The 115,343-nt window shown below is 63.0% G+C and carries 87 protein-coding genes, 2 tRNA genes and 11 pseudogenes (2 of these 100 cut by a window edge); 44 read left to right on the plus strand and 56 right to left on the minus strand.

Annotated elements, in window-relative coordinates; translation table 11 throughout:
* From secD to HQ394_RS17915, 3 genes and pseudogenes are all read left to right on the plus strand, one after another.
* Nucleotides 1-927: the 3' portion of a protein translocase subunit SecD gene (secD, locus tag HQ394_RS17905; protein WP_190261332.1), read on the plus strand. It extends 651 nt beyond the left edge of the window; only the last 927 of its 1,578 coding nucleotides appear in the window; its start codon lies off the left edge, out of view; the stop codon is at nt 925-927.
* 138 nt (nt 928-1,065) lie between these two features.
* Nucleotides 1,066-1,875 (plus strand): annotated as a pseudogene (secF, locus tag HQ394_RS17910) (protein translocase subunit SecF); the annotation flags it as partial.
* Between the two features lie 6 nt (nt 1,876-1,881).
* Complete coding sequence (locus HQ394_RS17915; protein ID WP_223291696.1) at nt 1,882-2,268, plus strand: Mth938-like domain-containing protein; 387 nt, start codon at nt 1,882-1,884, stop codon at nt 2,266-2,268.
* Between the two features lie 90 nt (nt 2,269-2,358).
* Here the strand turns inward: HQ394_RS17915 and HQ394_RS17920 are convergent, their stop codons facing one another.
* The gene (locus HQ394_RS17920; RefSeq protein ID WP_190261333.1) at nt 2,359-2,958 is read right to left on the minus strand and encodes a superoxide dismutase; all 600 of its coding nucleotides are present in this window, start codon (nt 2,956-2,958) and stop codon (nt 2,359-2,361) included.
* Nucleotides 2,959-3,424: 466 nt separating this feature from the next.
* On the opposite strand from HQ394_RS17920, the gene HQ394_RS17925 reads away from it, so the two are divergent.
* Nucleotides 3,425-4,273 carry a phytoene/squalene synthase family protein gene (locus tag HQ394_RS17925; protein ID WP_190261334.1) on the plus strand — a complete coding sequence of 283 codons (849 nt, stop codon included), beginning with the start codon at nt 3,425-3,427 and terminating at the stop codon, nt 4,271-4,273.
* An 85-nt stretch (nt 4,274-4,358) separates the two neighbouring features.
* Here HQ394_RS17925 and HQ394_RS17930 read toward each other — a convergent pair whose 3' ends face one another.
* Nucleotides 4,359-4,994, minus strand: a complete 636-nt coding sequence (locus HQ394_RS17930) for an ankyrin repeat domain-containing protein (RefSeq protein WP_190261335.1) — start codon at nt 4,992-4,994, stop codon at nt 4,359-4,361.
* 412 nt (nt 4,995-5,406) lie between these two features.
* On the opposite strand from HQ394_RS17930, the gene HQ394_RS17935 reads away from it, so the two are divergent.
* Complete coding sequence (locus HQ394_RS17935) at nt 5,407-6,039, plus strand: hypothetical protein (RefSeq protein WP_190261336.1); 633 nt, start codon at nt 5,407-5,409, stop codon at nt 6,037-6,039.
* Here HQ394_RS17935 and trmFO read toward each other — a convergent pair.
* From trmFO to uvrA, 3 genes are all read right to left on the minus strand, one after another.
* Entirely contained in the window at nt 6,036-7,430 is a 1,395-nt protein-coding gene (gene trmFO / locus HQ394_RS17940; RefSeq protein WP_190261337.1) for a methylenetetrahydrofolate--tRNA-(uracil(54)-C(5))-methyltransferase (FADH(2)-oxidizing) TrmFO, read from the minus strand. The two genes, HQ394_RS17935 and trmFO, sit on opposite strands and share 4 nt — an antisense overlap.
* A complete protein-coding gene (locus HQ394_RS17945; protein ID WP_190261338.1) occupies nt 7,427-8,818 on the minus strand; it encodes a TrkH family potassium uptake protein in 1,392 nt (463 codons plus the stop codon). Before HQ394_RS17945 ends, trmFO begins: the two co-directional genes overlap by 4 nt.
* Before the next feature lie 276 nt (nt 8,819-9,094).
* Nucleotides 9,095-11,944: an excinuclease ABC subunit UvrA gene (gene uvrA / locus HQ394_RS17950; RefSeq protein WP_190261339.1), complete on the minus strand. Its 2,850-nt coding sequence runs from the start codon at nt 11,942-11,944 to the stop codon at nt 9,095-9,097.
* A 270-nt stretch (nt 11,945-12,214) separates the two neighbouring features.
* Here uvrA and ssb point away from each other — a divergent pair, with 270 nt between their 5' ends.
* The 4 genes from ssb (at nt 12,215) to HQ394_RS17970 (ending at nt 16,660) form a co-directional block, all read left to right on the plus strand.
* Nucleotides 12,215-12,694: a single-stranded DNA-binding protein gene (ssb, locus tag HQ394_RS17955; RefSeq protein WP_190261340.1), complete on the plus strand. Its 480-nt coding sequence runs from the start codon at nt 12,215-12,217 to the stop codon at nt 12,692-12,694.
* Nucleotides 12,695-12,954: 260 nt separating this feature from the next.
* Nucleotides 12,955-15,753, plus strand: coding sequence for a DNA gyrase subunit A (gene gyrA / locus HQ394_RS17960; protein WP_190261341.1), 2,799 nt, complete (start codon nt 12,955-12,957; stop codon nt 15,751-15,753).
* A 124-nt stretch (nt 15,754-15,877) separates the two neighbouring features.
* Nucleotides 15,878-16,405, plus strand: a complete 528-nt coding sequence (gene coaD / locus HQ394_RS17965; RefSeq protein ID WP_190261342.1) for a pantetheine-phosphate adenylyltransferase — start codon at nt 15,878-15,880, stop codon at nt 16,403-16,405.
* Nucleotides 16,406-16,584: 179 nt separating this feature from the next.
* Nucleotides 16,585-16,660: transfer RNA gene (locus HQ394_RS17970), tRNA-Lys, on the plus strand.
* A 46-nt stretch (nt 16,661-16,706) separates the two neighbouring features.
* Here HQ394_RS17970 and HQ394_RS21355 read toward each other — a convergent pair.
* The 3 genes and pseudogenes from HQ394_RS21355 to HQ394_RS17985 all read right to left on the minus strand — a co-directional run bounded on the left by HQ394_RS21355 (nt 16,707) and on the right by HQ394_RS17985 (nt 20,342).
* Nucleotides 16,707-17,084: a tyrosine-type recombinase/integrase gene (locus HQ394_RS21355; RefSeq protein ID WP_190263395.1), complete on the minus strand. Its 378-nt coding sequence runs from the start codon at nt 17,082-17,084 to the stop codon at nt 16,707-16,709.
* Between the two features lie 363 nt (nt 17,085-17,447).
* Nucleotides 17,448-18,893 (minus strand): annotated as a pseudogene (locus tag HQ394_RS17980) (ISL3 family transposase); the annotation flags it as partial.
* A gap of 438 nt (nt 18,894-19,331) precedes the next feature.
* Nucleotides 19,332-20,342, minus strand: a complete 1,011-nt coding sequence (locus HQ394_RS17985; protein WP_190261343.1) for an IS110 family RNA-guided transposase — start codon at nt 20,340-20,342, stop codon at nt 19,332-19,334.
* Nucleotides 20,343-20,459: 117 nt separating this feature from the next.
* Here HQ394_RS17985 and HQ394_RS17990 point away from each other — a divergent pair, with 117 nt between their 5' ends.
* Nucleotides 20,460-21,488 carry an IS110 family RNA-guided transposase gene (locus HQ394_RS17990; protein ID WP_190261344.1) on the plus strand — a complete coding sequence of 343 codons (1,029 nt, stop codon included), beginning with the start codon at nt 20,460-20,462 and terminating at the stop codon, nt 21,486-21,488.
* Nucleotides 21,489-21,952: 464 nt separating this feature from the next.
* Here HQ394_RS17990 and HQ394_RS17995 read toward each other — a convergent pair whose 3' ends face one another.
* On the minus strand, nt 21,953-22,162 hold the full coding sequence (locus HQ394_RS17995) for a hypothetical protein (protein WP_190261345.1): 210 nt from the start codon (nt 22,160-22,162) through the stop codon (nt 21,953-21,955).
* Between the two features lie 11 nt (nt 22,163-22,173).
* On the opposite strand from HQ394_RS17995, the gene HQ394_RS18000 reads away from it, so the two are divergent.
* From HQ394_RS18000 to HQ394_RS18010, 3 genes are all read left to right on the plus strand, one after another.
* Nucleotides 22,174-22,485 carry a hypothetical protein gene (locus HQ394_RS18000; RefSeq protein WP_223291697.1) on the plus strand — a complete coding sequence of 104 codons (312 nt, stop codon included), beginning with the start codon at nt 22,174-22,176 and terminating at the stop codon, nt 22,483-22,485.
* A gap of 121 nt (nt 22,486-22,606) precedes the next feature.
* The gene (ptsP, locus tag HQ394_RS18005; RefSeq protein ID WP_190261347.1) at nt 22,607-24,886 is read left to right on the plus strand and encodes a phosphoenolpyruvate--protein phosphotransferase; all 2,280 of its coding nucleotides are present in this window, start codon (nt 22,607-22,609) and stop codon (nt 24,884-24,886) included.
* A gap of 295 nt (nt 24,887-25,181) precedes the next feature.
* Entirely contained in the window at nt 25,182-25,679 is a 498-nt protein-coding gene (locus HQ394_RS18010; protein WP_190261348.1) for a phasin family protein, read from the plus strand.
* Nucleotides 25,680-25,819: 140 nt separating this feature from the next.
* On the opposite strand, the gene HQ394_RS18015 is transcribed toward HQ394_RS18010, so the two are convergent.
* Complete coding sequence (locus HQ394_RS18015; protein WP_456151457.1) at nt 25,820-26,920, minus strand: zinc-binding metallopeptidase family protein; 1,101 nt, start codon at nt 26,918-26,920, stop codon at nt 25,820-25,822.
* Between the two features lie 66 nt (nt 26,921-26,986).
* On the minus strand, nt 26,987-27,280 hold the full coding sequence (locus HQ394_RS18020) for a hypothetical protein (protein WP_223291698.1): 294 nt from the start codon (nt 27,278-27,280) through the stop codon (nt 26,987-26,989).
* A gap of 197 nt (nt 27,281-27,477) precedes the next feature.
* Between HQ394_RS18020 and HQ394_RS18025 the strand changes: the two genes are divergently transcribed.
* The 5 genes and pseudogenes from HQ394_RS18025 to HQ394_RS21360 all read left to right on the plus strand — a co-directional run.
* Nucleotides 27,478-28,206, plus strand: a complete 729-nt coding sequence (locus HQ394_RS18025) for a Crp/Fnr family transcriptional regulator (protein WP_190261349.1) — start codon at nt 27,478-27,480, stop codon at nt 28,204-28,206.
* Nucleotides 28,207-28,344: 138 nt separating this feature from the next.
* Nucleotides 28,345-28,899, plus strand: a complete 555-nt coding sequence (locus HQ394_RS18030; RefSeq protein ID WP_190261350.1) for a hypothetical protein — start codon at nt 28,345-28,347, stop codon at nt 28,897-28,899.
* A 499-nt stretch (nt 28,900-29,398) separates the two neighbouring features.
* Nucleotides 29,399-29,572: pseudogene (locus HQ394_RS18035) on the plus strand (co-chaperone GroES); the annotation flags it as partial.
* 41 nt (nt 29,573-29,613) lie between these two features.
* The gene (groL, locus tag HQ394_RS18040) at nt 29,614-31,260 is read left to right on the plus strand and encodes a chaperonin GroEL (protein WP_190261352.1); all 1,647 of its coding nucleotides are present in this window, start codon (nt 29,614-29,616) and stop codon (nt 31,258-31,260) included.
* Nucleotides 31,261-31,467: 207 nt separating this feature from the next.
* Nucleotides 31,468-31,575, plus strand: a pseudogene (locus HQ394_RS21360) (IS3 family transposase); the annotation flags it as partial.
* 659 nt (nt 31,576-32,234) lie between these two features.
* On the opposite strand, the gene istB reads toward HQ394_RS21360, so the two are convergent.
* The 3 genes and pseudogenes from istB to HQ394_RS18055 all read right to left on the minus strand — a co-directional run bounded on the left by istB (nt 32,235) and on the right by HQ394_RS18055 (nt 35,159).
* Nucleotides 32,235-33,065 (minus strand): IS21-like element helper ATPase IstB, encoded by an 831-nt coding sequence (istB, locus tag HQ394_RS18045; RefSeq protein WP_407644758.1) that lies wholly within the window; start codon nt 33,063-33,065, stop codon nt 32,235-32,237.
* A gap of 99 nt (nt 33,066-33,164) precedes the next feature.
* A pseudogene (istA, locus tag HQ394_RS18050) lies at nt 33,165-34,665 on the minus strand (IS21 family transposase).
* A 203-nt stretch (nt 34,666-34,868) separates the two neighbouring features.
* Complete coding sequence (locus tag HQ394_RS18055) at nt 34,869-35,159, minus strand: co-chaperone GroES (RefSeq protein ID WP_190263398.1); 291 nt, start codon at nt 35,157-35,159, stop codon at nt 34,869-34,871.
* Between the two features lie 493 nt (nt 35,160-35,652).
* On the opposite strand from HQ394_RS18055, the pseudogene HQ394_RS21365 reads away from it, so the two are divergent.
* Nucleotides 35,653-35,771 (plus strand): annotated as a pseudogene (locus HQ394_RS21365) (transposase); the annotation flags it as partial.
* A 76-nt stretch (nt 35,772-35,847) separates the two neighbouring features.
* Complete coding sequence (locus HQ394_RS18060; RefSeq protein WP_190261353.1) at nt 35,848-36,108, plus strand: hypothetical protein; 261 nt, start codon at nt 35,848-35,850, stop codon at nt 36,106-36,108.
* Between the two features lie 25 nt (nt 36,109-36,133).
* Here the strand turns inward: HQ394_RS18060 and HQ394_RS18065 are convergent.
* Nucleotides 36,134-36,207: transfer RNA gene (locus HQ394_RS18065), tRNA-Gln, on the minus strand.
* A gap of 250 nt (nt 36,208-36,457) precedes the next feature.
* Here HQ394_RS18065 and HQ394_RS18070 point away from each other — a divergent pair.
* Nucleotides 36,458-37,540 carry a Ppx/GppA phosphatase family protein gene (locus HQ394_RS18070; protein ID WP_190261354.1) on the plus strand — a complete coding sequence of 361 codons (1,083 nt, stop codon included), beginning with the start codon at nt 36,458-36,460 and terminating at the stop codon, nt 37,538-37,540.
* Nucleotides 37,541-37,589: 49 nt separating this feature from the next.
* Nucleotides 37,590-38,261 (plus strand): RlmE family RNA methyltransferase, encoded by a 672-nt coding sequence (locus tag HQ394_RS18075; protein ID WP_190261355.1) that lies wholly within the window; start codon nt 37,590-37,592, stop codon nt 38,259-38,261.
* Between the two features lie 249 nt (nt 38,262-38,510).
* On the opposite strand, the gene HQ394_RS18080 is transcribed toward HQ394_RS18075, so the two are convergent.
* A complete protein-coding gene (locus HQ394_RS18080) occupies nt 38,511-39,521 on the minus strand; it encodes an IS110 family RNA-guided transposase (protein WP_190261343.1) in 1,011 nt (336 codons plus the stop codon).
* A 168-nt stretch (nt 39,522-39,689) separates the two neighbouring features.
* Between HQ394_RS18080 and HQ394_RS21370 the strand changes: the two are divergent.
* Together HQ394_RS21370 and HQ394_RS18095 are read left to right on the plus strand one after the other, a co-directional pair.
* Nucleotides 39,690-39,836: pseudogene (locus HQ394_RS21370) on the plus strand (IS1380 family transposase); the annotation flags it as partial.
* A 268-nt stretch (nt 39,837-40,104) separates the two neighbouring features.
* Nucleotides 40,105-40,830, plus strand: coding sequence for a lipid kinase (locus tag HQ394_RS18095; protein ID WP_223291699.1), 726 nt, complete (start codon nt 40,105-40,107; stop codon nt 40,828-40,830).
* A 4-nt stretch (nt 40,831-40,834) separates the two neighbouring features.
* Here the strand turns inward: HQ394_RS18095 and HQ394_RS18100 are convergent, their stop codons facing one another.
* Nucleotides 40,835-41,092, minus strand: a complete 258-nt coding sequence (locus HQ394_RS18100; RefSeq protein WP_223291700.1) for a hypothetical protein — start codon at nt 41,090-41,092, stop codon at nt 40,835-40,837.
* A gap of 328 nt (nt 41,093-41,420) precedes the next feature.
* On the opposite strand from HQ394_RS18100, the gene HQ394_RS18105 reads away from it, so the two are divergent.
* Nucleotides 41,421-42,188 (plus strand): N-acetylmuramidase domain-containing protein, encoded by a 768-nt coding sequence (locus HQ394_RS18105; RefSeq protein WP_223291701.1) that lies wholly within the window; start codon nt 41,421-41,423, stop codon nt 42,186-42,188.
* Between the two features lie 113 nt (nt 42,189-42,301).
* Here the strand turns inward: HQ394_RS18105 and dksA are convergent, their stop codons facing one another.
* Nucleotides 42,302-42,670, minus strand: a complete 369-nt coding sequence (gene dksA / locus HQ394_RS18110; RefSeq protein WP_190261359.1) for an RNA polymerase-binding protein DksA — start codon at nt 42,668-42,670, stop codon at nt 42,302-42,304.
* 180 nt (nt 42,671-42,850) lie between these two features.
* Nucleotides 42,851-42,964 (minus strand): annotated as a pseudogene (locus HQ394_RS21375) (hypothetical protein); the annotation flags it as partial.
* Between the two features lie 395 nt (nt 42,965-43,359).
* Between HQ394_RS21375 and HQ394_RS18120 the strand changes: the two are divergent.
* The 3 genes from HQ394_RS18120 to HQ394_RS18135 all read left to right on the plus strand — a co-directional run bounded on the left by HQ394_RS18120 (nt 43,360) and on the right by HQ394_RS18135 (nt 48,257).
* A complete protein-coding gene (locus HQ394_RS18120; RefSeq protein ID WP_190261360.1) occupies nt 43,360-43,827 on the plus strand; it encodes a flagellar hook-basal body complex protein in 468 nt (155 codons plus the stop codon).
* 431 nt (nt 43,828-44,258) lie between these two features.
* Entirely contained in the window at nt 44,259-44,729 is a 471-nt protein-coding gene (locus HQ394_RS18125; RefSeq protein ID WP_190261361.1) for a CBS domain-containing protein, read from the plus strand.
* 1,500 nt (nt 44,730-46,229) lie between these two features.
* Nucleotides 46,230-48,257, plus strand: a complete 2,028-nt coding sequence (locus HQ394_RS18135) for an acyl CoA:acetate/3-ketoacid CoA transferase (RefSeq protein WP_190261363.1) — start codon at nt 46,230-46,232, stop codon at nt 48,255-48,257.
* A 135-nt stretch (nt 48,258-48,392) separates the two neighbouring features.
* Here the strand turns inward: HQ394_RS18135 and HQ394_RS18140 are convergent, their stop codons facing one another.
* From HQ394_RS18140 to HQ394_RS18175, 7 genes and pseudogenes are all read right to left on the minus strand, one after another.
* Nucleotides 48,393-49,853, minus strand: coding sequence for a hypothetical protein (locus HQ394_RS18140; RefSeq protein ID WP_190261364.1), 1,461 nt, complete (start codon nt 49,851-49,853; stop codon nt 48,393-48,395).
* Between the two features lie 209 nt (nt 49,854-50,062).
* The gene (locus HQ394_RS18145; RefSeq protein WP_190261365.1) at nt 50,063-51,049 is read right to left on the minus strand and encodes a toll/interleukin-1 receptor domain-containing protein; all 987 of its coding nucleotides are present in this window, start codon (nt 51,047-51,049) and stop codon (nt 50,063-50,065) included.
* 525 nt (nt 51,050-51,574) lie between these two features.
* Nucleotides 51,575-51,994, minus strand: coding sequence for a hypothetical protein (locus HQ394_RS18150; protein ID WP_223291704.1), 420 nt, complete (start codon nt 51,992-51,994; stop codon nt 51,575-51,577).
* A gap of 964 nt (nt 51,995-52,958) precedes the next feature.
* A complete protein-coding gene (locus HQ394_RS18160) occupies nt 52,959-53,585 on the minus strand; it encodes a hypothetical protein (protein WP_223291705.1) in 627 nt (208 codons plus the stop codon).
* A gap of 532 nt (nt 53,586-54,117) precedes the next feature.
* On the minus strand, nt 54,118-56,799 hold the full coding sequence (ppdK, locus tag HQ394_RS18165; protein ID WP_190261369.1) for a pyruvate, phosphate dikinase: 2,682 nt from the start codon (nt 56,797-56,799) through the stop codon (nt 54,118-54,120).
* 10 nt (nt 56,800-56,809) lie between these two features.
* Nucleotides 56,810-58,945: a glycine--tRNA ligase subunit beta gene (gene glyS, locus HQ394_RS18170; protein WP_190261370.1), complete on the minus strand. Its 2,136-nt coding sequence runs from the start codon at nt 58,943-58,945 to the stop codon at nt 56,810-56,812.
* A 170-nt stretch (nt 58,946-59,115) separates the two neighbouring features.
* Nucleotides 59,116-59,989: pseudogene (locus HQ394_RS18175) on the minus strand (glycine--tRNA ligase subunit alpha).
* A 483-nt stretch (nt 59,990-60,472) separates the two neighbouring features.
* Between HQ394_RS18175 and HQ394_RS18180 the strand changes: the two are divergent.
* Complete coding sequence (locus HQ394_RS18180) at nt 60,473-60,898, plus strand: ACT domain-containing protein (RefSeq protein ID WP_190261371.1); 426 nt, start codon at nt 60,473-60,475, stop codon at nt 60,896-60,898.
* A gap of 649 nt (nt 60,899-61,547) precedes the next feature.
* On the opposite strand, the gene HQ394_RS18185 is transcribed toward HQ394_RS18180, so the two are convergent.
* The 5 genes from HQ394_RS18185 to HQ394_RS18205 all read right to left on the minus strand — a co-directional run bounded on the left by HQ394_RS18185 (nt 61,548) and on the right by HQ394_RS18205 (nt 64,470).
* Complete coding sequence (locus tag HQ394_RS18185; protein WP_190261372.1) at nt 61,548-61,841, minus strand: hypothetical protein; 294 nt, start codon at nt 61,839-61,841, stop codon at nt 61,548-61,550.
* 12 nt (nt 61,842-61,853) lie between these two features.
* Entirely contained in the window at nt 61,854-62,588 is a 735-nt protein-coding gene (locus HQ394_RS18190) for a GNAT family N-acetyltransferase (RefSeq protein ID WP_190261373.1), read from the minus strand.
* Nucleotides 62,564-63,430: a S49 family peptidase gene (locus HQ394_RS18195; RefSeq protein WP_190261374.1), complete on the minus strand. Its 867-nt coding sequence runs from the start codon at nt 63,428-63,430 to the stop codon at nt 62,564-62,566. The genes HQ394_RS18190 and HQ394_RS18195 overlap by 25 nt, the downstream gene beginning before the upstream one ends.
* Before the next feature lie 85 nt (nt 63,431-63,515).
* Nucleotides 63,516-64,268 carry a tRNA1(Val) (adenine(37)-N6)-methyltransferase gene (locus HQ394_RS18200; RefSeq protein ID WP_190261375.1) on the minus strand — a complete coding sequence of 251 codons (753 nt, stop codon included), beginning with the start codon at nt 64,266-64,268 and terminating at the stop codon, nt 63,516-63,518.
* A complete protein-coding gene (locus HQ394_RS18205; protein ID WP_190261376.1) occupies nt 64,255-64,470 on the minus strand; it encodes a putative signal transducing protein in 216 nt (71 codons plus the stop codon). Before HQ394_RS18205 ends, HQ394_RS18200 begins: the two co-directional genes overlap by 14 nt.
* A 137-nt stretch (nt 64,471-64,607) precedes the next feature.
* On the opposite strand from HQ394_RS18205, the gene HQ394_RS18210 reads away from it, so the two are divergent.
* Nucleotides 64,608-65,624, plus strand: a complete 1,017-nt coding sequence (locus HQ394_RS18210) for a polyprenyl synthetase family protein (protein ID WP_223291707.1) — start codon at nt 64,608-64,610, stop codon at nt 65,622-65,624.
* Nucleotides 65,625-65,687: 63 nt separating this feature from the next.
* On the opposite strand, the gene HQ394_RS18215 is transcribed toward HQ394_RS18210, so the two are convergent.
* Nucleotides 65,688-65,921 (minus strand): type 2 periplasmic-binding domain-containing protein, encoded by a 234-nt coding sequence (locus HQ394_RS18215; protein WP_190261377.1) that lies wholly within the window; start codon nt 65,919-65,921, stop codon nt 65,688-65,690.
* Nucleotides 65,922-65,952: 31 nt separating this feature from the next.
* Here HQ394_RS18215 and HQ394_RS18220 point away from each other — a divergent pair, with 31 nt between their 5' ends.
* A complete protein-coding gene (locus HQ394_RS18220) occupies nt 65,953-66,711 on the plus strand; it encodes a hypothetical protein (RefSeq protein ID WP_223291708.1) in 759 nt (252 codons plus the stop codon).
* Nucleotides 66,712-66,746: 35 nt separating this feature from the next.
* Here HQ394_RS18220 and HQ394_RS18225 read toward each other — a convergent pair whose 3' ends face one another.
* A complete protein-coding gene (locus HQ394_RS18225) occupies nt 66,747-67,304 on the minus strand; it encodes an Rrf2 family transcriptional regulator (RefSeq protein ID WP_223291709.1) in 558 nt (185 codons plus the stop codon).
* A gap of 198 nt (nt 67,305-67,502) precedes the next feature.
* On the opposite strand from HQ394_RS18225, the gene HQ394_RS18230 reads away from it, so the two are divergent.
* From HQ394_RS18230 to HQ394_RS18245, 4 genes are all read left to right on the plus strand, one after another.
* On the plus strand, nt 67,503-67,814 hold the full coding sequence (locus HQ394_RS18230) for a hypothetical protein (protein ID WP_190261379.1): 312 nt from the start codon (nt 67,503-67,505) through the stop codon (nt 67,812-67,814).
* Nucleotides 67,815-68,019: 205 nt separating this feature from the next.
* Nucleotides 68,020-68,208: a YgaP family membrane protein gene (locus tag HQ394_RS18235; RefSeq protein ID WP_456151647.1), complete on the plus strand. Its 189-nt coding sequence runs from the start codon at nt 68,020-68,022 to the stop codon at nt 68,206-68,208.
* A 60-nt stretch (nt 68,209-68,268) separates the two neighbouring features.
* Nucleotides 68,269-68,700, plus strand: coding sequence for a hypothetical protein (locus HQ394_RS18240; protein WP_223291710.1), 432 nt, complete (start codon nt 68,269-68,271; stop codon nt 68,698-68,700).
* Between the two features lie 198 nt (nt 68,701-68,898).
* The gene (locus HQ394_RS18245; RefSeq protein WP_223291711.1) at nt 68,899-69,342 is read left to right on the plus strand and encodes a hypothetical protein; all 444 of its coding nucleotides are present in this window, start codon (nt 68,899-68,901) and stop codon (nt 69,340-69,342) included.
* 27 nt (nt 69,343-69,369) lie between these two features.
* Here HQ394_RS18245 and HQ394_RS18250 read toward each other — a convergent pair whose 3' ends face one another.
* The 15 genes and pseudogenes from HQ394_RS18250 to hyfB all read right to left on the minus strand — a co-directional run bounded on the left by HQ394_RS18250 (nt 69,370) and on the right by hyfB (nt 90,215).
* Nucleotides 69,370-70,236 (minus strand): NAD-dependent epimerase/dehydratase family protein, encoded by an 867-nt coding sequence (locus HQ394_RS18250; RefSeq protein WP_190261383.1) that lies wholly within the window; start codon nt 70,234-70,236, stop codon nt 69,370-69,372.
* 2 nt (nt 70,237-70,238) lie between these two features.
* Nucleotides 70,239-70,882: pseudogene (locus HQ394_RS21380) on the minus strand (dTDP-4-dehydrorhamnose 3,5-epimerase family protein).
* Nucleotides 70,774-72,066 (minus strand): class I SAM-dependent methyltransferase, encoded by a 1,293-nt coding sequence (locus HQ394_RS18260; RefSeq protein ID WP_190261384.1) that lies wholly within the window; start codon nt 72,064-72,066, stop codon nt 70,774-70,776. Before HQ394_RS18260 ends, HQ394_RS21380 begins: the two are co-directional and overlap by 109 nt.
* A complete protein-coding gene (rfbG, locus tag HQ394_RS18265) occupies nt 72,063-73,118 on the minus strand; it encodes a CDP-glucose 4,6-dehydratase (protein ID WP_223292135.1) in 1,056 nt (351 codons plus the stop codon). Before rfbG ends, HQ394_RS18260 begins: the two co-directional genes overlap by 4 nt.
* Nucleotides 73,118-73,516: a glycosyltransferase family protein gene (locus HQ394_RS20870; RefSeq protein ID WP_317628964.1), complete on the minus strand. Its 399-nt coding sequence runs from the start codon at nt 73,514-73,516 to the stop codon at nt 73,118-73,120. Before HQ394_RS20870 ends, rfbG begins: the two co-directional genes overlap by 1 nt.
* Nucleotides 73,513-73,887: a sugar phosphate nucleotidyltransferase gene (locus HQ394_RS20875; RefSeq protein WP_317628965.1), complete on the minus strand. Its 375-nt coding sequence runs from the start codon at nt 73,885-73,887 to the stop codon at nt 73,513-73,515. The genes HQ394_RS20870 and HQ394_RS20875 overlap by 4 nt, the downstream gene beginning before the upstream one ends.
* Nucleotides 73,884-76,187, minus strand: a complete 2,304-nt coding sequence (locus HQ394_RS18275; RefSeq protein WP_190261386.1) for an O-linked N-acetylglucosamine transferase, SPINDLY family protein — start codon at nt 76,185-76,187, stop codon at nt 73,884-73,886. Before HQ394_RS18275 ends, HQ394_RS20875 begins: the two co-directional genes overlap by 4 nt.
* Nucleotides 76,188-76,354: 167 nt before the next feature.
* Nucleotides 76,355-79,714 carry a sigma 54-interacting transcriptional regulator gene (locus tag HQ394_RS20880; protein WP_456151458.1) on the minus strand — a complete coding sequence of 1,120 codons (3,360 nt, stop codon included), beginning with the start codon at nt 79,712-79,714 and terminating at the stop codon, nt 76,355-76,357.
* A 188-nt stretch (nt 79,715-79,902) separates the two neighbouring features.
* A complete protein-coding gene (locus HQ394_RS18285; protein ID WP_190263401.1) occupies nt 79,903-81,216 on the minus strand; it encodes a dicarboxylate/amino acid:cation symporter in 1,314 nt (437 codons plus the stop codon).
* Between the two features lie 283 nt (nt 81,217-81,499).
* Entirely contained in the window at nt 81,500-82,858 is a 1,359-nt protein-coding gene (locus HQ394_RS18290; RefSeq protein ID WP_190261388.1) for a mechanosensitive ion channel family protein, read from the minus strand.
* A gap of 233 nt (nt 82,859-83,091) precedes the next feature.
* Nucleotides 83,092-83,460 carry an NADH-quinone oxidoreductase subunit B family protein gene (locus HQ394_RS18295; protein WP_456151459.1) on the minus strand — a complete coding sequence of 123 codons (369 nt, stop codon included), beginning with the start codon at nt 83,458-83,460 and terminating at the stop codon, nt 83,092-83,094.
* Between the two features lie 150 nt (nt 83,461-83,610).
* Nucleotides 83,611-85,122, minus strand: coding sequence for a hydrogenase large subunit (locus HQ394_RS18300; protein WP_190261389.1), 1,512 nt, complete (start codon nt 85,120-85,122; stop codon nt 83,611-83,613).
* 17 nt (nt 85,123-85,139) lie between these two features.
* Nucleotides 85,140-86,588, minus strand: a complete 1,449-nt coding sequence (locus HQ394_RS18305; RefSeq protein ID WP_190261390.1) for a hydrogenase 4 subunit F — start codon at nt 86,586-86,588, stop codon at nt 85,140-85,142.
* Between the two features lie 670 nt (nt 86,589-87,258).
* Nucleotides 87,259-88,215, minus strand: coding sequence for a respiratory chain complex I subunit 1 family protein (locus HQ394_RS18315; RefSeq protein ID WP_190261392.1), 957 nt, complete (start codon nt 88,213-88,215; stop codon nt 87,259-87,261).
* A complete protein-coding gene (gene hyfB, locus HQ394_RS18320; protein ID WP_190261393.1) occupies nt 88,206-90,215 on the minus strand; it encodes a hydrogenase 4 subunit B in 2,010 nt (669 codons plus the stop codon). Before hyfB ends, HQ394_RS18315 begins: the two co-directional genes overlap by 10 nt.
* A gap of 623 nt (nt 90,216-90,838) precedes the next feature.
* Here hyfB and HQ394_RS21385 point away from each other — a divergent pair.
* The 5 genes and pseudogenes from HQ394_RS21385 to HQ394_RS18340 form a co-directional block, all read left to right on the plus strand.
* Nucleotides 90,839-91,600 (plus strand): annotated as a pseudogene (locus HQ394_RS21385) (GlgB N-terminal domain-containing protein); the annotation flags it as partial.
* Nucleotides 91,601-92,359: 759 nt separating this feature from the next.
* Complete coding sequence (gene glgB, locus HQ394_RS21390; RefSeq protein ID WP_407644759.1) at nt 92,360-94,585, plus strand: 1,4-alpha-glucan branching protein GlgB; 2,226 nt, start codon at nt 92,360-92,362, stop codon at nt 94,583-94,585.
* A 435-nt stretch (nt 94,586-95,020) separates the two neighbouring features.
* Nucleotides 95,021-95,398 (plus strand): DUF2237 family protein, encoded by a 378-nt coding sequence (locus HQ394_RS18330; RefSeq protein WP_190261395.1) that lies wholly within the window; start codon nt 95,021-95,023, stop codon nt 95,396-95,398.
* Nucleotides 95,399-95,632: 234 nt separating this feature from the next.
* Nucleotides 95,633-97,456, plus strand: a complete 1,824-nt coding sequence (gene mdoH / locus HQ394_RS18335) for a glucans biosynthesis glucosyltransferase MdoH (protein ID WP_456151648.1) — start codon at nt 95,633-95,635, stop codon at nt 97,454-97,456.
* 291 nt (nt 97,457-97,747) lie between these two features.
* On the plus strand, nt 97,748-98,392 hold the full coding sequence (locus tag HQ394_RS18340) for a RibD family protein (protein WP_190263403.1): 645 nt from the start codon (nt 97,748-97,750) through the stop codon (nt 98,390-98,392).
* A gap of 24 nt (nt 98,393-98,416) precedes the next feature.
* On the opposite strand, the gene HQ394_RS18345 is transcribed toward HQ394_RS18340, so the two are convergent.
* Together HQ394_RS18345 and HQ394_RS18350 are read right to left on the minus strand one after the other, a co-directional pair.
* A complete protein-coding gene (locus tag HQ394_RS18345; protein WP_190261397.1) occupies nt 98,417-100,330 on the minus strand; it encodes a glycosyltransferase in 1,914 nt (637 codons plus the stop codon).
* Nucleotides 100,327-100,749 (minus strand): 6-pyruvoyl trahydropterin synthase family protein, encoded by a 423-nt coding sequence (locus tag HQ394_RS18350; RefSeq protein ID WP_190261398.1) that lies wholly within the window; start codon nt 100,747-100,749, stop codon nt 100,327-100,329. Before HQ394_RS18350 ends, HQ394_RS18345 begins: the two co-directional genes overlap by 4 nt.
* Nucleotides 100,750-101,964: 1,215 nt before the next feature.
* On the opposite strand from HQ394_RS18350, the gene HQ394_RS18360 reads away from it, so the two are divergent.
* On the plus strand, nt 101,965-102,522 hold the full coding sequence (locus HQ394_RS18360) for a YceI family protein (protein ID WP_223291714.1): 558 nt from the start codon (nt 101,965-101,967) through the stop codon (nt 102,520-102,522).
* Here HQ394_RS18360 and HQ394_RS18365 read toward each other — a convergent pair.
* From HQ394_RS18365 to HQ394_RS18375, 3 genes are all read right to left on the minus strand, one after another.
* Entirely contained in the window at nt 102,488-103,936 is a 1,449-nt protein-coding gene (locus HQ394_RS18365; RefSeq protein ID WP_223291715.1) for a sensor histidine kinase, read from the minus strand. The two genes, HQ394_RS18360 and HQ394_RS18365, sit on opposite strands and share 35 nt — an antisense overlap.
* Entirely contained in the window at nt 103,923-104,603 is a 681-nt protein-coding gene (locus tag HQ394_RS18370) for a response regulator transcription factor (RefSeq protein ID WP_190261402.1), read from the minus strand. Before HQ394_RS18370 ends, HQ394_RS18365 begins: the two co-directional genes overlap by 14 nt.
* A gap of 196 nt (nt 104,604-104,799) precedes the next feature.
* Entirely contained in the window at nt 104,800-106,341 is a 1,542-nt protein-coding gene (locus HQ394_RS18375; RefSeq protein ID WP_190261403.1) for a DegQ family serine endoprotease, read from the minus strand.
* Nucleotides 106,342-106,741: 400 nt separating this feature from the next.
* Between HQ394_RS18375 and HQ394_RS18380 the strand changes: the two genes are divergently transcribed.
* Entirely contained in the window at nt 106,742-108,055 is a 1,314-nt protein-coding gene (locus HQ394_RS18380) for an OmpP1/FadL family transporter (protein WP_456151649.1), read from the plus strand.
* A gap of 512 nt (nt 108,056-108,567) precedes the next feature.
* Here HQ394_RS18380 and HQ394_RS18385 read toward each other — a convergent pair.
* Entirely contained in the window at nt 108,568-109,296 is a 729-nt protein-coding gene (locus HQ394_RS18385; protein ID WP_317628966.1) for a superoxide dismutase, read from the minus strand.
* A 133-nt stretch (nt 109,297-109,429) separates the two neighbouring features.
* On the opposite strand from HQ394_RS18385, the gene modC reads away from it, so the two are divergent.
* On the plus strand, nt 109,430-111,208 hold the full coding sequence (gene modC, locus HQ394_RS20885; protein WP_317629050.1) for a molybdenum ABC transporter ATP-binding protein: 1,779 nt from the start codon (nt 109,430-109,432) through the stop codon (nt 111,206-111,208).
* A 188-nt stretch (nt 111,209-111,396) separates the two neighbouring features.
* Nucleotides 111,397-113,205, plus strand: coding sequence for a patatin-like phospholipase family protein (locus HQ394_RS18400; RefSeq protein WP_456151650.1), 1,809 nt, complete (start codon nt 111,397-111,399; stop codon nt 113,203-113,205).
* Here HQ394_RS18400 and HQ394_RS18405 read toward each other — a convergent pair.
* Both HQ394_RS18405 and HQ394_RS18410 read right to left on the minus strand, forming a co-directional pair.
* Complete coding sequence (locus tag HQ394_RS18405; RefSeq protein ID WP_223291716.1) at nt 113,192-114,532, minus strand: ArsB/NhaD family transporter; 1,341 nt, start codon at nt 114,530-114,532, stop codon at nt 113,192-113,194. The genes HQ394_RS18400 and HQ394_RS18405 overlap by 14 nt on opposite strands.
* A 212-nt stretch (nt 114,533-114,744) precedes the next feature.
* On the minus strand, nt 114,745-115,343 hold the end of the coding sequence (locus HQ394_RS18410; protein ID WP_223291717.1) for an ArsB/NhaD family transporter. 745 nt of this gene lie beyond the right edge of the window; only the last 599 of its 1,344 coding nucleotides appear in the window; its start codon lies beyond the right edge, outside the window; it ends in the stop codon at nt 114,745-114,747.

Consider the following 115,343-nt stretch of genomic DNA (forward strand, 5'->3'; position numbering starts at 1 on the left):
GGTCGTGCTCCACCCGGTTCGATGGCGCTGCCGATGCTGGAGCGCCAANNCGCGGCCAGCAGGAATCCCGGTAAGATCGCCGTCCGCCGCCGCATTCTTGTCAGTGGCGAGAATCTGATCGATGCCCAACCGACCTTCCAGCAGAACGAGGCGGTGGTGTCGTTCAAGTTCGACGCCGTGGGAGCGCGGCGATTCGGTGATGCCAGCAGCCAAAATGTGGGCAAGCGCCTTGCCATCGTCCTCGACAACCAGGTCATCAGCGCGCCGGTGATCCGCGAGCCAATTCTTGGCGGCACCGGGATCATCAGCGGCAATTTCGATGTTGCCGGGGCGCAGGATCTGGCGCTGCTGCTGCGGGCNGGAGCGCTGCCGGCGCCATTGGTGACCGTCGAAGAGCGGACCGTCGGCCCCGGTCTCGGCGCCGATTCGATCGTTGCCGGCGAAATCGCTTGCGTCATTGGCGTCGTTGCCGTGGCTATCTTCATGGTTCTCGTCTACGGGCTGTTCGGAATTTTCGCCGTCTTTGCGCTGATGGTGAATCTGATTCTGATCATCGGCGTCCTGTCGGCTTTGCAGGCGACGCTGACATTGCCCGGCATCGCCGGCATTGTCTTGACCATCGGCATGGCGGTGGATGCCAATGTGCTGATCTTTGAGCATATTCGCGAAGAGATTCGTGCCGGGCGCACACCGGTATCGGCGCTGGATTCCGGGTTTAGTCGGGCGATGTCGGCGATCATCGACTCCAACCTGACGACCGTCATCTCCGCCATTTTCCTTTACGTTCTCGGCGCCGGTCCGGTTCGGGGCTTCGCGGTTACGCTCGTCGTGGGCATCATAACCTCGATGTTCACCGCAATCACCGTGACCCGGCTTATCGTCGCCGTCTGGCTTCGCCAAACGAAGCCGCGAGTCATACCGATCTGATTGGGTAGAGAATGCGTGGCTTCCAGTATNATCCCGCCGGATACGAAAATACCGTTTATGAAATGGCGGCGGGTTTATTTTATTTTTTCAACGCTGTTGATCGTCACGTCGATACTGTTGCTGATNCTTTAGGGGCTTAANTTTGGCATCGACTTCTCCGGTGGTATTCTGATTGAGATCAAGACCGAGGGGCCCGCCGATCTGGCGACGTTGCGGAGTACCCTGAACAACCTCAATCTGGGCGAAGTCGGGCTGCAGGAATTCGGCGAGCCGGACAACATCCTGATCCGGATTGAGCGGCAGCAGGGCGGTGAGGAAACGCAACAGGCGGCGGTCAAGACGATCAAAGACGCCCTGGGGCCGAACATCGACTACCGACGGATCGAAGTGGTGGGACCACAGGTTTCCAGTGAGCTCTTCACCAACGGCATTTTGGCACTTTTCGCGGCCATCGGCGGCATCATCGTTTACATCTGGTTTCGCTTTGAATGGCAGTTCGCTCTCGGCGCGGTGATCGCCGAACTGCACGACATCATGACCACGATCGGCCTGTTCGCACTGTTCGGTCTTGAATTCAACCTGACTACCGTCGCGGCGCTGCTGACCATTGCCGGCTATTCGATCAACGATACCGTTGTCGTCTATGATCGGGTGCGGGAGAATTTGCGCAAATACAAGACGATGCCCATCGAGCAACTATTCGATCTGTCGCTCAATCAGACATTGTCGCGCACCTTCAACACCGGAATCACGACACTGCTGGCGCTGCTGGCGCTGTACATCTTCGGCGGTGAGGTGATCCGCGGGTTCGCGTTGGCGATGATCTGGGGCGTGCTGATCGGCACCTACTCGTCAATCGGTGCCGCCGTCCCGCTGCTCGCGGTGTTCAATCTGCGCCGCGGCAGCAGCAGTCCGGCGACCGAGGAAGCGCCTAAGGGCGCAGCCTGAGCAAGCATGTCGGGCCTGGACATCACGCCGCGCCCCGGGGCGGGCAAGCAACTGATCACCAGCTACGGCGACGGCGGCTTCAAGATATCCGGTAAGCGATACGAGGGCTCGCTGCTGGTGTTTCCCAATCGCACNCATCCCTGGCCGGTCGTCACCCTAGGCGACGTAAGCCTCGACAGCCTGATGCCGGTTACCCGGACGGAGGAAGGCGTGCGGCTGCTGATCGTTGGCTGCGGCCGCCAGTTCTCGCCCACACCATTGGCGATGCAGCAGGCGCTGTTCAAACTCGGCGTCGCCCTCGAATGGATGGACACCGGCGCCGCCTGCCGGACGTACAACGTCCTGGTGCTCGAGGGGCGGGAGGTGGCGGCAGCGCTCCTCGCGGTAAACTGAGCGGGAGTGGCCCGTTGCCGGACGGAACTGCTGCCGGTCGACGGGATCGGCGATGCCGCCGATCCCCCTCAGGTGAGGACTGGATAAGCCTCAGGATTTCTTCAGGTTCGCAGCGACGAAGTCCCAGTTCACCAGTTGGTCGAGGAACATCTGGACGTAATCGGGGCGCCGATTCTGGTAATCGAGATAGTAGGCGTGCTCCCACACATCGCAGGTGAGGAGCGCTGTTTGGCCCGCCGTCATCGGCAGTTCCGCGTTGGCGGTCTTGCTGATCTTCAGCCCGCCGTCTGCGGCCACCAGCCATCCCCAACCGCTGCCGAACTGGGTAACGCAGGCAGTCTTGAACTCCTCCTTGAACTTATCAAAGGAGCCAAAAGCGGCATTGATCGCGCTGGCGACGTCACCGGTCGGCAAACCACCACCAGCCGGCTTCATACACTGCCAGTAAAAGCTATGATTCCATACCTGCGCGGCATTGTTGAAGACACCAGCTTTGCTCGCATCGCCGGCCACCGACTTGATCACCTCTTCCAAAGTCTGGCTGGCCAGCGGTGTGTCCTTCACCAGGTTGTTCAGATTGGTGACATAAGCCGCATGATGCTTGCCGTAGTGGAACTCCAGCGTGCGCTGAGAGATGTGCGGCTCCAGCGCATTTTGCGCATAGGGCAGTGGTGGGAGTTCGAACGCCATGATTACCCTCTTCCCGATGGTGTTTGAGTGTCCGCTTTGCGGCAGGCCGCAATACCTGAGAGATACGTTCATTAAGCGCTGATGAAAAGAGTGCTGGGGGCACTCACGCCCTTCGCTTTGACCCACGAGACAAAAAACCGAGAATCAGGCACCGCCGCCGCTGGTTGTTTGAGAGTTGGACGGAGGCGTGCAGCGGATCACGGAATTGCAGCAGGCGGGCGACTTTGTTGGCGCGGCACAACAGGCTCGCCGCCTGCCAGCTGCGCCGAATTGGCGGGGCAACGACCGCGCGTCCAGCAGCAACCGATCAACTGCGCGCGCTGCAGCGGGCAGCAGGCATTTGCTTGGCGCACAGTCGGGATCGGTTTCGATAAGCGTCATTGCCGCAATTGGCCTGACGTAAATTCGGCGGATGGATGAGCAGGGTTCCGCTTTATAACGTGCGTTCGCTGGAGGAATGAAAGCAATGACACGAGCGGAGTTGTCCTACTGCGCGGATCAGGTGGAGCGGTTCGATAACGATCGCTACCTTTGTGCCGCCTACGCCGCACCGGCGCGACGCGAGGGGCTGCTGTCGCTGTTTGCATTCAACCTCGAAATTGCCCGTATCCGCGAGCAGGTCCGAGAGCCGTTGCTGGGGCAGATCCGTCTCCAATGGTGGCGGGAAACGATTGAGCAGATTTACCTTGGCGCCACACCATCACACCCGGTCGCGGCATCGCTGACGCATACGGTCCGTTCCTTTGACCTCACGGCCAATCACTTCGAGCGCTATCTGGAGGGGCGGGAGCGTGACCTGGAAGCGGCCGCTCCGGATGATCTCGCGGCACTCGAAAGTTATGCCGAACAGACGGCCGCGAGCCTGTCGGCGTTGACGTTGCAGGTTCTTGGCTGCGGCGGCGACGAGGCAACGGCGACGGCGATGCGGCACGTCGCCATCGCCTGGGCATTGATCGGACTGCTGCGCGCGGTACCGTTTCACGCCCGTGCCCGCCGGGTCTACCTGCCGACGGCGCTTAACCGGCGCGCCGGCCTCGACGTCTTTGCCCTGTTCGAGAAAGGAAGTGTCCCGGGACTGAGTCAGGTTGTCGAGGCGGTGGCGACCGTGGCCTGGGAGCATCTCAAGGCCGCCCGCGCTCAACGCAGCGGGATCGCGCGCAACGCATTACCGGCGCTGCTGGTAGCAACGCTCGCCGACCATTACCTGGCGCAACTGCGACGCTGCAACTACGATCCGTTTGACCGTCTGGTTGGCGAACGCAGCAGGACGATTCTGCTACGCGTCGCCTTCAACGCCAGCCTTGGCCGCTTCTAGCCGCACTCGCGAGTCTACGACAATCGGCGGGTGTCGTTGCTGTTTCGCTCTACCATGAGCCCACGGACGGTAATGCCGGAATCACCTAATTGCTGTCCGCAGGGCCGGTGGAGCCGTAGGCCGGCGTGTGCGGATCAAAGGGATTGGGGCCATCTTCCGGCCGCCAAGCAGTCGTCGTAGCGGTGTTCGCAGCGGTTGGCGCCGTCGCGGCCGCGGTGGTCGCGGATGAAGTGGTAGGGACGGAGGTTACGGGTGCGGGGACCGCTGGCGTCCGCGTTGTCCCCGCATGGGCGACGGGGCTCGCTGCTGCCGGCGTCGATGTTGCCGCCCGTCCGCCCGTGGCGGCAGCGGTTGCCTTGTTGCCCGCCAAGGGAACCGGATTGCCGCCGGCTTGTGTCGACGGTGGTGGTACCTGTTCTGTCTTGGTGTGCTGAAAGTTGCGCACGGAGACCAGATAGTGGGCGATGCGGAAGTATCCCTTGTCCACAGCCAGATCGGCTGGGGTGACGCCCCAGCTGTTGCGCGCCTCCACATCAGCTCCGGCCGCGATGCTTGCCTGCACGGCGCTGAAGTCGTTGGCGTGTACCGCGGTGAACAGCTTGTCGGTCGCCTGGTTATGCGTCGTATCCGCCGGGAGCGGCGCCGCGTAAGTGGCTGAACCGGGCGCTGCGAGGAGCACCATCATCATCGCTCCTGTCATCAACCCTTCGCGTAACCGCATGCGAACCGTCCTCTTCATTGTTGTGGATCACCAATCATAACATATTCAACCATGGTGCCGATTCGCCATCGCCTAAGACAATAAAAAAGTGAACATTGGTGTTCCTGCCGCCACGGAGACTTAACCGGTGGTGTCTGCGCCGGAGCCAGTGCTCGCAGCGGGCGGCTCGCCGGATAGTTGAGGGCGGCAGACTGCCGACCTGCCGGAATGTGGCCGATTCGGCCAATTTGGCGCTCTGCCACAAAGTGCCTTCGGCCGTAGCGATGCTATTGGTGGTGCAGGATCCGTGGCGGCAACAGTTGTTTTGTGTCGGAAAGTGGTCCATCCCGCCACAGGGACAACAATGGTTGCCGCATCGATCGGCAACTGGCATACCTGACGTCAATGATCAAGGGTTGAGCGGAGGTATTCAATGCCAAAGCGGCATGCGCGGCGTATGGTTTGGCTTTCGGTGCTTGTCGCCGGTGTGGCCGTCCTTGCAGTGCCGGCAATGGCGACTCAAGCGTCGCCAGCAGCAACCTCTACGGCGCAGACGCCGAAGGCAGCTGCGGCAAAGCCGGCGCCGAAACCGTCCCAGTCTCACATCGAGGCGTCGGCAAAACCGGTGCCCCAGGTGGCGGCTGCGGCGAAAAAGCCGGCACGCGCGGCGTGTGTGAGTGATCGTGACCTCGCCGCCTTGAATACGCGTGTTCTGCAGACGGAGTTGATGGTGGCGGCGCTCAGTTGCGAGGAGCGGACGCGCTACAACGAATTCATCAACTCCTATCAGAACGTGCTGACCGGCCGCGGCAATGACCTGCGCAGTTTCTTCCAACGCACTGGCGGCGCCCAGGGTACGACGCGGATGAACTCGCTGATTACCCGTCTCGCTAACGATGCATCAAAGCAAAGCCAGATGCAGGCGGATACCTATTGCCAGTTCGCCTCCGACCTGTTTGAGGAAGTGCTGAAGTCGCCGCCTGTCGCCTTGACCACCGTCGCCGACAAGCCGTGGATTCGCGAGCGGCACGGCTACACCGCCTGCACCACCAGCGCGTCCCGCTAACGATCGCTGGCTGCGGCGGTCTCTGCTGTGCCGCCGCAGACCGCATTCCCGGCGGTGAGCCAATCCTCCATGTCCCGGCGGGCGCGGGCACTGAGCGCCTGCCGCCGGTTGGCCTTGCCCTTGACCGGCGCGCCGCTGCCGCCATCAAGCGGCGGAAATAGGCCGAAATTGGCGTTCATCGGCTGAAAGGTGGCTGCAACTGCACCGGTGGTGATGTGTCGCAGCAGCGCGCCAATGGACGTCGTCGCTGGCGGCAGTACAGGCGTGCGGCCATGCCACTCGTCAGCGGCGAAGCGGCCGGCGAGCAAGCCGATTGCCGCGCTTTCCACATAGCCCTCGCAACCGGTGATCTGGCCGGCCAGGCGAATTCGCCGATCGGCGCGCAGCCGCAGCACGTCGTCGAGAACGCGGGGGCTGTTGACGAACAGATTGCGGTGGATGCCGCCAAGCCGGGCGAACTCCGCCTGCTCCAGGCCGGGAATGCTGCGAAACAGCCGGACCTGCTCCGCGTGCTTTAGCTTCGTCTGAAAGCCGACCATGTTGAACAGCGTCCCAAGGGCGTTGTCCTGACGCAATTGCAGCACCGCATAGGGACGACGGCCGCCGTCATGCGGATTGGCAAGGCCGACCGGCTTCATCGGCCCGAACATCAATGTTTCGCGGCCGCGTTCGGCCATGACCTCGATCGGCAGGCAGCCTTCGAAGTAGGGCGTGTCGCGCTCCCAGTCCTTGAACGGCATGGTCTCGGCGGCGGTGAGGGCGGCAACGAAGGTTTCGTACTGCGGGCGATCCAGCGGACAGTTGATGTAATCGTTGCCACCGCCCTTGTCGTAACGGGACTGAAACCAAGCCTTGGTGAAATCGATCGAATGGCGGTGGATGATGGGAGCGATCGCATCGAAAAATGCCAGCGAGTCTTCGCCAGTCAGCCCTTGCAGCGCTTGCGCCAGCAACGGTGTGGTCAGCGGGCCGGTGGCAACGATCACCGACGGCCATTCCGCCGCACCCAGGCTTGCAACCTCCTCGCGGATGATCGTCACCAGGGGGTGGGCGGCGAGAGCGGCCTCCACTTCGGTGCTGAAGCCGATCCGGTCGACGGCCAGGGCGCTGCCCGCCGGGACGCGATGACGGTCGGCAGCGGTGAGGATCAGCGATGACAGCCGTCGCAGTTCCTCATGCAACAGGCCAACGGCGTTGGCGTCGGCCTCGTCGGAGCGAAAGGAATTGGAGCAGACCAGTTCGGCAAGCGTCCCCGTCTGGTGCGCCGGTGTCGATCGCTGCGGTCGCATTTCATGCAGCAGCACCGGGACGCCGGCGCTGGCAAGTTGCCATGCAGCCTCCGACCCGGCAAGGCCGCCGCCAATGACGTGCACCGGCTGTGACGTGCTCATGTTCGCCAAAAGGTTCGGGTGAAGGGAATGACGACCACCAGAATCTCGAGCCGCCCGGCGAGCATTTCAACGCTCAACAGCCATTTGGCGAGCGGTGAAATGGAAGCGAAGGTACAGCATGGGCCAATGACGGATCCCAGTGCCGGGCCGACGCCGCCCAAGGCCGTCGCCGAGGCGCCAAGGCTGCCTTCGAAGGACAAGCCGGTCAGTCCAAGCAGCAGGGCGAAGCTGAAGAACGTCGTAATGTAGACGAAGAAGTAACCGGTAACGCCGGCGCGCACCGCATCGGCGACAGGGCTGCGATTGTAGGTGATGACGAACATACCGTGCGGGTAAATCTGCCGATGCAGCTGCATGCGGATTGTCTGCAGCAGCACATAGAGGCGGAAGGCCTTGATCCCGCCGGCGGTGGAGCCGGTACACCCACCGGCCAGCATCAGCGCCAGCAACAGAATGGACGGAAACCCGCCCCACTGGTTGTAATCCTGTGAGGTGAAGCCGGTGGTGGACATGATCGAGACGACGTTGAACGTCGCCTGCCGCAGGGCTTCGAGCAGGCCAATGCCCTGGCGCACCACCAGCCACACCGTAAGCACAAGGCTGGCGGCGATGATGATGCCGAGGAAAAGCCGGACCTGCGAATCCTCAAGGATAGAATTCACGCCGCGACGCACCGTATCGATGAGGATAACGAATGGTAGCGCACCCAGCACCATGAGCACGACGGCAATCCATTCGATGCTCGCACTCTGAAAATAGCCGAGGCCGGCGTCATGGGAGGAGAAGCCGCCGGTGGCGACGGCGGCCATCGAGTGGCCGATGGCATCAAAGGTCGACATGCCGGCGGCACGAAAGGCGATCGCACCGAGGATGGTCAGCAGCAGATAGACCGCCCCGACCTTCATCACCACGTCGATCATCCGCGGCACGAACTTGCCCGACTGCGCCGACAGGTCGAGAACGAACAACTGCATGCCACCGATGCGCAGGAACGGCAGCACAAGAACCGCCAGGGTGACGAAGCCGAAACCGCCGAACCAGACAATGAGGAAGCGCCACATCAGCAGGCCGCGCGGCGCGGTATCGAGACCGACGATCACCGTTGAGCCGGTTGCGGTCGCACCCGACATGGTCTCAAACATCGCATCGGTATAGGAGAGGTGAAAACTGGAAAAGACGAACGGCAAGGCGCTGAGGCCGACGACGACGATCCAGGTCACCGGTGCGGCGAGAACCACCTCGCGCAAACTCATCGCGTAACCATGGCGGCGGAAGGTGAGCGCCATCGCCATGCCAATGAACAACAGAATGGCCGCGCAACTCAGGAAGACGTGAAAATCAGTGTTGCCATCAACGTAGTCGATCAGCGCCGGTATAAACATCGACATGGCGACGAAACAGACGATCGCGCCTGAGAAAAACAAGATGGAGCCGACATCGAAGCCAAAGATGTCCCGATAATACCGTGCCGGATCATGGGCCCGCGGGATCGTGATCGGGCCACGATGGTCGTGGGACGTCTGGGATTCACGTCGTCTCGGCGTCATCTGTCGCCCGATGTGTCGATGTTTGTTCTGCAGCGTTGAGCCGGTCCATGCATTCATCACCGTGTAACATGCATGAAAGCCCGAACATAGGCTCGACGCTTGCCGATGCCGGCTGGCTCACGCGCGCAGCCGGGTACGGTTGCGTTGCAGGTACGGCGCCAGATAGCGACCGGTCTCGCTCTCCACATTCGCCGCCACGTCCTCCGGCGAGCCTACGGCAACGAGCTGGCCGCCACCGCCGCCGCCTTCCGGGCCAAGGTCGATCAGCCAGTCGGCGGTCTTGATCACCTCCAGGTTGTGCTCGATGACAATCACCGTATTGCCCTGATCGACCAACGCCTGCAGGACTTCGAGCAGCTTGCGGACGTCTTCGAAGTGGAGGCCGGTGGTCGGCTCGTCAAGGATGTACACCGTCCGCCCGGTGGCGCGGCGCGACAGTTCCTTCGCCAGCTTCACTCGCTGTGCCTCGCCACCCGACAGCGTGGTCGCCTGTTGGCCGAGATGAACATAGCCGAGGCCGACGCGTTGCAGCGTTACCAGTTTGTCGCGGATCGCCGGCACCGCCTTGAAGAACTCGGCGGCCTCTTCCACCGACATTTCTAGCACGTCGGCGATCGACTTGCCGCGAAAGGTGATGTCAAGCGTTTCGCGATTGTACCGCTTTCCCTTGCAGGACTCGCACTGGACATAGACGTCCGGCAGGAAGTGCATTTCGATCTTGATCACGCCGTCGCCCTGGCAGGTTTCGCAGCGACCGCCCTTGACGTTGAAGGAGAAGCGACCGGGGCGGTAGCCGCGCGCCTTCGCCTCGGGCAGTGCGGCAAACCAGTCGCGGATCGGGGTAAAGGCACCGGTGTAGGTGGCCGGGTTGGAGCGTGGGGTGCGCCCGATGGGGGACTGATCGATGTCCACCACCTTGTCCACCGCCTCCAGCCCGTCGATTCGGTCGTGGGCGCCGGGGTGCTCGCGCGCGCCGTGCAGCCGTCGTGCCAGGGCGCGATAGAGTGTTTCCAGCACCAGGGTCGACTTGCCGCTGCCGGAAACGCCGGTGACGCAGGTGAAGGTACCGAGGGGAAAAGCGACGGTCAGGTCTTTTTTGAGATTGTTGTCGCGGGCGCCGACTACGGTGATTGCCGCAGCGTCCCCGGGCGTCCGCCGCCGCGTCGGCAGCGGAATGTCGCGCAGGCCGCTCAGATACTGACCGGTGATGCTCTCGGGATTGCTCATCACCTCCTCCGGCGTGCCGTGGGCAATGATGCGACCACCGTGGACGCCGGCGCCCGGCCCCATGTCGATCAGGTGATCGGCGGCGCGGATCGCCTCTTCGTCGTGCTCAACGACGATGACGGTGTTGCCCAGATTGCGCAGGCGCTTCAGCGCCGCGAGCAGGCGGTCGTTGTCACGCGAGTGCAGACCGATGGATGGCTCGTCCAGGACATAGAGGACACCGGTCAGCCCTGAGCCGATCTGCGAGGCCAGCCGGATGCGCTGGCTCTCGCCGCCGGACAGGGTCCCCGATGTCCGGGCGAGTGTCAGATAGCTGAGGCCCACGTTGTTGAGAAAACCCAATCGCTCGTTGATCTCGCGCAGGATGCGNNGGGCGATTTCCTTCTGCTGCGTTGTCAGGCTGGCATCGATCGCCTCGAACCAACGTCCGGCGTCGGCCACCGATAACTCGGTGATGGTGGCGATGTCGGCGCCGCCGATCTTGACGCACAGCGCCTCCGGCTTCAGGCGCTTGCCACCGCAGGTGTCGCAGCGGGTAATGGTTTGGAACCGCCCCAACTCTTCGCGCACCCAGGCGGAATCCGTCTCTTTCCAACGCCGCTCCATGTTGGGAATGACGCCTTCGAAGGGTTTACGGACCTCGTAGCTGCGGACGCCATCTTCGTAGTTCAGCGCGATCACTTCGTTGCCGGATCCGAACAGGATCACCCGCTGCACCGTATCTGGCAGCGCATTGAACGGCGTGCCGAGGGAAAAACCGAAGTGACTGGCGAGGCTGTCCAGCGTCTGTCGGTAGTAGTGTGATGTGGAGTTGGCCCAGGGTGCCACGGCCCCGTCGGCCAGCGCCAGTCGCCCGTCGGGGACGACGAGTTCGGGATCGAAATACATCTCGGTGCCCAGACCGTCGCAGGCGGGACAGGCACCGGCCGGATTGTTGAAGGAAAATAGCCGCGGTTCGATTTCATCGAGAGTGAAGCCGGAAACCGGGCAGGCGAACTTGGCCGAAAAGGTCGTCCGCTCGCCACCGTCGGCGTTCTCGGCGATCACCAGGCCGTCGCTGAGCGCCAGTGCCGTTTCCAGGCTGTCCGCCAGCCGTTGTTCTGTACCGGCGCGAACGACGATGCGGTCGACCACCACCTCGATGTCGTGTTTCGTCTTCTTGTTGAGCGCGGGAACCGCGTCGATGTCGTGCAGAGTGCCGTCGACCTTGACCCGCTGAAAGCCACGCTTCTGCAGATCCTGCAGGTCCTTGCGATACTCGCCCTTGCGGCTGCGGACCACGGGAGCGAGCAGGAGAAGCCGCATCCCCTCCGGCATCGCCAGAATGCGGTCAACCATCTGGCTCACCGTCTGGCTTTCGATCGGCAGGCCGGTCGCCGGCGAGTGGGGGATGCCGACGCGAGCCCATAGCAGCCGCATGTAATCGTAGATCTCGGTGACGGTGCCGACGGTGGAACGGGGATTGCGCGAGGTCGTCTTCTGGTCGATGGAGATCGCCGGCGAGAGGCCCTCGATCGAATCCATGTCCGGCTTCTGCATCAGCTCGAGAAACTGTCGCGCATACGCGGAGAGTGACTCGACGTAGCGGCGCTGTCCTTCGGCGTAGATAGTATCGAAGGCGAGCGACGATTTGCCGGATCCGGACAATCCGGTGATGATGGTCAGCCGATCGCGGGGGATCTCCACGTCCACGTTGCGGAGGTTGTGCTCGCGCGCTCCCTTGACGATGATCTTATCCATTAACCGCCGTGACCTGCCTGCCGCTGCTGTTGCGCCATCGAACGCGGCGGGAAACCTTCCCTATACTCCCGCGCCGCGCCGCGGGGTAGGGGGCGTTCCGGCACGTCCGCCGCTTCCTTTCGTTGCCGGATGCGATTCCGCATGGCGAGTTAGGTGAACTTCCGGCTAAAGTAGAGAACGGCATCGGCGTAGAACCCGCAACGGCGGGCAGGCGACGCAAGGGCCGCCTCCACCACAGCGCGTCAACTGCAACAACCCGCGGCATTCCCCATGGCTGGTTCGGTCAACAAGGTCATTCTCGTCGGCAACCTCGGTCGTGACCCCGAGGTGCGGCAACTGCAGGACGGCAGCAAGGTCGTCCAGTTTTCCGTGGCCACGTCGGAGCGGTGGAAAGACCGCGGCTCCGGTGAGATGCGTGAGCGGACGGAGTGGCACCGGGTGGTCATCTTCAACGATCGCTTGGCCGAGGTGGCGGAACGCTATCTGCGCAAGGGCTCGAAGATCTATCTGGAGGGCTCGCTGCAGACCCGCAAGTGGACCGGCAACGACGGCCAGGAGCGGACGACCACGGAAGTGGTGCTGGGCCGCTTCAAGGGCGAATTGACCATGCTTGATGGTCGCGGTGACGCAAGTGGGATGGGCAGCGGCGCCGGCGGTGGGGCAGACATGGGATATCAGCCGATGGACCCGGCGCCAGCCTCGTCGGGGAGGCGGGCTGCGCAGGATCTGGACGACGAGATCCCCTTCTAGGGGACGTCAGCCGCAAGGCCGGCGCGGTCGAATAGCAGACCTGCGAAGTCGTCGTTGTCCGGATGGTGTTCGCTGCACAGAACTGGCCACCTTTGCCTTAACAGCAGGTGAGTGCCTCGCAAATCGACGGGCTCCCATTCCGGAGCCTCAATTGTTGTGACCGAAGAGGCATGTTAGTGTCAGTTTTTCGACCCACTGTGCGCGATACGCCACGGCCAATGCAGCAACAACGAGAGAGGTGTAGGTGATCAACGGCGCCGATGACGGTCCCGGTTTCNGAACTGACGCCGGTTGCAATCGAAGAGGAGATGCGGCGCTCGTATCTCGATTACGCCATGAGCGTGATCGTCAGTCGCGCTCTCCCGGACGCTCGCGACGGACTGAAGCCGGTACAGCGGCGGATCATCTACGCCATGTACGAGAACGGCTACACGCACGACAAGCCGTTTCGCAAGTCAGCGAGAATCGTCGGTGACGTGATGGGTAAGTATCACCCGCACGGTGACTCGGCGATCTACGATGCGCTGGTACGGATGGCGCAGAGCTTCGCCATGCGGCTGCCGCTGATCGACGGTCAGGGCAACTTCGGCTCGATGGACGGCGACCGGGCGGCGGCCATGCGTTACACCGAGGCGCGTCTGGCCCGGTCGGCGCACGCGCTGATCGAGGATATCGACGAAAACACCGTCGATTTTGAGCCCAACTACGACGACTCAGATACCGAGCCGACGGTTCTGCCGGCGCGCTATCCCAATCTCCTCGTCAATGGCGCCGGCGGCATCGCCGTCGGGATGGCGACCAACATCCCGCCGCACAACCTGGGCGAAGTGATCGATGCCTGCTGTGCGTTGATCGACGATCCGATGATTTCCATCAACGAATTGATGGAAAAGCATATTCCCGGCCCTGATTTCCCCACCGGGGCGATTGTCCTCGGTCGCCAGGGGATCGTCTCTGCCTACCTCAATGGTCGCGGCTCGCTGGTAATGCGGGCGAAGACCCGCTTCGAGACGCTACGCAAGGAACGTGCGGCGATCGTCGTCGACGAGGTGCCGTATCAGGTCAATAAGGCGCGGATGGTGGAGATCATCGGCGAGGCGGTGCGCGACAAGAAGATCGAAGGCATCTCCGACCTGCGCGACGAGTCCGACCGCGACGGCATCCGGGTGGTGATCGAACTGAAGCGCGATGCCGAACCGGAGGTGGTACTCAACCAGCTCTATCGCCACACGCCGCTGCAGACCACCTTCGGGATGACGCTCCTCGCCCTCGACGGCCGCCGGCCGCGGACGATGACGATCAAGGAATTGCTGGAGGCCTTCCTCGTCTTCCGCGAGGAGGTCATCCGCCGGCGCACCACCTTTCTCCTCCGCAAGGCGCGGGAGCGGGCGCATGTCCTGGTCGGCCTCGCCATCGCCGTCGTCAACATCGACGAAATTATCGCCACCATCCGTCGCTCTCCCGACCCCGCGGCGGCGCGGTCGGCGCTGACGGCGCGCGGCTGGCCGATTGGCGACGTGATGCCGCTCATTTTGCTGGTGGAGGAAGCGAAGCCGGGCGAGGCGGAGCGGACGGAGTACTGGCTGTCGGACGAGCAGGCGCGCGCCATCCTCGATCTGCGCCTGCACCGGCTGACCGGCCTCGAACGGGAGAAGGTCGGCGACGAACTGCGCACCCTTGGCGCGCAGATTGCCGAATACCTCGGTATCCTCGGTTCGCGGGCGACACTGCTGGCGCTGATGCGCAAGGAACTGCTGGAGATCAAGGCGCAGTTCGCCAACCCGCGGCGGTCACTGCTGGTTGAAGAAGAACCCGGCGCCAGCGACGAAGACCTGATCCAGCGCGAGGACATGGTCGTCACCGTTACCAACACGGGCTACATCAAGCGGGTCCCCTTAAGCACCTATCGCGCCCAGCGGCGTGGCGGTAAGGGCCGCTCGGGCATGTCCATCCGCGATGAAGACTTCGTCAGCCAGGTGTTCGTCGTCTCGACGCACCAGCCGGTGCTGTTCTTCTCCTCCGCCGGACTCGTCTACAAGCTGAAGGTCTACAAGCTGCCGCCGGGAACACCACAGTCTCGCGGCAAGGCGATGATCAATCTGTTGCCGCTGCAGCCGGGCGAAACGATCACTGCCCTCTTGCCGCTGCCCGAAGACGCGGGACGCTGGGCGGAACTCTACGTTATCTTCGCCACCGCCAGCGGCTACGTCCGGCGCAATTCGCTCAGCGATTTCTTCAACGTGCCGAGCAGCGGCAAGATCGCGATGAAGCTCGATCCGGGCGACCGGCTGGTGCGGGTCCGCACCTTCACCGAAGCCGACGACATCTTGCTGTTCACCCGGCACGGCCAATGTATCCGCTTCGCCGTCGGCGAAGTACGGGTGTTCAGCGGCCGCACCTCCACCGGCGTGCGCGGCCTGAAGCTTGGGCCGTCCGACGCGGTGATCAGCATGAGCGGGCTGTTCCATGTGGAAGCGGATGCCAGCCAGCGCGACGAATACCTGCGCGCCATCAATGCCCGGCGCCGGCTGCTCTCCAGCGACTACGCCGGCAAGGAGGAGGAGCGGGCGCGTGATGAAGCGCTTGCGAGCAAACTCGACCATCCCGAGTTCAGCGACATGGCGGAGCGGGAGGAGTTTCTGCTTACCGTTACCGAGGACGGCTTCGGCAAGCGAACGTCGTCCTACGAATACCGGATCACCGGCCGTGATGGCAGCGGCGTCAATGCCATCGACCTGTCGCGCCCGGGCGGCGAGACCCGGGTGGTGGCGGCCTTCCCGGTCTTCCCCACCGATCAGATCGTCATGGTGACCGAGACCGGCCAGTTGATTCGCTGCCCGGTGAAGGACATCAGCGTCATGGGACGGACGGCGCGCGGCGTTAAACTGTTCAACATGACCGACGCAGATCGGGTGGTGTCGGTCACCCGCATCCGCGATGTGGAAGACGGCGGCGAGGGCGAGGATGCCGACGCCAGCGGCCCGCTTGGCAGCGATCCCAGCGGCGGTGATCCCGGTCCACTGTTCCGCGAGCGGCAGGGCCCGCCGGATCCGCAGTGATCATCGTCGATGCAAGGCGCGTGATGTTTGAAAACAATAAAAAGCGAAAAGGCAGGCTCGAAGGGGGCGATCAGCATGACTAATCCAGGCGTCCGGGAAGACGCCGCGGGAGGAGAATAAGACGTTGAGTATAGCGCGCGTCGGGGTTTATCCCGGCACCTTCGATCCCGTGACCAATGGTCACCTCGACATCATCGCCCGCGGCACGCGCGTGGTCGACCAGCTGGTGATCGGCGTTGCCGCCAATCCCGGCAAGGGACCNGTTTTTAGCCTCGAAGAACGGGTGGAGATGTTGGAGGAGCAGGTTGCCAAATTGNNCAATGGCGATGGCACCCGAATCCAGATCCGTTCCTTCGACAACCTGCTGATGCATTTTGTTGTCGAGCTGGGGGCGTCGATGATTTTGCGTGGCCTGCGTGCCGTTTCGGACTTCGAGTACGAATTCCAGATGGCGGGGATGAACACGCGGCTGAATCCGAAGGTGGAGACCATCTTCCTGATGGCGTCCGAACGTCAGCAGTTCATCGCCTCGCGCTTCGTCAAGGAGGTGGCGGTTCTGGGCGGCGACATCCGCTCCTTCGTGCCGGCGGAGGTGGAGCGCCGGGTGTCGGAGAAACTGGCGGGGCAGCACCAGTTTCAGGCGGTCTTCTAAGCCTCATTGTGGCGGCGGCGGGGACGGCACCGTCGGCGGCGATGGACACGATGAAAGAACGGCCTTGACGTATCGCCGCGACCGCAGGCAATACCATGTTCAGGGCCCGGGTCGGGCAGGGGAGGAATCCCTTGCCTTCGCTGTCGGCAAGTGCAGCGGACGGTCCGGGGGAAGTGCGAGGGCGCGTAGCTCAGTCGGCAGAGCATCTGACTTTTAATCAGAGGGTCGTGGGTTCGAATCCCGCCGCGCCTACCAACATCAAGGGGTTACGAAAGGGTTTCCAACTTTTCCGACCACTTTCCTAGCTTGTTTGCGACTTCGTTCTGTTTCTGTACGACTCCAGCGTGTGGATAGCGGCTTTCGCCATCTCCGAGTTTCGCGGAAGATACGTTTCCAAGACCGCCTTCGTGCGCTCCAACTGGTGCCCAGTGATCGCAGCAATCTGCGGAATCGTGCAGCCAGCCTCTGCGAGACGTACGACCGCGGAGCATCTGAAGTCGAGAAACTGAAGATCCTTCAGGCCCGCTTTATTGGCTGCGCGTCTAAACGCGTGCCGAAAATAAAATGCTTTGTAGGGCTGCTTTGTCTTTTCCAAGACAACAATATGGGTGGATGTTCTCTTGGTTCGGTCAAGTAATGCCTTGAATTCAGCGGTGACGGGAATGGAAACTATTATGATTGTTTTTTTTTTTGAGTGTTATCACCTGTCCTTCATATTGATGCCAAGTTATGACCAATATATCTGACTGATGCTGCCCAAGGAAAAGCCGAACTTTAGACCTAGCTCAAGGGACCGTCGATCATCTGACCTCGCAAGCTCAGAGAATATTGCGATATCACGGTCTGTCCACTGCTGCTGTCTGGGCGGCCCGCTCCTCATTCGAGGTGATGACGCTGGGTTACGATCCAAAAATCCTTCTTCTACTGCAAACCCCAAGAGAAGACTCAGGACGCGAATTACAGCATTGGCCTTTGCCGGCGTTGAATCGGCATGCAATAAGGGCTCTGACGCAATTTTGGTGCAGCGGGGGTCAAAGCCGGCGCCAATGAGCCGGGCTTCAAGCAGGTCGAGCTTGGCACGGCCGTACATCTGGCGTTTGACGAGCTTGAGCTTGGTGATCTGCCCTTCGGTCTGGCCGTTTGACCAAGCTGACGCGATTGCGGCGGTGACGGCGGCCTTGTCCTTGGTGACGCCGTTGGCGAAGGGCGCGACGAGGCTTGCCCGGGCCCGCTCGAGCCATGGATCGAGATCCGCCTCGGCCTTCTTGCGGATCATGGCGTGAAAGGCGGCGATGGTGACGGTTTCCGACTTTGTGAGCGTATCGCGGCCGGTGGTCATGAGCCGCGTGATGGTTCTCGCGGATGGAACGCGGTGCAGGCTCTCGGCGTCCGCCTTGTCGGCGCGGAGACGACGGGTGGCCCTTTCGGTGACGACCCGGAGCGAACCGCGAAAGCCAAGGGTCCTGAGGTGCCGCCATAGGTCGGCGCCGTTGCGTTGTCCGGCCGCCCATTGCGCGTCGAGCCATGGAAGATGAAGTTCGAGCGAGCTTTCGCGCACCCTGAATACATCCGACCGCTGACCTCGCAGCACTCTGCGGACGAGGCCGCGACTATGTCCCGTGAGGCGCACGATCTCCTTGATCGAGGCTCCCTTCTCGGCCTGNNCGAGAATGGCGGCGTTGGTGTCCTCGCGCCGCAAATAGCCTTCATACTGGATGCGCTCGGCGGCGGTCAGCAGGTCGGGATTAATCGTCGTGGCGCCGACCGCCGATCGGATCTGACGCATCGACTTGCGCACTGCGTCGAGGAAGGCCTGGCTGGCATTCTCCATGAGATGCCAACGATCGGCGACCTGGGTAGCCTGCGGCAACGCATTGGCCGCCGCCAAGGCGTAACCTCCGCCGCGGTCGCGCGTGACGATGGCGATCTGTGGCTGGTCGGCCAGCCAAGCCTGCGCGGTGGCAGGTTCTCTGTCGGGCACGAGACTGATCGGCCGGCGTCGCTGGAGGTCGCAGATGATTGTCCCGTAGCGTTGGTTCCGCCGCCACGCCCAGTCGTCGATGCCGATCACCGTCGGCGGAACGAAGCGCGCACGGCCGCGCCGGCGCACGACCCTCAGCAACGTGTCATTGCTCACCGGCAGCATGAGCCGATGCGCGAAACATGCCGCCGGGCGCCCGCCCAGGGCAAGTCCGAGGTGGTGGACCACATAGTCGAGCCGCGCCGTTCGTCGCGCCCACGGCGCCAGCACAGCGTCATCGAAGCGCTCGGTGAAAATGCGGCACGAACACAGAACTGCGTCACAGCGGAAGCGCCGCGCAACAACCACGAGCCGAACCGGCCGGCCCGCTAATGGCAAGTCAGCCAAGCGTCGGAGGTATCGACTGTGGATACGCCCGGGCGGTGCGCCACATCCGGGATAGCAACTGGACTTGCCACTGTGGCGGGCGGTGATTATGGTCATCGCGCCATCACAGACGAAGCTCATCACCTCAAAGCCGGGCGGGACGAGGGCCGAGACTCGGAGAGCTTGNNCTGCATCACGTTGGTTCCTCTGTGAAACCAATGCGATACAGCGCCCCAACTTCATCAAAATTGAGTCAGAGCCCCTTTTGAACGCCGATCCAGGGTCCCGTTTCCGCACGATGACGTAATTGCGGTCTGAGTTCGCCTGTAGAACGTGTGTGGACGGCCCCCTGGGTGCAAGGGGTGAGGGGGAGAAAATCTGATCTGGTGCGATGGCAGTCGTGTGTCCGGCCTGTTTTGCGCGGCACGATGTCCGCTGGCCCAGATGGGTTCCGCGATCCACGCCCAAACGGATGGGCGGCCTTGATGGCCACCGGGCTACCCGGGCTCTTTAGATCGTCGGCTCGACCGATCAGCATCTCTCCGTCCTCAGCCCTGCACCTGCGGCATCAACGAGTGGTCAAGCGGTTGCCGGCTGGCGATACGCCTCTCCACTCGTCATCATCGCCCAGACGATGCGCGCCATCTTGTTGGCCAGGGCGACCGCCGCGAGCTTGCGCGGCCGCCTTGCCAGCAAAGCGATCAGCCACGCCGAGGCCTTTCCCGGCTTGGCCTGTCGGATCACCGCGGTCGCTCCCAGCACCAGCAACTGGCGCAGCCGCTCGTCGCCGGCGCGGCTGATCCCGCCCAGCCGCGTCTTGCCGCCGGTGGAATGCTCGCGCGGAGTCAGCCCCAGCCAGGAGGCGAAATGCCGCCCCGACTTGAACTGGCTGAAATCGACCCGCAGCACCAGGCTCAACGCGCCGATCGGCCCGATCCCCGGCACCTCCGCCAGCATCTTGCTGGTTGGCGTCTGTTTGTGTTGCGCCACCAGCCTGGCGTCGACTTCGGCCAGCCGCGCATCCAGCCGACCGATCTCGGCGCCCAGCAACGCCAATGCGTCCCTCGCCGGCGTCGGCAGCTCCGCGTCCTCTGCCACATCGGCCAGCAGCTTTGCCACGCCTTGGCGGCCAAGGCGGGCGACATGACCGAACTCGGCCGCGTGTCCGCGCAGCGCGTTGACCAGCTGCGTGCGTTGGCGCACCAGAAGCTCGCGCACCGACAGCAGCATCGCGTTGGCCTGCTGCCTCGCCGACTTGACCGCGACCTCGCGCATCTCCGGCCGGGCCGCGGCTTCGCTGATCGCCTCGGCATCGTTGCGATCGTTCTTGCCGCGCTTGACGAAGGGTTTGACGTATTGCGGCGGGATCAACCGCACCGTGTGGCCGAGCCCAGCCAGCACACGGCCCCAGTGATGCGAGCCGCCGCAGGCCTCCAGCACCACCTCCATCGGCGGTCGGCGCGCGAAGAATGGCACCATGTCCTGGCGGCGCAGATTGCGTCGCAGCACCGCCCGCCCGTCGGCATCCGTGCCATGCAGGGTGAAGACGGACTTGGACGTGTCGATCGCAATGCGGGTAATCTCGGTCATGGACGGCTCCTGTTCACTTTGACAGCGAACCTTGGCACCAGATGCCGCGGGGCCGTCCACCCCAACGGTTTACCTCGCGGCTTACGCGATTAACACCAAGGGAATGGGGAGCGAACGGTGAAGCACTACGTCGGCTTGGATGTCTCGCAAAAAGAAACCTCGATTTGTGTCGTCGATGACGCCGGCAAATTCGTCTTCGAAGGCAAGGCGAAGTCGGAGCCCGGGGCATTGGCCGCGATGATCCGCAAGCGGGCGCCTTTTGCCGAGCGCATCGGCTTCGAGACTGGCGCCATGGCGAGCTGGCTCTGGCATGAGCTCAAGCGGGTCGGGCTGCCGGTCGTCTGCATCGACGCGCGTCATGCCCACGCCGCGCTGTCGGTGCGGATCAACAAGAGCGACCAGAATGATGCGCGCGGCCTTGCCGAACTCGTCCGCATCGGCTGGTATCGTGAAGTCCGCATCAAGAGCGAGCAGAGCCAGACCATCCGCTCGTCTCTGGTCGCTCGCGCCCGGCTCGTCGGCATCCGCCGGGATCTTGAGAACCAGGTGCGAAGCATGCTCAAGGAATACGGCCTGCTGTTCGGCCGGGCGATCGGTTCGCGCTTCCGCCAGCATGTGTGCGAACTCCTGGTCGAGGACCACTTGCTTCGACCGATTATTGACCCGCTGCTCGCCATTCATGAGCAGGTTTGCCGCCAGCAGAGAAAGCTCGACGACGAAATCAGACGTCTTGCCCGGGCCGATGCGACGACCCGGCGGCTGATGACCGTCCCAGGTGTCGGCGTGGTGACGGCCCTGACCTTCCGCCACACCATCGACGATCCCTCGCGCTTTCAATCGGCCGCCGCCGTCGGCGCCTATCTTGGCCTGACACCCCGTCGTCGCCAATCCGGCGAGATGGACACCACTGGCCGCATCTCCCGCTGGGGCGATCGGCTGTTGCGATCCTACCTGTTCGAAGCGGCAAGTGTGCTTCTCCACCGCACCCACAAGTGGTCGACGCTCAAGGCCTGGGGCGTCCGCTTGATGAAGCGCATCGGCGCCAAGAAGGCCAAGGTGGCGATCGCCCGCAAGATGGCGATCATCCTCCACTGCATTTGGGTCGACGGCACCGTCTTCGAATGGGGCCAGCCGAAGATGGCTTGACCCACTACAATCGTCTCTCGGGCCCGCGTTGCGGAACCCGTGATGTCCCCGCCGGGACGGTGGTTGCGGTGACCTCGGTCAATCGGCTGATAGCGGCTCCGCCGCATGTCGTTCCACACGTTGAGGCACCCGACCCGAACATCATCATGAGGCCGCGACCTCGGAAAGGACCATGACCCCGGCGTTGGCACCACAAACAGGCCTTGACATGCCACCCGCAATTAAAGGGCCGATTGACATGTTGAGCGACGCCGGTCCGCTCGCCCGTCCCTTTTTGGGCCGTTGCCGGCATGGCGAATACCACCATCGCCAGGAACGCCATGATCATGCCGAACGACATGTCTCTTGTCTGCATAACAGTCTCCATTCTGACTACCGAGCCGGCGCCGGGGTGCCCCTGGTCCGCTGGCCTCCTACAGAGGAGTTTGGGCGAGGAGCGCATGACTCGTCGTCGCGTTCCGCGTCTACTCGACGCGGAACGCGGAGTGGCAGGCGGGCCTCTGGTTGGAGATGGCCTGGAGCGCTGTCATGGTCGTCTTCCAGTCGGCTGCCGTCGGCGGCACCGGCGCCGCCTCGGCGACGCCGGCAAACTCTGCTGCGGCACGGTGCATGGCCAGCCCCATCTCGCGAAACTCCACCGGCAGATAACGTCCAAGGCCTGCACCCGGGTACAAGCTGTTCGTGCGTGACAATCGCCGCGGCTTTGAAATCGGCGGCGGCAAGCTGTGCCATCAACGTCGTCGAGCGCATCCATGTGATGGCGCATGTGTTCGAGGAGTGCGCACCGCATTTCGGGGGAAGTTTGATTGCCGTCCGCGGGTCTGCTTCCGCGGCTGGAGCGGTGGCCGATACCAACGGTGCGGCCACCGCGATCGTTACAAAGCGCAGCATCCTTGCCGGAGAGGGAGCCGGCTGGCGGACGCGCAATCGCCCGGAGGATGTGACGCGTAAGGGTAACTTGCCGGAGCGCGCGGATTGGTTCTACTGTGATCGGTAAGGCAAGAAGCCGTCGGCTGCGGCGCGTTCCGCACAACCGACAACAGGCGGCTCGCTATCGTCGACACCGTCCGCACCCACAGAGCGCGGCCGAAGACCGTCGACAACGATAGGAACGCGGAATGCTCGAAGCTTTGCGGCGCGTCGTGGAGGAGGTCAGCGCAGCGGGTCATCGTGACGAGGCGCTTGCAATCATTGTGCGCCGGGTCAGGGATGCGATGCGGGTCGACGCCTGCTCGGTTTATCTCGTTGATGCCGCCGGCGGCCACTTCGTCCTGATGGCGACAGAGGGATTGGACCCGGCGCAGGTGGGAGTTTTCCGCTTCGGGCTTACCGAAGGCCTCGTCGGTTGTGTCGGTGAACGGCAGGAACCGGTCAACTTGGCGGCTGCACCGGACGATCCGCGCTACCGTCCCGAACCAGGCGGGACGCATTACCCGTCGTTTCTCGGCGTGCCGCTGATCCACCTCCGCCGTGTCCTCGGCGTGCTCGTCGTCCAACGCGCGTCTACGCACCGCTTCGATTCCGACGAGGTCGCCTTCCTCGTTACCATCGCCGCCCAGTTGGCCGGTGCAATCAACGACGTTACCCGCGGCGATGCGATCAGCCGGCTGCTGCGCGAACACGCCGAAACGCCGGATTTTCTCCAAGGGCTTCCCGGCATTGCGGGTGTGGCGATTGGCACGATAACTCTTCCCGACCCGCTTGCCAACCTCGCCGCCGTTCCCGATCGCGTACCTGCCGACAGGGATGCCGAAGAGGCGGCGCTACGGGCGGCATTCAGCGCTGCGCAGACGGAGATCCGCGGTCGCAGCGAACAGTTGGGAGCCGCCTTATCAGTCGAGGCAAAGGCGATCCTCGATGCGTACGTCATGCTGCTCGACAGCAATCAGCTGATTGCCGCCGCAGTCGAACGCGTGCACGCCGGAAATTGGGCGCCGGGCGCGCTCCGCGAGACGATCGGCGAGTATTCGGGATACTTTGAGCACCTTGAGGACCCCTACCTTCGCGCCCGCGCCGAGGATATCCGCGGTCTCGGACGCCGCATCCTTCTGCATCTCCACTCGCGCGGTGCCTTACCCCGCTCCTGCCCGAACCGATGCATCCTGATGGACGAGGAGATCAGTCTTGCCGGGATGGCGGACATTCCGGTGACGAGCCTGGTCGGCATCGTCAGCACTCGCGGTTCGGCGTTCTCGCATGCGGCCATTCTGGCACGCTCGCTCGGGATTCCTGCGGTCATGGGCATCGGCGATCTGCCGATCGGCCACCTTGACGGTGCCCTTGCCGCCATCGACGGCTATCGCGGCCGGGTGTTCATCAATCCGTCGCCGGCTGTGCTGCAGAGCTTCGAGCAGATCATCCGACATGAAGAAGGCCTGTCCGCCGATCTCAGGGACTTGCGCGATCAGCCGGCGAAAACGCCCGACGGCACGCGTGTCCGTCTCTTTGCAAACGTGGCGTTATTGTCCGACGTCGCCTCCTCCCTTGGCAGCGGCGCGGAAGGGATCGGCCTGTACCGGACCGAACTCAGCTTCATGTTGGGGGAGCGCTTTCCGAGCGAGGACGCCCAGTATCGGACCTACCGGCAGGTGCTGGAGGCGTTTGCGCCGCGTCCGGTCATCATGCGCACCCTCGACATCGGCGGCGATAAATCGTTGCCGTATTTTCCGGTCGTCGAGGAGAACCCGTCGCTGGGCTGGCGCGGCATCCGAGTCACTCTGGACCATCCGGAGATTTTTCTCATTCAGATGCGGGCCATGCTGCGAGCCAACGCCGGTCTGAACAACCTCCAGGTAGTGTTGCCGATGGTCAGCGCGATGGAGGAGGTCGAGGCCGCCCGGGCCTTGTACGAGCGGGCGTTGCGTGACTTGCGCGACGAGGATGTCGACGCTGGACGTCCGCCGCTTGGCGTCATGGTCGAGGTGCCGTCCGCAGTTTCTCTCGCACCGATCCTGGCGCGCGAGGTCGATTTCGTCTGCATCGGTACTAACGACCTGACCCAGTTCCTGCTCGCGGTCGATCGCAACAACAATCGAGTCGCCGGGCTTTACGACCCTCTCCATCCGGCGGTCATCGACGCCGTCTACCGAACCGTTCGCGACCTGCACAGCGCAGCAAGGACGGTCAGCGTCTGCGGCGAAATGGCCGGCGACCCGGCCGGCGCCGTCGCCTTGCTGGGCATGGGAGTCGATAGTCTCAGCATGAGTTCGCCTCGGCTGCCGCGAATCAAGAAAGTGATCCGGACGATCCACCGCCGTCAGGCGGAAGAACTCCTGCATCGCGCGCTTGCGATGCGGACAGCCGGCGCTGTGCGGTCACTCCTCGACGAAGCTCTCGAACTGGCCGGACTGGGCCTGCTCCTCGGCCCCACGGATATCGACGCCGTCAATCCGGCATGAGGGCGGCTTCGCTTGCAACCACCGGGGGTGGAACAGCACAGCGGACGCTCGCCGATTAGTCATTGCCGGAAACGGGCACAGTCGGTTCGGCGACAGCATTCCAGCAGCTCCTCCGCCTTATGCCGTTGCTCCATGAATGCGACCTGCGCGAGACACGGTTGGCCTAGATATACTCCCGCATATTGAAATACACCAAAGAGCACACTATATATTAATATAGTATCTAAGAGAATATCATTACAGATACGGAGTTGCCGGCGCTTCCCATTAGACCGGTATTATTTTGGAGTATGTGATGACAAAAACGTATGATCAATTCTTGGATTCCTCAAAGATCGCAGAGGATCTGGTAACAAAGCTGAAATGGCTCGCAATTCCTGGCGTCGACGTTGAGGCTGTGATGGCGACGCAGCGGAAGAACATTGAGGCTTTGGCCAACGCCAGTCGCACGACATTGGATGGCGCTCAAGCTATCGGCAAGCGACAGGCGGAAATTTTCCAGGAGACCATGAACCACACGGCTGGCTCGCTGGAAGCACTTGCCAAGGCTGGCACGCCACTCGACATTGCGACGCAGCAGGCCTCGCTCATGAAGGAAGGCTTCGATACGGCGCTACGGAGCATGCGCGAACTCGCCGAAATGGTCTCGAAGGCACAGCTCGATGCGGTAGGCGCGATCGGTGACCGGGTTGTCCAGTCCCTGCACGAGTTCAATCGCGCGGCGCCGCAGCCTACCACGGACGCGGCGGCGGTTAAGGCTGAGCCCACTGCGAAGGAGTCAGTGAGCCACTAACACTGATGCAGCGGGGAGCTAGTCCATGCGACCGCCCGCTAACGGCGGTCGTTTCGTCTTCTGATGTCCCCAGCCAGTCTGACGATCGTGCCTGTGCAGGAGCGCTTGCAGGGGCGCCGGCGAGAGATGCCCACATCACCTCACTTAAGAGCGGGCACGTTTTGCTCCACGACGTGAATGAGGCCGTGGACGAACCGCAACTTGCCCATCACCGTCGGTGCCAGGACGAATGGGTAGAGGTCGGGCTGGCCGACGCTGTGGTTGAGACTGTTGACCGCATAGGTGAGCGGCAGCCAAGCCCGAACGAGCGTATTGAAATCCTTCTGGCGGTAGGGATCAAAGTCGATGCTCGCTCGGAGTGCCGGATCGCGTCCGGCCCACGGGCAGACGGACANGCCGAATGCATATGCGGTCTCCAGTGCGTCGACGATATGCAGGTAGTGCGCCCAAGTTTCGGCAAAATCCTCCCACGGGTGGGTGCTGGCATAGCTGCTGACGAAACGCTCCTGCCAGTCCGCCGGTGGGCCAGCTGCATAGTGGTTGCCCAATGCCGCGAGATAGTTCTGCCGTTCGTCGCCGAACAGGTTGCGGAACGCGCTCAACCAGACGCCATTGCGAACGAGGCGATCCCAATAGTAATGACCGATTTCGTGGCGAAAATGGCCGAGCAGCGTCCGGAACGGCTCGGCCATGTCCTGCCGGCTCCGCTCTCGCTTGGCGTCGTCCGCTTCATCGATATTGATCGTGATCAAACCACGGATGTGGCCGGTAATGATCTCTACCGGGTCGAGGGTGTCGCTGCTGCCGGAATCGGCAAGAAAGTCGAACGCCAGTCCGGTCTCAGGCTCTTCGGCCCGGCCGACCAAGGGCAAGCCAAGCCGCAGCAGTCCATAAACGAGCCGATGTTTGGCCGCCTCGAGACGCTGCCAGCGCTGCAGTTGCTCCGGCACGCCGAGGTTTGGAACGGTCCGATTGAGCCGGCAGGCGTTACAGAATATCAGCGGGCCTGCCGCCGGCACCAGCCAGTTGCAGGCCTGATACGCGGCGTTGGCGCAGAACTGAGTTACCCAGTCGGGAGCGGCGAGAGGCCGCCAGCGACCGTCGCCCTCCGGCGTGAGTGCGCTGAGAACGGACAGTTCGGGCAGGTAGCCGAGAGTGTGTCCGCAACTCTCGCAGCGGGTGTTTTCGAAGAAGAGGAGCTGGCCGCAATGCTGGCACTCGAACAGCTGCACTAATTTCACCTCTGACTTCAGGATCGACCGGCAGGAGATATGGTAGGAACCTGGGACAACAAGGAGCGCGTGACGTCATCCGTTGTCGCGCGGCACCGAATTCTTGCCTTTGATGATGCGGTCGATGACGACGGCGGCGGCCTCGTGCGCTTCGGGGTTTTTCGCCTCGGCGATAGCGCCGCGGTGTGCCGCAGCGGCGTCTTCGAGGATGCAGACGGCCTCTCCCTGTTCGATGATATCGAGATCCGTCAGCGACAAAAGTATCGACTCGCAGATCGAAAGGGCAGCCAGGCCGGCGACATCTGAAATCGTATTCATGAGCGTTCCATTCGGAGCGATAATCCTGCGGAATGCCGAGCCACGCTCCAATTCGATTGATGATGAATAATACGCTCTGATCGACGCGGAGATACTAACGTGTGATAGCCGCGCTCGAACTATCGGTATTCAATTGCGTTAACCGATCGGGCCTTATGATCGGCCAGATCCATCGCCGGCGAACCGATATGGCGACGAACGTTTGGGGCTCCGCCACGGGGCCCGTGGCGGAGATAGAAGGATAACACTTGGCTCAGGTCGAAACTGTTTTGGCGAAAAAGCTGAACACCTTCGTCCGCTTGTCGCCGGACGAGATGGCATGCCTCGCCTCGCTGCAGTCGCGCCGTCGCAGTGTCTCGGCGCTGACCGAGATCGTCTACGAAGGACAAACGGATCACCGAGCCTGGATCCTGCAGGAAGGCTGGGCCAACTGCTACAAATTGGTGCCGAACGGCGGCCGGCAGATCATCAGCTTTCCGCTGCCGGGCGATTTCATGGGCCTGCGCAGCGTCCTGCTGCGGACCTCGGATCATTCGTTCGCCAGCCTGACCGACGCCGTGATCAGCGAGGTGTCACGGCAAACGTTGGCCGAGATCTTCCGTCAGTTTCCCCGCATCGCCATCGCCATCCTGTGGGCCACGTCGCGCGACGAGGCGATGGTGGTCGAACATCTGGTCAACATCGGCCGCCGCGACGCCATCGAACGCCTGGCGCACCTTTTCCTCGAGCTGGGGCACCGGCTGAAAATGGTCGGTCTGGCGACCTCTGAAGGTTTCGCTTGCCCGCTCAACCAGTACGTCCTCGCCGATGCGCTTGGCCTGACCGCCGTTCACGTCAATCGGGTCCTTCGCCAACTGCGCGAGCGGAGACTGATCACGCTGACGAAGCGTCAGGTGATCATCCAGGACCTGCCCGGCCTCAGGGCACTGGCAGGATATGATAGCACCTACCTCAACGGCGGCATCGACGGAACGTGACGCTGGGAGGTCTCCGTGCGAGTTGGCCAGACCTCCGGGATAAAGGGCGCCGAGACTGACCCACGTTAGTGCATCGCGCTCTGTCCGCGTTTACCGTTTTCGAGGTAGCTGAGCCTCGATCATACGGGACAGTGCACAATGAATTACACCGGTCACTCCATGTCGAGGCAAACCGGCGATCGTGACACGATGATCATCCCGGTTATTCAGCATCTGAGAGCTTTTGCGCATACGCTTGACGACGATCGCGATCACGCCGACGGCTGCGTGTACGCGGCTGTGGTCAAGGCTCTGCACGATGGGGACTGGGTCAGGTCGGAGACCGACGTCGGATTATCATTGTTTAAGATTTTATATGCTCAATACTTTTCCGACCCGGGGAACAGCGGGCCGCTGAATTTCGGAAGCACCGTCAGCCAGGAGACCCCCTCGCCGAGCCAGTTGACCCTGCAGAAAGATGTCTCCCTCATCGTTTTTCGGCTTGCTCTGCTGCAATTGGTTGCTGAGCAGCGCGCGGCGCTCATCCTCATTGGCCCAGCAGGTTTTTCGTATGCGAATGCGGCGCATATCTGCGGCTGTACGGTGGATAGAATCCGCTTCTTAGTCGATCGCGCACATACCCGCCTTCGGGACATGCTTGGAGGTATGCCGCAGGCTCAAGATGGCGGCGTGGACTTCGACGGGTGTATATGACCGCTTCCGCGAATAGCAGGCCTCGCCTCGGTCGCCGTCGGTATCGCGTCGCTTCGTTGGTCTGCGAGCGTTCCGACCGTAGTCCGTGCTAGCCGGTTACTCCATCGCAGAACTCCGACCAACGGCGCCCGCCTCAACCACGACCATCACCGAAATTGCGAGCGATGCCGCCTCTGTGGGCCTGACCCGGACCACGACAAATCCAGAATGCTAACATGGATTAGCGCGCCCAGTGTCTCACCGGTTCTAGATTATAAATTCGTGGTGATGATAACGAGCGAACGGCGAAGGCATCAACGAGCGGGAGTGACAACTGTCTCTTCTGCCCAAAGCAGGGCCCCCTTGTTTTGTCGCGGCATGAGTGAGCGCCCGGTCGATTGCCTTCGCCGTCTTTTTCGCTGTCAAACATATCGCATACGGTCGCCCACAGCGGGAGGATCGGCGCGTTGCGTGGTCGATCCATTGCACGTCGGCGTAACGCGGCGCATGCGGCTCAACGGTGGTCGCCGTCGGCCAAGGAGCGCGTGGCGAGGACGGCGAACGCATTCCACTCGAGGTCAGGACTGGCGACCCCGTGCTGTTCGGCAAATGGTCGGGCAGCGAGGTCAAGATCGACGGGCGAGAGTTCCTCATCACGATAGAACCCGATCTTTTCGGGATTATCGAGGGTTAATCACCCCGTGTTCATTGGTCGCTAATGGGAGCTGTCCAGCCATGGCTGCGAAGGATGTGAAATTCGGCACCGATGCGAGAACGAAGATGTTGCACGGCATCAACGTCCTCGCCGATGCAGTGAAGGTGACGTTGGGTCCCAGGGGTCGCAACGTTGTCTTGGAGAAGAGCTATGGGGCGCCGCGCATCACCAAGGACGGGGTGACGGTTGCCAAGGAAGTCGAGCTTTCCGACAGGTTCGAAAACATGGGCGCGCAGATGGTGCGCGAGGTCGCAACCAGGACGTCCGACGAGGCGGGAGACGGGACCACGACGGCGACGGTGCTGGCTCAGGCCATCGTCCGCGAGGGCGTCAAGTCACTGGCAGCCGGGCTCAACCCGATGGACCTGAAGCGCGGCATCGACCTCGCCGTTGTCGCCGTCGTCGATGATCTCAAGAAGCGTTCGAAGAGCATCTCCACCGATGAGGAGATCGGCCAGATCGCCACCATCTCCGCCAACGGCGAGCGCGAGATCGGCGACATGATCGCCAAGGCCATCGGCAAGGTCGGTAAGGAGGGCGTGATCACCGTCGAGGAGGCGAAGAGCCTGACCAGCGACCTCGAGGTGGTCGAGGGCATGCAGTTCGACCGCGGCTACACCTCGCCTTACTTCGTCACCAACGCCGAGAAGATGACCTGTGATCTTGAGAATCCCTACATTCTGATTCACGAGAAGAAGCTCTCCAGCCTGCAGCCACTGCTGCCGATCCTTGAGTTGGTCATCCAGTCGGGGCGGCCGCTACTCATCCTCTCCGAGGACGTGGAGGGCGAAGCGCTCGCCACCCTCGTCGTCAACAAGCTGCGCGGCGGCCTGAAGGTGGTGGCAGTCAAGGCGCCGGGTTTCGGTGATCGCCGCAAGGCGATGCTGGAAGACATCGCCATCCTCACCCGCGGCCAATCGGTCAGCGAGGATCTCGGCATCAAGCTCGAGAACGTCACCCTCGACATGTTGGGTCAGGCCAAGAAGGTGATGGTTACGAAGGATGAAACCACCATCGTCGAGGGCGCCGGCAAGCATGAGGACATTGCCGGCCGCTGCAACCAGATCCGCGCTCAGATCGAGGACACCACCTCCGACTACGACCGCGAGAAATTGCAGGAGCGGCTCGCCAAGCTGGCCGGCGGCATCGCGGTAATCCGCGTCGGCGGTGGCTCCGAAACCGAGGTGAAGGAGAGAAAAGACCGGGTTGACGACGCCAAGCATGCCACCCGTGCTGCGGTCGAGGAGGGCGTGGTCGTCGGCGGCGGCGTCGCTTTGCTCTACGCTTCGAAGGCGCTTGATACGGTCGAGCCAGGAAACAGCGACCAGCAAGCCGGCGTCGACATCGTCCGGCGCGCCCTGCAGGCGCCGTGTCGGCAGATCGTCGAAAATGCCGGTTGCGACGGCGCTGTCGTCGTCGGCAAGCTGTTAGATAAAGGCGATGCGAGCTGGGGCTTCGACGCTCAGAAGGAAGAGTACGTCGACATGTTCAAGGCGGGTATCATCGATCCGACCAAGGTTGTCCGCACGGCCTTGCAAGATGCCGCGTCGGTGGCGGGCCTCCTGATCACGACGGAGTGCATGGTCGCAGAGAGACCAGACAAGCAGCCGCCGCCTGTGATGGGCGGTGGCGGGACGGGTGGAATGGGCGGCGGCATGAACTTCTAGCTAGGCTGGATGCCGGCTCACTTAGTCCGGGGGCGGATCTTGCGTCCGCGCCGGGGTCAGGGTTTCCCTACGCCTGAAACACGTACGTTCCAGGCGCATCGCACAGGGGGGTAGCCCTTCTCTGGTGCGCCAAGCGCCTTCGGCGCCGGCACTTCGCCGGTGGTGCTGTGAGCGACGAGCCATTCCTGCCAGGCGGGCCACGAGGCAGCCAAGCGGGACCTGTTCGCCTACATCGAAACCTATTACAACCGTCAGCGGCTTCATTCCGCCCTCGGCTACCGTACACCCGAGCAAGCCGAGCTTCAGGCCGCATAACCCAGTGTCCACTTTTCCGGGGAAGATCACTCCCAGATGCGCCGGATCTCGCCGTGGTGCGCACGTGGGAACACGGATGTGTCGCCTGTCCTCCAGTTCACAGGCTGGCAATCCCCCACAGGATGACGCCCCACATGACTAACCAAGTGGCGACGACCCGGTGGGGCTCCCGACACGTGGTGAGCCAAGCCGCCGACGAATCCTCCCTCAAGCGATCCTCCTCTTCCCACTGCGTATGCGAGTCGCTGGACTCAACCGAGATGCGCGCCAATAGGCGAAGCGAGCGTAAAACAGAAATAAATAATGAATAGTCAGAAGTCATCGTTGCTCTCATAAGCCCTCGTGTAGCGCGTAATTCGGATGCTTTTTCTCATACCAACGTACCCGCTAACGACGGGTGCGCACTGACTTACATTAGTGCTTTGCAAATTTCTGTTCCAACAAATGCGTCAATTATCGAGCGTCAGAAAAGCGCTGTTCTACCTACGCCCTTGCTCGTAGTAACCGGTTTTCGGAGGAGCGCCTGGAGGTGTTAGCTTCCGCCGACCTCAGGAATCCCCTCATTTTGAGTTTTGATACGGATCAATGTGTCAACGGCGGAGCAATTCTGGGCCACTGTAGCGGAGTAAAAGCAGGCCATTTGGGCGAGAGCGGTGCAATCACGGCAAGGGGCCCGATCGGGCCCCTTGCCGTGCGTCGGCTTTGCCTCGGGGATCAGGGCTTGCTGGTTTTGCCGGTCTCGGGATCGACGGTCTCGGCGGNNTGGTCTGGTTTTGCTCCGCCCGATCGGCTGCGGTGGGGGGACGACGACGTCCGGCGGATTGCTTCAACCGGTAGCTGTCGCCGTTCATGGTGAGGATATGGACGTGGTGGGTCAGGCGGTCGAGCAGCGCGCCGGTGAGCCGTTCCGATCCCAGCACCGAGGTCCAGTCCTCGAACGGCAGATTGGAGGTGACGAGGGTCGAGCCGCGCTCGTAGCGCTGGGAGAACACCTCGAACAGAAGTTCCGCCCCGGTCGGCGATAGCGGCAGGTAACCGAGTTCGTCGACGATGAGCAACATCACCGACTGGAGATCGCGTTGCAGCTTCAGCAAGCGGCGCTCGTCACGCGCCTCCATCAACTGGTGCACGAGGGCGGCCGCGGTGGTGAAGGCGACGGTGAACCCCTTCTGGCAGGCGGCAAGAGCGAGGGCGAGCCCGACATGGGTCTTGCCGGTGCCACTGTTGCCGAGCGCGATGACGTTCTCCCGGCGCAGGATGAACTCGCAGCGGGCCAGCTCGAGCACCAGCATCTTGTTGAGGCTGGGAATCGCGGTGAAGTCGAAGGTGTCGAGGCTTTTGACCGCCGGGAAGCGTGCTGCCTTGATCCGCCGCTCGACCATTCGGCGTTCTCGGTCGATCAGTTCGAGTTCCACCAGGCGCAGCAGATAGCGGGGATGATCGACGCCGTCGCGTGCGCATTCGCGGGCGATCTTGTCGTATTCCCGCAGAACTCGGCAGCTTCAACTGCTTGAGGTGATGCGCCAGCAGAACCTGCGGTGTGCCGCTTGTCGTTCCCGCCGGCATCGCATCAGCGCCCGCCTTGCCGGTCATGCCGTTGTCCCGGGAACGAGAACGGCGTAGTCAGCCGCCGCCGTCATCCTGACGTCCATTTTCGGCAGATGTGGATAGGCCGTCAGGTCGAGCCGGGCCGGCCGCCGCTCGACGCGCGCCAGAGCAATCTGCTTGACCGCATCAAAGCCGATGACGCCGAGCCGGATCGCTTCGCTGACCGCGCTCGCCACCATCTCCATCGGGATCGCCTCCATCAGCCGCAGCACCTGGATGAACTCCCGCCTGCCGCGGTTGCCCATGCGCGCCTCGAGGAGATGGCGCAGGTGCTGGAACGCCTCCGGCAGATCCCAGTCTTTCAGCGCCGCCGCTTGGTCGAGGGCATTCGGCTTCGTCTCGATCAGCGCCAGATAGTGCAGCGGCTCGAATACGAAGGTGCCCGTGCCATAGCAGCGACGATGCCGGGCGATCGCCTCGCCGGCACAAAGGATCACCACCTCGTCGACGAAGCCCTTCACCACAACATCCCGGAAGCCGTATGCCGTCGGTACCGAGTAGTCGTTGCCGCGGTAGCGGACCAGGGCGGTCGATGAGACACGGGCCGCCCGCTTCTCGCTCGGCTCCAATGGCACCGCCGGCAAATCCCGGAAGGCTTCGAGGTCGGCGACGAGACGCTCGCCGATGGTTTCGCCGTGGCGACCGGCGCGTTCGCCTCGTCGCTGCCGGCAGCGCTCTTCCAGCATGGCATTGAGATCGTCGAAGCTTGCCGCCTGGGGGATCGGCGTCAGGAAGTTCGATCGAGCATACTTCACCAGCCCCTCGACCTTGCCCTTGTCGTTGCCCTTGCCGGGACGGCCGAAGCGATCCTGGAACAGGTAATGGCTCTGCAGTTCCGTAAAAGGCCCGGGTGCGCTCCCGCCTGCCGTCGCCGCAGATCTTCGCCACCGCGAGCGTCGTGTTGTCGTAAAGCACCGACAACGGCACGCCGCCAAAGAAGGCGAATGCCGACACATGCCCGTCGAGGAAGGCTTCCGTCGTCTCCGCCGGATAGGCCTTCACGAAAGGAGTATCCGATTGCGGCAGGTCCATGCAGAAGAAGTGGATCTTCTGCCGGACGCCGCCGATCACGCCGATCGCCTCGCCAAAGTCGACCTGCGCATGACCGGACGGATGAGCCAGCGGCACGAAGGTCTCCCGCAATCTCCCCCGAGCAACCCGGACGTAGTCCCTCACCACCGTCAGACCGCCGGCATAACCGTGCTCGTCGCGCAGTCGCTCGAAGATCCGCTTGGCCGAATGCCGCTGCTTCGAAGGCGCCGTCCTGTCGGCCTCGAGGATGGCGTCGATCACCGGCAGCAGCACCCCAAGCTTCGGCTTCTTCACCGGCTTCGTTCGCGTGTAGCCGGGCGGCAACGAGAACCGGCACATCTTCGAAACCGTCTCACGGCTCAGCCCGAACACCCGGGCCGCCTCACGCCGGCTGTTGCCCTCGATGAAAACGAAATGCCGAACGGCGGCGTAGACTTCCACGGCAAACATCCCCGGCCGCCCCCCACAAAAAAGAGACAGCCTAACCACTGGCCAGATTTTACTCCGGCGCGGCCGCACCAATCGCCGCCGCTACGTGGCCTAATTTGTCACCGCCATACACAACATCTTCGTTCTCGCATCGGTGCCGAATTTCACATCCTTCGCAGCCATGGCTGGACAGCTCCCATTAGCGACCAATGAACACGGGGTGATTAACCCTCGATAATCCCGAAAAGATCGGGTTCTATCGTGATGAGGAACTCTCGCCCGTCGATCTTGACCTCGCTGCCCGACCATTTGCCGAACAGCACGGGGTCGCCAGTCCTGACCTCGAGTGGAATGCGTTCGCCGTCCTCGCCACGCGCTCCTTGGCCGACGGCGACCACCTCGCCGTCCTGCGGCTTTTCCTGAACTGTGTCCGGGATGATGAGTCCACCGGAGGTCTTCCCCTCCTGCTGGATCCGCTTCACCAGGATTCGGTCGTGCAGTGGCCTGAATTTCATCATTTTCTCTTCGTCATGCTGCTTGGAGTGAGCGCACGAAGTTCCTCTCATTGCCTGCGGATTCCGTCGTCGTCGCGGTCTGGTGCCGCGAGAAAAGATCGACAAATTAAGACGCCGGCTTGCAGCGCCGCGATCTCGCCAAGCCAAGCCTTCCCTGTGCGGCGACCGCAGGCATCTGTTTTGCGGCGGAGAAGACGGCGAAGGCACTTGAACGGGCGGTTTACGCGCGCAGCCACAGGAGTCGTGGGGCCTCGTTTCGGGCAGAGGAGACGGTTCCCGAATCCGCTCGGTAGAGCCCTCGCCGTTCGCCAGTCGTCAACGCTATGAATTTGTACGGTATGTAGCTCCGCGAGTGAGTGCACTAACCCAGGTCAGGATCTCGGGATTGTCTGTCGCGAGGCGCAGTCGTCAGACTCGCTTTCAGGTGTGACTGAACCTTCCCCGAGTTGGTGGACACCTTTGCTAAGCTTTGCGAGGAGCAGGAAGGTGTTTGCTGACGAAACTGCGTCGGAGTTTCGCAGATGAGTTCAAGCGGGCAGCGGTCGCTTTTCGGCGTCGAGCGGTCGTCCCTTGATGCAGATCGCCGCGGAGTTGGGCATTCAGCCGTCGATGCAAGGCGTATCGGACGTGCGAGCACGTAATCGAATGCTGCGGGCGGCGGCTGAAGGACATCGAGCGCGGGTTCGCCGTGACGTGGATCCGTGCCGGACTGCGGGAATGGTTAACACCGCACAGCCTGAAGCAGGCTGCGATATCATGGCTGGCGGTCGAGTGGACGGTGGACCAGATCGCTGATTTTACCGAGACGACGCCGGAGACGGAGGTGCGCATCCACCGGAAGGTGAATGGTGCGCGGCTGCGCCCGAGGGGCGAGACGCTTGCGAGTGGCCTGTCGATCAGTCTGGTGGGACGTGCCGGGGCGCGTTCTGTGCCTCGGGTGAAAAGGTAAGCTGCTGATACAGATAGATAAATATTGGCTGGGGGACCTGGATTCGAACCAGGGCTGTCCGGTCCAGAGCCGGAAGTTCTACCGCTAAACTATCCCCCAACGTCGGATAGGCTGCTTGCTGGCGCATCTCTTAGCACAAGGGAGAAAGGCGGGCCAAGGGGGATGCGTGCCCGACACGCAGTCACTTTTCCGCTTTTGCTCCCGCTTGTCATGCTTTTGCCCGACCGCATCGGCGGAAGGGGTTGTGCAGGGGGCGGCATTTTGGCGTAAGCTTCGACCGGATCCAAAAAGCACACGATCATGTGCGGCCAGTGGCAGCGGCCGATAGCTGCCAGATGGAGAGCCGCGGATGCGAGGCCGAGACAGCGCGCCCGGCCGACAGGCCCGACCAGCCGCCGCGACGGCGGGGCAGGCGGCACCGCTTTATGCCGCTATCGACCTGGGAACGCACAACTGCCGCCTGCTGATCGCGCGCGCCGGTAACGATGGCCGTCTTGGCGTCGTCGAGGCGTTCTCGCGCACCGTTCGCTTGGGCGAAGGGCTGACGCGCCATGCCAGTCTCAGTGAAGCAGCGATGGTGCGCGCCATCGCGGCACTGCATGTCTGTGCCGAGCGTATTGCCGATGCGCAGGTTCGGCGAACACGGGCAGTGGCGACGGAGGCCTGTCGACGCGCCAGCAACGCCGACGAATTCGTCGCCCGGGTGCGACTCGCCACCGGCCTCGACCTGCAACTGATTTCGCCGCTGGACGAGGCGCGGATGACGCTTCTCGCCTGTGCCGATCTGCTTGAACCGAGGTATCCCTGGGTGCTGCTGTTTGACATTGGCGGCGGCTCCACCGAGGTGGTGTGGGCGGCGCAGCGGCCGGGCCGGCCGCCGCAGCTTCTTGCCACCATGTCGCTGGACTCGGGCGTTGTCACCTTTGCCGAACGTTACGGCGGCGATCGGGTGGACGCCGACAGCTTCGCCGCCATGGCCGGCGTTGTCGGCTCCCGATTGCGGCCATTCGATGCGGCGCACGACATCGCCTCCGCCGTTGCCGCGGGCCAAGTGCAGATGGTGGGCACATCCGGTACTGTCACCACCCTGGCGGCGCTCTCGCTCGGCCTTGGCCGCTATCGGCGGGCACGCGTCGATGGCCGCGCCATTCACTTCGCCGATATCGACACGCTGATTGCTCAATTGACGGTGACCGACTGGGCGGCGCGCGCTGCCAACCTTTGCATCGGCCCGGAGCGCGCCGACCTGGTTATCGCCGGGTGTGCCATTCTCAACGCCATCTGCCGCTTGTGGCCAGTGGGGCGGATCCGCGTCGCCGACCGAGGCGTTCGCGAGGGGTTGATCCTTGCCATGCATGCCGAGGCGCTTGAGGGTGCTCGGCGCGGTTTCGATGCGGGGGCGGATGCAGCGCTTGCTCTCTCGGCAGACTAGAGGCGACTGATGGCGCGCAACCGGCCCGCCGGATCCAGCTGCCAAGCGGATGACCAACCGCCGGCGACGCACGGCCTCGTCGCGTCAGTGGCTGGAACGCCAGCTGCGCGACCCCTATGTCATCGAGGCCCGCCGGCTTGGCTACCGCTCCCGCGCCGCCTTTAAACTGATCGAATTGGACGACCGCTTTCACCTGTTCGGGCCGGGGCTCCGCGTCGTCGATCTGGGAGCGGCACCGGGCGGCTGGACACAGGTGGCGGTGGCGCGGGTGCGCGCTGGTGAGCGGCGTGGAGGTCGCGTCGTTGCGGCCGACCTGACGCCGATCGAACCCATTGCCGCTGCCGAACTGGTTGAGGGCGACGTTTGCGACGTGGCGATGCCTGATCGCCTGCGCGCCTTGCTGGGCGGCCCGGCGGACGTGGTGCTGAGTGACATGGCGCCGCCGTCGACCGGCCACGCTTCGGCCGACCATCTGCGGATCATGGCGTTGGCCGAGATGGCGTTCGAGGTGGCGTTGGAGTTGCTGGCTCCGGGCGGGGCATTCCTCTGCAAGGTCTGGCAGGGTGGAACCGAGGCCAAGCTGCTGCAGCAACTGAAGGCGCGTTTTGCCACTGTTCGTCACGCCAAGCCGCCCGCATCGCGCGCCGAGTCCGCCGAGATGTACGTGATCGCCCAGGGATTTCGCGGCGATGAGGACGAGCCGGATGCGACGACGACCTAACCCGTGTGTGGTCGGCCCCCTGGGTGCAAGGGGTGAGGGGGAGAAAATCTGATCTGGTGCGATGGCAGTCGTGTGTCCGGCCTGTTTTGCGCGGCACAGTGTCCGCTGGCCCAGATGGGTTCCGCGATCCACGCCCAAACGGATGGGCGGCCTTGATGGCCACCAGGCTACCCGGGCTCTTTAGATCGTCGGCTCGACCGATCAGCATCTCTCCGTCCTCAGCCCTGCACCTGCGGCATCAACGAGTGGTCAAGCGGTGGCCGGCTGGCGATACGCCTCTCCACTCGTCATCATCGCCCAGACGATGCGCGCCATCTTGTTGGCCAGGGCGACCGCCGCGAGCTTGCGCGGCCGCCTTGCCAGCAAAGCGATCAGCCACGCCGAGGCCTTTCCCGGCTTGGCCTGTCGGATCACCGCGGTCGCTCCCAGCACCAGCAACTGGCGCAGCCGCTCGTCGCCGGCGCGGCTGATCCCGCCCAGCCGCGTCTTGCCGCCGGTGGAATGCTCGCGCGGAGTCAGCCCCAGCCAGGAGGCGAAATGCCGCCCCGACTTGAACTGGCTGAAATCGACCCGCAGCACCAGGCTCAACGCGCCGATCGGCCCGATCCCCGGCACCTCCGCCAGCATCTTGCTGGTTGGCGTCTGTTTGTGTTGCGCCACCAGCCTGGCGTCGACTTCGGCCAGCCGCGCATCCAGCCGACCGATCTCGGCGCCCAGCAACGCCAATGCGTCCCTCGCCGGCGTCGGCAGCTCCGCGTCCTCTGCCACATCGGCCAGCAGCTTTGCCACGCCTTGGCGGCCAAGGCGGGCGACATGACCGAACTCGGCCGCGTGTCCGCGCAGCGCGTTGACCAGCTGCGTGCGTTGGCGCACCAGAAGCTCGCGCACCGACAGCAGCATCGCGTTGGCCTGCTGCCTCGCCGACTTGACCGCGACCTCGCGCATCTCCGGCCGCGCCGCGGCTTCGCTGATCGCCTCGGCATCGTTGCGATCGTTCTTGCCGCGCTTGACGAAGGGTTTGACGTATTGCGGCGGGATCAACCGCACCGTGTGGCCGAGCCCAGCCAGCACACGGCCCCAGTGATGCGAGCCGCCGCAGGCCTCCAGCACCACCTCCATCGGCGGGCGGCGCGCGAAGAATGGTACCATGTCCTGGCGGCGCAGATTGCGGCGCAGCACCGCCCGCCCGTCGGCATCCGTGCCATGTAGGGTGAAGACGGACTTGGACGTGTCGATCGCAATGCGGGTAATCTCGGTCATGGACGGCTCCTGTTCACTTTGACAGCGAACCTTGGCACCAGATGCCGCGGGGCCGTCCACCCCAACGGATAATGCATCGAGGTTGGCGGGTGTAGGGTAGTCCATTGGAATCGCCTAGGATTCGGTTGTCGAAGCCAATCCACGTCGTTTCCGCAGCGCCCACCCGCCATGGTTGATCCGACGCTGCCGCTGCCTGGCCTGTCACCGGTTGCCGGCAAACAAATCGTCGCCCGGTTCGACGGCGGCCGGCTGTCGTCCGAAGGAATTCTTCGACGCCTCCACGACCTGGACCGGGTCCGCCGCATCGCTGGCCGCAGCGTCGAGATGAAAACCAAGATCAAGGTTCATCTGCCGACCTGCGCCGCCGATCAAGCGGTTATCCGCTTCGCCTTCGGTCTGATGCCGCGGCTCATCACCTTATCGCCGGGGTGGTGCGCCCCCTCCATGGCGAACCCGACATCAAGGACCTGCTCTGGTCGACGGTCAATCTCTTCCACCGCGTCACCAGCCGGACACTTCGAAGAACGGCGTTTGGTGGCGGCGTCTGCGACGTTGACGGCTTGATCGGCGATGGCGGTTTGCCTTGATCGGTGGCGACGGAACCTTGTCGGCGGCTGCGGATACGCTGCTCGAGACCGGTCTTGTGCTCGGCATTCTGCCCATGGGCAATGCCAACGATTTGGCGCGCACCCTCGGCATTCCCTTTGCGCTCATCGCCGCTGCGAAGGTGATCGCCGCCGGGCGGACGCGGCTGATCGATATTGGCCGGGTCAACGGGCGCCATTTCTTCAATGTCGCCAGCGTCGGCCTCAGCGTCGACATCGCCGACCGGCTCACTTGCGAAGCAAAGCAGCGATGGGGGATTTTGGCCTACCTGCGCTGTAGTTGGGAGGCGGTACGCGCAGCGAAGCACTTTCACGCCCAAATCAACTGTGACGGCACCGCCGAGGTGATCGAGACGATCCAGATCGCCGTCGGCAACGGCCGCCATTACGGCGGCGGCATGACCATCGTCGACGACGCGACAATCGATGACGGCCGCCTCGACCTCTACGCCCTACCGCCGCATCCCTGGTGGCGATTGATGACCCTGGCGCCGCAGTTGCGCTGGGGAACGCATCGGCCGGTGCCCGACATCCATAGCCGGCATGGAGAGGAAATTCGCATCGAGACGAAACGACCGATGCCAGTGAATGTGGATGGCGAAGTGATAACCAAGACACCGGCAGTGTTCGAGGTGGTTCGCGCCGCACTGCGCGTGTTCGCACCCGATCAAGCGCCAGGGCTACAGCCAATCGGTGACTGCTAATCCGTCATCGCGCTTGCCGACGTGGCGACAGCGGGGGAATGATCGTGATCGCGCCCATCTTGGCGAGCCAGACGACGGCACGAGCGGCAATGTTGCGATGCTCCGGCGCAATCTGCGCCAGCAGGTCGTGCAGGGTGACCGAGCCTTTTTCCGGTACGATCACCAGGATCCGTTCGGTCAGCGGTTCCGGCGGCAGGACGGCACGCATCGCCCCAACCATTTCAAGGCTGCGAAATCGCACCAGCAGCAGCGACTTATCCACCCGTCCGCGGCAGAGCCGCACGTCGGGCGTGACCGGCAACGTCGGATAGGAGGCAAAAAGAATGAATGGGTCCGACCGCGATGCCGGCGGAGGCGATCGCGGTGCGCGGGGCCGTCACCCTGCGCGGTCCCGAACTTCGCCTCAGCGCCTGCAGCAGCCGCGCTGGGGCTCGCAGCTTCTCGACATCATCCTGCCATTCTGAGGGCAAGAGGTGAGTTGGTTTCGCGGTTTCTTTAATAGGAAAATAAACTTGTAAGCTAGTCAATGATCCTATATTGTCGGCCGAGCTTCTGGGCCGGTGGTGGCACGACGATAGAGGATCATAATGGTGGCGTTTCAAGGCAAAGGCGGTGCGTTGACTGCGGTGGGGCTGGCGGCGGCGGCGACGGCGATCGGGGTCGGCGTGGCGGAAATCTGGACGGTGCTTTCGGTTGAAACGCTTGGAGCAGGATTCTTGTCAGATCGGCGACCGCTCATCCTCTTCGAGCGCCACGTCTTCAGCGCGCGCACCGGTGGACGGTTCGATACCCGCTTTCCCGATATCAGCAATTCCACGTGCGGCGGTTATGGCCAGATGGGAGCGGCACAATACGACCGTCTGGCGAAAGCAATGGCACTCGATGCCACGGCGGCCGAGGAAAGCACCTCCTGGGGCATCGGTCAGGTGATGGGGCACCACGCCAGACGGCTGGGGTTCGCCAGCGCCGAAGCCATGGTTGCCGCGATGCTCGAGGGCGAAGATGCGCAGCTCTTGGTGATGGCCAAGTTCATTGCCGAGGGGAAGCCCTGCCGGCAGGCGCTGATCCGCCACGACTGGAGCACATTCGCCCGCTGCTACAATGGCGCCGCCTACGCGAAGAACCGCTACGACGAGCGTCTGGCGCAGCAATTTCGCCGCTGGGCGGAAGGGCCGCTGCCTGACCTGCGGGTGCGCAGTGCACAGATCTATCTGACCTATCGCGGATTTGCGCCGGGCCCGAGCGACGGTTTGATCGGCCGCTTCACCCGTCAGGCACTGGCATCGTTCCAGCAACAGCAGGGCCTCGCGGTCACCGGTGAGCCGGACGACGCGACCATGCGGCATCTTGCGGCATAGCGTGCCACAGGTCATGCGAAATGCCACTGCGGAGGTAACGAAGAGGTAATCGGGGAGCAGGAAAGCGGATTGTGGCGCGTGGGCCGTGCGGTACCGCTCCGTATAGCCCGCCGCTACTCGTCGCGGTGGGTCTTCTCCATCCGCTCGTGGCGCTCCTGGGCTTCGAGGCTGAGGGTGGCGATCGGCCGGGCTTCAAGACGGGAAATGCCGATCGGCTCGTGCGTTTCCTCGCATAAGCCGTAGGTGCCGGCCTCGATCCGATCCAGTGCCTCGTCAATCTTACTGATCAACTTGCGGGCGCGATCACGGGTGCGCAATTCGATGGAGCGGTTGGTTTCCGAGGTGGCACGGTCGGCGATGTCGGCTTCTGACGCGTTGCCTCCCTCCTGCAACGCCGTCAACGTCGCGCGCGCCTCATCCAACAGTTCATCGCGCCAAGCAAGCAGCTTCTGGCGGAAATACTCCACCATCACCGGGTTCATGAACGGCTCGCCGTCCGTCGGCCGGTAATCGGGGGTAAGCTCGTATTCCTCACGGGATCTGCTACGCCCACTAGAAACACTCCAAGTCCGCGCTCGGCACTATAGTTTTCGCAGCGTCAGGTCGCAAGCCAATTTGTATCCGAAGCTATTTTCCAACATACTGAAAAATATAAATAAAAATCAGTCGGGTGCAACTGCCGGGGCCTCGCCGGACGCAGATCGGTTCGGCATCCGTTTGGCGATCTCTACCTCCGCGCGGAGCTCGATTTCACTCAGGATCGTATCCAGGCCCGCGTTGCCGGCTCAGCCGGTGCATCGGTGTGCAGATGGGTGGCAAAGCCGCTACTGGCGCTACCCCGGGAGCTGCAGCTGCGGCATGCAGCCTGTACCCGCGTACCGGGTCCGACGACCGACGATTTCATCCTGGCTCCCACGCTGAAGGCGAAATGACTGAGGCAGGATGGAGCAGAATGCTTAACATCGCGCTGCCGGATTATTTTTTCGCGCCGGTACGTCCAGCGATGCGCTTCTTTGCCCGGCAAAATCTTCCCAGCCGCAGTGCATGGTCGCCGCAAGCCCAAGGGCCTGTGGTTAAATAATAATAATATTTTAGATAGATCTTCTGGTGGTCCTGCCCCTGCATTTGGTGCTGCCATCTGGCGACCGTTGCCGGTCCAGCCAGTTATCGTGTGGCGATCACCCATGCCGATGGCAGCAGTTCGGCATTTTCGCTCGATGTGTCGTCGTCGACGCAATATGCCAGCGGCTTTCAGGTGCGTGACAACAGTGACGACGGCTATCCGAAGGGCAGTCTCGAGCGCATCGAATTCGACCGCGACGGCTACCTCAACGGCTACTTTGCCAATGGGCAGACGCAGCGCCTTTATCGGTTGCCACTTGCCACCTTTCCCAACATCGATGGCCTGACACCGCTGCAAGGAAATGTCTACGCCATGAGCGATACCTCTGGCGCGCTGACAGTGCAGGGGGTGGGGGAGGGCGGCACCGGTTTGCTCCTGCCGGAGACGCTGGAAGCATCCACCGTCGACCTCGAGGATCAGTTCTCGCGCATGATCCAGACGCAGCAGGCCTACAATTCCGCGGCGACCGCTTTCAAGACGATGGATGAAATGCTCGTGACGGTGCGCGATTTGTAAAGGTCGTTCAATTGACGTTGAGATAAGCAGATGCGTCCGGCCGTTAATAAGAAACAAGAGGCGGATTCAATCAGCGCCAATATTTTCTCCTGAAAAGTATTGTTCCAGATGCGGCTCAGTATTTATCTGTATCGCGGCAGTGTTATATACGATTCGCGTCCATACTGATTATGCCTTGAGCGGAGCGTTCTCGCCAAGACAGAAGAGGCGATTCAGCACTGCAGGCGAAGAGTCGACGCTTAAACCATCTTTGTGCGATGCAATAAAGCAAGATGCTGCAAGTGCGTCAGGACTCTGCCGCTGCCTGTATCTTCTGTCTCCAGCCTGCCCCATCCGCCAGGTACTCTAGTCGTCTGTATGGTCTTTGTTGGTAAAATGTGCTAGGGATCAAGAAAAAGACGCTGATTCTGTTCAAGGCAGGAGCGTGAGGGATGGAGAAGCCATATCGATCACTTCGGCAGTTGCTGACGGCGAAGCCAGCCGGCGTGCATAGCGTCAACGCCGACGCAACCGTGTGGGATGTGCTCGAACTGATGGCCGAGCGGGACATTGGCGCGGTGGTGGTCCTCGATGCAAGCGGGAGTGTCATCGGGCTGGTGAGCGAACGCGACTACGCACGCAAAGGAATTCTGCTCGGTCGAACGGCCAAGGAAACATCGGTGAGGGAGGTGATGAATACAATCGTCATTTCCGTCACGCCCGAGCAGACAGTCCCTCAGTGCATGGCGTTGATGACGGCGCACCACACGCGCCATCTGCTGGTATTGGANGGGGGAGAATTGCTCGGAATTCTATCGATTGGCGATCTGGTGAAGGAAGTTATTTCGCACCATGAACACGTAATCAAAGATCTTGAGCTGGAGAGGCTGATCCTATTCTCGCAAGGCACCTACAGTTGCTAGAATTACTTGTAACTAAAAGAAACTGAAAGATAGGGAGCTGCTGTGAACATCCTAATTGTGCTTTTCGCGCTTGGTTTGCTGATCTTCATCGCTTATCGCGGATTCAGCGTTATTCTATTTGCGCCGATATGTGCACTGCTTGCAGTGTTCTTAACGGATCCTATGCTGGTGTCTCCGGCCTATCTTACCATATTTATGGAGAAATTAGCTGGATTCGTAAAGCTGTACTTTCCTGTTTTCATGCTTGGTGCCATCTTTGGCAAGTTGATCGAGCTGTCGGGCTTTTCGAAATCGATCGTTTCCTCAGTGGTGAAGTTGATCGGTGCCAAGCGGGCAATGCTGTCGATCGTCATCGTCTGTTCGATCCTCACCTACGGCGGCGTTTCCTTGTTCGTGGTTGTCTTTGCCGTCTATCCCTTCGCCGCCGAGATGTTTCGCCAGGTCAACATTCCGAAGCGGCTGATCCCGGGAACGATCGCGCTCGGCGCCTTTACCTTCACCATGGACTCGCTGCCCGGCACGCCGCAGATCCAGAACATCATCCCCACATCCTTCTTCAGGACGACCACGTGGGCGGCGCCNTGGATGGGAACCGTCGGTGCCCTGTTCATTTTTGTCGCTGGCATGGCGTATCTCGAATTTCGTCGTCGCCAGGCGGCCGCAGCTGGCGAAGGCTATTCCGATCGACTGATCCGTGGGTTGGAAAACGAGCCCGAGCCCTTCGAACACGAAAAGCTGCCAAACCCGATCCTCGCCATTTCACCGCTGATCCTCGTTTTCGTACTGAACGCGCTGTTCACTCACGTCATCCCTGATCTGTACGGCTCGACCTATGATTTCATCCTTGGCACCGGCAAGCCGACACCCATCGACATCGGCAAAGTCAAGGCGATCTGGGCGGTGCAGGGGGCGTTGCTGATTGGCGTTCTCAGTGTCGTCGCCTTTGCCTTAAAGCCGATCCGCGGCAAATTCGCCGAAGGCAGCAAGCTCGCGGTTGCCGGATCGTTGCTGGCGACGATGAACACGGCGTCAGAGTATGGCTTCGGCGGCATCATTGCGGCGCTGCCGGGGTTTGCTCTTGTCGCGCATTTTCTTGAAAAGATCCCCAACCCACTGATCAACGAGGCGATTACCGTTACCGTGCTCGCCGGTATTACCGGTTCGGCGTCGGGCGGGATGAGCATCGCCCTGGCCGCCATGGCCGAGACGTTCATCGCCAACGCGCAGGCGGCCGGCATTCCCCTTGAAGTGCTGCACCGGGTTGCGGCGATGGCCAGTGGCGGCATGGATACGCTGCCGCACAACGGCGCAGTGATTACCCTGCTTGCGGTGACCGGCCTAACCCATCGCGACTCGTATCGCGATATCTTTGCGGTGACGATCATCAAGACGACGGCCGTCTTCGTTGCCATCGGCTTCTTCTACCTGACCGGCATTTACTGAGCGCCGCTGTCGTCGACGCACACACTCGTGTCAAGACAAACAGCGCCTGGAGAAAACATGGCACAGCAGCTTGGTTCCCACCCTGTCCTTTCCTACACGAAATTGCCGGAGAAGGGGAAGATCGTCACCGCGCGGGAAGCCGTCCGGCTGATCCGCGACGGCGATACCATCGCCACCAGCGGTTTTGTCGGTATCGGTTTTCCCGAGGCGATTGCTGTCGCCCTGGAGGAACTCTATCTCGCCGACGACGAGGACGTGCCGCAGTCACTGGCCAAGCCGCGCAACCTGACTTTGGTCTATGCGGCCGGTCAGGGCGACGGCAAAGAGCGCGGGCTCAATCATCTCGGCCACGAAGGGCTGATAAGGCGTGTTATCGGCGGTCACTGGGGGCTGGTTCCCAAGATCCAGCGGCTGGCGATTTCCGGCGCCATCGAGGCCTACAACTTGCCGCAAGGGGTCATCTCGCAATTATTCCGCGATATCGCGGCGGGCAAACCCGGGCACCTGTCGATGATTGGTCTCGGTACCTTCGTTGATCCGCGCTACGGCGGTGGCAAGATCAACGAGCGTACCACCGAAGACCTGGTGGAACTGATGACCATCGGCGGCAAGGAATGTCTGCTCTACAAGACGTTCCCCATTCACGTCGGCATCATCCGCGGCACCACGGGCGACCTCGACGGCAACATCACCATGGAGAAGGAGGCGCTGACGCTGGAAGGGCTCGCCATCGCCATGGCCGCCCACAATTCCGGTGGACTTGTCATCGCCCAGGTGGAACGCATCGCCGATCGCTGTGCGCTCAATCCCCGCCAAGTCAAAATTCCCGGCATTCTCGTTGACTGTGTTGTCGTCGCCGAAAAGCCGGAACAGCACATGCAGACGTTCGCCGTTCAATACAATCCGGCATACGCNGGGGAGTTTCGGGTGCCGATGGCATCGATCCCGCCGATGCCGATGAGCGAACGCAAGATCATTGCCCGGCGGGCGGCGCTGGAGCTGGAGGCGAACGCCGTGGTCAACCTCGGCATCGGCATGCCGGAAGGCGTTGCCGACGTCGCTGCCGAAGAGCACGTGATCGACCTGTTGACCCTCACCGCCGAACCCGGCGTGATCGGCGGCATCCCGGCCGGCGGTCTTAGTTTCGGTGCGGCAGTCAACACCCAGGCGATCATCGACCAGCCGAGCCAGTTCGACTTCTACGACGGCGGCGGCCTCGATCTTGCCTTCCTCGGCTTGGCGCAGGCGGACCGCGAAGGCAACGTCAACGTCAGCAAGTTTGGTCCGCGGCTCGCCGGCGCCGGTGGTTTCATCAACATCTCGCAAAGCGCGAAGAAGTTGGTCTTCGTCGGTACCTTTGACGCCGGTGCGCTCAAATTCGAGATTGCCGATAGCCGTTTGCGTATCGTCTGCGACGGCGACACGGACAAGTTCGTTGAGTCCGTCGAGCACCGGACCTTCAGCGGTGAGTACGCACGCAAACGTGGCCAGACGGTCGTCTACATCACCGAGCGCTGCGTTCTGCGTCTGGCCGAAGACGGCTTGGAACTGACCGAAATCGCCCCCGGGGTCGACCTGGAACGGGATATCCTGGCACACATGAGCTTCAAGCCGATCATCCGCGGCGAGTTGAAGCTGATGGACGCGCGCATCTTCATCGATGCGCCAATGCGACTGCGCGACGATCTGCTGCGTCTGCCGTTGGAAGAGCGCCTGTCCTACGATCCGGAACAGAACATCTTTTTCCTCAATTTCGAGCGGATGTCGGTGCGCAGTCGCGACGATATCGCCGACATCGACCGCGCTGTGCGCAGAACGCTGGAGCCGGTGGGCAGGAAGGTGTTCGCCATCGTCAATTACGACGACTTCGATATCGATTCCAACCTGATTGACGATTATGCCGACATGGTGCGCCGGGTGATGGATCGCCACTACCTCGGGGTGACCCGCTATACCACCAGCGCCTTCTTACGCCTGAAGCTGGGCGAGTCGCTTTCACAGCGCCATTTGGCGCCACACATCTACGAAAGTGCCGAGGAAGCCGCCGCTCACCTTATGGAGCACGGCGAAGTGGAACACGCCTGAACAGATGGCGTGCGGTGGTGGCGCGTTGCCACAAACTCAACACCTGGGGGCCGGTACCGCAGTGGCGACCGGTCCCCAGTGTCTATTTCCTGTCTTTACCTGTCTGCTTCCGTGTCCGCGTAGTGGGAGCTGGGCTCAGGCGACGGCAAGCATTTTTTTCGGTGCCGAGACCTCAAGCTGGAAGAGGACAGGCCCGCGATAGCTCTGGCCGTCCTTGCCCTTGAACCGGCCATCAACCGGACTGCGTTCGCTGTAAGGGCTGGTGAGGATGGCAACATGGCCGCCCGGGAAGGGAACCGATTCCAGCACGCCCGTTCCATCGAGAAAGCGATTACCGGCAATGGCGCAGGCGGGCGTCACGAGGGTGTCCTTCAGCGCATAGTCCTGGTACCAGCGAACCCCTAGTTTCGCCAAGTCACCGATACGCAGCGGCTTGCCGAACAGTTTGACCGGCAATACCCCTTCGGCGTCGATCGGTTGCTGGAAGGAGATCGAACTCATCTCGGCGATCGCCGGCGGCAGGTGGACGCGGTCCTTGCGCAGCCAATGGAACAGCGCTGCGGTCGATTTGCCCGGATGCAAGTTTCCCTTTTCGTAGAGCCGCGCCTGGTTGATCACCTGGATCAGCGGCGTCTCCTGAGAAATGGCGACAAGGCGCATGCCGAAGCTGAGCAGGTAGCCGTTGGCGACGTAATTGCCGTTCGGCATCTGTGACAGCATGAAATCGAAGTGCATTTCCGGCGTGCCGGTGATTGCCCGACTGTAGGTGCCGTCCACCGGCGTGACGTTGGTGATCAGCGTATCGCAGACGTCGCCGTAGGTGCCCGACAACAGGTTCATCAGGCAGATGTAGCCGCCCTGGCAGGTGCCGTTTAGCGTGACCTTACGCCCGTGGCGCTCCACCAGCGTCTTGCACAGCGCATGCGTTTGCAGGCAGTCGTCCTCTGGCGTCATTGTCTGCACTGCCTCGGTCTCCCAAATGTCCTTGACTATGCGGACATAGGTGGGAACCCCGGCGTTGGCGAAGGCGTGCGCGTAGCTCTTGTCCTCGTAGGGTAGGAAGGCAAGGATGTGGCTGCCGAGCATGTAGGGCGAGACCAGCAGCATCGGCTTGACGTCGTCGCGCACGACAACGCCCGGCTTCAGCGGCAGCACCTGATACATGCGGAAGCACTCGGTCTCCTCAATCAGCTTGTACTCGGGCCGATGCAGATGGAAACCGAAGACGCTTTTGACCTTCTCGATCTCCTCGTTGAAGTTGGCCACCCCTTCCATCACATCCGCCTGGCGACTGGCGAACTCGGCGAAGGTCTCACCTTCGCGGTGATAAAGGGTATTGAACCAAGCGTTCCAGCCCTTCTCGTACTCGTCCCACAGGTAGCGGGATAGCGCCTCCTGATTGGCCCAGTTGGCCTTGTTGATCAGTTCGGCGTTGTACTCCAACGTCCGCCCCAACGTGGCAAGGCTTGGGGGGTGATGGCGGGCGGCGCGGAAGGCGATAACGGCGGCGATGCGGAAGGGATCAAAGAATTCGAGCCGCTCGCGGTCAAGCGCGCGCCACAGCGAAATGCCGTAGCGCCACATGCTAGTTGCCACGTCGGGGCTTCACTTACCAGATGGCCGTCCATAGCCGTCACCTTGGATCATTAAAATTCTAACGAGATACAACCCTAGCATATGTGCGGCTTTTCTGCAGTTGCGAAGTTGGGGTGGCGGCAATGCGCGCGTATGGGGTTGCATTCGGGCATTGATTGGCCTGATCTGCCCAAAAAGGCCGCTTTCGTTCACGATTGCGAGAGGTTGCCTCAATCGCGAATGCGGCTGATGACGAACTCGATCGGCGGATGCGGCGAGGCTCCGCCTTCGATGGTCACAACCATGTCGATGCGGTCACCGCTGAGGGCGCCGATGTAGTGATTGACCACGTCGCGCTCGCTACTTCCGAGCGTCTCCTGCCAGCGGACATCGAATCGCACCTCGTCACCCTCGATGCGGGGATTGAGCATGGCACGGGCGACGCCGAGGAATCCGGCGCTCCCGGTCAGGGTGCGACCTACGGTGCGGAAGCTGAACGTCTCGTTCTGTACCAGCCCCCAGTCGTAGCTGACCTGCCCCTGCCAGCGTCCGTCGATACGGGCAACGGCAGGCGCTGCCGTGTCGCTGTGGGCGCCGGCGGCGCCATTCGCGACCTCCTCCACGCGGAGCTGCCGATCGGGCGTGATGAGAAAGGCCGTCACCGCGGCGGCAAGCAGCAGCACGCCGGCGCCGACAATGAGCGGCAACCGCCAGCGGCGGCGAGGCGAGGGTGTCGGTGATAGGGACGGATGCGAAGGTGCGGCTGCGCTCTCGGTCGTGGCAGCATCCGCGGACGGGGCCGGCATGCTGATGATGGTGCAGATATCGCCGATCATCTGCCGCAATCCGGCGTGGCCGGGATCGCCCGTCCAGCCGATTAGGTCGGCGGCGTGGATGCGGCGAAAGCCGAGTGGTGGCTCGACCGCTTCGATCAGCGCCGGGACGAAGACGCCCCGTTCCTTGCCTTCTTCGGCTTCTTCGGCCACCCATTGCGAGGCGATCGCCGCCGTCGACCACAGGGCGACGACGCATTTGGCCTTGTCGAGGCTGGCGCTGATCACCTCGTCGAAGCGCTTGCCGGCGGGAATGTGCCGATCCCACCACACCGACCAGCCCTCGGCTTCCAGCGCCCGCGCCAGAAGCTCGGCGATCTCCCGGTCCTCGCGTGCATAGGAAATGAAAATGTCGGGCATGGCTTTCCCCGCGTTGTCGTCCATCGCGGTTACCCCTATTGCGGAAGAAAGCAAGAGGGGTGGAGGGGTGGAGTGGCGGCAGCGTGGCAGCTCCACCCGGAGCCCGTAGCAGTCCGATCCGCTCGATCCCATTTCCGACCGTTTGAGGGTCGGACTCGTCGGCGTCCGCTTTAGGTCCGATCGTGACGGCGAAGTTGCGAGCCACAGCGAGAGAGAACGAGTAAGGATGCGGCGGGCTGGTGTCCATGTCCGATGCCCATTATCCACAACCTCACAGTTGGGAATCAAAGCACGCACACGTTGAAGACAGAAGATAAAACTTTATGGATAACGCTGGCCTACTCCTTGAGCATCAATGCCTTCACAAGTGCTTCTCTACGCGCAAAAATCGATTGTTTATCTTGCGGAAGGGGTGACTGTCCCTGCACGGGAGCCTCCCCGCGATCCATCTGTTGTTCATCTCGACGATCAGGGCCGCGCAATCCGCTTTGAGGCTGTCGGCGACGTCCCTTATCTGCCCCCAGACTGGCCGCGTCGTCCATTGCGTAGTCACTGGAAACATCGAACCAATCTTACAGTTGCTGAGGGTCCAGCTGCCATAATCGCATTCATTGGCGACCACCGCGTTATTTCTGTTGACAAGCTGGACGCGCACTTTTTCTCTTGAAGATCGCGCACCATAATCATCGGGCCGGCCGGCGTCATCACGGTGGCTGTGAAAGCTCCGCTTTTCGTCTGAACGATCTTTGAATTGAGCAAATCGCTTAGTTTGATTTGTTCATTGCCTTCGGCTTCGATACCGCAGCTCAGCGATGTTTGGGTATCGCCTTCCACGGTTTTCAACTCAAGAATATTCGAAATTATCGTGGGCGTGGAGGGCGCCTGAGCCGAGGCACCCGTAATTGGACAAGTGCTAACGACGGAGCACGCCATCGTTGCTATCAAAGACAAACGACGAGTATTTTTCAATATTGCCTCCATGGATTTCTTAAAAGTGGGAGACAATCGCAGAGCATGCGTGCTTCGCGGTTGCCGGTTGCGGTATTCCGTTATTTCGAATTTTCAAGAGGCGCCGGCATTGCAAATTTATGCTGCATTACGAGGCGAATCGTCGTCGCCGTAATTCGGCGGGCTGAGGTGGTCCAGCATCTGCCGGTGGCCTCGAACGAAACAGTCTGCAGGTCGGGAACGGCCGGGATCGACAAGTCGGCGATCTCGCCCATTCGCTGCCACGCCGCGGCCCGCTCGTTGGCCGGGACGTCGCAGTGAACGGCGAACACCGTCTTGGCGCGAAACTGCGGGTTGCGGCCGAGCATTTCTAACTCACAGCACAGTCCCGGCGTGAACGCCGCATCGAAGACGATGACGATGGCGACGGCATCCGCAGAAAGCTCCTCCACCCGGGCCTTCCATTTCTCATCGGGGGNATATTCACGCAGCGCCCCATACGGGCGAAACTTCCCGGTGCGCTCCCTCTGTCGCCCGAGCGCGCGGGNGGGCGCCCGGTCGAGGAACTCCTCAAGCAGCAGGGTGTCGANGCGGCTTCGGCGGGCGCAGTCCCCGAGCAAAAACCGCATTGGAGTGCGCCGCGGCGGCATGAGTGTCACCTGGTCGTCCTCGAACGAGCGTAGGAACAGGATCGACGGACGCTCGTCCTCATTCAAGCGCTCGGCCGCGGATCGCGCGGCCCAGGAGCGGGCGAGCCGGGTCAGCGCCGTCCCCAACAGCGGGAAGACGACGACGGAGCAGAAAGCGAGCAGCGCCATGCCACCGGCGGCGGCCTGCCCCATCCCCTCGAAACAGGCGGTATCGAGGCCCCCGCGGTCGAAGCAGTCGGCGACCGCCTTCAACGCGCCGATAGCCTGGATCACCCATGCGCCGGCGATGTTCGTCGCCGCGGTCATGAACAACAGCATGCCGAGGAGCAGGAGGGTCAGCGAGAATGGCGCCCGGCGAAAATACCGGCCTGCCGCGGGCGGCAGATCGAACAGCCAGCCGATGGCGCCGGCGACCCCCGCCGCGTCGTTTGCGCAAGGCGCCGGCGCTCATCGGCATCGAGCCGGAGCAAGAGCCAGTAGGCGGCGATCAGCTCGATCGACAGCAGCCCGAGCAGCACCGCGGCGATGGCGCGGCTGATCAGCCAGGGCGTCGCCCCATAGTGCTGGTTCGCGACGGCGAGGGCCGTATCGAAGTCCGGCGTCATGGCGGCGAACGGCGTAATCCGCGCCAAGGGCGTCACCGTCCATACCGCCAGGGCCAGCGCGGCGGCGGCGAGGAGAATCAACCCCGCGCCAAGCGCATTCGCCAGCCATCGGTGTTGCGGCAGCCGGTAGGGCAGCATGAGCGCGGCACCGGCCAGGGAAGCGAGCGAGGCCATGCCTGCCCAGGCCACGTTCGCCGGCGGCCAGAGGCTGGCGCCGGCGAACAGCAGCCCGAACAGGATCAAGGTCCGGCTCAGGCCTTCGACCACCAACGACTGGTCGGCGGCCGCGGCCACCCGGTCGAGGGCGAGATTGATCGTATTTCCAGCAGTAACCGCCGACGCGTGCGTGTCCGGCATCGCCCCCCTTTTCGTCCAGCCCGGCAGACCGACAGCGATTTGCCGGGTCCGCCCCCAAATGACCTTCCCACTATAGCCGCGTCGCCGCCGCCCGCAACGACGGCCTAGGTATCGCGCGGCGCACTTTCCGACGTCTCGCCTGTCCTGACGGGGCCAGCTTTGGGAGTGCCGGTGGCCAAGAAGATTCGGACGTCGTGCCGCTGCCCCCATGTCCGTACTTCGCCGACAAGCGCTTCTTTTCGAGTCCGCTTCTGATTATGTCGAATCGTCGCGAATGGCGACATCCGGCCCTGCTCCAAACTGAGACACCGCGCCGCTGAGGCCTACCCGACGCCGAAACTGAGCGGCGTCGGCTGTCCCCTCACCCGGCGCGTTTGCGCCGACCTCCCGGAGGGAGAGGTTGAGAAAAATCCCTCGCCCGCGGGGCGGGAGGGGGGGCCCGTCGGCTGTGGCGACGGGAGGGTGAGGGCGCGGTGCCGGCCTTCCGACACCGCGCTTCCCAAGTGGTCTTCTATCTATCTCTACTCGTCGCTTACGCGGTCGTGCTGACCATGCCGACGCCGAGGGCGGCGTGGGCTGCCGCCAGCCGCGCAATCGGCACCCGATAGGGCGAGCAGGAGACGTAGTTCAGGCCGATCAAGTGGCAGAAGTGCACCGACGCCGGATCGCCACCATGCTCGCCGCAGATGCCGAGCTTGATGTCCGGGCGGGTCTTGCGGCCGCGCTCGGAGGCGATCTTCATCAGTTCACCGACACCCTCCTGGTCGAGGCTGGCGAAGGGATCGTTCGGGATCACCCCCAGCTCCTGATACTGGACGAGGAATGGGCCGGCATCGTCACGCGACAGGCCGAACGTCGTCTGCGTCAGGTCGTTGGTCCCGAAGCTGAAGAACTGCGCCCCCTCGGCGATCTTGTCGGCGATCAGCGCTGCCCGTGGCAGCTCGATCATCGTGCCAACCATGTACTCGAACTTGGCGCCGGTCTTTTCCATCGTCTCGGCGGCAACGGCGTCGACCATCTTCTTCAGCCGGTCGAACTCGGACTTCACCGCCACCAGCGGGATCATCACCTCCGGCAGCACCGTCTCGCCCTTCATCTTCACGTCGGCCACCGCCTGGAAGATCGCCCGGCACTGCATTTCGTAAATCTCGGGGTAGGTGATGCCGAGGCGGCAGCCGCGATGGCCGAGCATCGGGTTGGCTTCGTGCAGCTGCGAGGCCTTGGCCTTGACGTCGGCGACGGTCTTGCCGGCCGCATTGGCCACCTCGGCGAAGTCGGCGTCGGTGTGCGGCAGGAACTCGTGTAGCGGCGGGTCGAGCAGGCGGATGGTCACCGGCAGCCCGGCCATGATGGTGAACAGCTTGATGAAGTCATCGCGCTGATAAGGCAGCAGCTTCTCCAGCGCCGCGCGACGTTCCTCGAGCGTGGTGGCGACGATCATCTCGCGGACGTGGATGATGCGCTGGGGATCGAAGAACATGTGCTCGGTGCGGCAAAGGCCGATGCCCTCGCAGCCGAAGTTGCGCGCCGTCGAAGCGTCGAGCGGCGTTTCGGCATTGGCACGGACTCGCAGCTTGCGGATTTCGTCGACCCAGCCCATCAGCTTGCCGAAATCTCCGGTCAACTCCGGCTGGATCTTCGGCACCTCGCCGTTCAGGACCTGGCCGTTGGAGCCGTCGATGGTGATCACGTCACCCTCTTTCAGCACCCGGTTGCCAGCGGTGATCGTCTTCGCCGCATAGTCGATGCGCAGCTCACCGGCACCGGCGACGCAGGGTGTGCCCATGCCGCGGGCGACCACCGCCGCGTGGCTGGTCATGCCGCCGCGGGTGGTCAGGATGCCCTGGGCGACGTGCATGCCGCCGATGTCTTCCGGCGACGTCTCGATGCGGGTGAGGATGACCTTCTTACCGGCCTTCGCCCAGGCTTCGGCATCTTCGGCGGAGAAGACGATCTGACCGGACGCGGCACCGGGCGATGCCGGCAAACCCTTGCCGAGGGGATCCTTCGTTGCCTTCGGGTCGATCATCGGATGCAGCAGCTGGTCGAGTTGCGCCGGATCGACGCGCTTCACCGCTTCCGCCTTGTCGATCACACCCTCTTCGCACATTTCGACGGCGATGCGCAGCGCGGCGGCAGCCGTGCGCTTGCCGTTGCGCGTCTGCAACATCCAGAGCTTACCCTTCTGAATGGTAAACTCCATGTCCTGCATGTCGTGGTAGTGCGTTTCGAGCCGGTCCCGGAACGACACCAACTCGTGGTACAGCGACGGCAGGGTTTCCTCCATCGCCGGCAGGTCGGAGCCGATTGCCGTCTTTTCCGCCAGCGAGAGCGGTTGCGGCGTACGAATGCCGGCGACCACGTCTTCGCCCTGGGCGTTGACCAGATACTCACCGTAGAACAGGTTCTCGCCCGTCGACGGATTGCGCGAGAAGCAGACGCCGGTCGCCGAGTCGTCACCCATGTTGCCGAACACCATCGCCTGGACGTTGACGGCAGTGCCCCAGTGATCGGGGATGCTGTTCAGCTTGCGATAGGTGATGGCGCGTTTGTTCATCCAGCTGCCGAACACGGCACCGATGGCGCCATAGAGCTGCTCCTGCGGATCTTGCGGGAATTGCTTGCCGGTTTCCTTCTGGACTTCGGCTTTGTACTGCTCGATCAGTGCCTTCCAGTCGTCGGCGGTCATGTCGACGTCGTAGACCTTGTTGACCTTCTCTTTATAGTGATCGATGAGAATTTCGAACTCGTGCTTGCCGACGCCGAGCACCACGTCCGAATACATCTGGATGAAGCGGCGATAGCTGTCGTAGGCGAAGCGTTCGTTGCCGGTCAGCTTGACCAGGTTCTGCACCGTGACGTCGTTGAGGCCGAGATTGAGGACGGTGTCCATCATCCCCGGCATCGATGCCCGCGCACCGGAGCGGACGGAGACGAGAAGGAGGGGACCGTCAGTTGCACCGAACTTGGCGCTCATGATCTTCTCGACGCCGGCCATCGCCGCGGTGACCTGGTCTTTCAGGTCGGAAGGATAGGTTTCCTTGTTCTCGTAGTAGTAGGTGCAGACTTCGGTCGAAATGGTGAAACCGGCCGGAACCGGGATGCCAAGGTTGCTCATCTCCGCGAGGTTGGCGCCCTTGCCGCCGAGGAGGTTCTTGTCCTTCGAACCACCCTCTGCTTTCCCGTCCCCAAACGAGTAAACCCATTTTGTCATTGCGTGCTTCCTACCCTTCTATTTGTGAGAAATCTGCCACCCCACCCAGCGCTGAGCGGATCTGCGACAGCAACTTCAACCGGTTGACCCGGATATCCCGATCCGCGCAGTTCACCTGGACCTGATCGAAGAAAGCATCGACGGGGGNGCGCAGTCCGGCAAGGACTGCCATTGCCTCCCTGAACTCCTCCCCTGCGAGCGCCTGCGCGATGCGCCCACGTGCCTCGCTCAGCGCGTGATATAGCTCGGTTTCCCGTTGCTCGGAGAGAAGCCCTGTTTCGACTTCCCCCTCATACCGCACGCCGTCTTTCGTTTCTTCGATGCGAACGATATTGCTCGCCCGTCGGTAGGCGGTCAGCAAATTAGCACCGTCATCGGTGTTGAGAAAGTCTCTTAACGCCTCCACCCTGGCCAAAAGACGAACGAGATCGTCCTCCCGGCCATCGGCGAACACGGCAGCGATCAGGTCATGGCGCACCCCCTGTTCGCGCAGGTGCACTTTCAGCCGGTCGGCGAAAAAAGCGAGGAGGTCGGCGGCGATGGTTTCGCTGCGGCTGCCGACGATCGCCTCCGGATAAGCGGTGAGTGCCGCGCGTAGCAATGCGACTAACTGCAGCCGCAGACCGTTTTCGAGAATCAGGCGAATGAGGCCAAGCGCGGCGCGGCGCAGCGCGAAGGGATCGCCGGACCCGGTCGGCTTCTCGTCGATGGCAAAGAACCCGGCGAGGGTATCAATCTTGTCGGCCAGTGCCACGGCGACGGCGACGGGTGCGGTTGGNNCGCAACGATCAGACGGCCCCTTGGGTGCGTAGTGCTCGGCGATCGCATCGGCGACCTCAGCCGGTTCGCCGTCGTTGCGGGCGTAGTAGCGGCCCATGATTCCCTGCAGCTCGGGAAATTCGCCCACCATCTGCGCCATCAGGTCGGCCTTGCAGAGATGGGCGGCACGGGCGGCAAAGTCGGGATCGGCGCCAACTTGCGGTGCCAGAGAGCGGGCCAGTTGCTCCAACCGTCCGACCCGTTGCAGATCGGAGCCGAGCTTGGCATGGAACACCCGCTCGGCCAGCTTCGGCACCCGCGTCGCCAGCGGACGCTTGCGGTCCTGGTCCCAGAAGTACTTGGCGTCCGACAGCCGGGCGCGCAGCACGCGCTCGTTGCCGGCGACGATCGCCGCCCCACCGTCGGCGGACTCGGTATTGGCGACGAGAATAAAGTGCGGCGCCAGCGAGCCGTCGGCGCGGAGAAGGGAGAAGTACTTCTGGTGCGCCCGCATCGCGGTGATCAGGACTTCGGCCGGCACATCCATGAATGCGGCATCGATCTTGCCGATCATCGGTAGCGGCCATTCGACGAGACCGGTCACCTCGTCGAGCAGCCCCGGATCGTCGCGCAGCGTCAGCTCATCCGCCGCCGCCAGTCGCTCAGCGCCGTCATGGATGATCTGCCGCCGCTCCGCCGGGTCGAGGACGACCTTGGCGGCGCGCAACTTCGCTTGGTAGTCGGCGAAGCCGGTCACGGCAAAGGGGTTGGGAGCCAGGAAGCGATGACCTACAGTCGAGTTCCCGCTCGGTACATCGAGGAAGTCCATCAGCCGCTGGCCGAGAGCACTTTGGCCCATCCGAAACGGCATTTGTACACGAAGGGAATGTGATGACACGCCGTCGAAAACAAATAGTATCCGATGTAATGGCCTTACCCAGCGAAAGCGTCTGTTTTCTGCCCAGCGCATAGCTTTCGGCCAAGGAAATGCCTCGATGATTTCGCCAATTATTTCCGTTATAATATCGACGGTCGGCCGGCCGCTCTTCGTCGAGACGGCGAAATAGAACTGGCCTTTGTCGGTGTCGCGCACCTCCGCCTGATCGAGGCTGGTCAATCCGGCGGCGCGCANGAATCCTTGCACCGCCTTCTCCGGCGAGCCGACGCGGGGGCCTTTGCGTTCCTCGGTCACATCTGGTTGGTGTTCCGGCAATCCATCGATCACCAGCGCCAGCCGCCGCGGCGTCACGAACGCTGCCGCACGGCCATAGCTCAGCCCTGCCTTGTCGAGGCCCTGACAGACAAGGCGCTTGAGATCGTCGGCGGCACGCGCCTGCATCCGCGCCGGAATCTCTTCCGACAACAGTTCGAGCAGAAACTCGGGCATTAGACTTGGCCTCCCTCGGCCGGCTGCGCGCGCCCTCACCCTCCCGCTGTGCGGGCCCTCCCTCTCCCGCAAGCGGGCGAGGGAATATTGCTCCCTCTCCCGCTTGCGGGAGAGGGTAGGGGTGAGGGCGCCGCCGCACCCAAAGCCGTACATCATCATTGCCATCGCGATCAGCCGCCGTGGCCGCGGCTGGCGAGCCAGGCTTCGCAGCACGCCTTGGCCAGCGTCCGCACCCGGCCAATGTAGGCGGCGCGTTCGGTGACGCTGATGACACCGCGGGCATCGAGGAGATTGAAGCGGTGGCTTGCCTTGATGCACTGGTCATAGGCGGGCAGCACCAGCGGCTTCGCCAGCGCCAGCAATGCCGTGCATTCCGCCTCGGCATCGGCAAAGTGGCGGAACAGTTGCTCGGTATCGGCGTATTCGAAGTTGTAGGCGGAGCCTTCGCGTTCGTTCTGCAGGAAGACGTCGCCGTAGGTGGTACCGCAGCCATCGAAGTCCAGGTCGTAGACGTTCTCGACCCCCTGGACGTACATGGCGAGCCGTTCGAGGCCGTAGGTCAGTTCGACCGCGACAGGGTTGCACTCGATGCCGCCGACCTGCTGGAAATAGGTGAACTGGGTGACTTCCATCCCGTCACCAGACCTCCCAGCCGAGGCCCCAGGCGCCGAGCGTCGGGCTCTCCCAGTCATCCTCGACGAAGCGGATGTCGTGCATGCTGGGATCGATGCCGAGGTGATAAAGGCTCTGCAGGTAGAGATCCTGGGAGTCGGCGGGCGAGGGCTTCAGCAGCACTTGAAACTGATAGTAGTGCTGCAGCCGGTTGGGGTTCTCGCCATAGCGGCCGTCGGTGGGCCGCCGCGACGGCTGTACGTAGGCGCAGCGCCAGGGTTCGGGACCGAGCGCGCGCAGCGTCGTCGCCGGATGAAAGGTTCCCGCGCCCACTTCCATGTCGTAGGGCTGCAAGATGACGCATCCCCGTTCGGCCCAGAAGGTCTGCAGCGACAGGATCAGCGATTGGAAAGACGGCCGGTTGGAAGCCATGGCACCGATTGCAGGAGGGGAGCGAAGAGGACAATAGAAGATCGCCGCCCTTACCGGGCGCTTTCGTATGGGGGCGGACGATACTGCCGACCTCGGAGGGGGTCAAGGCAGGGGGAGGAAGGGGCGTGAGCGGGATCGACTGAGAGCAGCGGATGAATGAAACCGCAACATCCCATTCACGTCGATTGCCGTTGTTCGCGACATGTCCGCTGTCGAAGGGTAGACCGTACACGGTGGCGCGGCCCCCATGCGGCGCTCCGTGACCCACAGTGGCCCTCGGCGCTTTCGCGCCGCTATCAGCGGCATACCGGATGGGTAGCCCGAATGCAGTGCGCTGACTCGCGGCTAAGCGTGACGGCGGCCTACACGGGGTGGGCTTCAAGGCGAATTCCGTCAAGAAGTCCCCGCTGCGACTTGCTTTTGGGCGAGTCATGACCGAGACTGTACTTAGCGCACAACAAGTTGAGAGGAAGGAGGACTATTATGGATCCTCTCGTGGAATATGTAGAACGTGTTGATGTGTGGGCGGCGACCATCGAAGACAGACCCGGCGACCTTGCACGCGTGCTGGCTGAGCTGCGGGAAGCGGGCGCAGACCTGCAATTCATCATCGCTCGGCGCGCAGAACCCGGCAAGGGAGTAGTGTTCGTCACGCCACTCCGAGGTGACAGGGAAATCGCCGCAGCCGCGCAGGTGGGTTTTAACGTTGCGCATACCCTCCATTCCGTTCGAGTCATGGGCGGTGACCGGCCGGGCATCGCCGCGGAGTTGACTCAGAAGCTGGCCGACGGGGGAATTAGCCTGCGCGGCTTCTCTGCCTCCGTGATCGGCACACAATTTCTCGCCTATGTGGCGGTGGACTCGCTAGACGATGCGGACAAGGTGATAGAAATTCTTGCAAAGGCCTGACAAACTCTGTCAAGCGGTGTGACATCGCGCAAACAAACGTCATCCTTGTATCTTGGGAAGTCAGGGATGCGTGTATTGGTGTCGATCTCGAATTTGAGCCAGCAGGTTCTGAAACCCTGAAAGGATTTTCAGAACCTGCTCAGCTCTTTTCCCCGGCTCGTTGATACGGGCACCCACTTCCTGAATAACGCGAGAACATCGGCGGGAGCGAATGTCGGGATGTGGCACTTCACGCCTTTTGCGCTCTTCGTCCTAAGCGACGCTCCCTGAGGTAAAGCGGCCTCGCTCGACCGAAGCAGTTGAGTCTGTTATTGGCGATTCTCGCACAAACCCTGGCGCTGGGCCCGGGCGTGTCGGCTGCAGCGTTGGAGCTTGCGGCAACGAGCTGCGTTTGATAATATTCCTATCCCTCTCTCGTCGACGCCGCAAGGGAGGACAACACAATGATGACGAACAGAACGACATCAAGACGGCTTCGGCCGGAAAATGACGACATCACCGTCACCGGATGACGACAAAAGACGACGAATGACGACATTCCGCGCGCCAGCCAGCGATACTCTTGCTGACTCTGGCCCGCGGCAAATCCGCCGCGGGCGTGCAAGGGCCACGGGCGGTCCCTTGTGGCCCCGGCAGACCGAGGAACGGGCTAGCCGGCGGAGAGGTCGCCGACCAGGGGCGAAAGCGGTGTCGCCGGGCCGCTCGCCGGGACCTTGCGCACCCCTGCCGCCTCGCAGGAATGCTCAAGCGCCATATGCGCATGGCAGGTTTCGCACCATACGACGGTTTGGATGCGCCGTTCGTCGCCGGTCCGCGCCCGCGCGGCCCCGTCGGTGGCGTCAGTCTCGGCATTGTGCGTGCGGCGCCAGAAGGATGAGCCGAGCCAGCCGGCGGTGGCGCCGGCGGCGGCAATAAGAACGAGGCGAAGGGCGGGTGCGATCATGATGCGCCTGATCTAGGTGGGTAATGGCCCCGAGGTCAAGATCCCGGCGGCGGGATCATCGGCGCGGATCGCCGCCAGCGCGCGTCGCTGAGTGCCTTCCGCGTCGAAATTATCCCGGGCGAGCCAGCGATCGAGCGCCCGCCGCGTCGCCGGCCATTCTTCGGCAAGCAGCGAGAACCAGGCGGTATCACGGTTGCGTCCCTTGACCACCATGTGGCGGTGGAAGATGCCTTCGAAGCGAAAGCCAAGCCGCAGCGCTGCTCGGCGCGATGGCTGATTGGCGGCGTCGCACTTCCATTCCAACCGCCGGTAGCCGAGGTTGCCCAGAACATGGCGGATGAGGAGGGCGAGGGCTTCCGTTGCCGCCGCGGTGCGCTGCAAGGAGAGGGCGAACCAGATGTGACCCAGTTCGGCGACGCCGTCGCTGGGACGAATATTCAGCAGCGCCGCCATGCCTTGGGCTTGGCGGCTGGCATGCTCGCAGATGGCAAAAAACAACGAATCGCGGCTGCCGGCGCACGCTTCCAGCCAAGTGGTGAAGGCCGCCCGGTCGTCGAAGGGACCGTACCACAGCCATCGCCAGATCGCCTCGTCGGCACCAGCGTTGAACAGGTCGGCCGCATGCCGGGCGGGATCGAGCGGCTCAAGCATCACCCATTGCCCGGCGATGGGCTCGTGCCGGGGAGCGCGACCGTCCGGCAGCGGCTCGACCGGCGCCGACGTCAGAGTCCGTAGCGGCTCCAGCATGAACGCTCCTCAATTGCGGCAAGGGCGGCGCCGACGATGTGGTCAACCTCGTGTGCGCGAGCACTCACGCCCGGCAATCCCAGTCGCCGCTGCCACCAGCGGCGGCTTTCGCCCACCAGCTGCAGGCGCACCTTGTCGCCGAATCGCTGCTGCATCGTTGCCCGCAAATCGCCGAGGCCGTCGATCAAACCGAGGCCGAGGGCTGTCCTGCCACTCCAGAAGCGGCCGTTGAACAGGTCGTCTTCGGCAGCCTTGAGTTTTCCGGCGCGGCGCTCCCGCACATGGCGACGAAAGGCCTCGTGCACGTCGGCCTGCAGCTGCTTCAGGTGGCGCACTTCGTCGGCGCGCTCCGGCAGGAATGGATCGAGACCGTTCTTGCTTTCTCCCGCCGTATACACACGCCGTTCGATACCCCACCGCTGCAGCAGTTCGGGAAAACCGAAGCCGGCGGAAATCACCCCGATCGAGCCGACGATCGAGGCTTCATCGGCGAAAATCTCGTCGGCGGCGGTGGCGAGCCAGTAGCCGCCGGACGCCGCGACATCTTCGGCGAAGGCGAATACCGGCAGCTTATGTTCGGTGGCCAGGGCGCGAATCCGCCTGGCGATGAGTGCCGATTGGACCGCCGAGCCGCCGGGCGAGTTGATGGCCAGTGCCACCGCCTTGACGCCGTCGAGCTTGAAGGCGCGTTCCAGGGTGGCCGCGAGCGTGCTTAGCGCCAAGCCGCGGTGGAAAGGGCCCATCGCACCGATGATGCCGCTCAACCGCACCACCGCGACCACCGGTGGCGGGTGGCGAAACCGCTTGAAGGGCAGCCAGCGCAAAAGCGAACGCAGCCGCATGGCTCAGACTGCCTTGCGCCAGACGCAGGCGCCTTCCGGCCGGATCGTCGTCACCTGGACCTCTTCTGCTTTCACAAGGGATGGCCTACCAATCGATTGCCTTGCCGTGACGCAGTACGCCTTCGGCGTCCTCGGTATAGCTGCCGTCCGGGCGATGCAGCACCAGCCCGGGCATCAGTGTCAGCGGTCCCTTGGCGCCACGGCGGCCGATAACGAGAACGCGCTTCGCCGGTTTTGTCCGCCCGGGGGTGGGCCAGAGCGGGAAAATGGTGATGCCGCCAACACGCCCATAAAGGGAAGCCAGGAGGGCGTCGAGACGGTCGGCGGCGTAGATGAAGGTGATGGTGCCGGTGTGGCGGGTCATCATCAGGCTAAAGCGCAGCCAGTCTTCCAGCCCTGCCTTGCCCTCGACCATCGCTGCGGCACGGCCGGGATCGGGGAAGCCTGCCCGGTGTCNCGCCGGGCGGAAGGGTGGATTTGCCATCACGTGGTCGAAGGAGGCTGCGGCGAGGCGGATCGGCGGAGCCAACAGGTCGCCGACGAAGAACTGCACCCGACCGGCGAAGCCGTTGCTGTCGGCGTTGACGCCGGCGAGGCGGACCAGAGCCCGGTCGCTGTCGAGACCGGTAACGAAGGCGCCTTCGACGCGTGCGGCCAGACACAAGGAAGCGGCGCCGGAGCCGCAACCGACCTCCAGCACCTTCTCGCCCGCGGCCGCCGGAACAGCGGCGGCGAGGAAGATGGGGTCGATGCTGGTGCGAAAGCCGGCGGCCGGCTGCGTCAACTGTACCCGGCCGCCAAGCAACTTGTCCTGGGTGGTTTCGTCAGGCATTGGCATCACCTGCCTCGGCCAGCGCCGACAGGGCTGCCGGCAGATCCTCCTCGCAGACTACAACCCGGCGCGGGATAGCGTCCAATGCACCACCATAAACGGTGCTGGTGTAGGCATCGAACACAACAAACTTGATGCCGCGTTGACGAAAAGTCATCTCTAGCCATGACAAGAGGACGGGATCGGTTGTACGGATCAGTTCAACCATGGCGCCGGTGGGCTCGCGCGATGGGCTGAGGGTCATAAGGGCTCGTTGTGGGCTTGACCGAACAAAAAACGCGTCTTTATGCTCGCTGCTCGGTTGGTGGGCGTCAAGCAATAGCGCAATTAAAGGAGGACCCCTGGGTGGGCGTTGCCGTTGGCGTGGACGGGCGGGCCGAGAGCGGGGCATCGCTGGATGGCCTGATCGCACTCGTCGCGGACGATCTGCGTGAGGTCAACGAACTGATTCTGCAGCGAATGCAGAGCCCGGTGGCGTTGATTCCTCAGCTCGCGGGGCATGTGGTCGCGGCCGGCGGCAAGCGGCTGCGGCCGATGCTGACGCTCGCGGCTGCCCGCTTGTGTGGCTACGAGGGCAGGCGGCATCTGGGGCTCGCCACCTGTGTCGAATTCATTCATACCGCCACCCTGTTGCACGATGACGTGGTCGACGATTCGGCACTCCGCCGCGGACTGGCGTCGGCGAACACGGTCTGGGGCAACAAGCCGAGCGTCCTCGTCGGCGACTTTCTGTTCAGCCGCGCCTTCGAGTTGATGGTGGAAGACGGCTCGCTGGAGGTGCTGGCGATTCTCTCCCGGGCGTCTTCGACCATCGCCGAGGGCGAGGTGCGCCAGCTGCTGACCTCGAACGACCTGGCGACGGGCGAGGCTGCCTATCTCGACGTGATCCGGGCGAAGACGGCGGAGTTGTTTGCTGCGGCGTGTCGCATTGGCGGCGTCGTCGCTGGGCGGCCGCGGGCGGAAAGCGATGCGCTCGAAGAGTATGGCATGAGCCTCGGCATCGCCTTTCAACTGGTGGACGATGTGCTCGACTACTCGGCGCGGCAGGCGACGCTCGGCAAGACGATTGGTGACGACTTCCGCGAAGGCAAGATGACCCTGCCGGTGGTGCTGGCGGTTGCCCGCGCTGACGCGACAGAACGCGCCTTCTGGCGTCGCACAATCGAAGATCTGGAGCAGGAGGAACGCGACCTCGATGAGGCAGTGGCGCTGCTGACCGCCCATGATGCGCTCACCGAGGCCACCGACCGGGCGAAGGCGTTCGGGCAACAGGCGGCGCGTGCCCTCGATTGTTTCCCCGACTCGCCGATCAAGCGGATCCTGCTTGAGGTAGTCGACTTCTGCATCGAGCGCGCCTTCTGAGCAGCCGCCTGACTGTGGTCCGCGGTGCAGCCGGTTCCTTGAACGCCGTAGCGTGATCGAAGCTCAATAGCATGCCCTGGAATCCACCGGCTCCTCGATGGCGGTCACGTTGGCCGGGAGGTGCTGGCGGATGAAGCTGGCAAGGTGCTGCATCTCGGCAAGACGCGATGAACTGCGACGCCAGACAAGTCCGATGTTGCGACGCGCATCCCGGGCACTGAAGGGCCGCACCGCCACGTCCGTGGCCAGATGATGGGTTGCCGTCAGCGAGAGTGCCGGCATCAGGTCGCTGTTCAATGGGCTCCTCAACCCGAAGCAGATCGAAGGGGTGCGGCTGCTGGTCACGCCGTTCCCGCAGCAGCAATTCAATCAGACGGAAGATCGCCGCTCGGCGTTGCCCAGCCGCGGCGTCACCTGCTTCGACTGCCACGTCAATGGTCATACCAACGCGGCGACACACCTGGTCGGGTACATCCGGCCGCAGGAATTCCGCCACCGAATCGACACCCCTTCGCTGCGCGGCGTGAACATCCAGCGGTTGTTCGGCTCGCAGCGGGCGTTGAAGACGGTGGAGGATTTCACCGAATTCGAGCAGCGCGCGGCTTATTTCGATGGTGATCCGGTGATCGCCACCAAGAAGGGGGTCAACATCCTTGAGCGTGGCAGCCAGGTCCACTTCATGGCCGAGTTCGAGGCACTGCTCGACTTCCCGCCGGCACCGAAGCTCGACGTCTTCGGCAAGCTCGATCCGGCAAAGGCGACGAAGGCGGAGCTGAACGGCGAGGCAGTGTTCAATGGCAAGGGCCAGTGCGTTGCCTGCCACACGGCGCCGTACTTCACCGACAACTCGATGCACAACCTGCAGACCGAACGGTTCTTCAAGCCGCAGATGATCAATGGCCGCATGGCTTCGATGGATGGGCCGATCAAGACCTTCCCGTTGCGCGGGATCAAGGAGCCGCCGTACCTGCACGATGGCCGGCTGCTGACGCTGGAAGACACCGTTGAATTCTTCAACCTCGTCCTTGGCACCAAGCTCACCGCCGACGAAAAGAAAGATCTCGTCGCCTACATGCGCGTCCTCTGAGGCACGCCAACGCCGTCCCTCTTCCGGACGAGAAGTTACGCATCGCCCCGGCGCCCTACCGGGGCGATGTTGCGTTCGGCCGCGGCGGCATCGGCACAGGATGACATCCGCTCCGCAGGCAGGCGGACCTCACCGTCAGCGATACCGAGCAGGGACGCCATCTGGCTGGGTTGACGAAGCAGATCTGCCAGCGTGTAGCGGTCCAGCACGGCAAGAAAGGCGGCCATTGCCTCCGTCAAAGCAATCTGCAGTTGGCAAGTGTCGACCAGTGGACACGTGTTGGTCGACGGATCGAAGCACTCGACGAGGACGATGCGTCCTTCCGTCTGGCGAATGACCTCGCCGATCCTGATCTGCTCCGGCGGCTTCGNCGCCAGGATTCCACCGGTACGACCGCGCACACTGTGCAGATAGCCGAGGCGAGCAAGTTCGGCCGCTGCTTTCTTCATGTGATCGTAGGAGGTGGCGTAAGCCCTGGCCATATCGGGAACCGCGCTCGGCGCTGACCCACGCAGCGCAGCGTACATTAGAACCCGGATGGCGATATTCGAGAATTGGGTTAATCGCAAGGCGTTACAGTCTCCTGTTGCCATAAACAGGTATTTGGTGTACCAGTTTAATAGTGCGAGAGCAAGAGTGCGGACCGATTAAAGATCTGGAGATGATTTGCCGCCGATGCCTGATCGGGTGGCCGCACCGGACTCGCCGCGAAGGAGGAAAGGCAATGAAACTGCAAGAGTGGAAATCCGCATTGATCGCCGAGATCGAAACGGCCGCCGACGCGCGCGGAGATGGCGCAGGGTAATGTTGACGATCCACGACTCGAGGCAAGCCAGAAGGCACTCTTCGATCTGGCTGACCAGTTGCGGCAGTTGCCCATGGATCACGCCTCGCTCAAGGCCTTGTTTAATGAGGAGAGCGAGCTGGCCAACCTGTTGCGGGCTCAGGCAGGAGAACCGGAATATCGCTTCCACGAAGCCAAGGAAGCATTCTTGCAGGCCTATGGTTTCGATCGCGCACCCTGCGCCTCGGCCGATCAGTTCCTGGCCCTCATGCGCGATTGGGTTGACGAGACGATCAGCGAATACCGTCTGCGCGTCTGAGAGCTTCGGCGGCGGCGTCGCTGGTCCGGCCTTCGATCGCTCTATTGAGGGTAAGGCCGGCGGCGCACCGTTTTTGGCCTGGCGGGCCACGCATTGGCGAGAAAAGTGTTTGCAAGATGGTCAGGGACGAAGGCGCCCGACCGAGTCACGAATCTGGACCCTGCTAACCACGTATCCGGAAAGGGGTGGCAATATGGGCAAGAACATGGGGACGGTTGATCGCGTCCTTCGCATCGTCGTCGGGGTGATACTCGTCGCCCTTGTTNNTTTCGTTGGCCCGCAGACGCCGTGGGGCTGGATCGGGGTGATTCCGATCGTCACCGCCCTCATCGGCTGGTGCCCCGCCTATCGGCTGCTCGGTATTCGCACCTGTCCGATCAGCAAGGGGGCCTGACCCGAAGGCGGCCGCGTGGCGCTTCGCCGACGCCAAACATCGGCTTTGCAGGAGGCAGGCATGCCAAGATATCCGCTATTGGTGCTGGTCCTGATCGTGATCACGGCGACCGCGACCGCCGAGGATGCGGATCCGCGGCAAGTAATCACGCTGCCATCGGATATGCGTGGTGCCTTCCTTGCTCACATGCGCCATCACATGGATTCGCTTGACGAGGTGATGGGGCAACTCGCCGGCGCCGACTTCAAGGCAGCGGCGAAGGTCGCGCGCGAGCAACTTGTGCAAGGCTCGGGCGCCGGGTTTGGCCGCTATCTTCCCATCGAGTTCCGCGAGATGGGGCTTGGGATGCATCGGGCGGCCGCCGATTTCGCGGTGACGGCCGAGGCAGTGCCTACGCCGCCAACGGCGGCCGACTGGCAAAAGACAATGGCGGCGCTGCAGGGTATCACGAGCCAATGCCGCGGCTGCCACGCCGCGTTCCGGGTTGAATAGACGCCGATTGCGGCAACGCAGCCAAGGCATCGATGGCGTCAAACGTCTGCCGAAGCGCTGCGGACAGGGTGCATCCCGCGGATGTACGGCAGTTCGCAAATGGAGGCGGAAATGCGCAGGAGCTATTTGAGGTTTGGAGTGTTCATCGCCCTCCTTTCAACCGTGTGCTTCACGGTCCCGGCGATGGCACAAAAAGGCATGGGCGAGCCGACCGGTGTGGCGCAACAACCGGTAAAGCCACCGATCGCGGTGATGGCGGGGACCATCAAGGAGATAAAAATCGCTCCCTGCGAACGGACCACCGGACGCTCCGCCGAGGGCGTGCACCTGATGGTGCAAGCGAAGGACGGGCAGATCATCAATCTGCACCTCGGTCCAAAGTCGGCGCTCAATCAGACTGTTGATCGCTTGTCGCCCGGCCAAGACATCACCTTCGAAGCTTTCCGCACCGACGCCATGCCGAAGGACGCCTACGTGGCGAAGTCGCTGACGGTAGGAGGTGCAACTATCCAGTTGCGCGACGACAGCTTGCGTCCGCAATGGGCCATGGGTGCGCAGGGTGGCCGCGGTGGCGGTTCGGGCATGGGCTCCGGAGGCCGGTCAGGCCAAGGCCGCCGCGGTGGCGCTGCGTGCTACTGGTAACCGGTGTTGATCCGATCCGCCGATCGATCACGCATATAGTTCGCCGCGCTGCCATCCCACCTCGTGGCAGAGTCGGCGAATGTCGGCCACCATGCTGGGCGGCTCGCCTGGTGCGGGCTCGCTGCGCACCTCGAGGAGGTGGTCGAGTCCACGAGGGGTGGCCAATGATCGCGCGTGGTCGGCCAGCGCGATGCCACGGCCGGTGCCGATATTTACCGCACCGCTGACCGTCTCGGCGGCGACGAGGGCAGCCAGTGCGTCAGCGGCAGCGTCGATGCGGATCAGGTCACGGATCAATTGACCGTGACGGAGGATAAACCGCTCGCCGCGGTCAAGGGCGCGGCAGAGGGCCGCATGGAACTTCTGCTCCGGCTCGCCCGGCCCGTAGAGGTGAAACATCCGTGCCCAGGCGAAGGACACGCCGGCTGCCGCCAGCATCAGTTCGCTCAACGTACGTGTCGCGTGCTTGGCAAAGCCGTAGGGCGTCGCTGGCCGCAGCGGGTCGGCTTCGGTGCGTGGGTGGTCCGGATGGTCCTGCCAGTCATATTCGGCGCAGCTACCGACGCCAACGAAGCGGCTGACGCCGGTGTTGGCCGCTTCGCGCGCCAGGCAAAGGCTTAGCGCCACCCAGTCGGCGTTCTCCGGCGCGGTCCAGAAGCGGCCATGCTCCACCGTCCAAGCGCAGTGCAGCAGATGCGTTGGCCGCAGCTGGCTGAGCAGAGCCCGCCGCGGCGTCTCCGCGAACAGGTCGAGCGCATGCCAAGTGACGCCCGCCATTGCCACTGGGCGGCGGCTGGCCGCATGCACGATGAAGCCGTGGGCGGCAAGTGGTGCCAGCGTCTGCCGCCCAAGGAAACCGCTGGCACCGGTGACCAGGACCACCCGGTTGCTCATCGTCACCCCTCCGGCCGGCGCAGCAATGGCCATTGACGATCGCGGGCGGCGACGATCTCGGGATCGAATGGCCAGGCGATGCCGAGTGCGGGATCATCCCAGCGGGCACCGCGCGCTGCCTCAGGCTGATGCGGGGTGTCGATCAGGTAGAGAACCTCGGCATCGTCGGTGAGCGTCAGAAATCCGTGCGCGAACTCCGCTGGGATGAACAGGCCGGTGCCCTCGCTGGCGTCGAGTTCGACCCCGAACCATGCCCCCAGTGGCGCGATTGGCGGCGCAGATCGACAGCAACATCGAAGATGCGGCCGCGGACCGGGCGGACCAGCTTCGTCTCGGCGTGCGGTGCCACCTGCCAGTGCATCCCGCGCAGGGTTCCTCGCTGCCGGTTGAAGGACGTGCTGATCTGCGTCGGTCGGAAGCCGAGACCGGCGTCAGTGAACTCCGTCTCGTCCCACAGCCGGGCGAAATGGCCGCGTTCGTCGGCATGTTGCGTTGCTCGGAGAACGCACAAGCCCTCGATCGGGGTTGCCTCGAAGTTCACGTCCGTCCGCTCAACTGCCGCATCTCCGGCACCGCGACCCAGAGCCTGGTGCTTGCGGATAGGAGCGCCGCAAGCGTATCGGTGATCTCGTCCGCCAGGTTCCACGGCAGGATCAGTACGTCGTCCGGTGCAAGCTGCGCCAACCCTTCGGGTGCGATCACCGGAATGCGGCTGCCCGGCAGCAGCTTGCCCTGCTTGGCGGGGCTGAGGTCGGCGACGGCGATGAGGTCCCTCGCACCGACGCCGGCGGCGTTGAGAAAGGTGTTGCCCTTGGCAGCGGCTCCGTAGCCGGCGACGCGACGGCCCTCTGTTCGCCCCCGCGTTCGCCCCTGGGCGAGCCAGGCAGCGAAGCCATCGATCACCCGGCGCGCCTGCGGCTGGAAGCCGGCATAGTAATCGGCGCGGTCGATTCCCACGTCGGTTTCGCGTTGACGGACGGCGCTAAGACCGGCCGAGGTGCCGCGGTTGGTGCCGTCGGCGGTGGCGAGCACCCGCAGGCTGCCGCCATGGGTCGGCAGCATTTCGACGTCGAACACCGTGAGTCCGGCCCGTGCCAACACCGCCGTCATGGCGTGCAGCGACCAGTAGGCATAGTGCTCGTGATAGATGGTGTCGAACTGGATGCCGTCCACCATGGCGAGCAGATGCGGCGCCTCGATCGAAACCACTCCCTTGGGTCCGGCCAGCGTCGCCAGACCGGCGGCGAAGTCGTTGATGTCGGGGACGTGGGCCAAGACGTTGTTGGCGATGACCAAGTCGGCATGGCCGCTTTCGTCGACGATTGCGCCCGCTGTCGTAAGCCCGAAGAAGGCTTCGCGCGTCGGCACGCCGCGGGCACGTGCTGCAGCGGCAACGTTGGCCGCCGGCTCGACCCCAAGGCAGGGAATGCCCGCGGCAAGGAAGTATTGCAGCAGGTAGCCATCGTTCGCGGCAACTTCGACGACGAAGCTGCGCTTGCCGAGGCCGAAGCGCTGCATGACGGCGGCGGCGTAACGCTGACAATGCGTCAGCCAGGAGGTAGAGAAGGAAGAGAAGTAGGCGTAGTCGGCAAAGATGGCGCTGGCGTCGGCGATGTGATCGAGCTGGACGAGAAAGCAGCGTTCGCAGACGACGGCGTTGAGCGGGAACACCGGCTCGGGTGCCGTTGCGTCCGGCAGCAGGAATGAATTGGCGAGCGGTGTCGTTCCCAGGTCGCAGAAAGGGATGGCGAGCGCGCCGCCACAATGGCGACAGGCGTCGATGGCACGAGCGGTGATGGGGTGGGCGGCGTCAGGGTGGTGGGCGGTCATTGGCAAAAGTCCGCCGCTTCCATCGCGGTTAGCCGTGCCATGTCCTCGCCACGCCGCCAGGCCGCGTACCAGCGGGCGGAGGAGGCGAGGGTTTGGCCGAGATCGTAGCGCGGTTGCCACTGCAGCGCCGTGCGGGCCATGGTGGAATCCAGGGTCAGGCGCTGCGCCTCCGGCCGGCTGGGGTCGGGAGCATGCGAGCAGGGGATGGACGCCCCGAAGACAGCGCTGAAAGCATCCAGCACCTCGACCACCGACGGTTCGCGCTGCGCCTCCGGGCCGAAATTTAGGGCGCGCGGTGTTTGCGTCGGCCGGCCGATCAGGTCTTCGACGTAAAGCAGATAGCCGGTGAGGACGTCGCCCACATGCTGCCAGGGCCGCGTTGCCTGCGGGTTGCGGATGACCAGAGGCTGAGACGATGCGGCAGCACGGACCATGTCCGGGATCAGCCGCGCCTCGGCGAAGTCGCCACCACCGAGAACGTTGCCGGCGCGAGCGGTCGCCAGTGACGGCAGCTCGGTCGCGAATGACGCTCGCCAGTTGCCCACTGCCAGGTCGGCCGCCGCCTTCGAGGTGCTATAGGGATCTTCGCCGCCAAGCGGATCGGTCTCGACGAAACGGCGGCCGCTGCCGTCGTTGCGATAGACCTTGTCGGTGGTGATGATCAGCGCTGCTTCGATCCCCTGCAGCCGGCGCAAGGCCTGCAGCAGGTGGATGGTGCCGGTGAGGTTGACGGCATAGGTGCCGACCGGATCGCGATAGCCGCGCTGCACCAGCGCCTGCGCCGCGAGATGCATCACGACTGACGCGTTGCTGTCGGCGACCATCGCGGCGAAATCACCCGCATCGCAGATGTCGGCGAGCCAGTGGTCAAGGCGCAGTGAGCCGGCGAGGAGGCTGAACAGGTTGTGCTCGCCTTCCGGCGGGAGGGCGATGCCGATCACGGTGGCGCCGAGCTGGGTGAGCATCAGCGAGAGCCAACTGCCCTTGAAGCCGGTATGGCCGGTGACCAACACGCGGCGCCCCCGCCAGAAGCCGGGATCGGGGCAGCGCATCACCACACCTTCCATGGCGCATGGCCGCTTGCCCACAGTCGCTCCAGGTGGTCACGGTCGCGCAGGGTATCCATCGGCTGCCAGAAACCGTCGTGATCGAAGGCGGTCAGCTCGCCGTCGGCCGCGAGGCTTTCCAGCGGTTTCTGCTCCCAGACTGTCGCATCATCGTCGATGCGGTCGAGGCACGCCGGCGACAGGACGAAGAAACCACCGTTGATCGTGCCACCATCGCCGCGCGGCTTCTCCATGAACGCGCGCACGTTGATGCCGTCGCGGTCGAGGGCACCGAAGCGGCCAGGCGGACGCACCGCGGTAACTGTCGCCAGACGGCCGTGCCCGTGGTGAAAGGCGAGCAGGTCGGTGACGTTAACGTCGGCGACGCCATCACCGTAGGTCATGCAAAGGCCTCATCGCCTGCAACACGGGCAGCAATGCGTTTGAGGCGACCGCCTGTCTGCGTCTCCTCGCCGGTATCCACCAGCGTTACCCGCCACGGCTCAGCGGTGGAGCGTTCGAATTCGACGATGCCACCGGCCAGATCGATGCTGACGTTCGCCGCATACAGGCGATAGTTGACGAAATACTCCTTGATTTGTAGGCCCTTGTAGCCGAGGCAGATGATGAAGTCGTGGATGCCATACGCAGCATAGATCTTCATGATGTGCCAGAGGATCGGCCGGCCGCCAATCTCCACCATCGGCTTCGGACGCACCGCCGATTCTTCAGCCAGCCGGGTGCCGCGGCCGCCGGCGAGAATGACTGCCTTCATCGGCTCCCCTGTTCATCCATCCAGCGGACGATCGCGTCCTGAAAATCGGCAACGAAAATGTCGGCGCGGCCTATGGGGTGGGCACGCAGCCGCTCACGCATCGTTCGCCGCAGTTCTGTCCGCCGTTGCCCGTCGCCGGCCAGCGCCACGGCAATGTCGATATAGCCGTCACGGTTGGTGGCGCAGAGGTCACCGAGGCCGGCGTTATTCAGGTTGGAGTAGCTCATCCGTTCATAGAAGGCCTCACCGGCGACGGTGATGGTGGGCACCGCCATCAGGCTCTCGCAGGTGGTGGTGCCGCCCACGTGCGGAAACGTATCGAGAGCAATGTCGATGTCGTTGTAGTGACGCATGTGGGTGCCACGAACGGCGATGAACTCGATCCGCTCTCCGGCGACGCCGGCGTCTTCGAAATGCTGGCGAATGTTGGCGACAAACGCCGGTACCGCACCCTCCGGACGAAGGAAGACGAAGCGCGAGCCGTCGACGCGGCGGAGGATCTCCGCCCACGTCTGCAGCAGCTCCAGATTGTATTTGTAGCAGGCATTCGCGGTGCCGAAGGTGAGGTGGCCGGTGCGTTCCTCCGGGGTGCCGGGGGTAATCGCCTCGCGATCGTCGAAACCGAGTCGGCCGAGGGTGACCCAGCTGTGTGCAAGCTCGAAGGGTTTCTCGATCAACAGGCCCGGGATCGGCGGCTTGAGAAACCGATCGACGAGGATCCGGTCGATGCTCTCAAGGCCGGCGGAATGTGGGTATCCCAGCCAGCTGGCCTGGCGCGGCGATGGTCGCCACGACATGACTTCCAGCTTGTTCATGTCGGTGGAGCCGCCGAGTTCGAACAGCACGTCCACCTGATCGTCGGCGATCAACTGTGCTGCGTCGCGGGCGCCGATATTGGGGCGCAGCCGGAAGGCGTCGACAATCCGGGTAATGTGCTTCTGCACGCTGTCTTCAACGCGAGTGAACCAGGAGTAGCAATAGACCTCAAAGCGCGAGCGATCGTAGCCTTCCAGCAATGGCAGGGTGAAATAGCTCACCGGGTGGTGACGCAGATCCGATGATACGAAGCCGATGCNGATCTTCGCCCGGCCGACGATCGCCGGGGCGTGACGGATCGGCGACTTGGTGGCGCGGGCATCGACCCGCTGGCCCCAGGCGCGGTGCAGATCCACCAGCAACAGCCGGTCCTCGGTGGTGCGGGCATGGCCGAGAAGATAGTGCAGACCGGCTATCTCATTCTGGGCGATATAGCGGCGCCCCATCGCCGCGAAGGAGCCGAAGCGCCCGGCGGCCTCGTAGTCAGCAACGCGAAAGAAGATGTTGTGCAGCACCTTCGCTTCCGCGGCCACATCGCCCCCGAGATCGAGACGCCGCTTCGCGACCTCATAGCCCTCCTGGATGTTGGCGGCTTCCGCCGGGCCGCGGGTGCGATCGAGACTGTCGGCCAGTTCGGTGAGCATCGCCGCTTCTGAACTGAAGTGGACCGCATCGCGGAAGTGCCGGTTGGCGCGATCGCGATCGCGAGGGGCAACGGACCGCCCGAGTTGGTAGTGCAGCCAGCCGGCTTCGGGGTAACGCTCCAGGAGGGCAGTGGTCCAGGTTTCGGCCTCGGCCGTCCGCCCCAACGAGCGTAGTACCTTGATCTTCGCTTCCACCAGTTGCCGCGGCTCGCCCAGCGTCTTCAGCGCTTCTTCGAGAACGGCGAGACACTCCTCGCCCTGTTGCAGCTCCTGCAGCGCGCCGGCCAGGTCGATCCATGCCTGCATGTTGCGGGCGTCCAGCGACAGCGCCACCTGGAACTTCTGCTTTGCGCCCTCGATGTCGCCGATGAGGCGGTGGGCGACGCCCAGCATCCGGTGATGTTCGGCGACTTTCGGTTCCTGGCGGACGGCCCGCCGCAGCGCCTCCTTGGCGCGCGGCCCGTCGCCCAGGGCGATGTAGACGTTTGCCTTGTTGACGAAGGNGGAGACGGCGCGCGGGTCGAGCTTCTGCGCCTGCTCGAGCCATTTGAGCGCCTCGGGAAAGCGTGCGAGCCGGCGCATGACCACGCCCATCAGATTGGCGGTGGCAAAATCCTTGGGTCGCTTGGCAGCGGCGATGCGAAGCCAAGTTTCCGCATCGGCATATCGCTTCAGCTCATAGAGGATGAGGCCGAGCTCGTAATAGGCCACCTTGGGCACCGGCTCTTTGGTTTCCTGGTGCAAGGTAAGCGCCTCGGCCAACAGGCTGGCCGCCTCGGCCGGTGCACCATTGCCCCTCGCTTGGGCGGCTGCGGCAAGCAGTTCTCCAACACGCGACATTGCGGATTGATTACCCTCCAGCCGAACGCCATAGCCTAGCCTCGCGTATGGCGTAAGCTCCCCACTTCATGCTCACTCGGGTGTTTCAACAGCCGCCGCCGCGCTTGTCAACGCTCTCCGCAATGCCCCAACCAGCGACATGATGCGGCCAGCGGCATGGGGAGGGGTCAGCGCAGGTCCTCGAGGGCGATGTTGTATTTCTTGATTTTGTCGTAGAGAGTTTTCTTCGGAAGTGTCAGCGCTTCGCTCGACACGGCGACGTTGCCGCGATCCCGCCGCAGCTGTTCCAGGATCAGTGTTCGCTCGAAGTCGTCCACCTGATCGGCCAGGCTCTTCGACGAGAGGGCCGCATTCGGCCGCGTCTCGATGCCGAACACAGTGCCCAGCACACCNNAGAGGACGAACCGATCGGCGATATTACGCAGTTCGCGGATGTTGCCGGGCCAGGTGTGCCCCATCAAGGCGTGCATCAATGCCGGAGACGCCAACGGCGCCTCACACCGATAGCGGCTCGCCGCCTGCAGGACGAAATGCTCGAACAGCACCGGAATGTCTTCGCGCCGCTCGCGTAAGGGCGGCAGATCGAGATGGACGACGTTCAGGCGGTAGTAGAGATCGGCGCGGAACTTGCCTTCGTCGCTCAGCTCCTTCAGGTCGATCTTGGTCGCGGCAACGAAACGTACGTCGACGGCGATCGGCTCGTTCGATCCCAGGCGTTCCACCGACCGCTCCTGGATCGCCCGTAGCATCTTGACCTGCATCAACAGCGGCATCGATTCGATCTCGTCGAGAAAGACGGTGCCGCCGGCAGCGTATTCGATCTTGCCGATGCGCTTTTTCAGCGCCCCGGTGAAGGCGCCTGCCTCGTGGCCGAAAAGTTCGGTTTCGATCATCGTTTCCGGCAGCGCACCGCAGTTGAGCGCCACCATGTGGTGCTTCCGCCGCGAGGAGAACTGGTGCAGGCACTGGGCGACCAGTTCCTTGCCGGTTCCGGTCTCGCCGAAGATGAGGACGTCTGGCGCAGCTTTGCCAAGAGCAAGGATCGTTCGGCGCAGCTGTTCCATCACCGATGATTCGCCGATCAGAATCTGCTCGATTCCTTCGCGGTCCTCCAGTTTGCGGCGAAGGTTCTGGATCTCAAAGGTGAGACGGCGCTTCTCCAGGGCCCGTTGTACCGTGCCTACCAATTGCTCCGAGGCAAATGGCTTCTCCAGAAAGTCGTAGGCGCCGCGGCGCATGGCATCCACCGCCATGGAGATGTCGCCATGCCCGGTTATCACGATCACCGGCAGATCGGCGTCGATGGCGATCACATGGTCGAGCAGTTGCAGGCCATTCATGCCTTTCATCCGCACGTCGGTGACGATCACCGCCGGCAGATGCGGGTGCAGATGTGGACGCAACGCATCTGCCGCATCGAAGGTCTCCACGGCAAGTCCGGCCAGTTCCAGCGCCTGCGCCGCACCAAAGCGAACGGCCGGGTCATCCTCCACCAGGATGACCCGGATGTCTTCGCACATGCGCTCCTCAGGCATGGAAGGCGCTCGCCAGACCGGCTGCAGTGGNNTCTCGTCTGCGGCGCTCGGCAGCTCGACGATAAACTCCGCGCCACCTTCGGGGCGATTGCCGCCGCGCAACTCACCACCGAACTGGCGGACCAGTCCCTCCGAGATCGTCAGTCCCAGGCCAAGACCGACGCCGGCGCTCTTGGTGGTGAAGAAAGGCTCAAATAGACGCGGCAGCACATCGTCGGTAATACCGGGCCCGTTGTCGGCCACAGTGATCGCCACGCGTGACCCTTCGTCCTCGGGATTGGCAATGCGGCTGACACGGATATCGATCCGACCGTCACGCCTGTTTGCCAGCGCGTCGGCAGCGTTGCCGAGCAGGTTGACNNCCAGGACCTGTTCGAGGCGTCCTGGGTCGCACAGGGCCAGCAGCGGCGGCTCGTTCTGCTCGCGCATCACCTCGATCTCCATCTTCGCGAGTTTGGTCTCGACCAGGGCGATGGCATGATCGAGACAATGACCAACGCGCACCGGCTCGGCACGCCCCTCGGTCTTGCGGGCGAACGCCTTCAGCTGACTGGTAATTTTCGCCATCCGGCCGACGATGTGCTCGATCATCTTGAGATTGGCGCGCACCGCGTCGGGGCGGTTACGTTCGAGGAGCAGCGCGGTGTTGTCCGCGAGCGTTCGCAGCGCCGCTACCGGCTGGTTCAGCTCGTGCGTCATGCCGGCCGCCATCTGACCGATCACCGCGAGCTTGCCGGCATGGATAAGGCCTTCCTGTGCCTCGCGCAGGACTTTTTCCGCCCGCTCGCGCTCGCCGACCTCCTGCCGCAACCGTTCGTTGGCGCCAACCAGGTCGCGGGTGCGCTCGGCCACCTTACGTTCGAGATCGGCGTTGGCCTGCTCGAGCGCTGCCTTGGCGGCAAGGCCCAGCCGGACCGCCCGTCGTCGCGCCGAGAGATAAAGCGAAAGCAGGAACAGCGATCCGAGCGTCAGCGCCACCACCATCTGCGTCGCTTCGGTGAGCAGATCCACGCTGGTGGCAGGCGTCAGCACCATGATCCGCCAGCCAGAGTGACCAAGGTTGGCCTGCTGCGCGATATAGCGGGCCCGTTCACCGGCGCCGTCCTCATCTGGAAGGGAGACGACGCTGAAGCCGCTGGTGATCGGGCTTTCGATGCGCAGTCCGAGGGGATGCAGCTCGACGTTGGCGTACTTCCGCGTTGCCTGAACTGTTTTCAGTTCATCGGGCGTAAGGGTGGCGAGGGTTCGATAGCGCCAAGCGGGAACCGAAGTCAGAATGACCACGCCATATTCGTCGACGATCATGGCGGGATCGGCGCCCGGACCCCAGGGGTTCTCGACGCGGTCGAGCGCAACCTTGACCACGACCCCGCCCAGGCGGCTGCCATCGACATCGATGGCACGGGCGAAATAGTAGCCCGGCTCGCCACTGCTGGTTCCGACGCCGTAAAATTCACCGATCCCATAGCGAAAGGCATCATTGACGTAGGGCCGGTAGGAAAGATCGATGCCGACAAAGCTGACGGCATCGTTCCAGTTGCTGGCGGCGAGGACGATGCCGCNGGAATCCACCAGATAAAGCGCCTCCGACCCTGCTTCCCGATTGATCTCGCTGAGGTAGCGATTGACCTTGTCCACCTGCTGCGGATTGCTTCCATCGCGAAGCAGCCCCGTTACCGCCGGATTGAGGCCGACGATGCGCGGCAGGTAGTGGTATCGGGAGAGCTCGCCGGAAAGGATCTCCGCATAGCGTTCGACCCGGACCCGGTCCTCCTCGTGCAACCGTTCGAGTTGAATACGCTCGGCCAAATGGCCGGCGATGACCACGGCAACAAGCAGCAGCATTGAGGCGGCGAGCCAAGTACAAGCCGTCGTCGCAAAGTGAGCGGTGGGGAAACAGCCGTGTCCATCAGTGGTGGATCGAGGGTTGGGATTACCCAAGTCGGGGACTGGAATAAACCTACCGCGACAGCTTTCCCGGCGCCATAGCATCGATTGGCATGGCCGATCATGATGCGTTTTTCCCGACTGGTACGGTAAAGTTCACTGGTGTTTGCGTTGTCCCGGACAGCGAGGGCGCACCGCAGCGGGTGCGCCCGGGGTGGCCGCATTCAGGATCGAAAAAACGTCCCTGCCGCCGGGCAGGGAGGAGGTGACCCGGCGGCAGGGACAGGCTGCCGTCAGGCAGCTTTCCCGGAGATGAGCACCGCTTCCGGATCGTCGGCTTCCGAAGCCGTCTCCTTGTTGAGGATCCGCTGCATCCGCTTGGTATCGAGAGACTTTTCCCATTTGGCGACGACGACCGTGGCGACACCGTTGCCGACGAGGTTGGTCAGCGCCCGAGCTTCGGACATGAACCGGTCGACACCTAGGATCAGCGCGATGCTGGCAACCGGAATATGACCGACGGCGGCAAGGGTCGACGCGAGGACGATAAAGCCGGAACCGGTCACGCCGGCGGCTCCCTTAGAGGTCAGCAACAGGATGGCGATGATGCCCAGCTGCTGCGCCAGCGAGAGGTCGGTGTTGGTTGCCTGGGCAAGAAAGATCGCCGCCATCGTCAGGTAAATGCAGGTGCCGTCGAGGTTAAAGGAATAGCCGGTAGGAATGACAAGGCCGGAGACAGACTTCTCGACGCCCAGGTTTTCCATCTTCGCCATCATGCGCGGCAGCACGGACTCGGACGATGAGGTGCCAAGGACGATCAACAGCTCTTCCTTGATGTAGCGAACGAACTTGAAGATGCTGAAGCCGCACAGCCGGGCGATCGTCCCGAGCACGAGGAAGACGAAAATCAGACAGGTGATGTAGAAGCTGGCCATCAGCGAGCCAAGTGACAGCAACGTGCCCACGCCATACTTGCCGATGGTGAACGCCATGGCGCCGAATGCACCAATCGGCGCGAGGCGCATGACGATGCCGACGATACCGAACATCACCTGGGCAGAGGTCTCGATGAAGTGGAGCACCGCTTCGCCACGTTCGCCAAGAAGCTGCAGCGCTACCGCAAAGAGAACGGAAAATAGCAGCACCTGCAGGATTTCGCCTTCGGCAAAGGCACCGACGACAGTGGTGGGAATGATGTGCATGAAAAAGTCGATGGTGCTCATCTCCGACGCCTTGGCGGTGAAGCTGGCGACCGCCTTAGTGTCGAGAGTGCTGGGATCGACGTTCATGCCGTGGCCCGGCTGCAGGACATTGACAACGATGAGGCCGACAACGAGCGCCAGGGTGGTCAATACTTCGAAATAAAGTAATGCTTTCAGACCGACGCGACCGACCTTTTTCATATCTTTCATGCTGGCAATGCCATGCACAACTGTGAAAAAGATGATCGGAGCGATCAGCATTTTGATCAGCCTGATGAATGCATCACCAAGAGGCTTCATCTGCGCGCCTATCTGCGGGTAGAAGTGTCCGAGAAGCACGCCGATACTTATGGCGCAAATAACTTGGAAATACAGGCTGTTGTATAGTTTCTTCTTTTTGCGGATTGTCCTTCAGCCGCTATGGTATTAGACATGACGTTCCTCTCTATTTATTTAGTTGTCGTCCCAGATTAGCCAAGATCTCATGAGGAATGACGTAATATCGCTCCTGTTTGCTTTAAACAAGCAGAAATCGTGCCAAGAGGGAGAGGGTCGCCAAGATCTATTAACTAATTGAAAACGCTGAATATCTTGAACGTCGAAGCGAAGTGTTGAAGCAGAGTGATGTGAAGTTCCAGACGGACGCGGCTTGACCAGTCCGGGTTTTCGCACTGTGGTCAGAGAGGCGTTAAGCCGGCGGTGCGCCGGTCGTCCTGACAGCCACGCCGTGCAGGTGCACCTCACGTTGCGGGAAGGGGATGGCGATGCCAGCCGCGCGCAATGCATCGTAGATGGCCCAGGCATAGGCGGCGCGTGCACCTGCGGGTCGATGGATGCCTTCGCTGGTCAACCAGACCACCAGTTCCAGTTCGAGCCGACTTTCGCCGAAGCGCACCAGCCACAACTGGGGATCGCGTCCCTCCACGCCTTTCAGAGTGAATTTGACTCCTTCGACCGCTTCGAACACCACCCGGCGAAGCAGTTCGCTTTCGGTGCCGTAGGCAACGCCAAAGGGCACGTGGATGCGCGCGTGTGCATCAAGCATCGTCCAGTTGGTGAACCGGCCGTTGACGAACTCGGAATTGGGCACCGCCACATCGATGTTGTCGGGGGTGGTGATGATGGTGTTGCGAATATTGATATGGCGGACGGTTCCCGCCAGGTGATCGCGCTCCAGGTCGACGAAATCGCCTACCTTGAGGCTCTTTTCCGACAGCAGGATCAGGCCGGCGATGAAGTTGTTGAAAATCGCCTGCAGGCCGAAGCCGATGCCGACGCCAGCGCACGCACCGGTGAAAACGGCGAAGGCGGTAAGGTCGATGCCGATGGTCCCAAGCGCGATGAAAACGGCGGCGACAATCAACATCACCTTGACGATGCGGGCAAACAGCACCTGCAGCGACGGCGGGATGCCTGACTTGGCGAGGACGCGGCTCTCCAGCATCCGCGCGATCCAGGTGGCGAGCCAGAGCAGGATCGCCAGCCACAGCAGTCCGGTAAACACAGCGATCGGTGAGATGCGCAGGCCACCGAAGGTGATCCCGACGCTGGCGAGGAAGGTAAATGTGCTGCCAAGCACGCCGAAAATGTTGAGGGCGGCGACGATCCAGGCGAGGACGGCGATCGCCCGCGCCCAGAAGCGGTCGCGAACCAAGTTCGAGGTCAGTCTGATCACGATCCAGGCGGCGAGCAGGCTGACCGCCAGTCGAAGCGTCTGGTGTTGCCAGCCAGCTGCTTGCGCCACCGCATGCGCAATCCACAGCGGCGGCAACGCCAGTACCGGTACGCTCAGCGGCATGAGCAACAAGGAGAGCCGACGCAGGAAGGCGTTCGTCGTCTGTCCGATCCGCGTCTCGCTGTCCACCCGCCGATGCCAGGTCCGGACCCAGCCACTGACCGCGGGGGCGATCATCATCGCAGCGATACTTACCGTGATGATGATCAGGCATTGGATGAACGTACCGAAGGTCAAGAGTTCGGTGTGCATCCAGTGCTGTACCGCGTTCAGGCTTTCCACGTAGGCTTGGCGGCTAACAGGAGATTCCATCGGTGCCTCCACGGCAAAGGACGCAGTCGCGGCGACCATCTCCGACGGTAGGGACGCTGGCGGCGGCCGTCTGCGGCTCGGCTATGAAGTGTGCCCGCAATCAATTCTACCCGCGAGTAAAAAGCATCCGCGCCGCCAGCGTGCCGGGGGCATGCGGGCTCGCCTCAACTTCTTTGTCCAGGAAGGGAAAAGTTGTTCTGTTACGCCGCGCCGCGCGGTCAGCCGGGCGTCTGTCAGCTCGTGGTCTGCAGAAGTGCCAGTAGCCCCGAAAGCAGCTGTTGCGGCGTCGGTGGACAGCCGGGAATGTGCAGGTCGACGGGTACCACCTTGGCCACGCCGCCCACCACCGCATAGCTGCCGGCGAACACGCCACCGTCAAGAGCGCAGTCGCCGACGGCGACAACCCACTTCGGTGCGGGTGTCGCATCGTAAGTCCGCTGCAACGCTTCGCGCATGTTCACCGTCACCGGTCCGGTGACGAGCAGGACATCCGCATGGCGCGGCGAGGCGACGAAGCGAAGACCGAAGCGCTCCAGGTCGTAGACGATGTTGTTGAGCGCGTGGATTTCGAGCTCGCAGCCATTGCAGGAGCCGGCATCCACCTCGCGAATGGCGAGGCTGCGCCCCAGCCGGCGGCGCGCCGCGGCGTCCAGCCGCTGTCCCAGCTCGATGAGCGCCGCATCATCCGGCTGTGGTGCCGGTTCGGTCAGCGACGGGCGAAAGAGGTTGAGAAAAAGGGGTTACGCATGCGCTTACAGATCGTGGCCGGAGTAGGAACAGTTGAAGGATTTATTGCACAGGGGGAAGTCAGCGACGATGTTGCCGTCGATGACCGTTTCAAGCAGCGGCCATTGGAACCAGGAGGGATCGCGGGGATGGCAACGATCGATGCTGCCGTCCGGGTTCAGCCGCACCCAGACCAGGATGTCGCCACGGAACCCTTCCACCAGCGCCATACCCTCCTGCGGTGAGCCGGCATTATCCCCCGCGGCAATCGTCGTCGCCAGCGGCCCCGCCGGCAGCCGTCGCAGCATCTGTGTCATCAGTGCCAGGCTGCATTCCACTTCGCGGATGCGAATCCAGACGCGGGCGTTGACGTCGCCTTGCATCAGCACCGGTACATCGAACGCCAACTGGTCATAGGGCGGGTAGCTCGGGCGGCGGCGCACGTCGATTGCCCGGCCGGAGGCGCGACCGACGACACCGCCACAGCCAAAGCGTGTGGCCAGCTCGGGACGGAGAAAGCCGGTGCCGACGGTACGATCCTGCAGCGACGCGGCGTTGTCATAGAGGCTGATCAATGGCGGCAGGCAACGGCGAATTTCGCCGATCAGGGCTTCGATGTGCACGGCTCCAGCGTCGGTGAGATCGGTGGCCACGCCGCCAGGCACCACACGGTCCATCATCAACCGGTGGCCGAAGCATGCCTCGGCAGCACGCAGCACCTGTTCGCGCAACAAGCCACAGTGGGCAAGCATGACCGAAAATGCGGCGTCGTTGCAGATGGCGCCGATGTCGCCCAGGTGATTGGCAATACGCTCCAGTTCCGCCATCAGTCCACGTAGCCATTGGGCGCGCGGCGGTACCCGGGTTGCCGTTGCCGCTTCGATGGCACCGGCAAAGGCGATGGCGTAGGCCACGGTGCTGTCGCCGGAAATGCGGCCGGCCAAGCGCGCCGCCTTGGCCAGCGATGCGCCGGCCATCAAGCGTTCGATGCCTTTGTGCACGTAGCCCAGCCGTTCCTCCAGGCGAACGACCGTCTCGCCGCAGGCGGTAAAGCGGAAGTGACCAGGCTCGATAATCCCCGCATGCACCGGCCCCACCGGAATCTGATGCAGGCTTTCGCCTTCCACCGGTAGAAAGGCGTAGGCGCTGCCAGCCGGCGCGGCGCCTACGCCCGCTGCCCAGCGCCCATGATCGAGCCAGGGCCGGAGGTCGGCCGCTCCGCGGGCACGCAGATGGAAGAGGTCGGCGATCGTCCGCTCCAGGCGGGCAGCAGGCAGGTGCACCAGGGCGATCGACGGGAAGTGACCTTCGGGGCAGGCGAGGCTGAGGACGCACAGTGCGTCGTAGGACGCAGTGGCAAGCGCCAAGTGAACCTGCTTCGCCTCGCCCCAATAGCCCACCAGCGTACAGACGCCATTGCGCATGGCATGCGCCGCCCGGATCCAGGCGGCTTCGTCCACCTGATAACGCGGCCAGGGACGATGGTCCGGCTGCAAGACGGCTTTGTCGTCGCCGAGGATGGTGGCGAATGCGTGCATGCGGGCGTTCCTCTCGCTCAGCCGATCATCGCCGCCACAGCCCGGAACCAGGCGACCACCGCATTTGGCAGAAACACGCCGGCGGCGAGCACGATCGCCAAGTGAACGAACAACGGCAAATAGGAGGCATGCACCGGTGCGCTGGGTCCGGTGGTGGGGCCGAAGGCCAGCCCCTGCATGCGCAGGACGAGTGCGCCGATGCCGATCAGAAGACCGCTGACCAGTGGAATGGCGAGCAGGGGCTCCCGGGCGAAGGTGGAGGTGATGACAAGAAACTCGCTCATGAAGATGCCGAAGGNGGGCATCCCGGCAATAGCGATGACGCCGAGAATGAGGCCCCAGGCAAGCACCGGGTGACTCTCGCTCAAACCACGGATATCGGCCAGTTGCTGTGTCCCCTTCGCCTGACTGATATGGCCGACGGCAAAGAAGATCGCCGACTTGGTCAGGCTGTGCATCGTCATGTGAAAGAGGCCGGCGAAGCTGGCGATCGGCCCGCCGAGGCCGAAGGCGAAGGTGATGATGCCCATGTGCTCAATGGAGGAGTAGGCAAACATCCGTTTGATGTCGCGCCGCTGGTAGAGCATCAGGGCGGCAAATGTCAGCGAGACCAGCCCCATGCCGATCATCANGGCCCCCGGGGCCAGCGCGGCCGCGTTGGCGGTCAAGAGGATCTTGAAGCGCAGCAGGGCGTAGAGGGCGACGTTGAGCAGCAGCCCCGATAGCACCGCTGAAATGGGCGTTGGACCTTCGGCGTGGGCGTCCGGTAGCCAGGCATGCAGCGGCGCCAGCCCCACCTTGGTGCCGTAGCCAAGCAGCAGGAAGATGAAGGCGAGGTTGAGCAGCGCCGGATCGAAGGATGGCGCGTGCGCCAGAAGCATGGTCCAGGCCATGGCATCGAACCCCTGGCCCACGGAGGGACGGGCGGCAAGGTAGATCAGGATCGTGCCGAACAGTGCCAGAGCAATCCCGACACTGCCGAGGATAAAATACTTCCAGGCCGCTTCCAGCGCTGCCGGGGTGCGATAGATACCGACCATCATCACCGTCGTCAGTGTCGCCAGTTCGATCGCCACCCACATCAGACCAATATTGTTGGCGAGCAGCGCCAAGTTCATCGCCAGCATCAGTACCTGATACATGGCGTGGTAGAAGCGGAGGTAACCTGCGGTCAACCGGCCGCTCGCCAGTTCGTGGCCGATGTAGCTGGCGCTGAAGACGCTGGTCGTAAAGGCGACGAAAGTATTGAGAATGATCAGGAAAATATTGAAGTCGTCGACGTTGAAATAGAGCGACGCCGTGGTCGGGCTGATCACCAGCAGCGAGGCTGCGGCAAGCGTCAGCGCGGTGGCCACCACGTTGATCGCCGCTCCCAGCCGGTAGGAGGAGATGAGTGCCAGGACCGCTGCGGCGATCGCCGGAATGAGCAGCACCGCGGCCAAAGCCAAGTTGCCGGACACGGTCATGACGCGTCTCCTGGCTGTTCGCCGCGGGAGCGGTCGAGAACATGGATGTCAACTGTGTCGAAGCGCTCGCGAATGCGGAGCAGAAAAACGCCGATGACGATCAAGGCGATCAACAGCGAAAACGCGATGCTGATCTCGACCACAAGGGGCATGCCTTTGGCGCCGGCGGCGGCAAGGATAAGGCCGTTCTCCAGCGACATGAATCCCACCACCTGACTGACCGCATTGCGGCGGGTGACCATCATCAGCAGGCCAAGCAGCACGACGGAAAGCGCAAAGGCCAGATCCTCCTTGGTCAGCGCATCTGCCTGTTCGGTTACTGGCAAAATCACCATGATCGACAGTGCGACGAGGCTGATGCCCACCAGCATGGTCGGGCCGATGCCGACAACCGTTTCGATCGTCCGACCGATGCCGAGCCGTTCGACGATCCGGTGCAGGGCGTAGGGGATCACCATCCCCTTGAACAGCAGTGCAATCAACGCGGTTACGTAAAGGTGGGNGGCGTGCTGAACCATGGCCTGCCAGGCGACGGCAAGGGCAAGCGTGATGGCATGGAGGGCGAACACGCGAATGAGGCTGTAGAGCCGATCCTGGTAGAGCAGCATCAGGCTGAGCAACACCAGGCTGCCGGCCAACAGATGCGAGACGTCAAAGGCGAGACTGTGCATCACAGGCTCCGCGAGACGAAGAGCAGCAGGGTGCCAAGCAACCCCAGCATCAGCGCCGCCCCCAGAAACTCTGGGACGCGGAATACCCGCATCTTGGCGATCGACGTCTCGAACACGGCAAGCAGCCCGCCAGCGATGGTGAGCTTGGCGAGATAGGCGACGATGCCGATGCCGTACGCGACAGGGCCGTCGCCGACGGCGGCGGTACCCCAGGGCAGGAAAACGCAGGCTAGCAGCGACGCATAGAGGAGCAGCTTGAGAAACGCCGCTGCTTCGATCATCGCCAAGTGACGGCCGGAATACTCGAGAACCATCGCCTCGTGCACCATCGTCAGTTCGAGGTGCGTCGCCGGATTGTCCACCGGAATGCGGGCGTTCTCGGCGACGGCGACGATGAGCAGCGCCACCAGGACGAGGCCGAGCGAGATGCGCAGGCCGACGTGCTGGGTGAGCATGAAATGGGCCACCGACGAGAGCTGGGTCGAACCGGCGAGCAGCGATAGGGTGAATACCGCCATCAGCATCGCCGGCTCGGCGACCGATGCGATCATCATCTCTCGGCTTGAGCCGATGCCACCGAAGCTGGTGCCCACGTCGAGGCCGGCAAGTGCGAGGAAGAACCGCGCCGTACCAAGCAGGGCGACGATGGCGATCATGTCAGCCGACCAGCTGAACATCGTTCCGGTGGCAAAGGTCGGGATCAGCGCTGCCGCGACCCAGATGGCGGTAAAGGTCATGTAAGGAACGGCACGGAACAGCCAGGAACTGCTCTCGGCGAGGACGACCTCCTTGCGCAGTAGGCGATAGAGATCGCGATAGGGCTGCAGCAGTGACGGTCCCCTTCGACGCAACAGGCGGGCCTTGACCCAGCGGACGAAGCCGGTCAGCCCGGGGGCGACCGCCACCACCAGCAGCATCTGCAGCGCCTGAATGATGATGTCGTTGACTACTGCCATAGGGCGAGACCCGCCAGGAGAATGACCAGGACAGCAAACACCAGCCCCAGGTAACTTCGGATGGTCAGAAACTGCAGCCTGTTCAAACGGATGGAGGCGACGTTGACGGCCTTGGCGATGGGGACGAACAGCCACTGCCAGATCAGATCGTGCACCTTGACATGCAGCCGGGCGGCCTCCAGTCGGCCTGGCTCCGGCATCTCGACTCGTTCCGACGCGCGGAAGGCGAGGCGACCGAAGACGCGGCGGATCGGTTGGGCGAAGCTACCGGCGGTGTATTGCGTTGCCGGGCTCGCATCGGGGAAGCCGCAATCCCATGCTGCCGCTCGTCGTACCGCCCGCGAGGCGAAACGGTGGACCGCAACAGCGATCAGCGATGCGGTGCAGACGATGAAGATCAGCAGCAGCAAGCCGTTGTAGGAGCTCCTGGCGGCCGAAACCGGGATCAGCGACAACCATGGCAGGGTCGATTGCGGCGGCAGGCGGGTGCCGCCGGCAAGTTCGGCGACGGCATGCGACAGGGCATCGACGATGAGGCCTGGAAGTACGCCGGCAAGAAGGCAAAGCACGGCGAGCCCGATCATCGTGCCGGTGGAAAAGACGTCCACCTCGCGGGCGACGGCGGCTTCGGGCGAACGTGGGCGGCCGAGAAAGGTCACCCCGAAGGCTTTGACGAAGCATGCGGCGGCGAGGGCGGCGGAGAGCGCCAGGGAAGCGCCGACGGCGGGGACGAGAAATTTCAATCCCCACTGCGGTAAGGCGGGGCTGAGCAGAATTGCCTGGAAGGTCAGCCACTCGGAGACAAAGCCATTCAGCGGCGGCAAGGCCGAAATCGCCGCGCAGCCGATCAGAAACGTCAGCGCCGTCACCGGCATGCGATGGATCAGGCCGCCCAGTCGCTCCATGTCGCGGTGGCCGGTGGCGGTCAGCACCGCACCGGTGCCGAGGAACAGCAAGCTTTTGAACAGCGAATGATTGAGGACGTGAAACAGGGCTGCGGTCAGGGCGAGGGCGGCACCGAAGGCCATCTGGTTGGCCTGAAAAGCGAGCGCCAGTCCGAGGCCGATGTAGATGATGCCGATGTTCTCCACCGTGTGGTAGGCGAGGAGCCGCTTCAGGTCGTGTTGCATCAGCGCATACAGCACGCCCAGCACCGCGGTGATCGCGCCCACCACCAGCACGACGATGCTCCACCACCACGCGGTCGGGCCGGCCAAGTCGAAAACGATCCGGATCAAGCCGTAAACGGCCACCTTCGTCATTACCCCGCTCATCAGCGCCGAGACATGACTGGGCGCCGCCGGATGCGCCAGCGGCAACCAGACGTGCAAGGGGACAATCCCCGCCTTCGATCCGGCGCCGAGCAGAACCAATAGCAGGAGCACAGGTTGCAGGCCGGTCGCCAGCGTACTGAGCCGCATCGTGGTGAAGCTGTAACCGCCATGGCTGCCGGCGAGGAGGCCGAAGGCGAGCAGCAGGCAGAGCGTACCGAAGCTGGCCATCACCAAGTAGACGTAGCCGGCGTGGCGGCTGCCGCCGTCGCGATGGTCGGTCATGACCAGTGCCCACGAAGTGAGCGACATCAGTTCCCAGGCGAACAGGAAGACGAAGGCATCGTCGGCGATGACCACCAGATTCATCGCCGCGAGAAACGCCGGGATAAACGGCAGCACGCGCTCCGGCGCCGCTTCATGCCTGCCGTAGCCGATCGCGTAGAGGCTGGCAATGGCCCCGCCCAGATTGACGACGACGAGGAAGAAAGCGGCCAGCGCATCGAGGCGTAGATGCGCACCGATCCAGGGAATGCCGAGCGGCAGGATTTGCACCAAGGTGTCACCGCCCAGCAGCGTTGGCGCGGCGGCAATCAACAGGATGCTGCATGCGGTGGCGGACAAGCCGTAGACGACCGGTCGTGCCACCGCACCGGCGCGAATCGTGATGGCGACAGGGGCAAGCAGAAAAAGCGCGGCAATGCAGGCGAGGATCAGGGTCAGTGCCATCTCAGATCATTTCCTGGGCTCCGGGCGTCATAGGCTCCGGTTCGAGGCGGTGTCTGTAGCGTTGGCATGTCATCCCTTCCTCTGACCCACGGCGGGGTATCGTCTGAAATGCGACCGATACGGTCGAATGAAGAGAGTTCATCCGGAAACGTGCTGATGTTGTCTGCACCACCCGGCAAAAAGAAATCAACCGGAATGAGTCGAGTATCGGCCGTCGCGCCTATCGCCCGAAGGCTTAGCAGGCAGCAACGCTGTGCCATGCCCTTGCAATATATTGGCTTGCAGGATCAGAGGCTGGCCACGATCAAGCGACCGGTTATCGCAAGTTCCGCAGCTGCGAGACGGGGTATTGGCGGCGTTTATTGATTGATCAGTTATGGATTAGGGGCTGTCGTTGTCTTGTTGCGCCCTCCAGCCTTGACCCGTCTGTGCCCGGTCACTAGGCTTTTTGTGCAGGTGCGTAATGGGCGCCGAGCCGCACCAAGAGGCGGATAACGCGAGTCGCCTCGACTCGGCAGTATGATGATTCGTGCACCGCGATCGGCTTGCCGCCGGTTGCCGCTGAGGCAGAGCCGACGGCGCCGACGGCGTGGTGCGATATGCACAGTGCGTGGGATGGGCAGATGGCGAAAAGTCCGGGACCCCTGTCGCAATTGTCACCGTCAGACGTGGGGACGGGTGACGCGGCAAACAGGCGTGAACAATCCGACCCCGGGAGCACTGCCGGCAACCGCGCCAGCGCGCCGGTGGCGCGTGCCTTGACGCCGCTGCCGTTGGCCGCCGGTGACGTGCAACGGCTGCTGGAACTCCGCCACGATGCGCCGCACAGCGTCCTTGGGCCGCACTTCGCCGCAGACCGCAAGCAAGTTACCGTCCGCGCCTTTGCCCCCCGACCNGCGCGGCAACTCTTCGTTCGAGCGCTGCAGCCGGCAGCGGAACCACTGCCCATGCAACGGCTTGATCCTGCCGGCCTGTTTGTGGGTGTCATCAGTGATCCGGGTGAAGGCTTCGCCTACGAGTTCGTCAGCTTCGATGCCGACGGGCACCAGCATTCCTGGCGCGATGCATACGCCTTCAGCCGGTTCGCCTTCGGGGCGGATGACGCCGCATGGTTTGCGCAGGGCCGTCACACACGGCTCTACGACAAGCTGGGCGCGCATGTGCTGCGGGTCCAACAGGTGTCGGGCGTACGCTTCGCTGTGTGGGCGCCAAAGGCGGAGCGTGTCAGTGTCGTCGGCTCCTTCAACCACTGGGACGGACGCTGCCATCCGATGCAGCGCCACCAAGGAAGCAGCGTCTGGGAAATCTTTATCCCCGGTGCCGGGGAGGGTGATCTCTACAAGTACGAGATCAGGGCGCCTGGCGGCGGTACGTTTTTGAAATCCGACCCCTTCGCCTTCCGCAGCGAATCACCGCCAGACACCGCGTCGATCGTGCACGATATTGATTGGGGGCATGGCTGGCTCGATGCGCGCTGGCCGCACGACCGCGCAAGAGTGCCTGGCTTTGCCATTTACCCGCTCGACCTGGACGCGACATCGCTGGCGGCGCTGGTCAGCGCGGGAGCGCTGCGGCGCATCGCCGCCGATGGCTACACCCATGTGGAGTTGACCTCGCAGGCGCCAGGACTGTGGGGCAGCGCCAGCCTGTTCGCACCCGGCAACGCCCAAGGCATGCCCGAAGACCTGATGGAATTCGTCGATCTCACTCATGCCGCCGGGCTTGGCGTGATTGTTCCCGCCTTTCAATCGCAGCTGCCGGCGGGACTCGACGACCTGTGCTGGTTCGACGGCACTCCCGTATACGAAGACGTCCGCCCGTCGGCGCCGGTGACGGAGAAGACTGCGGCATCTCGTTTCGCGGTCAACAAGGGCGAGGTGCGCAGTGTCCTGCTGTCGCAGGCAGCCTTCTGGGCCGATCGCTACCATGCCGACGGCTGGCGCAGCGATCCGCTGGTTGCCGGTCTGCTGGCGGAGCTTCGCTTGCTCGAACCGCAGTTGACGGCAGGCCGGGAGGCGGTGATCCGCACCCCCTCAGCCACCAGTGCCCACCTGCGGAGGCTNCGGGAGCGATTGGCGCCGCCAACCGCCGCAGACCAGGCGGCGCCATTGATGTATGCGTCCCTTCAACTGCCTGCGGCGGAGATGGAGCGATTGATGCGGGCGCGGCATCCGGACCCGGGTGCCCTGCTGCGTCCGGCTGCGGTGGCGACGATAGCGGCAGTGCCGCGACGCACCCTGCAGCCGCGGGCAGAACAGGTGCTGCTGCGCAGTGATGCTGAGCCCGGCATCATCCGGGAACTGCANAAAATTCATCCCGACGGCTTATTCGAGACGATGATCGATGCGGCCAACGCACAGCAGGCCTATCGGTATCTGGTCAAGGAGCGNTCGTCTGCCTCCCGCGCCATTCTCGATCCCTATGCGTTTACCAACTACGGCGTCACTGCCTTCGATCAGCACCTGTTCAACTCGGGCAACCATTACCGCATTTACGATAAGCTCGGCGCGCATTGCCGCACCGTCGATGGCGTCGCCGGCATCGGTTTCGCTGTCTGGGCCCCCAATGCCGAAGGCGTAAGCGTCGTTGGCGCGATGAATTGTTGGGACGGCCGCTACCACCAGATGACCCGCCTCGGGACGTCAGGGGTGTGGGAAATTTTTATTCCGGAGATCAGCGAGGGCGAAGTCTACCAGTTCGAAATTCGTGCCCGGAACGGCCACACCTACGTGAAGGCCGATCCGTACGCCTTTCACACCGAACTGCCTCCCACCAACGCCAGCATCGTCTACGAGCCGCAACGGCGCTATCAGTGGGGCGACAAGGCGTGGATTGAGCGGCGGCAGCGGTCACGGGTCTGGGAGGAGCCAGTCAGCATTTACGAGCTTCATCTCGGATCCTGGCGGCGCGATGCGAAGACGGGACGGGCCACTTACACCGATCTTCGCCAGCGGCTGATTCCCTACGTTAAGGAGATGGGGTTCACCCACATTGAGCTGCTGCCCATCGCCGAGCATCCTTATGAGCCGTCTTGGGGCTATCAGGTTACCAACTATTATGCACCGACCGCCCGCTACGGCCGCCCGGAAGAGCTGATGGAGTTTATCGACGCCTGCCACCAGAACGACATCGGCGTTATCTTCGACTGGGTCCCTGGGCATTTCCCCAAGGATGCGTTCGCGTTGGCCTGGTTTGACGGCACCCATCTCTACGAACATGCCGACCCGCGTCAGGGCGAACATCGCGACTGGGGAACGCTGATCTTCAACTATGGGCGGCATGAGGTGGAGAACTTCCTCATCGCCAACGCGCTGTTCTGGCTCGAGCACTATCACTTCGACGGGCTGCGGGTCGATGCCGTCGCGTCGATGCTCTATCTCGACTACTCCCGGCCAAAACCTGGCGACTGGATTCCCAACAAGTATGGCGGCCGGGAGAATCTCGAAGCGATCGAGTTTCTCAAGCACACCAACGCCGTTGTCCATGCCCGCTTTCCGGGCACGATGATGATTGCCGAAGAATCTACCTCGTGGCCCAAGGTCTCACGGCCGACGGACGAGGGCGGTCTCGGCTTTGGCTTCAAGTGGAATATGGGTTGGATGCACGACACTCTGGCCTACATGAGCCGGCCGCCGGAGGAGCGTCGCCACCATCACCACCGGCTGACCTTCAGCCTCGTCTATGCCTTTGATGAAAACTTCATACTCTCGTTGTCGCACGACGAGGTCGTGCACATGAAGGGCTCGCTGTTCACCAAGATGCCGGGTGATGATTGGGAGCGGCTGGCGNNAGATCTACGCTTGCTGTACGCCTACATGTGGTCGCATCCCGGTAAAAAACTCCTGTTCATGGGACAGGAGTTCGGGCAGCCGGCCGAATGGAGCGAGGCCGGCGAACTCGACTGGGCACGTCTGCAGCAGCCAGGGCATCAACGCCTGAAGGAGTTTGTCGCCAGCCTCAACCATCTCTATCGAATCGAGCGCGCGTACTTCGAAGCCGACTTTCGCGGTGCCGGATTCGAGTGGCTGGAGGTGGGCAACGCGGAGAATAGCATCCTCGCTTTCGCCCGTAAGGCGCGTGATCCGCGTAATGCACTCGTATTCGTATTCAATTTCTCTGCTGTCTCGCGGCCAGATCATCGTCTGGGCATCCCTTACCCGGTCACCTACGAGATTCTGCTCGACAGCAATGAGGCGCGCTTTGGCGGCTTTGCCACCCCCGCACCNGGCCAGCAGCTGGTCGCCGATGAGTTTGGCGCCAGCGGACAGGCCTTTTCGCTGCGGCTGCCTCTGGCAGCCTTGTCGGCAGTGGTACTCAAACCGGCGGCGGCAAACATCGCGGCAACGAATGAGTTTGTTGATCGCACTTGATGCGGCCTCGAACATTGCTTACGTCTTGCAGGCGGTATCGATACCCAAGGGTAGCCCGGCTCCCCGTCGTAAGCCCTATCGGCCTCCGCAACCGCGAGGCGCAAAGCGGTTCGGACGCACGGCTGACGAAGCCGGGCTACCACCTTTCCCGTCCCGAAGGTGTCTTCGGTGCGCTGCCTGTTTGCTTGGCCATCGATGTAACCGAAGTAACCCCAGCCACCCAGATCCGCGCGGCCGATACCGATAGGTGGCGATGTTTGCCTACTCTCGCCGTCGTTCTCACCAAAATTAAGCCCGTCTGCGGTCGTTAAGCCCTTGTTTAGGTCAGGAGGGGCGTTACGTTGACGCTGGCACAGGCTCTGCCGCGTTGGCAGCGAGCGCCGTGGACTCCGTCCGCATGGTCGGCGTGCAACAGGTCGCAGGGGAGTGCAATGCATGCAGCAGAACGACGATCGGAACGTACTCGGTGAGGCGCTGGCGATCTGTTCGACGTCACCAATGACGGGATTCCTCCGCGATGGCTGCTGCGAGGCGCACCCGTCGGATGTGGGGGTCCATCTTGTCTGTTCCGAGATGACGGCCGAGTTTCTTGCCTTCAGCAAGGCGCAAGGCAACGATCTTACCACGCCGCGCCCCGAAGTGGGCTTCCCCGGCCTGATGCCCGGCGACCGCTGGTGTCTCTGCGCCGCCCGCTGGCTCGAAGCGCTCGATGCTGGTGTGGCGCCGCCGGTGATTCTCCGCGCAACGCACGAGGGTGCCCTTGCACTCGTTCCGCTGAGTGACCTGAAGGCGGCAGCGATTGATCTGCACTGACCGGAGTGCGCATTGCCGGCAAGCACGGACGCAACCTTACGGTCGGCGGTTCGCCCGCAGATCGAAGCGGATGGTCACGTCGCGACCGACCATGTCATCCGTTGTCCATTGTCCTCGATCCGCCGACCTGAACGGTGTCTGGCGCAGCGCCGAAATCTGCCTAAATAACGAGGTCGACCGTTGTCCAATCGCGATGAGCGTTCACCGACGGCCGACCAACTCGACACGCCGCCGTTGCCTCCCCACTCAGCTGCTAGGGTCAATCTTCGCCGGCGTCGCGCCGCTTTCGTGCTGCTGGTTGTGGCGACCATGCTTTGTCTCGTCGCTGCCTTCGCCTTGGCGCTGGGCGGCAATGGCCTTGGCTGGATCGAACTGGCGATGCTGGGAGTGTTCACCGCCACGCTGCCGTGGCTGGTGGTGGGGTTTTGGAATGCGGTGATCGGTGCCGCGATCCTNCATTGCCGACGCCGGTGGCCTGCAGCGNNCGTCCTGCCGCTGGCCATGCCAGGCGGGACTGCGCCACTCAGCGCACGCGTTGCCATCGTCGTCCCCATTCACGAGGAAGACCCAGGTCTTGTCTTCCGCCATCTGCAGACGGTCATCGCCAGCCTCGATGCAACCGGCCACGGCGATGCCTTCGACCTGTTCGTTCTCAGCGATAGCCGCAATGACGTCCTGGCGCAGCACGAGGCGCGACTGTTTGCCGAATGGCAAGCGCAGACCAAGCTGTCGCACCGGCGCATGCACTACCGGCGGCGGGTGGACAACCACGGTTTCAAGGCAGGCAACATTCGCGACTTTTGCGATCAATGGGGTCAAGACTACGATCTTATGATCGTCCTCGATGCCGACAGTGTGATGACCGGTTCGGCGCTGCTGCGGCTGGTCCGGCTGATGCAGGCGAATCCCGAGCTTGGTATCCTGCAGACGCTGGTGGTTGGCCTGCCGTCGTCAAGCGCCTTCGCCCGGCTGTTTCAGTTCGGTATGCGCCACGGCATGCGGGTGTACACTGTCGGCAGCGCCTGGTGGCAGGGCGACTGCGGCCCCTACTGGGGGCACAACGCCATCGTCCGCCTGGCACCGTTCATGGCGCATTGCCGTCTGCCGGAGCTGGCTGGCCGGTCGCCGTTGGCGGGGGCTATCCTCAGTCACGACCAGATCGAAGCGGTGCTGATGCGTCGCGCCGGCTTTCATGTCCGCGTCATGCCGTTGGAAGACGGCAGCTACGAGGCCAACCCGCCGACATTGCCCGATTTCATCAAGCGCGATCTGCGCTGGTGCCAAGGCAACCTGCAGTACGTCCGGCTGCTTCGCATGCCAGGATTGCCAGCGCTCAGCCGCTGCCAACTCGTCCTGGCGATTCTGATGTACACCAACGCGCCATGCCTGCTCGCCCTGCTGATGCTTGGTACGGTGAGGCTGCTGCTCGGGCCGACGGCAGCGCTGACGCCCCCTCTGCAGCTCTCCCTGGGCGGCGAAGCCATCGCGGCCTCGGGCATCGGCCTAGCGCTGTTCGCTGCCATCGTCCTGATATCGCTGACACCGAAGCTGTGTGGCGTCGCCTGTGCCCTGAGCGATCGCCGCCAGCGGCTGGCCTTCGGCGGCGCACGCCGGCTGCTTGCCGGCTCATTTTCCGAGTTGGTCTTCTCGATGCTGCTGGCGCCAACCATCAGCGTTGCCCAGACGCTGTTCATGGCGGGATTGATCGTGCGTCGTGCGGCGGGTTGGCGCGCCCAGATCCGTACCGGGCGCGTGGTCACCTGGGCTGAGGCGTTCGCCCACCTCTGGCCGCAGACGCTGCTCGGTACCGCATGGCTGGCGTCGCTTGCCGTCGTTAATGCGGCGCTGCTGCCGTGGGCGGCACCGGTCATTGCCGGCCTGATGCTGGCGCCCCCGCTGGCAGTGTTCACGTCGCGCGCCAGCGTTGGTGCGTGGCTTGTCCGCTCGCGGCTGTGTGCAACGCCGGAGGAAGTTGAGCATTCAGTGGAGATACGCAGCGTCTGTCCCTGGATTATCCCGAAAGGTACCGGCGCCTTGCGTCGGCGGCGACGCGCCTGATGGTTTATCGCTGCTGCGCGCAGGAGGTGATCGTTATCGCCGCGCGTTTTCGTTAGAGTTGCTGGCTGAGTGCGATGCCGCCAATCGGCGCAAGTGGAGGGTGACAGGCTGAGGCCGGACGTCTGGGCAGAGGTGCTGGAGCTGGCGGCGGCGGCGCGGACCATTGGCGACGAATGCGAGCGCACCCAGTCGTCACCCAACCATCGAGAGTTCACCGACCGGCTGGCGCTGCTTGCTGCCGATGCCGACGGGGCTGGCTTGACTGCGGTCTACCTGCGTCTGGTCGAGGCGATGGCGCGCGGGCCGCTGACCATTGGCCAGTTGGGCCAGACCCTTGATGGCCGCATCGCCACCTACAGCGGCCACTCCCGGTACATAAACGGCAGTGAGAGTCTCGATCATCTGCATCGGCTGCGCGGGCTGGTGGATGCGGTCATCGTCGGTGCGTCCACTGTGCATCTGGACGATCCGCAGCTGACGACGCGGCGCGTCGAGGGCGCCAATCCGGTCCGCGTCGTCATCGATCCGCACCGGCGGCTGTCGCCCGCCGCCCAAGTGTTCGACGGCCGCGCGCCGACGCTGATCCTNGGTTGGCGACGACGACGCCAGTCACCCGGCAGCAACCAACTCCCAGGTTCAGGTGGCGGCGCTGCANNGGTGCGCAGCGGTGAAATCGATCCAGGCGATATCCTTGCCTGTCTCCGCGAGCGCGGCTTGCGCGTCGTCCTGGTTGAAGGCGGGGCGCGAACGGTGTCGCTGTTTCTCCGTCACCGCCGGTTGGACCGGCTGCACATTGCCGTGGCACCGCTGCTGCTGGGCTCGGGTACCGCGGCGATCACGCTACCGCCCGTCGCCCACATGGATGACGCCCTGCGCTTAGTGGCGCAACCGCAGCCGCTTGGTGCGGATATCCTGTTTGACTGCCAGCTTGCCTGACTGGCAGCGGTGCGGCGCCATACTTTACCAGGCGGCGAACAGATCCCGGTGGCCGACCACAAGCAGGCTGCCGATGGTGGCAACGGCGCTTTGCCGCCGCTGCAGCCAGGCATCGATGGTTGCTGCTTCATTCGGGGATACTGCCTTGGCGGCGAGCGCCCAGGTGGGAAGCAGCATGCCCTGCAGCAGCGCGTCGTCGGGGCCGAGCACCCAGTCGCTATCGGCGATTTTGCCCCGGCCGTCCGTCTCTTTCACCAGTTCACCCAGCAGTTCACACGCGCTCGGTCCGAGCGCTGGCCCGAAACCCTTGTCCGCCAGCTGGTGCTGATTGATCAGCCGGCCGAGCAGGGCGTCATCCGGATCGGCCAGTGCCCAGCGCACTCGCCCGTCATAGGTCAAGGTGGCGAGGAAGGCGTGCCCGGGCCGCGCCACCTCAGCGAGCAGCGATCGTAGCGCTCGCTCCGACATCAGGTCGAACAGCGCCGAGCCGGTAACCAGATCAGCGCCGGCGACAAGCGCCCTCAGGTCGGTTGTGGTCAGGTCGACCACCTCCATATCCACCCGGAGAATGGTGGGCGGCAAACCGCGGCCGTTGTGGCCACGATCGAGGCGGTTGGCGGCCTCCTCGAGCAGGTTGGGGTCGCGGTCCACCAGCCGCCACGATTGTGGCAGCGGCAGATGCTCGGAGAGAAATCGGCAGTTGCTGCCGGTGCCGCTGCNCAGGTCGATGATCCGCAAGGGGCGGCCGGTGCGTGTCCAGCGGGCGGTCGCCCACTCCTGGACGGCGGCGCTGATTTTCGGCGCGCGCGAGCGATGGTCGACGGGTTCGCGCAGCGCCAGCCATTCGGCGGTAAAGCCACTCATTGAGCCATGATCCTGTTNCAACGCGGTTTCGAATTCCTGGACGGCGGTGGACCAGCGGCGGGCGTGCCGGGCAAAGCGCTGTGCGCGGGATGCCGCCACCAGCCGTGTTGTGGGTCGACAGAGCAGTGGCCGCATGGCGCGCGTCAAGGCCTGCAGGTCATTGCTTGGTACCAGGGTAGCCGATCCCGCCGGCACGGCCTCTGGGATCGCCCCGGCAGTGGTGGCGATCACCGCCAGGCCGTGCGCCAGCGCTTCCGGCAACACCATGCCAAAGCCTTCGTGGCGAGAAGCGAGCACGAAGAGGTCGGCGCGCTGGTAACAGCGGTTGAGACGATGGGCGGGCAGGGCACCGCAGATCCTCACCCGGCAACCGAGGCCAAGAGCGCGGATACGCAGCCGGAGATGGCGGGCGAAGGATGCGTCGCGGGCCGCGCCGACGAGGCTCGCTCGCCAGCGGCAATGGCGCAGCGATGCCAGGGCCGCGAGCAGCAGGTCCTGGCCCTTGCGGGGATNCAGACTGCCGACGGACAGCACTTCGGTCGGCGCCTTCCCTTGGCCGCCACGGCGCCGGCGCTGCGGCCGATCGACGGCGCCAGGGGTGACGACGGCGATGCGATCCGCCGGCACGGCAAAATCGGCCAGGCGCCGTCCAGTGGTTGCGCTGGTGACAATCACCCCGCGCACGCAGCAAAGAGCGTCCCGCTCGCGCTGGAACAGCGCCGCCGCCGCGGCTGGCGTCAGGCCCGATTCATCGCACAGCGGATGATGGATCAGGGCGATCAGGTTGAGACGCGTTGCCGCCGCGCAGAAGAGCGGTGCCAGTGGCGTCAGTGCCAGCCCGTCCACCAGCAGCCAGCTCCCGTCGCCCAGCGCGGTAAGCAGCTTGGCTGCCGCGTCGACGGCTGCCGGCGACGGCGAAGGAAACGCCCCCGGCAGAACGATGACGCCGGCGCAGCGGCCCGCCGCGTACAGGCCGGCAACCATCCGCCGGTCATAGACGAAACCACCCGTGGGTGTATCCAGCCGCCCCGGGCTGATGACGTGGACGGCGGTGGCTGTGGCGTCGCTTCTCATCCGGCGCCGACGGGCGAGAGGGCAAGTGGTCCTTCATAGGAGGCTGTAGCACTGGGTGTCTCCCGCAGCGTGACCTTCAGACTCTCGATCGCGCGTGCCGTCGGCCCCAACGCGCCATCAACGATCGCCTCGCGCAGTCGGGCAAAGATGCAGCGGGCAAGCACCTCGGTGGTGGTGTTGATCCCGGCCAGGCTCGGCTCGTCGTCCAGGTTGCGGTAGGTCAGTTTGGCGAGAATCGCCCGCAGCGCCTCCGTGGCCAAGCCGATGTCGACGACGATGCCGTTTTCGTCAACCTCAGCGCGGCGAAATTCCGCGTCCACCACGTAAGTCGCGCCATGCAGTCGCTGTGCCGGCCCGAACACCTCACCCTTGAGGCTGTGGGCGATCATCATGTGGTCACGCACGCAGACCGTGAACATGGCCAGGGACCTTCTTCGATCAATAGCGAACACGATGGCATAGGCCGGAACGTGATCCGTCTGCAAGCGATCGCATCACTGCCGGAANGCTCAAAAATGAGCTTTCGCCGTCGATCAGGCAATCGAGGCCGTCATCGGCAAGCAACGCCAGGGCGGTTTCCAGCCGCCGGCGGTGGGTCCAGCGGGGACGACGACGAGGGGNGATGCGGCCAACTTGTGACGAACGGATGGTCAGGCGACGGGAGTGGAAGGCTTCGCCCAAGGCCAGTTCGACCTGGCGGTTGCCGAACCAGCTGAGTTCGACAATGGTCGCTTCGTCGCCGGCGACGCAGAGCGCGGTCTGGAGTCCGGCCGGATTGCCACTGGCGTGCACGACCACATCGAAATCACCCTCTTCGTCAGGGGACGTGTGAAAGACGCCGCCCAATGCCCGGGCCACCGCGGCTTTGCCTGCATCGGGATCGACGACGGTGACCGCAACGGCCGGCATGCGGGCGGCGATCCAGGTGACGAGGAGGCCGACGACACCGGCGCCGACGACACAGACCCGATCGCCGGGAGCGATCTCAGCATCCCAGACCCCGTTCAACGCCGTCTCCATGTTGGCGGCGAGGATAGCCCGTGCCGCCGGCACCTGGGGGGGGAACGGCAANNTCACCACGTCGGCGGCGACCACGAGACGATCCTGGTGCGGCCAAAGGCAGAAGACCGTCTGCCCGAGCAGTGCCGCAGGTCCGGCTTCCACTTCACCCACCAGCGCATAGCCGTATTTGATCGGGAAGGAAAACTCGCCCGCCTGGAAGGGGCAGCGCATGTCCTGATGCTGACTCGCCGGCACCAATCCCTCGAACACTAACATCTCGGTGCCGCGACTGATCCCGGTAAACAAGGTGCGCACTGTCAGCTGTCCTGGTGCCATGGGTGTCAGCGCTTCCGGGCGNNAGATCTCACCGGTATTCGCTTGCGTGACCCAGAATGCCCGCGCCGTATCGGGCGTTGCGCTCTCCATCCTTCCTCCTCGGACCGTTTTTTCGGCGAACTGGTACTTCGCATCCTTGTTGCCAACATAGAGCGAAGAAAAAGGCCATGCTGCGGCAACGCAGAATGCGGCGCAGCCGCCGATGTTCGAGGCGCAGGATACGAGAGGTGAGAATGATGATAGTGCATCAGCGGAGTCGGGTGACGACTTTATTGTCTGTCGCGGTCATGGTCGCGATGTTGGCGTTCAGTGCACGCCCCGCGGCGGCGGAGTCGCGTGCCTATCAACTCGATCCGACTCACCTGAGCATCGCCTTCCTCGTCTCGCATGTGGGCTTCGCCAAAACGCTTGGTCTGTTCCGCAGCGCCGAGGGCTCGTTCGTCTTCGATGAAAGTATACCGCAGGTGAAGGACATCCAGGTGGTGATTCCCACCGCAAGCGTCTTCACCAACAACGAGGCGCGTGACACGCATCTGCGCTCGGCAGATTTTCTTGCCGCCGAGCAATATCCAACCATCACCTTCACCGGGACGTCGGCACAGCCGACNGGGGAGCACACGGGCACGGTCACCGGCGACCTGAGCATCCGCGGGGTCACCAAGCCAGTGACGCTGGATGTGGTCTGGAACAAAAGCGGCGACTATCCCTTCGGCGATCATCACTACGCCATCGGCCTGTCGGCGCGGACGACCATCAAGCGCAGCGACTTCGGCATGACCTACGCTCTCGCCGGCGGCCTGGTGGCAGACGAGGTGGAGATCATTCTGGAATTCGAAGCCATTCGTCAGCCGTAAGCGCCGCCGCTTGCCGGTCATCGGCACGCGCAGCCTCCGGCCGGATGATGGTGAAGGTCATCGTCACCCGCAGGCCAGGCGCATTGTCGTCTACCGTCAGCTGCGCGTCATGCAGGCGGGCGACGGCAGCGACGAGCGCTAGGCCCAATCCCGAGCCGGGACTGGAGCGACATTCATCGAGGCGGACAAAGCGCTCCAGCACCCGCTCGCGGTCGGCTGCGGGCACTCCTGGCCCGCTGTCGGCGACGCTTAGGGTTGCCGTTGTCGCCGTGGCGGTAACCGAGACGACGATCCTGCCTCCCGATGGCGTGTACTTGACCGCGTTGTCGAGGAGGTTGGCAACCGACTGCGCGAGCAGTTCCGGCTGGCCGAGAATCATCGCCGGAGCGCTCGCTTCAAAGATGAAGTCGATACCGCTTTCTTCAGCGACAGGCTCGTACAGCTCGGCGGCGTTGCGGGTGAGCATCGTCAGGTCGAGACGGCGTAGCTCGCTCGCCATCGGTCCCGACTCGGCCATGGCGATTTTGAGCAGATTGTCGAACATCAAGAGGGCTGCATCCGCCTGATGCAACACATCGGCCAGCGCTTCCCGGTCTTCCACCGCGGCTGCTGGCTGCAGCAGCGCCAGTTCCACCCGCGAACGGAGTCGCGTTAGCGGCCGCCGCAGGTCGTGTGCCAGGCTGTCCGTCGCCAATCGCATCCCGGCCATCAGCCGCTCGATGCGATCGAGCATTGCGTTCAGGATGTCGGCCAGGCGATCGAACTCGTCACCACTGCCGTTGCCTCGCACCCGCTGCGTCAGATCACCGGCGACAATGCGACGGGCGGTGAGCGCTACCGTCTCCACGCGTCGCAACATCCGGCGGCTGACGACGATGCCGCCGATCAGACTAAGGAGCACACCTCCCGCCGACGACCAAGCCAGAGCCTCGAGGACGATGCGGCGGAATTTGCCCCGCTCATGCATATCGCGACCGACCAGGAGATAGAAACCACCCGGAAGAATCAGCGTCCGCGCCAGGTTGGTGTGGGGGATCAACTGACCTTCGTCCGATTTGACCACTGTCAGCGGGATCCAGCCGGTGTCGTCGTCCAGCGTATCCGGCCAGGCCTCCAGGTTGCCGGCCAGCGGCAACTTCGAGGGAGAAGCGAGAAGGTAGACGTGATCGCTATTGCCCGGCTGCTTGACGCGCTGATCCATCACCTCGGCGACACCGAGGAGGCCGCGCAGCTGATATTGCTCGGCAAGGCTGCGGATTTCGGATTCGATGGTTTCGCGGGCTTGACGGTCGATCAGGGCAACCGTGCGCCAATAGATGAAGCTAAGCAGCAGCGAGACGGAGAGGGCGAAGACGACGGTATAGAGCAAAATCAGCCGGAAGGCCGATGTGCGAACCACATTACGCAGGCGCACGTAGACAATACCCCGCGTTGCGGATCGTCTGCAGCAACGGCGGCGAGAAGCCTTTGTCGATCTTGCCGCGCAGGCGACTGATGTGAACGTCGATGACATTTGTCTGTGGATCGAAATGATAATCCCAGACGGCCTCGAGCAGCATCGTCCGAGTGACCACCTGTCCCGCATGCCGCATTAGGTATTCGAGGATGAGAAACTCCCGTGGCTGCAGGTCGATGGGTTTGCCGCCGCGGCTGACCGTGCGTGCCAGGAGATCGAGCTTGAGATCGGCGAGTTGAAGCAGGGTGATAATCTTGGCTTCGGCGCTTGCCCGCCGCGCCAACGCTTCGAGACGTGCCAGCAACTCGGAGAAGGCGAACGGTTTCACCAGATAGTCATCGCCGCCGGCTTTCAGTCCTTTGACCCGATCGGTTACCTGACCGAGGGCGCTCAGAATCAGCACCGGGGTCGCGCGACCTTCCTCGCGCAGGACTCGAATGAGCGAAAGCCCATCCATGCCGGGCAACATCCGATCAACGATGATGACGTCGTAACTGCCGTCCAGGGCCATGGATAACCCATCTGCGCCCGAGGCGGCGTGATCGGTGACATGGCCGCCTTCGCTGAGCCCTTTCGCTAGGTACTCGGCTGTCTCCGCATCATCTTCTACAATCAGAATGCGCATGAATCCTCGCTATACGCGAGCCGCCGGGGATTACCAACCAAAAGCCGGGGATCACTAACAAAAAGAGCGGGCCCCGTTCCCTGGGAGTCGTAGGAACGGGGCCCTGGGCAAAGGCGGAAGACGTGTCGAGGTATCCGCTTACCCTCGCCGCTCGCGGGGTTGGAGGAATGGAGAGGGGACCGAGCGGCGAATTCAATTACGCGTTTGCAATTTTAAGTGGAACGAAGTGTTGCCCGTCGCGGTTCTCCAGCAGGAGCAGCACCGCCTTACGGTTTTCGGCCTTGGCCTGATCGACGGCCTTGATCACCTCGGCAGGAGAACTGACCACACGATCGTTGACCCGAAGGATGACATCGCCGGGGCGAATGCCCTTGTCGGCGGCGTCGCCGTCGGGGTCGACGCTGGCGATAACCACACCAGCGACCGCACCCGCTTTATGTGACGGCTTCTGTTCGCCGGGAGCGAGCTTCAATCCGAGCGCGGCCAAGTCCACCGCGGCTGGGTCAGTGCTATCGCTGGCTGATTCTCGCCGCTTGCCACCTGCTGCTTTGGAGCNCTCGCCAACCGCGACTTTCAAGGTGAGCGTATGATTGTCGCGCCAGACGTTCATCGATTTGTGACTGCCGATTTCAGCGCTGGCGACCACGCGGCTGAGATCGCGCGGACTGGTCACGCTGTGGCCATCGAAATCGAGGATGATATCGCCTTGCCGCAGGCCGGCCTTCTGTGCCGGGCTGTCGGCAGCGACGGTGGCGACCAGGGCGCCTTTGCCTTCCGAGCCCTTGACTTCGGACAGGCCCAGGCTGTCGGCCACGTCGGGCGTTACCGGCTGGATGCCGACGCCCAGCCAGCCACGGTCCACTTCACCCTTCGCTTCCAGTTGCGCGACGACGGCTTTCGCCGTGTCCGAGGGAATGGCAAAGCCGATACCGACGCTGCCGCCGTTGGGCGAGACGATGGCCGTATTGACGCCAATCACATCGCCGGCGTCGTTCAGCAGCGGACCACCCGAGTTGCCACTGTTCAGCGGTGCGTCAATCTGAATGAAATCCACGTAAGGGCTGGCGCCGGTGTCGCGGCCGCGTGAGGAGATTATGCCGGCGGTTACTGTGCCTTCGAGGCCGAACGGGTTGCCGACTGCGACCACCCAGTCGCCAACGCGGGATTGGTCGGAGTCACCCCAGGCAAGTGATGGAAGCGAGGCGTTGGCATCGATCTTGAGCACGGCGAGGTCGGTTTTGCTGTCGGATCCGACCAGCTTGGCCGGAAATTCCCGTCCATCTTTTAGCCGGACGGTCATCGCACTGGCGCCATCGATCACGTGGTTGTTGGTGACGATCGTTCCGTCACCGGTGACGATGAAGCCTGAGCCAAGCCCCATCTCACGGCCCTGTGGCGGTGTGTCTTTCTGGGCGCTGGGACCTTGGTGGTGACCGCCGCTTCCCGGCGGGGCCGGCATCTGATCGCCATAAAAGCGCTCAAAAAAATCGCGGAACGGGCCGTCGGCAAATTCGTCGGGCATCGTTGATTGGTTGCCTGCTTCGACCTGCCGCTTGGTCACGATCTGGACAACCGCGGGCCCGACGCGCTCTACCAGATCAGCGAACCCTTCCGGTGCGGGACGGGCGAAAGCGATGCTGGGCACAGTCAACGGGGCCAGCGCCAGCCCTGCGACGAGCGCGATTGCGGATACCCGCAATGCCAATTTTCGCTGCCCACGCCGGGTTAGATCAGTCATTCAGTCTCGCTCCGCTCGGGATGTGTTCTCGCTGTCGATGCGCACCATGCGCCAAGCGGCGTTACGCCAGATTGGCGCCAACATTAAGCTCCGTTCATGTTGAGGACCGCTGGGCGACTGGAGCTTTGATGCCGCACGTCGTCGCTCTTCGTTGTTACACGCTGCGTAAATGCTTGCCGTGAACGCGAATGTGATCAAAACTTCAGACATGGCCTGTATGGGTCACAATAATAATAAATGGTGTGCCCTGACTGGCGGTTGAGTAATTTTCTTTTGCTGGTAGCAGGAAACACGCAAGAAATGCGAGGGGGCCATGTCCAGCTGTTTGCTACGAAGGGCTAGGTGTTTCGTCGGCTTGCGCCGAGCGGGCCTGATCTTGTGCCTTGCAGGAGTGATCCTGATGCCGGGTGCAGTTTCGGCGATTGCTGCCGGATACGCGCTGCGGGAGCAGAGCACGAGTGGCCTCGGCAACGCGCTTGCTGGCAATGGCGCGGCGGCCGAGGATGCGAGTTCCCTATTCAGCAATCCAGCCGGCGTCACGCGCCTGGAGGGGAACCAACTATTGCTCGGCGGTGCCCTGCTTATCCCCGATGCCCGCTTTCGCAATGGCCAAGCCAGCACCGCCCGGGGCGTCGGGCTGAGCGGCAACGATGGCGGTCAGGACATTGCGCCGGATGTCCTGATCCCGGCCTTTTATGCTTTGTGGGATCTCAGGAAGACCCTGGACCTCGAGCAGAATATCAAAGTTGGCCTCGCGGTGAATGTTCCCTTCGGTCTGGAATCCGATTATGCCGATGGCTGGATAGGCCGCTATTATGCGCTGCACTCGAAGTTGGTGAGTACATCGATCACCCCGACGATTTCTTACGAGATTATTGATGGGCTCTCCATTTCCGCCGGTCCGCAGTTTCAATACATCGATGCCAACCTTACTAATGCCATAGACTTCGGCTCGATCGGTCAAGCCAGCCGGATACCAGGCTCTCGTCCCGGGCAGCAGGACGGCCGCGCCAGCGTCACCGGCGATGATTGGGGCTACGGCTACAGCCTGGGAATGATGTACGAACCGGCGCCGGGAACCCGCTTCGGCGCCGCATTTCGCTCAAAGATCGAGCAAACGCTGCGTGGGCATGCCAACTTCCGTCTTGATAGTGCCGGCGTCGGCGCGGCAATTTCGCGTGCGTCCGGGGCGTTTACCCCATCCAAGGCCAACGCGGCAATGACGACGCCATGGACGGCCAGTTTCGGCTTCTATCATGACATCACCGACCAATGGGCGATCATGGGGACCGTCGAACGCACCGGTTGGAGTTCGTTCCGGGACTTGACGGTCAAGTTCAGCAATCCGGCGCAGCCTGACAGCGTTAGTGAAAACGACTGGAACGACACTTGGTTCGGCGCCATGGGGGTGACCTATCGTCCGACGGCAGAGTGGACGTTGCGCATAGGTGGCGCCTGGGACGAGGGAGCCAGCCCCAACGACAAGCGAACGCCGCGGATTCCCACCGATGATCGTGGCTGGTTTGCCTTCGGTGCGGGCTATCGACCATTGCCCAACGTCCAGCTGGATTTTGGTTATGCGCACGTCTTNTTTCAGGATGCGAGCATCAACCTCTCAGCGGGTCAGGCAGGCAATGCGACGCGCGGCAATCTTTCCGGTGACGTCGAAACATCCGCGGACATTATCTCACTGCAGGCGCGACTGGAATTTTGAGAGGACGCGGTGTGTGCACCACAACAGGATGCGGACGCCACGTAGAAAACAGGCGGGACATCGGCTGCCCCGCCTGTAGTATTATTCTTTTCTGGTTGGCGGCTAGGCACTGGATAACTGCTGAAATCCTAAAACGTAATGCCCAGACGACCTTTGTCCTTGCGGTCAATCTTTCGACGGTATGATCAAGGGATAGCAAACCCAGTACAAGTAAGCTTCCTCAATCATTTTATCGACGATGGATCGACGGCCAGACATTTACCTCCCTTGTTGTCGATTTTAGCTATACAGCAAGACGATCACTTGCCTTTACTGCGCCCATCTGCTGCGAGATACAAACGAGCTTGGGAGCAATCGATAATGAGATTTTCCACATTTATCTACCATTTTTTTTGTGTGGTTTGCAACTGCAACAATCCTGGCGGGCGCCTTGTGCGCCTTGTGCGCTTGCGCAATGTTGACGTGCGAACGAAGGTGGACAGCGACAGGGCGGTGCCGGGGACGAATCCGGGTCAGAGTCTGGCTTTGCCGTACTGCTCTTCGGCAAAATCCCAATTGGCGAGGGACTCCATCCAGCCCTTGACGTAGTCAGCACGCCGATTCTGGTAGTCCAAATAATAGGCATGCTCCCATACGTCGATGGTGAGCAGCGGTGTCCATCCCTGTACGAGCGGCGTGTCTGCGTTGCTGGTGGCGATGACTTGGAGCGCCCCGTCCGGGCCGGCGGCCAACCATGCCCAACCACTGCCGAACTGGCCCATTGCGGCCTGGACGAAACGACCGTGGAAGGTTTCCCAACTGCCGAAATCGGCCTCGATCCGCCGCAGTAACTCGCCCTTCGCCCGGCCACCGCCATTCGGCCGCATGCTGTCCCAATATAGGGTATGGTTGCTTGCCTGCGCCGCCGCATTGAATAGGGCAGTCTGGTCGGGGTTGCCGGCGACTGCGAGGACGATCTCGTCGAGCGTCATCTCGGCAAGGGCCGCCGTTGCCAGCTTATTGACGGTCTCCACATAGCCGCGGTGGTGCTTGCCGTAATGAAAGGCAATGGTGGTCGGCGAAATCACCGGCGCCAACGCGTCCTCGGCGTAGGGCAGGGGAGGGAGTTCGAAAGGCACTGCGGCGTGTGCCGCGTGGCACCAGCCGATCTTTCCCAACGCCGCCAGCGCCATTGCACCGCTGGCCATCATGAGGACGCTGCGGCGCGACGGCGTTGCCAAAAAACCTTGCGCGTTCGTCATTGCTGAACCCTTCCTCACTCTACGGCTGGTAACGTGCCTGAGGTCTATCGCATGCCAAGTGTAACGTGGCATCACGCTTGCTGGAGCCCGTTATCGTAGCGGCCGGCGCGAAGGAGTCCTAACCCTGTTCCAACTGTCACCCGCGGAAATCGAAGCCCTTCTACTCAGTCTGCGCATCGCCAGTGTGGCGGTGGCGGCCAGCCTTCCTGTCGCCGTCGTCACCGCCTTCGTCCTGGCCCGTTGCCGATTCCCCGGGCGCATCTTTCTTGATGGTATCGTGCATATTCCGCTGGTCCTGCCGCCGGTTGTCCTCGGCTACCTGCTGTTGCTGACATTCGGCACGCGGGCGCCGATCGGTGGATGGCTGTACGAAACATTCGGCATTCGCTTTATTTTCAGCTGGACCGGCGCGGCGCTGGCATCGGCGGTGCTGACGTTTCCGTTTCAGGTGCGAGCGATCCGTGTTGCCCTGGATGCGACTGACCCAGGCCTGGAGATCGCCGCGCGATCGCTAGGTGCCAGCCGGCTTGATGCGTTCTGTTCCGTCACCCTGCCGCTGATTCTTCCGGGCATCCTTGCCGGGGANATTACCGCCTTCGCCGCCGCATTGGGAGAGTTCGGGGCAATCATCACCTTTGTGTCCAATATTCCCGGTGAGACGCGTACGCTCACGCTCGCTATCTACACCGCGATACAGACACCCGGCGGTGAAGCGATGGCCGCACGGCTGGCCACGCTCTCGATCATGCTCGCTCTCGGCGGACTGTTGCTCGCGGAAGTCGTTGCCGGGCGCGTACGCCGNCGCAAGCAGGGGCTAATGTTCGAAGTCGTTCTCAAGCATCAATTCCCGGGCTTTACCCTCGACGTGGCCTTCAATGGGCCGGATCGAGGGATTACCGCCCTGTTCGGTCCCTCGGGCTGTGGCAAAACGACCGTCATCAACGCCATCGCCGGATTGCTGCGGCCTGAGCAGGGGCGGATCGCCCTCGACGGCACCGTCCTCTTTGACAGCGAGCAGCGCATCGACCTGCCGATGCGGGCTAGGCGCATCGGCTATGTGTTCCAGAATGCACGTTTGTTCGACCACATGCGGGTCCGCGACAATCTGCTGTACGGGCTGCGACGGGCGCCGAAAGACGATCGGCGGATTGCTATCGATCAGGTGATCGATCTGCTCGGGCTTGAATCGCTGTTGTCCCGTCGCCCGGCGCGCCTCTCCGGTGGCGAGCGACAGCGGGTCGGCGTCGGCCGGGCGTTGCTTGCGCAGCCGAAACTGCTGCTGATGGACGAACCGCTCGCCGCCCTCGATGCGGATCGCAAAGCGGATATCCTGCCCTACATCGAACGGCTGCGTGACGAAACCGGCCTGCCTGTCGTCTATGTCAGTCACGCCATCGAGGAGGTAGCCAGGCTGGCGGACCTTGTGGTGCTGATGGATCAGGGGCGACCGGTGATGAGCGGACCGGTGGAGGACGTATTGGCCAATCTGGATTCCTTCGCCCACGTCGATGCGTTTGAAGGCGGCGCGGTGATCAAGGTGCGCATTGCCGCCCATGACGATGCGTATCGGCTTACCCGGCTTGCCTTTTCCGGAGGCGAGTTGCTCATCCCGCATATCGAGCTGCCGGTCGGCCAGCAGTTGCGGGTTCGCATCCGCGCCCGCGACGTGATGCTGGCGTTGAACCGGCCGGAGGCGATCAGTGCCCTGAATGTGCTGCCGGCGCGCATCAGTGCGGTCAAGCGCGAAGAGGGCGCGCACGCCGAGGTCCAGGTGATGGTGGCGGCAACCGCTCTGGTCATCCGGATGACGCGGCAGTCCGTCGATCGGCTCGACCTTGCGCCGGGAAAGGAGGCTTTCGCCGTCATCAAGTCGGTGGCCATCGATCGTCGGAGCCTCAGCATGGGCCGGTGAGGCGGATCACCGCGCCTGAAAATTCTCCGTTGCATAAGAATATATTCTATGGTGTACTCAGCGCGGCGGTGATCGTCCCTGGTGTAGGTTTCTAGGCCGATCACAGCTTCCTTCGGTCCTGACTTACTGGAGACGCTGAGATGCCGCGGCAGTCACTGGACGCGCGAACGTTCGATATCGGCCTGGTGATGGCCGGCGCCTGCTCCGCTGGTGCATACACCGCGGGCGTGATCGATTTTCTGCTGGAGGCCCTTGATGCCTGGGAGACGGCAAAGGCCAGCGGCGATCCGCTTATTCCCGACCACCAGGTTGTCATTCGTGCCGCGGCGGGAACGTCGGCTGGTGGCATCGTCGCCGCTTTGCTCGGCATGCTGCCCTTCGTCGGTCGTCATCCAGTGACCAACCTAGCAACGGCTGCCACCTCTGCCGAAGTCGAAAATGCCGATCGCAATCTCCTCTATCGCAGTTGGGTGCGCGACATTGACATCCATGGCCTGTTGCAGACGGCCGATCTTCACCGTGAAGAAGGCGTCGTGCCCTCCTTGTTGAACGGCGAGGTCCTCGAGCGAATCGCCGACGCTGCGGTGGCCTCGGTCCGGGTGGCAGTGTCGCAGCCGCTGCCACCACCGCCATCGTACCTCGCCAACCCGTTGCAGCTTTTCCTGTCATTCACCAATATGCAGGGCGTTCCCTACCTGATCCGGATGGCGTCTGCTTGTGGCATCAATGGCCAATGGGTTTCGAGCCACGCCGGATGCGCGCATTTTGCCGTTTTTCGCAGCGGGCCTGAGCCGGCACAGCCGCGTCCGCCGGGAGCGATCGGTGTCAATGGGCCGGACACCGTCGGTTTCGCCGACCTGGACGGCTGGAAGTGGGTCCGCGATGCGGCGCTGGCGAGTTCCGCCTTTCCCGGTGGCCTGCCGGCGCGACCGTTTCACCATAGCCGTGCCGAGCACTCGGGCGCACATTGGTTCGGCCTGGGCAACATGCCCATTCCAGACCACGCCGTGCACATCGCGCCGATGCTGCCGTTTGCGACCGGCGACCGCAGCCCACATTTCTGGTGCGTCGATGGTGGGCTGATTAACAATGAGCCGATCGAGTACGTACGCGCCGCCCTCGCTCAGGCGCGGGCAGGAGACAATCCCGGCGATGCCCGCCGGGTCGACCGATCGCTGATCCTGATCGACCCATTCCCCAGCCAGGAAGTGGCCCTGCGATCAGCGGCGGTAAAGCCGCCGGACATGATTTCCTCGATCCTTTCGCTGCTGCCAATTCTCCGCGCCCATGCGCAATTCAAGCCGAGTGAAGTCCTGCACGCCCTTAACCACGATATGCGCAGTCTCTGCCTGATTGCGCCTGACCGCGACAACAAGCTAGCAGACGAAACGAACCTGGCGGCTGATGGCCTTGGCNNCGGTTTTGCCGGCTTCATGCACGAACAGTTTCGCATGCACGACTTTCAGCTCGGCAGGGTCAATTGTCAGCGATTCCTGCACGACCACCTGTTTCTGCATGTGGACAATCCGATCGTCAGGCCATGGGTAGAGAAAGTGGGGGCGNNATCCGCANNGGTGCTCGCCCAGTATCGGCCGATGGTGGCAAATGCGGAAGGGCAGCTGCGGCCGAGTGGTGAGCATCTGCAGGTTATTCCGTTGATTGGCGCGGCGCGACGACATATCGAACCGCGCCCCTGGCCAAAGCTGCAGCGGCGCACGCACCTGCAACCCCTGATGCCGCTGATTGCGTCGCGCGCGCAGGCAATCGTGCCGGGGACGGTGCGTGGCCTGCTCAGCCGCCTTGGCATCACCGATCGTCGCCTGATCGGCCGCATCCTTCGCAGTGTGGCCTCCGACGTCATCACCACCAAGGTTTCGGAATCGATCATCAGCGCCATCGAACGCGATCTCGAAGGGCGCGGATTGCTCACCACCAACCTGCACCCTTCGCCCGCTGGCGGCGGCGACAAACGAAAAAGCGGCATCAAAAAAACATGAGCATCACGTACGCGTGGCAGATGGCGATATGCAGCAGCATCAGCGGAAAGGCGACCTTGGAGAAACGAAGGAAGCGGAACGGCACGCCATTGCGCTCGGCGATGCCGGCCACGGTCAAGTTGGCCGAAGCGCCGACGAGCGTGCCGTTGCCACCGAAGCACGCGCCAAGTGACAGGCACCACCACAGTGGCTCGATCATCTCCGGGCCACCGAAGGCGGGCGCCATGGCCTTGATCAGCGGAATCATCGTCGCTACGAAGGGGATGTTGTCGACGATCGCCGAGAGCACTGCCGAACTCCAGAGGATACCGACACCAGTCAGGACCATGTCGCCACCGCTGAGCTGAATCAATTGGTGGGCGAGGAGGTCCAGAACTCCCGCATGCTCAACGCCGCTGACGACGACGAACAGGCCGATAAAGAAGAAAATCGTGATCCATTCCACCTCGTTGAAGACGAGGGTGACGTTGTGCGACTGCTCCTCGGCACTCTTCCCCACGTTATCGAGTAGTAGCAAGACTGCAGCGCCGGCCATGCCGATGGTGCCCGCTTCGAGGCCGATGAAGCGAGCGCTGACGAAGGCGGCGATGACGCAGGCGATGACGACAGCCGCCTGCTTCAATAATCGCGGGTCAGTGATCGCCTTGCGCTCGTCGAACCCCATGACGTGGTGACGGGCATCGGCCGCGGCGACGAGCTTCCGGCCCCAGATCAGGTGCATCGACGCGAGGTGGACGAGCAGAGTGATGACCACCACCGGTGTCAGGTTGATGACGAACTGATTGAATGACAGGTCGACCAGGGTGCCGATCAGGATGTTGGGTGGATCACCGATCAGGGTTGCGGTGCCACCAATGTTCGAAGCGAGGATCTGCGAGAACAAGAACGGATAGGCGTTGACTCTGAGCGCTTCGGTGATGGCAAGTGTCACCGGCACCATGAGCAATACCGTGGTCACGTTATCGAGAAAAGCCGAGGCAACCGCGGTCACGGCCGCCAGCATCGCCAGGATACCAGCCGGGCTCGCCTTGACGATCTTCGCCGCACGAATGGCCATATACTCGAAGACACCCGATTTGCGCGTGATCGAAACGATGATCATCATGCCGACGAGCAGGCCGATGGTGTTGAAATCGATGCCGGCAATCGCCTGCTCCTGCGTCAGCAGGCCGGCCATGATCATCAGCATCGCCCCGATCAGGGCAATGATCGCCCGATTAAGCCGCTCGCTGATGATAACCGCGTAGGTGGCAATGAGGATGGTCGTCGCCAGCCACATGGGATCAAGCCCGAACAGCGCACCCGTCGCCAAGGTATGCTCCTGCACCCTATTCTCCCCGTTGCTTCTGTTGTGGTCGACCGATGGCACGCTCTGTCGTGCGTTGTTGGGTGATCGGTCTCTCGCCAGCGGCGACCGTCAAGCATCATCGGCCGTGGCACCTGCTGATGCCGGATAGCGGATCGGGGCGAGAAGCGCGGAGCACCGGCTTCTCGCGTCCGATCAGCGGCCGTTCAAAGTCCCTTTCGGACCATGAGGGCTTAGAAGTAGCGCCACATGATGTAGACGTGACACATGGCGACATGAATCAGCATCAGCGGGAAGGCCGTCTTGGTGTAGGTCAGGAAGCGGAAGGGGACGCCGTTGCGTTCGGCGATGCCGGCAACCGTCAAGTTGGCTGATGCGCCGATGAGGGTGCCGTTGCCGCCGAGGCAGGCACCGAGCGACAGACACCACCACAGCGGTTGGATCGCGTCGGCGCCGCCAAACGATGGCGCCATCGCCTTGATCAACGGGATCATCGTCGCGACAAAGGGAATGTTGTCAACAATTGCTGACAGGACGGCGGATGCCCACAACACGCCGATCCCGGTCAGCGTCATGTCGCCGCCGGTGGCTTCCACCAGCTTGTGCGCAAGCAGGCTGAGAACGCCAGCGTGCTCAACGCCGGCAATGACCGCGAAGAGGCCGATAAAGAAGAAGATCGTGATCCATTCGATCTCGTTGAACACCTTGGTAACGCTTTCCGACTGGTGCTCGGCCGAATGGCCCATATTGTCGAGCAGCAGGAGGACGGCAGCACCCGCCATGCCGATGGTGCCAGCCTCAAGACCGATGAATCGGGCAGTGACGAAGGCGG

The organism is Defluviicoccus vanus, assembly GCF_014672695.1.
Classification (GTDB): Bacteria; Pseudomonadota; Alphaproteobacteria; order Rhodospirillales; family Defluviicoccaceae; genus Defluviicoccus; species Defluviicoccus vanus.

Bases quoted from the DNA above. Each gene is read 5' to 3' on its own strand.
- HQ394_RS18300 (WP_190261389.1), bottom strand. From the start codon at position 85,122: ATGCACGCATTCGCCACCATCCTCGGCGACGACAAAGCCGTCTTGCAG.
- HQ394_RS18070 (WP_190261354.1), top strand. From the start codon at position 36,458: ATGCGAGGCCGAGACAGCGCGCCCGGCCGACAGGCCCGACCAGCCGCC.
- HQ394_RS18245 (WP_223291711.1), top strand. From the start codon at position 68,899: ATGGGCGAGCCGACCGGTGTGGCGCAACAACCGGTAAAGCCACCGATC.
- HQ394_RS18185 (WP_190261372.1), bottom strand. From the start codon at position 61,841: ATGATCGCACCCGCCCTTCGCCTCGTTCTTATTGCCGCCGCCGGCGCC.
- trmFO (WP_190261337.1), bottom strand. From the start codon at position 7,430: ATGAGCACGTCACAGCCGGTGCACGTCATTGGCGGCGGCCTTGCCGGG.
- HQ394_RS18290 (WP_190261388.1), bottom strand. From the start codon at position 82,858: ATGGAATCTCCTGTTAGCCGCCAAGCCTACGTGGAAAGCCTGAACGCG.
- rfbG (WP_223292135.1), bottom strand. From the start codon at position 73,118: ATGCGCTGCCCCGATCCCGGCTTCTGGCGGGGGCGCCGCGTGTTGGTC.
- HQ394_RS18205 (WP_190261376.1), bottom strand. From the start codon at position 64,470: ATGGTTGAACTGATCCGTACAACCGATCCCGTCCTCTTGTCATGGCTA.
- HQ394_RS18250 (WP_190261383.1), bottom strand. From the start codon at position 70,236: ATGAGCAACCGGGTGGTCCTGGTCACCGGTGCCAGCGGTTTCCTTGGG.
- HQ394_RS18195 (WP_190261374.1), bottom strand. From the start codon at position 63,430: ATGCGGCTGCGTTCGCTTTTGCGCTGGCTGCCCTTCAAGCGGTTTCGC.
- HQ394_RS20875 (WP_317628965.1), bottom strand. From the start codon at position 73,887: ATGAAGGCAGTCATTCTCGCCGGCGGCCGCGGCACCCGGCTGGCTGAA.
- HQ394_RS18030 (WP_190261350.1), top strand. From the start codon at position 28,345: ATGAATTACACCGGTCACTCCATGTCGAGGCAAACCGGCGATCGTGAC.
- HQ394_RS17925 (WP_190261334.1), top strand. From the start codon at position 3,425: ATGACACGAGCGGAGTTGTCCTACTGCGCGGATCAGGTGGAGCGGTTC.
- dksA (WP_190261359.1), bottom strand. From the start codon at position 42,670: ATGAACCCGGTGATGGTGGAGTATTTCCGCCAGAAGCTGCTTGCTTGG.
- groL (WP_190261352.1), top strand. From the start codon at position 29,614: ATGGCTGCGAAGGATGTGAAATTCGGCACCGATGCGAGAACGAAGATG.
- HQ394_RS17930 (WP_190261335.1), bottom strand. From the start codon at position 4,994: ATGCGGTTACGCGAAGGGTTGATGACAGGAGCGATGATGATGGTGCTC.
- ptsP (WP_190261347.1), top strand. From the start codon at position 22,607: ATGCTCGAAGCTTTGCGGCGCGTCGTGGAGGAGGTCAGCGCAGCGGGT.
- HQ394_RS18315 (WP_190261392.1), bottom strand. From the start codon at position 88,215: ATGGCAGTAGTCAACGACATCATCATTCAGGCGCTGCAGATGCTGCTG.
- HQ394_RS18010 (WP_190261348.1), top strand. From the start codon at position 25,182: ATGACAAAAACGTATGATCAATTCTTGGATTCCTCAAAGATCGCAGAG.
- HQ394_RS18145 (WP_190261365.1), bottom strand. From the start codon at position 51,049: ATGGACGACAACGCGGGGAAAGCCATGCCCGACATTTTCATTTCCTAT.
- HQ394_RS17920 (WP_190261333.1), bottom strand. From the start codon at position 2,958: ATGGCGTTCGAACTCCCACCACTGCCCTATGCGCAAAATGCGCTGGAG.
- HQ394_RS18160 (WP_223291705.1), bottom strand. From the start codon at position 53,585: ATGCCGGACACGCACGCGTCGGCGGTTACTGCTGGAAATACGATCAAT.
- HQ394_RS18080 (WP_190261343.1), bottom strand. From the start codon at position 39,521: ATGACCGAGATTACCCGCATTGCGATCGACACGTCCAAGTCCGTCTTC.
- HQ394_RS18330 (WP_190261395.1), top strand. From the start codon at position 95,021: ATGCAGCAGAACGACGATCGGAACGTACTCGGTGAGGCGCTGGCGATC.
- HQ394_RS18370 (WP_190261402.1), bottom strand. From the start codon at position 104,603: ATGCGCATTCTGATTGTAGAAGATGATGCGGAGACAGCCGAGTACCTA.
- HQ394_RS18190 (WP_190261373.1), bottom strand. From the start codon at position 62,588: ATGCTGGAGCCGCTACGGACTCTGACGTCGGCGCCGGTCGAGCCGCTG.
- HQ394_RS18180 (WP_190261371.1), top strand. From the start codon at position 60,473: ATGGATCCTCTCGTGGAATATGTAGAACGTGTTGATGTGTGGGCGGCG.
- HQ394_RS18075 (WP_190261355.1), top strand. From the start codon at position 37,590: ATGACCAACCGCCGGCGACGCACGGCCTCGTCGCGTCAGTGGCTGGAA.
- ppdK (WP_190261369.1), bottom strand. From the start codon at position 56,799: ATGACAAAATGGGTTTACTCGTTTGGGGACGGGAAAGCAGAGGGTGGT.
- HQ394_RS17945 (WP_190261338.1), bottom strand. From the start codon at position 8,818: ATGTCGATGTTTATACCGGCGCTGATCGACTACGTTGATGGCAACACT.
- ssb (WP_190261340.1), top strand. From the start codon at position 12,215: ATGGCTGGTTCGGTCAACAAGGTCATTCTCGTCGGCAACCTCGGTCGT.
- HQ394_RS18350 (WP_190261398.1), bottom strand. From the start codon at position 100,749: ATGTTCACGGTCTGCGTGCGTGACCACATGATGATCGCCCACAGCCTC.
- HQ394_RS18055 (WP_190263398.1), bottom strand. From the start codon at position 35,159: ATGAAATTCAGGCCACTGCACGACCGAATCCTGGTGAAGCGGATCCAG.
- HQ394_RS20870 (WP_317628964.1), bottom strand. From the start codon at position 73,516: ATGACCTACGGTGATGGCGTCGCCGACGTTAACGTCACCGACCTGCTC.
- hyfB (WP_190261393.1), bottom strand. From the start codon at position 90,215: ATGGCACTGACCCTGATCCTCGCCTGCATTGCCGCGCTTTTTCTGCTT.
- HQ394_RS18260 (WP_190261384.1), bottom strand. From the start codon at position 72,066: ATGACCGCCCACCACCCTGACGCCGCCCACCCCATCACCGCTCGTGCC.
- HQ394_RS17985 (WP_190261343.1), bottom strand. From the start codon at position 20,342: ATGACCGAGATTACCCGCATTGCGATCGACACGTCCAAGTCCGTCTTC.
- HQ394_RS18230 (WP_190261379.1), top strand. From the start codon at position 67,503: ATGGCGCAGGGTAATGTTGACGATCCACGACTCGAGGCAAGCCAGAAG.
- HQ394_RS18385 (WP_317628966.1), bottom strand. From the start codon at position 109,296: ATGACGAACGCGCAAGGTTTTTTGGCAACGCCGTCGCGCCGCAGCGTC.
- HQ394_RS17935 (WP_190261336.1), top strand. From the start codon at position 5,407: ATGCCAAAGCGGCATGCGCGGCGTATGGTTTGGCTTTCGGTGCTTGTC.
- HQ394_RS18240 (WP_223291710.1), top strand. From the start codon at position 68,269: ATGCCAAGATATCCGCTATTGGTGCTGGTCCTGATCGTGATCACGGCG.